The following is a 115,343-nucleotide window of genomic DNA, read 5'->3' as shown; positions in this document are numbered from 1 at the left end:
GAACGACTCGCAGCAGACGCAGAGATCGTTGAACGCCACGCCCGACCAAATGCGAGACATCGAGGGAATCCTATGTCGCACCTGATCAACTACCCACACCTGGCATCGCTGGTGTTCAACACGCCACTCTATGCCACGCCGGATCTGATGCAGACCGTCCGTTCGGTACTCGAGCCGCGCCTGCTCGGGCGCGTCAACGATCTACCGATGCGACTGGATGGTGGCAGTGATCCGGACGCGCGCGAGATGCAGCAGCTCCGCGTCGTCGGCCGTCTGGCGATCATCCCGATTCACGGCATCCTGACTGCACGGGCTGGCCAGATCGACGGCATGTGTCAGGAAGTTCTGAGCTACGAGAAACTGCGGACCCGGATCAACGCGGCGCTTCGTCACGAGCTGGTCGAGGAAATCGTGCTCGACATGCACTCCGGCGGCGGGGCCGCCATGGGCTGCAAGGAGCTGGCGGACTTCATCAAGGCCAGTACCGCGACGAAGCCGATTACCGCGCTGGTCAACTTCGCCAGCTTCTCGGCCTGCTACTTCCTCGCCGCTGCGTGCTCTCGGATCGTCTGCAGCCCCACAGCGATGGTCGGATCGATCGGCGTGATCATCGAAACCTATGAAGTCAGTCGCGCTGAAGAAGAGATGGGCATCAAGTTCAACACTTTCTTCCGCGGCTCCCATAAAAACGACTGCTCACCGCACGAGCCAATTACCGATCAAGCCGTCGCCGAGATCGACCGACGCCTGGATAGCGCCTATGCCACGTTCACCGAATCGGTGGCCGGCTATCGCGGACTCGATCTCTCCGTCGTCACCGGTACCGAGGCTCGGATCTACAGCGGCGAGGATGCGCTATCCGTCGGCCTGATCGATGAGATCTCGCCAGCGCAGGAAGCCATCGATGCCATCGCTGCCCGCTACAGCGGTCAGCAGGCCCCGCGCCGCGGCAGCGTATCCGCGCGAGCCGGCGCCATGAAACTCCAGAACACGCTCTAGCCACGCGGCGGAGCGGTACCCGAGGCGGCCAAGAGGCCGCCTTTTCTTTGCCCCGACGAAACCCCGAGGAACGTCATGTCTAAGATCGAAGAACTCCGCCGCCAACGCGCCGACGTGAATGGCAAGGTGCAGGCACTCGCGAATGCGGAAAACGAGGGCGGCGAACTGTCGACCGAGCAGCTCGAGGAATTCGACCAGCTCTCGACCCAGTTCGACTCGCTGACCCAGCAGATCGAACGGCTCGAGAAGACCGAGCGGATGAACGCCGCATCGGCAGAGCCCGTGCCGTCGCCTATCAGCCAAGGCGTGAAATCAGCGGCCGTTCATACCAAGCCGGAGCTGAAGCAATACCCGGGCGCCAAGGCTGCGCGTATGGCCATGTCGATCGCCGCATCTAAGGGCGATATCAACATGGCCACCAAGTTCGCCCGCGACGAGATCGGCGATAACGACGTTGCCATGGCGATCGAAACCAGCAGCGGATCCGGTGGCGCGCTGATCCCACAGAACCTCTACGACGAAGTGATCGAACTGCTGCGGCCGAAGACCATCGTCCGTGCGCTGGGCGCCCGCGTCATCCCGCTGCCCAACGGTAATGTATCGATTCCGCGCATGAGCTCTGGCGCCTCGTCCAGCTATGTCGGCGAAGGCACTGACGTGCTGGCCTCGGATGCGACGCTGGATGACGTGAAGCTGAACGCCAAGACCATGATCACGCTGGTGCCGATCTCCAACCAGATGATCGGCCGCGCCGGCTTCGCCACAGAGCAGCTGTTCCTGAACGACATGCTGAACTCCATGGCGAGCCGCGAGGACAAGGCGTTCCTTCGCGACACCGGCGCTGGCGACACGCCGACCGGTTTTGCCGAGACGGCGCGCAATGCCAGCCGCACGCTGGCCTGGACCGGTACCGCCACGCTTCAAACCATCGACGAGTATCTCGACTCGCTCATGCTGGCGCTGATGAACAGCAACAGCCTGCTCGCCGAGCCGGGCTGGGGCCTCTCGCCGCGCACCTACATGAAGCTGTTCGGCCTGCGCGATGGCAACGGCAACAAGGTGTATCCGGAATTGGCCAACGGCCAGCTCAAGGGCTACCCGATCCGCCACACCACCAACATCCCGGCCAACCTCGATACCAGCGGCGCCGGTAACAACAACGAATCCGAGATCTACTTCGCCGACTGGAACGACGTCGTGATCGGCGAGCCCGGCGGCATGATCGTCGATTTCAGCCGCGAGGCCACCTACAAGGACGGCAACGGCCAGTTGGTCAGCGCTTTTGCGCGTAACCAGTCGCTGATCCGCGTCGTCACCGAGCACGACATCGGGTTCCGTCATCCGGAAGGCCTGGTGCTGGGTACCGGCGTCACCTGGTAATCGCGACCACCCGAGAGACCCGGGCCACCCGGCCCGGGTAATCGACAACCCCGTCAATCAGGGAGGCCACCATGGCCCGTTCCAACTCCACGCAGTCCAGCACCTCCACGCCGGCGGCCACTGCCAGCCCGCAGGACAACGCCCAGACCCAGAACGGCGAGAGCGCCGCCACGGCCGTTTCGGGCTCAACCGCGGACAAGGTCACCGACGAGAAACAGGATCTCAACGAGGTGCAGAAGGCCGGGCAGGCCAAGACGCATCCTCAGCCCGACTCGACACCGCCGCCGGCGGCTCCTGGCGCGCAGTCCCAGGCGCAGAAGGCCAACGAGGCGGTGCGCCCCGAGTCAGCGCTGCACAACCTCAAGAGCAATCAGCTGACCCGCGTGAAGTTCCTGCACCCGTGGCAGCGCTACGCGCCCAACGACCGCGCCGGCTTCGACCCGAAGACAGCGGCCGAACTGGTCAAGCGCGGCATTGCCGAGAGCCTCTGATCCATCGCCGGCGGCACGCGCCGCCGGCCCCATTCCTGAATTCGAGATTGCCCGATGCTGACCCTGGCCGATGTGAAACTGCAGCGCCGCATGGACCTGGACTACACCACCGAGGACGCGCTGCTGCAGCGGTTTATCGAGGCGGCTTATAGGCACGCCGAGGCACACACGCAAACCGCCATCCGGCCCCGATCCGAGACACTCGTCATCGATGGCTTTCCTCCGGTGGATCGAGCGATTGAGCTGCCGTGGTACCCAGTCCAAAGCATCGACGCGCTCGAATTCATCACGCCCAGCGGTGACAGCCAGCCGTTGGACGAAACCGCACTGCGTCTCGACACCCGCGACGACCCGCACCGGCTCTACCCGCGCTGGGGTGATCGGTGGCCCGCCACCATCGCCGAGCCCGAGTGCGTCACGATCAGCGCCTCCGTGGGCTACGAGAAGACGCCCGAGGATATCGAGCTCGCGCTCCTGCTGCTCATCGGCCACTGGTACGAGAACCGGGAGAGCGTGGTCATCGGCACCATCACCGCCGAAGTGCCGATGGGCGTCGAGATGATGTTGTTCGATTACCGCCGACACGCCGTGGGGTGAGAGATGCAGGCAGGAAAACTCAAGCAGCGCGTCACCCTGATGCGCCCAGTCGAAGGCCCAAAGGACAAGTATGGGCAAGCGACGACTGAGTTCGAAAAGATCGCTACTGTCTGGGCCTCGGTTGAGCCACTGCGTGGGCGCGAGTTCTTCGCCGCCCAGCAGGTGAATAGCGAGATCACCACTCGCATCCGGATCCGGTACCGCCGGGAGTTCGCCGCGGTTGCCGTCAACGAGTGGCGAATCGATTACGGCGGCCGCGTCTACGAGATCGACGGCCCGCCGATCGACACCAACATGAATCACACCCAGCTGGAGTTCATGTGTCATGAGCGGCTTTGAATTCGAGATCAGCGAGGAGGGCGCTTCTGAGATTCGTGAGCGACTCGCGGGGCTCGAGACCGAGCTACAGCAACGGGCTATCCGCGCTGGGCTGAATAGTGCCGGCAAGCCGATTGTCGAGACCATGCAGCAGCTCGTGCCTGTCGGTACCGGCGAAGACGCCGGCGCGCTCAAGCAGTCCATCGCCAAGCGATCGCTATCGAAGAATGCTCGCGGGCGTCTCGGTTTGGCCGAGAACGCGGTCGCGGTGCGCATCGGGCCGATCAAAAAGGTCAACGGCTACAGCCAGGCCTACGTCGGCAGCCTTGTTGAGCACGGCGTCAAACCGGGCACGCGCAAAGTGTTCCGCCGCATCGGCGGAACGCACAACCTCAAGCGCAGGCTCGCGCATATCCGTGCCTACACCTATCACCACCCGGGGCAGGCCGCTGAACCGTTCATGGCGCCAGCGCTTGCCCGCAACGAGACGCAGTTCGAAAGCCGTTTCTATGACGGCATGGCCGCCTATTTGAAACGCAAGGGAGTGTAACGATGCTCGAGGAGATCATCGATCGTCTGAGCGGCGAGAGCATCGACGCCAATCTCTCGAGCAAAGCCGACCCCAGCCTGGCGGATACCGCGGTCACCATGGCCGAGCTTCTCAATACGTTGGTATCCGATCGGGCCTACCCGCTCACTCTCCCGGAGAAAGAGCCGCTACCCAATGCCATCTACCAACCGATGGCGCGCAACTTCCTCGACGCCGACGGCTACCTTCTGGGCCGAGTCGACATCTACATGGTCACCCTGCGCGCGGCGCGCTTCGCCGATATCCAGCAGCTGACGCAGCAACTCGACCAAGCCGTCTCGGCGTTCGCTGGCGTCGAGTCCATCGAGATCACCGACGCTGCGCAGGAGTACGAAAACGACCAGCAGCAGTATCAGGCGCACTTCGAGATTCAGATCGCCACGCTCTCGACCGATACGCCCTCGCTGCCGGCCGCGTTCGTTCACACCGTATCGAGTGAAGCAGCGCCACCGCACACCACGTGCCGCCATCAGACAGTGACTGAATTCGTCGCGGTCGTGCTGGTGGCGAATCAACAGGAGATCGAGTCGCTGCGTTCTGATGCAGTCAGCGCACTGATCGGCCTGGAGCAACCTGGCGCCATGACCCCGCTCGAGGATATAGGCGGCCAGCAGGTCGCCGTCTCCGGACGGCACGTCTACTGGCGCGAACTCATGCGGTGGCAACGTCGCATACCCACCTGACCTCCGGAGAACACCATGCCCGAACGACAAGGCGGCAGCTACGTCATGAAAGACGGCGAGCCGACGTTGAAGCACCGCACCAAATCAGCTCAGCGTAAGCCGAAAGCCAGCGCTGCCAAGGCGGAAAAACCGGCCAAGGCCAAACCCACCGCGCCGAGCGCGCCCGCGAAGAAGGAGAACCACAATGCTGACGCGTAAGACGTTCGCGCTGGTCAAGGTCGAGTCGGAGTACGGCGTCGACCCGGGCCTGACCGTCGATAACATGCTGGCGCTTACCAATGCCAGCGGTACCCGGTACGGCGGCAACACCACCGACCGAACTCGCATGCGGCCGACACTCGGCGGTTTCGCTCAGATCAACACAGGGCCCAACGCTCAGGTAACGCTGACGCTGCCCTTGAAGGGCGCCGGTGCACCGGGCGATGTGCCCGAGTGCGGCGCGCTGCTGCGAGCTAGTGGGCACTCCGAGACTATTACAGCCGATGACGGCGAAGGTGCCGGAAAGGTCGTCTACCAGCCTGTCTCCGGCGGCTTCGAGTCGGCGACCGTCTACTGGATCACGGATAACCAGGTGCAGCGCATCACCGGCGCTCGAGGAACGGCGACGTTCAACCTGACCGCCGGCAGCGATCCCACCATCGAGATCGCCCTGACGGGTGCCTATAAGCGCCCCGAGGCATTCACGCTGGATGGCGAGTACGAAGAGCTGATCACCGAGATCCCGGTGAACAAGCAGAACACCAGCGACTTCAGCGTGCACGGCTACGAGGGGTGCGGCCAGTCGCTATCTCTCACGCAGAACAACACCGTGACCTGGCGCAACCTGATCAACTGCGAAGGCGCGCACATCACTGATCGCCAGAGCACGGGTCAGGTCAATATCGAAGCGCCGGACCTTGCGACGAAGGATTACTTTGCTGAGGTCGAATCGCACCAGCAGGTCAAGAAGGGCGCGATCGCGCTGGTCCACGGCACCAAGCCCGGCAACATCTTCGAGTTCAAAGCACCCGCGGTTCAGCTCTCGTCGATCAGCGATCAAGACCAGGACGGCTACGTCCATTGGCAGATGGACGCTCGCTTCCTGCCTGTGAATGGCGACGACGAGTACACCCTGACGTTCCGCTGATCACAGCCATTCAACAGCAACCCCATTGCGCCAAGCGTCGGCGGCCTCGCCGTCGGCGCTTCTTCCTGCCCCGAATTCTGGAGAGACCCAACATGGGCATCGTTATCGTCAAACAACCCACCGCCACCGTCGAGATGAACGTCGAAGTTCCCCAGGCAGGGCAACTCGGATACGACGTCACCTGGACGCTGCTGGATGCCGACGAACTGAAAGCGCTCGACGAAAGCAAGCGCGACATCACCGAGGTGCTCATCGAATACTGCAAAGGCATCGAAGGTCCGCGCGGTCTCGAGGAGAGCGACGCGCCGAAGAAGAACCAGCGCACCGTGGCCGAAATCGACGAAGCTGGCCTGCGCGAGATCCTGCAAATCAACTACTATCGCCGGGCCCTGGTGCAGAGCTTCTTCGCGACCCAGCAGGGACGGGCGGTCTACGCCGCAAAAAACTGAACGACCTCGGTGCCAGCTGGGCCGGCGGTGGGCACCGGGGGAGCCTCAAGGAAAAAGCCGCAGTGATCGGCGTACGCATCAAGAACCGCTACGCCCGCTCCAACGATACCGAGCTATGGCCGGACCACCGCGAAGCGTTCGAGCTTTTCGGCGCCTGTGCCACCCAGTGGCGGGTGATCGCTGGGATGGGAGGCGTCCACCACCAAGGCATCGACTACCCGGCGTTGGAATCCGTCATGCGCATGCGTGGCATCGAAGATCAGCCCGCACGGTTCGAACAGATCCGGCATATCGAAGCCGGGGCGTTGAGTGTGATGAATAAGCGGTGATTGGTTGTGTCGAGTGTTTCTACGTGGCTTATTGTTAGCGGTAAATCACAATCGGAAACGTGGAGGCGATATGTCAGACGGCGGCTATCAGGTAGTGGAACGCAAATACTTTGCCTGGCTGGGGCTATCGTGGTTCCTGTTTGCGATCTCCGCCGCCGCGGCGGCTATCGTGATTGCGAAATTCGGTATCTATGAAGTGGATCTACCTTACGCCGCGCCCGGTCAACATTATGACATTCCGGTGATCGTGGCTGCTGTGTCACAAGCGCTAGCCATGTTCTTGGTTGCCGGTGTCTTTACGATTCTCCACGGCATCCATGAGAGTGTCGTCGAGATACACAAGCTGGCCACGACCCCCTAGATAAACGGCCTATCAAATTTGACCCCGCCAAGGCGGGGTTTTTTTATGCCTGGAGAAAAGTATGGCGCGCAAGTATGAATCGGCGGTGCTGCTGACAGGCGACGCCACGGGGGCGGTCAAAGCGATCGATCTGACCGACGATCACCTGCGTCAACTCAATGCGCGCCAGGAACGTAACAAGAAAACCACGAAGGACCAGGGGGCTTCGTGGGAAACGCTGTCCACTTCTCTGAAAGCCGGCGCCGCCGCGATGGGGCTTTCCGTTGCTGGCATGGCCGCGTTGGGTACCAACCAGTTACGGGTCGTCGCCCAAACCGACCGGCTCGCCAAGTCGATCGGTGTGCAGACTGGTCAGCTTCAAGCGATGCAGTATGCAGCTCAGTTCGCCGGGCTCGAGCAGGACAAGATGGGCGACATCCTCAAGGATGTCGCGGACAAGATCGGCGACGCTGCCAGCAATGGTGGCGGCGAGGCGATCGACGTCATCAACAATCTGGGGCTGTCAGCGCAGAAGCTCGTTGCCATGTCTCCGGATGAGCAACTTCTGTCGATCGCGGAAGGACTGGACAAGCTGGGTAGTCGTGGCCAACAGGTCAATGCGCTGGAATCGCTTGGCAATGATGCTTCGCGGCTCCTACCGCTGCTCGAGAACAACGCCGCCGAACTGCGTCGGCTGATGCAGCAGGGCTACGATCTCAATGTCGCCATGAGCCAGGCCGACATCGATTCGTTCGTCGATGCTCAAAGCGCCATCGAGACGATGGGCTCGGCCGTACAGGGCCTGACAAACTCGCTGCTGATCGACCTGGCTCCAGCGATCACGGAAAGCGTTGAAGATATTCGTGAGTGGATCGACGAGATGGGCGGAATGGAGGTCGTCGTCGATCGGATCTCGACGGCGTTCGGTGTTGCCATTGATGTCGCGGAGGTGCTGTTCGCCATCTGGCTGGGCCGCAAAGCCTCGGCCGTATTGACGGCGAGCACTGGCCTTTTTCGGGGGCTCGGCACAGTTGGCACTGCTACGATGCTGGCGCTTCAGGGTGGCAGCGTAGGCCTGAATCGAGCGCTGCTCGTGACCCAAGGTCGTATCGCCGCGACAGCGGCTGCCAGTCGGGGTATGGCCGCTGCGATGGGGTTGCTGGGAGGTCCGGCAGGTGTGGCGCTTCTCGCTGCCGGCGCCATCTACAGCTATCGAGAGGAGCTAGGCCTTGTCGATCCGCTGGCCGAAGATGCTGACAAGTCTCTTCGAGACCTAGCCCAGGCGATCAAGGATGGCGACAAAGCGGCGCTCGACAGCAGCTATGAGACGCTATCACTCGAACTGCAGTCGGTATCCACCGAAGCCCGGCAGGCCATGCTGGATCTGCAGGAGCTCGAGGCGCGCCAGAAGTATTACGACAAATCCCACGGTGGTGTCTCCGATAGTGTCGCGGGAGAGATCGACAGCCAGAACCAGCTCATGGCCGGTCAGTGGGCGCGGATGGCAGAGCTCAATGAAGCGCTGGAGAAAATCCGCGAACGTCGAAAGGAGCTGTCAGCCGCCTCAAATTCAGATGACGTCGTCGTCGAAGGACAGAACCTCAAGTCGCTGATCAAGACGTACGACGACCAGCACACCAAGCTCGTGCAGCTCCGGGCCGATCGCGAAGCCATCTCGCAGGCCATGGCCGACGATCCCGAGCACGCCGACCAGTACCGTCGGATGCTCGGTGAGATCGACGGCCAGATCACCCAGCTGACCAAGTCGACCAAAGAGGACACCACCGCCAAGCGCGAGGCCGAGAAGGCGCAGCGCGAGCATCAGAAAGCGCTGGAGGATTCCGCCCAGGCCTACGCCGATCTATACGGCCAGCTGTCCCCGGTAGGCAAAGCGCAGGCCGAGTACCAGTCGACGCTCGCCAAACTGCAGGTTCAGGTCGACGAGGGCACCAAGAGCGAACTTGAGTATTACGCCGCTGTCGGCCAGGCCGCCACAGTCTACAACGACGCCGTCGCCGCGGCGGACCCGTACTCCGTCAAGCTCGAAGAGGTCGTCAAACAGTACGATTCCGCCTACCAGCGCGGGCAGCAGCTCGAACGGTCGTTGAAAGCGGTCAACGAGGCTTGGCGAAAAGACCCCGCCAACGGTGAGCAGTACGCGCGTGTCGTCGCCGGCATCCGCGACGAGATGCGCCAGCTCGCACTCGACTCCGACCCTGCTGCGCAGGAGATGGCCCGCGCCTGGGAGGAGGCCGCCGACCGCATCGACGAGACGTTTTCCGATGCGTTCGCGGGTGCCTTCGATGGGTTCGATGATTTCGCTTCGCAGCTCGAGGACGGGTTCAAGCGGTTGCTGGCTGAACTCGCGTATCAAGCCACGCTGCGTCCGATCGTCGTCGGGTTCACGTCCGACATGCAGACCGCGATGGGCATGCCCGGCCAAAGCGGCCAGACGCTCTCCGGCGGCGTCGACCAGGTTCTGGGCAATCTCGGCCTGGGTGACATGCAGTCGGTCGGCAGCAGCGCGCTCGACTATGGCCGCTCGCTGTTCGGTGGCGGTAGCAGCGCTGCCAGTGGCGGGCTGTACGGCAACGTCGCGACCAGCACTGGCGGTGGGCTTTACAGCAACGTGGCCACGTCCGGCGGCGGTCTCTACGGGAATATCGCGACCAGCGGCGGCAGCGGGTTCCTCGGCGGCTCGGCGTCCAATTTCAGCGGCATGTCTGGCCTCGCCTCGGCAGGTGCCGGGGTAGCGGGCAGCTACGTCGGCAACGAAGCAGGCTCGGCGCTGTTCGGCAAGCACGCCAACTCGAACTGGGGCGCCACCGCCGGCGGCATGATCGGCACGTATTTCGGTGGGCCTGTCGGGGCGTTCGCGGGCTCGGCGCTGGGCGGGATGGTCGACTCGGCGTTCGGGTCTGACCGCGTCGTCGGTGCCGGGCTGGTGCAGGACAACAGCCGCGCCGTCGATGATTTCTACGGCAAGACGGTCGACGGAGAATCGTGGTCACAGCGCGAGTCGCAGTACGGCCAGTTCGGGCTTTCCAGCAAGACGATGATGGAGCCCGACGAGCTGGCCGACTGGCTCGACCAGATCAAGGACGCCGACAACCTGTTGGCCAACGCCGGCAACTCAAGCCAGAAAACGTCCGTGCGTTCCGCGCTCGACGGCCAGAAGTGGAGCGAGGATGGCGGCGACAGCATTGCGGAGATCACCGAAGCGCGAACGAAGGTCATCATTGATGCGCTCAAGGATGCCTCGAGCGATGCGGTGGTGGATCTCATCGACAGCGTCGGCGAGATCACGGCCGACAACATGTCGACCAAAATCCCCGAGCTGGCCAACGCGCTGAAACTCGGCGATCTGATCGACGGGCTGTCGGGCAACGTGCAGGACTACGCCCTGCGCGTGGTGCGCGAGACCAACGGCAACGTCGAGCAGACCATCGATCAGCTGATGAGCGCGATCGAGAATTTCAGCGTCGTCGACGATACCGCCGACCGCCTGGGGCTCCGGTTCAACGACCTGGCGAATAACGCCGTCGACGCGGGCGACGATCTCGTCACCGCCGCCGGCGGCATCGATGCGTTCCGCACTCAGGCGAGCGCGTACTACGACGCGTTCTATACGGATGCTGAGCGCACCGAACGCCAGATCGAATCGCTCAACGACGTGCTGGCCGGTACCGGGCTGTCGGCTGACTCGACGCGGGATCAGTTCCGCGACGTGCTCGAGTCGCTCAACCTCAACTCAAGCGCCGGGCGCGACACGTACACCACGCTGATGAGCGTCGCCGGTACGTTCGCGGATGTCGTGCCTGCAGCCGAAGCGGCAGCGGACAGCACCGACGAGCTGAACCGGGCCGAGCAACAGCTGGCGGACAAGCGCACCGATCTCCAGATCGAGCTGCTCAAAGCGCGCGGTGACGACGAAGCGGCCCAGAAGCTGCAGCGCAAGGAGGCGCTCGAGGCGACCGACGAATCCCTGCGTTCGCTGCAGAAACAGGTGTGGGCGGCGCAGGACCAGACCGCCGCCGCCGAGGCCGCCGCCGAGGCCGCTGCCGAAGCGGCGGATGCCGCGGCGGAAGCCCAGGAGCGCTACGCCGATGCGCTGTCGAGTTCGCGGGATTATCTCGAGGGCGCGTTCCGCGACATCGGTTCGTATATCGATCAGCTCAACGCCACCGACGGTGGCCTGGCATCGCCGGGCGATCAGCTCGCCTCGGCGTCGTCAGCGTTCCGCGAGCAGTACGACCTGGCGCTATCGGGTGATCGCAACGCGCTGGACTCGATCACCCAGTACGCCGATCGATTCATCGACGCCCAGCAGGGGTGGTCCGGTTCAGGCGGTGAGACGGCATCCGTCGTCGACCGCATCGAGACGATGCTGGCGGCGCTGCCGGATCAGCTGACGCCGGAGCAGTTCCTTGCCGACGAGTTTTCGGGCGCGCTGGCGGGTCAGACCACCGACCTGATCGGCGCCATCGATCTCAATGGCGACGGCGTGCGCTCAGCGGTCGAGGCGGAGATCTCTGCGAACCTCGACGCCACGTCTGCGCTGTCGTCGAAGTTGGTCGAGCAGATGCAGCTCAACGGCCAGCGGGCGCTGACGCAGAGCGATATCCGCAGTGCGCTGGGCGTCACCGAGTCTCGCGCGGCAGAGATCCTCTCGTCGCTGGATCGCAACGGCGACGGCATCGTCACCGCGACCGAGATCGAAACGAGCAAGACGCGGGAATCACTGATCGAAGCGCTGCGCGATCGGTTCGGCGAGCTGGGCGATACGGTGCTGACGGTCGATCAGATCCGTGCCGAGCTGAACGGCAAAGCCACGGCGTCAGACATTGCCGCCGTGGTCTCTCAGCTCGACGCCAACGGCGATGGCATCGTCACTGCGACCGAACTGTCCGCCGCCGAGCAGACGTCGTCTCTCGTCGGCACGCTGCGCGAGCGCTTCGGCGATCTGGCGGGGCGCGTGCTGACGGCCGACCAGGTGCGCAAGGCGCTCGCCGGCAAGGCCAGCGACGCCCAGATCGAGGCGGTGATTCGCTCGATCGACAGCAATGGTGACGGCGTGATCACGCTCGCCGAAGCGCAGCGTCAGGCTACGTCCGGTCTCCCCGGTGCGATCGCAGCATCACTGGGGCCGCTGTTCGATTCGCTGGATCTCAACGTCGACGGGTTCCTGACGTTCGACGAGATGCGCGAAGCGCTGAACGGCATTGCCACTGACGATCAGCTGCGAGCGATCTTCCAGGCGTTGGATACCAACGGCGACGGCCAGATCTCGCGGCTGGAAGCGCTGCGGGATTCGACCGATCGCACGGGTGACAACACTAGCGACCTCTCCGGGCTGGGCGGCAAGACGCTGGGCCAGATCGGCTCGATGAACAATCACATCGAGAAAGACTGGCGCGAAGGCATCACCCAGCGTCAGCGCCTGACCGACATGCTCGACATCATGGAAGACAGCCTGGGTAGCCAGTTCCGCTCATGGGGCGAGAGTGACAACCGCCACATCACGAAAATGTGGCGCGAGACGATCTCGATCGATACCCAGGCGCAGCGGTCGGCCGACTTCCTCAAACGCATGTACGAGAGCGACTGGATCAATGGCAGCCACGCCACGGGCCTCGCTCGCGTGCCGTTCGATGGCTACATCGCCGAGCTGCACGAAGGCGAGGGCGTACTGACGGCGGAGCAGAACCGGCTTTGGCAGGCGCTGGGCGAAAGCGGCCCGGCCACGTTGCAGCCGCTGGTGATGGCCCCGCCGTCGGTATCGCCGTCGTCAGGTGCTGGGTCGATGGAGCAGCTGCTGCGCGACAACAACCGGCTGATGCGACAGAACGTCGAGCTGATGCAGCGCCTCGAGCAGCACGGCGCGGCCGGGGTGCGCGTGTCGTCCGAAGCCGGGCGGCGGCAGATCGCAGCGACCGAACAGGGCAACCGCTCGCTGGCACGGCTGGAATCCGAATCTCGACTGGAGAAAACCCGCGCATGACGTGGACATTGGAGATGGACGCCCTCGACCCCGGGGGCGATCCCGTCACGCTCCGCTATTCGTTGGGGCGTTACGACGACTCCGACGATAACGCCTTCGACCCCCGCATCGATCAGCCCGGCCATTTCAAAGCCGGGCTTTTTGCGGGCGCATTGATCGCCGGCGACCGCTCGAGCTATGGCGAGACGACGCTGATCAATGCCGACGGCGGGCTGGACTACCTCGCCGACTATGCCGTCGACGGGCGCGCGGCGGTGATTCGACGCGGTACCGGTTCCGATCGCGTCACCGTGCTGGCCGGGACCGTGGCGCGGCTGTCGTTCGAGACCGCTGTTGTGTCGGTGGTGCTGCGCGGTCCGCTCGAGCCGCTGCAGACGCCGCACCCGCAGCCGACGTATGCCGGCGACAACGTGCTGCCCGATGGGCTGGAGGGCACCGCCGACGACATCGCCGGCCAGGCCAAGCCGCTGGTGTTCGGCGAGGTGGCCAACGCCACGCCGGTGGCGGTCAATACCGCGCGGCTGATCTATCAGCTCTCAGCCCGAGACGACTGCGAGATCACCGCCGTCTATGACAACGGCGCCGAGCTGACCCGGGGCAGCGACTACGCCTCGGCCTCGGCGTTGCAGGGCACCGCGCCCGCCGCTGGCGAGTGGCGTGCGTATCGCGGGTTCGTGCGCCTGGGCGCGTCTCCGGTGGGCACGATCACGGTGGACGCCACGACCAGCGCGCCCAATGCCGGCGATGTGTTCTCGACGCTCGCCAGCGAGCGCGACTGGAACGTGAACGCCGCCGACGTGGCTGATCTCAATACGCTGGGCGCGGTGCGGCTCTACGTTACCGACCAGACCGACACGCTGGATCTGGTCGACCGGATCGCCGTCTCGGTGGGTGGGTATCTCAACCTCGAGCCCGACGGCACGTTGCGCTGCCGGCGGTTGGCAGCACCCGAGGGTGAGGCACCGATGCTGCAGCAGTACGCCATTCGCGATATCCGCCGCTCGGCGACGGGCGCCGGGGCGAACAGCCTGCCGGTAGGGCGGGTGACGCTCAATGCCGACCGGATCGAAACGACTCAGACCAACGTCGCCGGCAGCGTGTCATCTGGCCGCCGTGCGCGGCTGGCAAAGCAGACCCGGCAGGCGGTGGCCGAGAACGCGGCGACGCGCGAACGGCACCCGCTCGCCGGGGAACTCCAGATCGACAGCGTGCTGGCGTCGCTCAGCAGCGCCCAATCCGTCGCCGATGACCTGGCGGCGATTCTCGGCGTGCGCCGCGATGTCGTGACCGTCTCGGCGCGGGTCGAGGATCTTCCGGATATCACCGTCGGCGAGCTGCGAACCGTCGTCACGCCTCGCCTTGGCTACGGCGACGGCCGCGTGATGTTGGTCACCGGCTATCTCATCAATGCCCAGTCGGGCGATATCGATCTCAACCTGTGGGGGTGACATGGCGCTAGATCCCAAACGCCTGGTGCTGTGCTGGCCCAACTACATCGATCAGGCGACCGTCAGTGGCGGCGATTTCAAACCGTCGCTGCCGCTGGCCAACGTGCAGGACCGCCGGTTCGCGGTGGTGGCCAAGACCAACGGCCTCGAGCGCGAAGCGACCCAGATGCTGGTGCAGCTAGACCGCCGCCGCCCGGTGGCCGTGGTGGCGCTGCCAGCGCATAACCTCTCGTCGACGGCGAAATATCGCGTGCGGCTGTACCGCACCGCTGACGCCACCGACGAGCTGTGGGACAGCGGCGAGCGCGACGTCTGGCCGATCGTCTACGGCCTCAACGACGTGATATGGGGCAACCCCAACTTCTGGAATCGACGGATGGACGAGTCGACCCGGGAGACCTACACGCCGCTGCTGACTGTGTTCCCGCCCGATGCAGTGGTCGCCCAGGCGGTGCGCATCGAACTCTATGACCCGCGCAACGTCACCGGCGCGATCACCCTGGGGCGGGTGTTTATCAGCGATGCCTGGCAGCCCGAATACAACATGAGCTACGGCGTGCAGTACGGGCACAACACCGGCACCCAAGTGACCGAGGCCAAGGACCGCGCGCGCACGGAGTACTTCGACGACTACACGCCGAAACGCACGGTGTCGTTCCAGCTCGAGCACCTCGACGAGTTGGAGGCGTTCCTGAGCGTCTACCGGCTCCAGCGTACCGAAGACATCCGGGGCGAGATCCTGTTTCTGCAGAGCACGGCCAGTAGCCCGGTGAACTTCTCGCGGACGATGCTGGCGCGCCAGACGTCGCTCGACCCGCTCGTCAATCCGTACCTCGACACCCATTCCCACACGTTCAATCTTCAGGAGATTCTCTGATGGCCGAAGTGACATTCCCCGTAGAGTTCGGCGGTGACGGCAAGACCTACACCGACGATGCCGATCAGGATACCGGGCTCGACGATGTCGGCTACCAGACGCGGTTCGTCCCGGCGCTAGCGGGGTCGGTGGCCATGGCGGCATACGCGAAGAACCGCGCCGCCGCTGCCGAGGAGTTCGCGGAGACGTGCCAGCAGCTACGCGAAGACGTCGTCGCTCGTCAGAACGACGTGCGCGAGAAACAGCAGGCGGCGGCCGGCAGTGCCAATTCGGCGAAGACCAGCGAGACCAATGCCGGGGACAGTGCGGCGGCGGCGAAGGGCAGCGAGACGGCCGCCGCGAGCAGTGCCGCCAAAGCCAAGACCAGCGAGACCAACGCCAGCGGTAGCGCCGGGGCAGCGAAGACCAGTGAGACCAATGCCGGCAACAGTGCGACGGCGGCGAAGGGCAGCGAGATGGCCGCCGCGAGCAGTGCCACCAAAGCCAAGACCAGCGAAACCAATGCCAGCGGCAGTGCCAGCGCCGCCAAGAGCAGCGAGACCAAAGCGGGGCAGAGTGCCACGCAGGCAAAGGGCAGTGAGACGGCCGCCGCCGGCAGTGCCAGCGACGCGCAGCAAGCTGCAGCGCAGATGAACGCTGACGACATCATGCACCGGAAGGGCTCCGGCCTGCCGAATGAGGTGGGTACGGCCGCGAAGCGTGATGTAGGCACCGATAGCGGCAATGTGATGGAGGTTGGTGCGTTTGGGGTTGGGTCGACGCTGTCGCAGGAAGTCCAAGGAGATATCAATTCTGGTTCAGATAGAGGGGGTTTCTACTCTTTCACGCCCACCAATCCTAATGGTGGATTCGTTCGCTACGGAGGCTCTTTTATACACGTGCCGAGGGCTGGTCGTTCCTCAAGGCTACATTTCGACTACGGAGCCTCGAGGTTATTTCACCAGCATCAAGGAACAGATGGCTCATGGGGTGGGCCTGTAGCTGTAGTTGATGCGCGTACGATCGTCGGCTCCCTAGGGGATGGTTTGCCTGCCGTGATTGAGCGTGGCGAGAACAGTAATGGGCTGTACACCAAGTACGCGGACGGCCTACTGGTATGTTTCAAAGCCAAGGGCGAACTCAACTATCTGAACAGTTCAACAATTCGTGCCGATTGGACGTTTCCGCACTCTTTCGTGGGGGGGCAGCGGGTAGTGACAGCCACTTATACCGGAACATCGGGTATTGGGGCTCCTACGTCCAACTATCGGCAGGGCACGCCGTACGAACCCGACAATTCCAATACCGGTTCGAACATCGGATTTATCACGAACGCCAATTTTTCGAATCTGGGACCGGCGTACGCCAACCTCCTAGCAGTGGGATACTGGAAATGAATCTGAAGCTCTCTCCCCAACGCAGTGACCTCGCGGCTACTTTCTCGGCCTCCGGCACGGCGTTGACAGTCACGATCGGCGAGACCGTCGACACATTCGATTTCACCGACGCACCCGATGGCACGTTCGACGAGTTCTCAAGCGACGTGCTGCCGGTTTGCCCTCTGCTCAAGGCAACGAAGAACGGTGACGAGATAGTGGTCTGGGCGCTGGGCTGGTACGGCCCAGCGCCGGAGCGGGACTGGCAGCAGACGCCGGTGATGGATGATGACGGCGAGATCGTAGAATTCGTCCCCGAGCCGCTCGAGGAGTATCAGGTACGTCTGGCGGATTGGGAAACACTGACACAAGAACGCGAGGTAACGCTCTAATGGGCACCTTTACGCATACCCCCGCACCGACCGCCGAAGAACTAGCGGCCCGGGCGTTCGCCGTCAAGCGCGCGGCCTTCGTTGCCGAGCGTGCCGCGAAGGTCTCGCGGATCAAGGTGACGACCGAATCCGGTAACGTCTTCGACGGCGACGAAACCAGCCAGAACCGGATGGCCCGCTTCGTGGCCATGGCGGAAGACGGTGACACCATCCGCTGGGTGCTCGCCGACAACTCCGTTATTCAGGCTACCAAGGCTGAACTAAAAGAAGCCCTGACGCTGGCCGGCCAGGCTCAGGCGCAGCTGTGGGTCGAGGCGGAATAGCCGGCGATCGGAAAGAGAGGAGCGACCGCCCCGGGTGTTTGCCGCACCCGGGGCGGCCCCGACAAGAAGTCCATGCCAGCAAGCCGGCCAGGGCATCCCGTTTCGCGCAAGGCGAGGTATTCGTATCTTTCAGCTGGATATAAGTGGCTATGTGACATAAAGCTGGTCAAAACACGGTATGCACTGACTACAATGCTTTCAGCATTAACGTTAGTACGACTATAAATGCTGCCGACAAAGTAGGAATTGTTATTCTGTAATTCTCCGCGTTGGTTGGTTTTCCGCTCATTACATAAAGTATGAATGAGGTAAGTGTGATGCTGAGCACCATGGCCATGATTAAATACGTTGAGCGTTCATAAATAGCTAGCAAGGTAGTGGTTGCTATATATGCTCCGGCAACTCCGCAAAAGAGTATGTCAATCCTTTTCTGAAAATTTTCTTCAATATCCCAAGCTCTCGTGCATACCGTGAGAGTGGCTAATGTCGAGTACGCTAAAAGCGATGCCTTTACATCTCCGATGCCTATTATAGATCCGTCCTTAAACACCAAGATCGCGAGGTATAGAACGAAGCCGGACGACATTCCCAAAATTAAATCCCATGTTCTTTCCTTTAGTAGTGAGTTTTCGAACTTATGTAGCGAATGGTTTTTCAGAATTACGGAAAATATCTTATTTGCGAATGCATAGATTTTTATGATTACTAAGGTTAGCAGCCCAGCTGTGAAGTAGTAGGATGTAATAAATTTCTTTAGTAAATAGTTTTCTGGCATTTTCTCAAATCAATCCTGTTCTTTGTTAAATGTGCGGACGATACGCTTTCTATAGCATGGACTTCTCAGCGCTCGCCGAGGCCGTCGCCCAACCCGACCTCTTCGCTGACGACGGGCCCCGATACAACGTACCACCGGGTACGTTGGTCAGTGTTGCGCGCCGCGCTGATGATGAGGCGCTGGTGACGATCGAGCAGCTCTGGTGGGGATATCGGCTGGCGTGGGAGTGACACCACCCACGCCGGCCCCGACAAGCAGTCCATGCCTGCAAGCCAATTGTGATCAAAAGGCACCGGCCGCTAGTTGAATCCGATGGTCTGCGGTTCTCAAAACTCCTTCGAACACTTGTTGCATCGATAAGCGCGAATCGATTGGTCGATTTGTTTACCGACTGCATTGCCAGCTGTAGCGCCGAGACCCGCGCCGGTTAGCCAGCCTATCGCACCACCGGCAACGGCTCCAACGGCTGTGCCGATGCCAGGAACTATAGACCCTATGGCAGCTCCGGCTGCCGCGCCAGAAGCAGTTCCACCGTATGTGGCAGCCACGCCCACACCGGCGCCAGCCACTGTTCCTACAATTTCGCCAGTATTTTTAAGAACGACGTGACTATTATTTTCACAGGTAGGGCACTTAGGTATATCGGTCATGACTTTGCTCGGTTAACGATTATGCTGGGTTTATCGACAGCTCATCTCCAATTCTTGAGGCAAACTTTTCTTTAAAATCATCTACAATATGGCAATGTGCGGACGATACGCTTTCTACAGCATGGACTTCTCAGTGCTCACTGAGGCCGTGGCCCAGCCCGACCTCCTCGCTGACGGCGGCCCCCGATACAACGTGCCGCCGGGCACGTTGATCAGTGTCGCGCGCCGAGCTGACGAAGACGAGCCAGTCACGATCGAGCAGCTCTGGTGGGGATATCGGCCGGCGTGGGCGGATGCTACAGCCCCGCAGCCGATCAACGCGAAAGCGGAGACCGTCGCCACCAGTCGCTACTTCGCGCCCGCGTTCAAGCGCCACCGTTGTCTTATTCCCGCAGATGGATGGTACGAATGGCTATCCGTCGATGGTCGCAAGCAGCCGCATTTCATCACCCGCACCGACGAGCAGACGCTTTACCTGGCTGGCATCTGGACCGAGCGTGGCGAAGACAAACCCCCGGGCGTGGCGATCATCACGGAGCCCGCGCGGGGGAGTGCAAAAGAGGTTCACGATCGGATGCCGCTGGCGCTGGATAACGATTCGCTCGAGCCGTGGCTAGATCCGCATTTCACGGAACGCGACGCCATCCGTGGGGTCACTCGGCATATCGACGCGGGCCTGATCCGTCATTGGCCTGTGAGTACTGCAGTCAATAAGCCTGGGGATGATGGTACCGCTCAGCTGATCAATCCGCTGTAGGCAATCACTGACAGAACGCGTCGGCGTCCTCGCACTCAAGTGGGCTGGAGGGCAGTCGATACACTCTATGACATCAGTGCGAATCAACGCTGACGTTGTTTCCTGCGAGAGGTATTCGCCCTGGCCCGCGCGGCCGGGGCTTTTTTCATTTCAGGTGGGCCACCGGCAGCTCGTCCCACCGTGTGGTGTACCGGTTCGTCAGTAGCTCCGCTTTCAGCTTCCAGTCCGCTTTGCCCTTTGTGCCGCCTAGGCGCAGCGTGCCGCTTCCCATACGCTTGTTCAGCTCGTCCATCACCGCCGATGCCTTCGCCGATCGCTCGCGCTCTGCGTCGCTCTCCGGTGAATCGAAAATGTCGTGCTGCTGAGTCGCGTGGTCGACGAGGTCCAGCATCATCACGCCGGCTTTCATGTAGCGATAGCCATCGCGCCACATGCGTTTGAGCGCTGCCTGGGCGGCGCCGACGATCACGCGAGTGTCGTTGGTCGGGTGGGGGAGTTGGACGACCAGGGCGGGGTGATACTGCGCCAGGTCTTCGCGGTGCTTGTTCGTTTTCAGATGCACCTGGATCGCCCTGGCGACCGACCCCTGCTTCCGCAGCTTCTCGGCACCGCGGGCAGCGTGTGCGCGTATCGCTTGGCGCACCTCGTGCGGGTCGCTCGACAATCGCCCGAAACTGCGCGATGTCATGATGTTCTTTTTCGGCTCGCCGTAGTCGTCGGTATCGATGCAATCGATGCCGCGCAGCTCGTAGACGAGCCGTTCCTGCACGACCGAGAACCGTTGCCGGATCCGTTTGGGATCGGCTTCGCGCAACTGCCACGCGGTGACAATGCCCATCTGTGATAGCCGCTGGCCCAGTCGTCCTGACACGCCCCAGAGATCAGTGACGGGTAAATCCTCGAGGACCGCGCGCGTCTCGTCGTTGTCGGGCTGCATCAGGCAGACACCGTCGCGCCCCGCGCCTTTCTTGGCCCGCTTGTTGGCCAACTTCGCCAGTGTCCTGCTGGTCGATAGCCCCACGCTAACGGGTATTCCAGTGTTCCGCCGCACGACACGTCGCATCTCGATGCAGTGATCGATCAGCCCATCGAGGGGGAAACCGTCGAACCCGAGAAATGACTCGTCGATGCTGTAGATCTCGACGTCCGGCGTGAAATCCCTCAGCGTAGCCGTCACTCGCCGGCTCATGTCGCCGTACAGCGTGTAATTTGACGAGACCAGAATCAGCTCGCGGCGCACATTCGGCGGGATCTTGAACGTCGGTGCGCCCATCTCGACCAGCTCTTTCGCTTCGTTGCTCCGCGCGATCACGCAGCCATCGTTATTCGAGAGTACGGCAACAGGCCGACCCTCCCAATCAGGCCGGAACACACGCTCGCACGACGCATAGAAATTGTTGCAATCGACGAGCCCGATCATCCCCGGCCACCCCGATGCGAATGGACGTTATGAGTGACGACGCCCCAGACGTGACACTCGGCGTTGACCAGCGGGATCGGCTTGTAGTTCTCGTTGCCGGCGAGCAGATAGGGGCGCTGGCCGATTTTGCCGAGGCGCTTGCAAGTGATCTCGCCGTCGACAGCGATCACGACGATGTCACCGTCGGCTGGCTCAAGTGAGCGATCGACGACGAGAATATCCCCGCTGAATATCCCGTAGCGCTCCATCGAGTCGCCGGCAGCGCGGACATAGAACGTCGCGCTAGGGCGCTGCACGATGTGTGCGATCAGATCTAGCTCTGCCTCGATGTAGTCATCTGCGGGAGAGGGGAAACCGGCGCGAGCCTCACCCGCGGCGAGCGGAATCATTACTGGCTGCGCGCCCTGGTCGTACTGGCCCAGGTATTGAACAGGGATCGTCATGACGCTGCCTCCGTTTCCGCTGCGTTCCACGTAATGAGCGCCTCGGCAACGCCGACGCGAGATACCGAGACGTAGTCCAGTTCCTCGAACTCACTGAGCATGCGCTCCCACGCGGTGGGGGCATCCTCGTCGAAGCGGTAGACGGTGACCGCGAACTGCTCGCGATCGCGCGCCCGGGCGATCTGCTGCTGGATGCGACGGCTCAACTGCTGATACGACGTGGCGGCTTTGAATTGTGCGGACATGACAGCGTGCTCCCTAAGAATACTGTATGTGCGTACAGTATCGGGTAGACACGCGCGGCGGATCAAATAGCGAAATTTGGCTATAACGGTGATTGTTGCAGGAAAAAGTCTATATTAGAAAATTGCGAATTTACGGTGTGACAGTGAGTTAGTCGACATCGGAAATTTTTGATGAGCGCTCCAGCCGGGGCGCTTTTTTCGTATCCGCGATCAGCGCTCGGCGCTGTCCCGCAGATACCGGGAGAGCACGCCGATCCGTTCACGCCAGGTACCGTAGAGCCTTGGGTTCAGAGGACGAATGGCGGGGCCAATGACTTCGATAAAGTCTCGTTCGAGTACGGCGGCATGGTTAGCCAGCATATGCCGCTGATTGGTCGGCACGCTCGGGCTGGCGGGAATGGCGCTGGGGCCGAGTGGTCGGCGGGCGAGGGCAATGCACTCGCTCGCGCAGTTATCGATGGTATCGAAGCGCTTGGCCCAGCGCTCGCAGAGCTCCGGCGCGGACCGGCTCATCATCGGGCGGATGATCTGCTCAAAGTCTCGCGACAGTACTTGGACGTGGTGCTGCCAGGCGATCAGTGAGTAGTAGAGCGTCTCGGCTTCCCGGCTGCCGGTGGGGGCTCCGGTACCGGGCAGGGCGCGCTGACGGCTGGATGCCTCGAGGTATTCGCCCTCGATCGCCACGCTGGCCACAAAGTTGGCCGCGGCGTCGAGATCGTTGGCGGCGATCAGCTCGCCCTTGGGTACGTTGAAGCGGGTATGCACCAGACTCCAGAGCCGCCGCTGAGCGCCGGATCGAACCGGGCTCGGCAACGGGCGAACTTTCTTCGCGATCAGCTCGCGGAGCATGTGCAGGCCATCGGTGCCGATCGTCTCCTGGGCGATACGCCGAGCATTCTCGGGATCCTTGGCGTGCAGCTGCTTCTCGCACTCGATGAAGTAGCGCCTAGCCTGCCGGCCTTTCTCGTTGCGCTCGACCATCGACAGCTCTTTGGCCATGTCGAGGGTGAGGTGATACTCGCGTCGATTGTGGCCACCACGGCCAGAAATGTTTGCTTTCCGATTCTGGAAAGCAATCACGTAATCTCGGTCCGCTTCGAAACCATACTGTTTGATGCGCTCTTGGATCCACGCGGCGAAAACCTTCCCAACAGCGAGGAACGCGTGAAGGGTTCGGGCGTCGACGAGGTGAGCTGTTTCTTGATCGATGCTGCCAGTGAAAACCGGTAGGGCGGTAGTGGCCTGCGTAGCCATAGCGGGAACTCCTATTTTAATGGAGTCCGCCTCTGTCACGACCAAATGAATGGAGGCGGACCGTACACGGGTTGGTCGACCGGCTAGGAGTTCCACCGGCAGCCCGAAGGCTCCCGCGCACGGCCCGCCATAACTGACGAGCACAAAAAAAGCGCCGTGCGGCGCTATCGTGCGCCTCCTAGATTCGGGCGACCAAACCCGGCCGCTGATTTTGCAGCGGCTAGGGGAGGATGGCTCAGATGGTCAAGATGGGGGTTGCGTCCTTCACCAATACGTAAGAAAATACAATTGTGAACAAGTGTAATGTTATGATTATAAAAGAAAATATCAGCCCGGCCTGAGCTTCAACGTCAGAGGTAACCATTATGGTTGATCAAATATGATCGGAGTGCCACACTATCTCTTGGCGGAAGTCCAAAAACTAGCTGCCGAGGGCAGGATGACAGTCGTCAGGCGAGCATTGGTTAACGCTGAGAACTTAGGCTATAACCAAGCGGAGGTCACTAGGTGTATTTGTAGTTTAAGTAACAGCGATTTTGATAAAGTTTGGAGTGATGGTGGAAATATCTTTTTCGATGTTTATAAACCATCCTACATTCCGAGCTTTGATAGAACCAGGTGTGATCCATTGTATATGAAGCTAAAGATATCCGACGGTGAGGTTACACTGCTAGGTTCTTTTAAGTTAGAGTGATTTTGTTAGAGAGGTGTTAAATGGAACGCTCTTGTGTAGTGTGCGGTGGAAGTGTATCTCTTAAGAGTGCTATTGATTACCTTGAGTACAACGGTAAAACTATTCCAGTTCCCGGCGTTCAATATTTTCAGTGCCAGTGCTGTGGTGAAGAGTTTGCCGATTCGCGTTTGCACAAACATAATTCCACCTGCTTCGCTGATGCTAAACGAGCGGCAGACTCCCTTCTGAAGGGGAGTGAGATACGTGATATTAGAGTTAAATATTCGATAACGCAAAGTCAAGCTGCCAAGATTTTTGGTGGAGGAGTGAACGCTTTTTCCAAGTATGAGCGTGGTGAAGTTATCCAGAGTAAATCAATGGATAAGTTGATGCGCGTTGCAGATAGATTCCCCCAAGTTTATGTTTATCTCTGCGAGATGGAAAAGGAGTCCGTAAGTTCCAAATGGGCTCGAGATGCTTACCTAGCTGATATGGAATATTCGTTGGGGACAGTCACTAAGTCTTTAGTTGAGACTGTCAAAGCAAGTTATCTCGCCTCATATTCCAAGACTGAACTTTTTCCAATCAATGCTTTGAGTAGTAATCTACATGATATTTATTTTGCCCAAATTGATGCTCTAAATATAGATTCAAAGGTAGATGACGCTTGGGCTCATCATCTTCCGGGCTCTAGGGTGTTTGGAAGTCCTAAAGTGATTTCTGTTTCCGAGCAGAAATGGAGTCGTTAAAAATGAACACGAAGGCGTCAATTGTAGATAGTTTGCATGTTCAGGATATCTATCTTTTAGATTTTTGTTTTTTACGAAATGGGGAGTGGGAGACAAGAGATTTCGACCACGAACAATTGGTGTTGCAGAATAAAAAAGGCGTCAAGGTATCTGTTCATGAAGTTGAACGGGGAGATGCCACTGTAACGATTTTATGCGTGGATGTTGAGCATGGTATGCGGGCAGTAGAGCCAGACTCTGAGTCTCAAATATCATCAGATGATAGTGTGAATATTATCTTCGAACTTGCAGCAACATTTAGGGCTGAATATTTGCTAAAAGATCCTAATCATGATAAAGAAGAGCTAATTGCTTTTGGAAAGGGGTCTGCTGCATTCCAGATTTATCCCTTCTGGCGCGAATTCGTATATGAGCATATGGTTAAGCTAAGGCTGCCAACTCCTCCAGTTAAAATGTTGAGGCTTGATTCTGAAGACGAGGAATAGTTGCGCGAGAGTCGTGAGCGGTAGTTATGGTGAGTAATATTCTTCGTGATTCTAGAGTCAAAATTAAAAGCACTTTGTTAGTTATATTCCTCGCTTCGCTGATCCAAATTGCCCAGCATGTTTCGGCTATGACAGTGGCGAGTTGGAATGTCGAACACCTCGGCTGGAACAACGGCAAGCGCTTGGACGCCGTAGCTGACGTTGCGAAGGGCGCCGACCTTTGGGCGCTTGAGGAAGTGATGGACGACAGCGCCGTGACACAGCTCGAGCGTGAGCTGGAGCGACAGACGGGTGAAGCGTGGAGCTCGATGACCTCCCACACGGTGGGGCGCAGCTCGTACCGCGAGAGTTACGCCTACCTGTGGCGAGACAGCGCCGTCGAGTACACCAAGGGCGCTGTAGTGTATTTGGATCCCGGCGATCTGTTCGCGCGGGAGCCGTACTTGGCGGAGTTCCGTGACAAGGATACCGGCGACAAGATCGCGATGGCCGCGGTGCACATCGTCTATGGCGACAACCGCGCCGATCGCACGCCAGAGATCCGTGAGTTGGCCAGCATCTGGGAGTGGATGCGCGAGGTCTACCCGGATAGCGCCCGCGTCATCGCCGGCGACTTTAACCTGCCCCCGAGCGATCCGGCCTGGCGGCCGCTACGTGATACCGGCGCCCAGCCAGCCATTACGCATGGCGCCACGACCCTGAGCGAGACCAACGGCCAATACGCCAGTCTCTATGACAACTTCTGGTATGACCCCGCCGAACTCAGCGTGACCGGTACCGGCATCGTCCGCTTTCCCGAGATGCTCAACATCGATCATGCCACTGCCCGCGATATCGTCTCAGACCACGCCCCCATCTACCTGACTACTGGCAATGCGCAGGCGAGATTCGCCGGCGCGGATGAGCTGGCGGTAGAGGGTGGCCAGGCGAGTGGCTCAAGCTGCATTGATCTAGACACCGCCTCGGCGAGCGATCTGGACCGGCTGCCTAATGTCGGTCCGGCCCGTGCGCAGGACATCATCGACGGGCGGCCCTGGGCGACCGCCGATGACCTGACGCGCATCAGCGGTATCGGTACATCACGGGCACATGAGATCGCGGCGAGCGGGCTGGTGTGTGGTACCTGAGACCATGGTTTACGAGCAAGTCTCTCGTGCGTTGGCTAGGGTGAGCGGGGCATGACGACCAACAGAGCACAACACCAGAAGCGAGGTGAAAGGATGCGAAGTTTTCTCGTGGTTTCAGGGCTGGCACTGGCTAGCCTGAGCGGATGGGCCCAGGCGGCCCCGTCCTGCGACGACGCAACTACACAGCAGGAGATGAACGCTTGCGCGGGCGAGGGCTATCAAGCCGCTGACAAGGAGCTGAATACCACCTATGACGAGATCATGGGCCGGCTCGATGGCGACTCGAAGGATCGGATGAAGACGGCCCAGCGGGCCTGGATCAGGTTTCGGGACGCTGAATGCGAATTCGTGAGTGGGCCGACCTCTGGAGGCAGTGCCAATTCAATGGTCAAAGCCGGATGCCTGGAGAGGCTGACCCAGCAACGTACTGAGACGCTGAAGAGCTACTCGCAGTGCGAGGAGGGCGACCTGAGTTGCCCGGTACCGCGACAATGAATCGTCGGGTATGGCAATGCTGACGGAAAATGGGCTCGTTCATTGTGATGACATAACAGTGGAGGATAGGCCTATGTTGAGATCGTCAACAGAGGAGATCACTCATGTCTCAAGAAACCTGCGCATGCCCGAAATGCGAGTGCAAAGTCACTGATCAATCACCTGAGGCAAATGAGAAGTGGTATTGTTGCCAAGCCTGCGCCGACGGTCACGCCGATGGCAGTAAGGGATGCGGCCACAATTGCAACTGTGGGTAAGTCCATGATCCCGGCGTACGCCGCCGGGATGGATGTAGGGAGACTGCCCCCTAGGAGGGGCGAGTCTACCCTGCTGGGCTAGAGTGGCCGCTGGAAAGACCGATCACCTGACTCGCAAACTGTGCTTTCTGCTCCTTGGTGATCCCATGCTCGAGCGCGTCTAGGTAATCGCTGTACCACTGCATCATCTTGCGTCGCTTCGCCAGGTAGGCGGCTTGGTTATAGACGCCAGCGACACCTTCTTCCTGATGCGCTAGCTGGGCCTCGACGAGATCCCGATGCCAACCATGCTCACGGAGCAGCGTCGAAGCCGTATGCCGCGAGCCGTGACCGACCAGCTTGCCCTTATAACCGACCATGGCTATCACCTTGTTGATGGTGTTCTCGCTCAGCGTCGGGTTCTTGGGACCATTGCCTGGGAATACCCACTCGCCGCGGCCCGTAATCTCATACAGGCTGCGGAGATCGTCCACGCTCTGTCGAGAGAGCGGGACAAGGTGGTCTCGGCGCATCTTCATCTTGGCGGCGGGGATCGACCATAGCGCTTCGTCGAGATCGAATTCCGACCATTTGGACAGACGAACCATTCCCGGCCGTGAGGCCGTGCGAAGGACCAGCCACGCAGCGGTGCGCGAGATAATACGACTACTGGAATGCCGGAATGCCTGCAGGAAAGCCGGTAGCTCAGGCTCAAGCAGGTGAGGGTAGGGCTTCGTCTTGGGCGCTTCGGCAGCGATATGGCGCAGCTCGGAGGCAGGGTTTAGCTCGCACTTACCTTGCCCGATCGCGCGCGAAAAAATCTGATTGATCCAAGAACGCACTTTCTTCGCGATGTTGTGAGCGCCCCGGGTCTCGAGCTTTTCCTGGATCTTCGCGCAGTCAGCACGAGTGATCGAGGACAGCGTCTTCTTTCCGATCGCGGGGAAAATATCGCTGTCCAGATAGCGGCGCATCTGATCTGTTGTGCCTGGCGATCGTCCGGCGGCCAGTTTGGTTTGGTACCAGTCCTCGGCAGCCGTCTCGAAAAGGTGCTGCTCTTGTACACTCTCCTTGTACACCCGAAGGTCCACACCGTCCGCCGCCATGGCATTGAGTCGCTGGGCTTCTTTCCGGGCAGCTTTGCCCGAGACACGCGGGAAAGAGCCGAGCCCCATCCATGCCCACTTCCCGGTGGGTCGTTTGTAGCGGAGATTCCAGGACTTGGAGCCGTTCTTGCGCACCTGCAGATATAGCCCGTTACCATCCAGCTCGCGATAGTCCGAGCTTTCAGGCTCGAGCGAAGCCAGAACGGTATCGGCCAGCGGCCGCCGCTTGATCTGCGATCGTTTCATAAGCGCTCCCCAACGCATCCCGTGTACACCAGAACTTTCAGTGTACATGCTGGTGTACACCGCGAGAACTTGTGAAACAGGTTCGGAGGTTAGATCAGGTGAAAGAAAGCCACGGGAATGCAGGCTTTTTGGGGGTCTGAGTTACTTCAGGAGAGATCAGAAAAGCTGTTTTGGTGCGGATGGGGAGACTCGAACTCCCACACCTTACGGCACTAGAACCTAAATCTAGCGTGTCTACCAATTCCACCACATCCGCATGTCGACAGGCGCGCTCATTCTACTGACGCCTTCCTCGATGTCAATCGTCGTTCGACGTGCGCGAACAATCCGTCATTCTGGCTTCAGTTTCCATCGATGCGGTCGACATCATGACTGAATGGTTCGAGAGAAATGGTCATGCGGCGAGGCGCAAAAATCCTTCCACCGGTGGCGCGCGGGCTACTGGCCTGGATCAATGCCCAACTGAAGAGGGCGTTGCCGGGCTACTGCGCCTTTTGCTGGGCGCCCGTTGCCGATGGCGTGCCCTGGTGTGCCGACTGTCATGCCGAGATGCCGTGGAATCGCAGTGCCTGCGGGCTGTGCGCGGAGCCGTTGCCAAGCGCTTTGCCTGGATCGATGGTGGCGCTTCGATGCGGGCGATGTCTGCGGCATCCGCCGGCGCAGACGGCTGCCTGGGTGCCGCTGCGCTACGAGGGGCGGATGATACGTCTGATTCAGCGTTACAAGTTTTCGGCAGACGCGCGCGCCGGCGAAGTGCTGATTCGACTGATGTTGTCATCGTTCGGCTCATCGATCGAACCCGCCGGGGCGTTGATTGGTGTGCCGGGTCAGCGCGAGCGAACTCGGCAACAGGGGTTCGATCATACGGCGTGGCTGACGCAACGTCTGGCTGCGCATCTCGAGCTTCCGGTGATCGAGGCCGAGCGCTCACGCGAGACGCCCTCCCAGCGGGGCCTGGATCGAATCTCCCGGCGTCGCAACGTGAAGCGGGCCTTCCGCGTGGCGGGGCGATTGCCGGCCTCCGTGACGGTCGTCGATGATGTCATGACGACCGGCGCCACGCTGGAATCGCTGGCCATTGCCTGCCGCGAGGCGGGAGCCGAGAACGTGACCGTCATGGCGTTCGCGCGTACGCCGTCGACCCGAATCTGATAGCATGCGCGCAAGCATTTCGCCGTCAGCCGAGGTCCGTATGAGCGCCGTTTCCCTGCATCCATTCGAGACCTTGACGCCGCAGCGGGTGGTCGAGGCCGTCGAGTCTCTGGGCCTGTGGTTGCCCGGGGAGCCTTTCGCGCTCAACAGCTACGAAAACCGCGTCTACTCGCTGACCGACGACGACCGCCGACGCTGGGTGGTGAAGTTCTACCGCCCCGAGCGCTGGAGCGACGCGCAGATCCTCGAGGAGCATGAATTTCTCCTCGCCCTCGCGGCGGAGTCGATCTCCGTCGGCGCGCCCTGGCAAGACGCCAGCGGCAACACGCTGCATCACTTCGAGGGTTTCCGTTTCACGCTGTTCGCCCACGTTGTCGGGCAGGCGCCGGAACTCGAAAATCCCGCACATCTGTTTGCGCTGGGTGAACTGATCGGTCGCGTGCATGAGGTCGGCGCACGCAAACCCTTCCGTCATCGGCTGCGATTCGATCCAATTCCGATGATCGAAGAGAGTCGCACGCGCGTGCTCGAGGCGCGCTGGCTCGATACCCGACAGCGCAAGATCTACGGCCGGACGCTCGACGCCCTGTTACCGCTGCTGGCCGATCACGCCTGGCCGGAAAGCGCGTTGCAGCGGGTCCACGGCGACTGCCATCTCGGCAACATGCTGGGGCGGGACGAACAGTTCTCGCTGGTCGATTTCGACGACTGCGTCATGGCCCCGGCGATACAGGATCTGTGGATGCTGCTGACGGCGCAGTCCCCCGAGGAGTGGCAGATGCAGCTTTCCGAAGTCATCGAAGGTTACGAGATGACTCGCGAGTTCGATCGCCGCCAGCTCGAATGGATCGAGGCGCTACGCACCCTGCGGCTGATCCGGCACAGCGCCTGGGTAACGGCGCGTTGGCAGGATCCGGCCTTTCCGCGCGCCTTCCCCTACGTTGCCGACAGCGGCTACTGGGACCAGCACATCCGTCATCTCGAGCAGCAGCGGATCGCGCTCGATTCGCCGCGCTGGCTGGCCTGAGGCTGTGGCCTGACGCATGGGTGTCGCACCGGGAGATCCATGCAGGACAGTATCGAGATAGTGGTGTCGGGGGAGTTTCGCTAGAATCAGCGGATGACCGATAGGGGAGCCGGATGCGATCGCTGTGGCGAACGCATTCGGTCGATGACACCGATAGATTGATACCGAAAGACAAGGCAGCAACATGACAGAGCAATTGGCAGGCCATTATCACGGCATTCTCGAGAAGCTGGGAGAAGATCCCGAGCGCGAGGGCCTGCGCGATACCCCGATGCGCGCCGCCAAGGCGATGCAGTTTCTGACCCAGGGCTACCATCAGTCCCTGGAAGAGCTGATCAATGGTGCGGTGTTCGCTTCCGATACCGACGAGATGGTGCTGGTCAAAGATATCGAGATGTACTCGATGTGCGAACATCACGTGCTGCCTTTCATCGGCAAGTGTCATATTGCCTATCTACCGCAGGGTAAGGTGCTGGGGCTGTCCAAATTTGCGCGGATCGTCGACATGTATGCCCGGCGTCTGCAGATTCAGGAAAATCTCACCCGTGAGATCGCCGAAGCCGTGATGCAGGTGACCGAGGCTCGCGGCGTGGGTGTCGTGATCGAGGCTCAGCACATGTGCATGATGATGCGCGGCGTCGAGAAGCAGAACTCCAGCATGACGACCTCGGTGATGTTGGGGAGCTTCCGCAAGAATCAGACCACGCGTCAGGAGTTTCTGATGCTGGTCAATGGCCGCTGACAGGCGTTTCCGCCGGCCTCGTCGCAGGTCGGCCATCTCGACGCGTAAACCCATCCCGCCAGGAAAGACGCATGGACGGTCGGCTGTACCAATTCGACGATGATACCCAGATCGGCGAGGTCGAGGGCGACGACGGCCAACGCTATCCGTTCGATTTCTCGCAGTGGCGTGGCAGAGGATTGCCGAGCGCCGGCATCGCGGTTCGCTTCGCGCTGCGCGACGGTCACGCCATTCAGGTTTTCAATCGACCGGAAACGCAGCGCCGTGCCAGCAGCACTCGTGACGTCCACGGCAAGACGCGGCGAAAGCAGCTTTCGCACTGGGCCCTGGCCGCATTCGTGGTGTCGATTGCCGGATTGAGTGCGGGTCGCTACGCGCCGATAGCCGAAGTCCTGGCCCTCGTGCTGGCGTGGGCGGGGCTGCATCAGGTGCATCGCAACCCACAGCGCTTCATCGGCTACGCATTGAGCGGCGCGGCAATCGCGATTGCCGTGGGGGTGACGCTATGGTCTCAGTGGTGAGCCGGCCGTGCCGAGAGTGTTTGCTGCTGTCGGCGCGGTTCTACCACTCTCGACAAGGACATCACGATGGCGGGCGCGATCGACGACTGGCGAAGGCGACGTTAACCCGCCATCCTGTGCTATAGAATCGTCAGCCTGGAATCGTTGCCGCAGATCGGCGTCATTCTCGATTTCCCGGCATGGGGCATTGGCCGGATCGGCGAGAGGCAACAGCCCGCCGCCGGCAAGCACATCAAGGAAGGAGTGATTCATGCAATCCGTCAAAGCGCAGTCCGACAAAGCACAGTCCGTCAAAGAGAGCGCCTTGTTCAGGCCATTCGCCTATATCGATGGTAACTGGGTCGCCGCCGACAGTGGCGAGCAGATCGAGGTCGACAACCCCGCCAATGGCGAAATCCTCGGACGCATGCCGCGGCTGGGGCGCGCCGAGACCGAACGTGCCATCGAGGCCGCCGAGGCCGCACTGCCGGGATGGCGCAACCATACCGCGCTGGAGCGGGCGGACATCCTGATGAAGTGGTACGAGCTGATGCTCGAGAATAAGGATGAACTGGCCGCGATCATGACCGCCGAGCAGGGCAAGCCGGTGAAAGAGGCCGCGGGCGAGATCGTCTACGCCGCGAGCTTCATGCGCTGGTTTGCTGAGGAAGCACGGCGTATCTACGGCGACACCATCCCCGCCGCGAGTACCCAGCAGCGTATCGTGGTCACCAAGCAGCCGGTTGGCGTCGTCGGCGCGATCACGCCGTGGAACTTCCCGTCTTCGATGATCACGCGCAAGGCCGCCGCCGCGCTGGCAGCGGGTTGCACCATCGTGATCAAACCGGCCAGTCAGACACCGTTTTCGGCCACGGCGCTGGCCGCGCTGGCGGAACAGGCTGGCGTTCCGCGTGGCGTATTCAACGTGGTGCCGGGCAAGGCCAGCGAGATCGCCAAGGCGATGACCGACTCTTCGGTGGTGCGCAAGGTGACCTTTACCGGCTCGACCGAAGTCGGCAGTTCGCTGATGGCCAACGCTGCCCAGCATATCCAGAAGATTTCGCTCGAGCTCGGCGGCAACGCCCCGTTCCTGGTGTTCGAGGACGCCGATCTCGACGCAGCGGTCGAAGGCGCGATCGCCTCGAAATTCCGCAATGCCGGGCAGACCTGCGTCTGCACCAATCGCTTCCTGGTGCAGTCCAGCGTGGTCAATGCCTTCAGCGAAAAGCTGGCGGCGGCGATGAACAGCGAACTCAAGGTCGGCGACGGCTTCGAGGAGGGCGTCAATATCGGCCCGTTGATCGATGATGATGCCGTGGCCAAGGTGGCCGACCACATCAAGGATGCGACCGACAAGGGCGCGCAGCTGCTGCTGGGCGGTCACGAGCACTCGTTGGGTGGGCGGTTTTTCTCGCCGACGCTGGTCAGCCACGTGACACCGGACATGAAGGTCGCCACCGAGGAGACTTTCGGGCCGCTCGCAGCGGTGTTTCCCTTCGAAACGGAAGAGGAAGCGGTGCGCATGGCCAACGATACCCAGTTCGGACTGGCGTCCTACTTCTACTCGAAGGATCTGGGTCGCGTCTGGCGGGTCGCCGAAGCGCTGGAATACGGCATGGTGGGTATCAACACCGGCTTGATCTCCAATGCCAGCGCCCCCTTCGGCGGCGTCAAGGCTTCAGGCCTGGGTCGCGAGGGCTCCAAGTATGGCCTCGACGAATACATGGAGACCAAGTACCTCTGCATCGATCTGGGGGAAAAGTCAGACTGAGCTACGAGCTANNGAACAGCGCCAGCGACAATGTCGCTGGCGCTGTTCGTTTCACGGTGATGCTTTTTCGGCTCGCGGCTCGCGGCTCAGTGGCGGAAGTGACGCATCCCGGTAAAGACCATCGCAATGCCCGCCTCGTTGGCCGCGGCGATCACTTCCTCATCGCGCATCGAGCCGCCGGGCTGAATGACGGCGGTGATACCCGCCGCGGCGGCGTTGTCCAGGCCGTCGCGAAAGGGGAAGAAGGCGTCCGAGGCCATCACCGAGCCGATCACTTCCAGACCGGCCTGCTCGGCCTTGATCGCGGCGATACGCGCGGAATTGATTCGGCTCATCTGACCCGCGCCGACGCCGACTGTCTGACGATTCTTGCCATAGACAATGGCGTTGGACTTGACGAACTTGGCGACTTTCCAGGCGAAGACGAGATCGTGCAGCTCCTGCTCGCTCGGCGCGCGCTGGGTGACGACCTTGAGGTCCTCGGCGTCGATCATGCCGGTATCGCGGCTCTGTACCAGCAGGCCGCCGTTGACGCGCTTGTAGTCCCAGCCGTCGGCGGTCTTTACCGGTAATTCGCCGCACTCCAGCAGGCGTACGTTGGTCTTGCTGGCGACTGCTTCGCGTGCTTCGGCAGAGATGCGCGGGGCGATGATCACCTCGACGAACTGACGGGCGACGATCGCGCTGGCGGTTTCGCCATCCAGCTCGCGGTTGAAGGCGATGATACCGCCGAAGGCGGATTCGCTATCGGTCGCGAAGGCCAGGTCATAGGCTCTGCGGATGCCGCCCTCGGCCTCCGGCACTACCGCGACGCCACACGGGTTGGCATGCTTGACGATGACGCAGGCCGGCTTGGTGAAGGACTTGACGCACTCCAGCGCCGCATCGGTATCGGCCACGTTATTGAACGACAATGCCTTGCCCTGCAACTGCTCGGCCGTCGCAATGCTCGCTTCCGGCTTGTCGGGTTCGGCCGTGCCTGATTCAACGTAGAACGCGGCTTTCTGGTGCGGGTTCTCGCCGTAGCGCATGCCCTGTTTCTTGGTGAACTGCAGCGACAGGGTACGGGGGAAGTGGGCCTCGCCGTTGCCGACACGCTGGCCGAAGTAGTTGGCGATGGCCGCGTCGTAAGCGGCGGTATGTTCGAACGCCTTGATCGCCAGGTCGAAGCGGGTCTTGTGACTGACGCCCCCGTCGTGACTGTCCATATCCATCAGGATGCGCGAGTAGTCGTCGGCGCTGACCACGATCGTGGTGTGCTCATGATTCTTGGCGCAGGAACGCACCATCGTCGGGCCGCCGATGTCGATGTTCTCGACCGCGTCCTCGAGGGTGCAGTCGGGCCTGGCCACCGTCTGTTCGAAGGGATAGAGATTGACCACCACCATGTCGATCGGGTCGATGCCGTGCTCCGCCATGACCGCATCGTCCTGACTGCGACGCCCCAGAATGCCGCCATGAATCTTGGGATGCAGTGTCTTGACGCGCCCATCCATGATCTCCGGGAAACCGGTGTGAGCGGAAACTTCGGTCACGGCGATATCGTTTTCCTGGAGCAGACGATAGGTGCCACCGGTCGATAGCAGGTCGACGCCGCGCGATACCAGTTCGCGGGCGAAATCGACCACGCCGTTCTTGTCAGACACGCTGAGCAAGGCGCGGCGCACGGCCCGAGGGGCGCTAGAAGCAGGGTTTTGAGACATGCCAGTCCACTCTTTTTTACGGCGAGACAATTTACGTTCAGGCGGGCTTCGCCAACGCGAAGCCAAGGAGGTTTCAGGCCAGTTCGTATCGTTATATCAGATCGTACTGTTTGAGCTTCTTGCGAAGCGTGCCGCGATTCAGTCCCAGCAGCTCGGCGGCGCGGGTCTGATTGCCGTCGACGTTGCGCATCACGACGTCGAGAAGCGGCGCTTCGACTTCCGCCAGCACCATGGTGTAGAGATTCGAGACCGACTCTCCCTCCAGATGGGAGAAGTAACGCTCCATGACCCGCTCGACGCACTCTCTGAGCGTGGTATGAGACAGCGCATCGGGCATTTGAAGTGGCTCGACCTCGGTGGGCGATTCTCCCTCGAGGGCTAAAGGCTGCCGGCTATTCATGCTGCGTGGATTCCGTTATCGATCGCGACGGCGTCACCGCGAAAGAGTTCATGGAGAAACTCGAACTGTTGACTGGCCTGCTCCAGGCGATTGAAGCGGGCCCGGCGTTCGCGACCGGGATCGTGGGCCGCCAGATACCAGCCGATATGCTTGCGTGCGACCCGAACGCCCAGATACTCGCCGTAATGCTCGTGCAGAGCGCGCAGGTGCCAGCCCATGGTGTCGACGAACTCTTCGGTCGTGGGCGGGGTATGCTCACGCCCGGTTGCGAGGTAGTGCTCGATCTCGCGGAACAGCCAGGGATTGCCCTGGGCGCCGCGTCCGATCATTACCGCATCGGCGCCCGTGTAGGCGAGAACGTCGGCGGCGCGCTGAGGTGTCGTGACATCGCCGTTGGCGAAGACCGGGATCGACACCTGCTGCTTGATCGCGGCGATGGTGTCGTACTCCGCCTCGCCGGTGTAGCGCTGCTCGCGGGTTCGGCCATGAACCGCCAACGCCGCGATCCCGGCGTTCTCGGCAAGCTTCGCCACCCGCTCGGCGTTGCGGCTGTCGGCGCACCAGCCGGTACGAATCTTCAAGGTGACCGGGATCTCGACGGCCGCGACCACGGCCTCGAGAATGTCCGCCACCAGGCGCTCGTCCCGCAGCAGCGCCGATCCTGCCGCCTTGTTGCAGACCTTCTTGGCCGGGCAGCCCATGTTGATATCGATGATCTCGGCGCCGGACTCGGCGTTGAGTCTCGCTGCCTCGGCGAGCATCTCTGGATCGCCGCCGGCGATCTGCACCGAGCGTGGCCCCGGTTCGCCACGGTGGATCATGCGCTGGCGAGACTTGCGGGTGTGCCACAGGCGACTGTCGGCGGTGACCATCTCCGAGACCACCAGACCTGCGCCCAGCTCGCGACACAGCTGGCGAAAGGGGCGGTCGGTCACCCCGGCCATAGGGGCCAGAATCACGCGATTGGGTAGCGTGTGCCGGCCGATGCGGGGTAACGGGCGATCGGTCTGCGATGACACGGAATCACGCATCGTTACAGGGCTCAGGCGAAACGGGGAAGCCATGATACCGATCACGCCGACTTTGTTGAAGCGCTGTTTACCGACGCACGACCTAAGCCGTAGCGGAGCGATCCAGTGCATGAAACACGTTCAGGTGCAGGCCATATGTCATGAATGCCGGCACGAAACGGTGTCAGCGTGATCGGATCCAGGATCACGCTGATCCGCGGCTCCGATCGATTACCGTTGCTGGCCGGGCCGACGACCGGTCAGCAGCATCCAGCCCTCTTTTTCCTTGGGTTCGTCCATGATCAGGCCCTGGGCCCGGTAAGCCTCCAGCACCGACTCGGTCTGGGCCTCGAGAATGCCGGAGAGTGCCAGCAACCCATCGGGGCGTACCCGCGCGGCGATCGTGGCGGCCATCTCGATCAGCGGCCCGGCGAGGATATTGGCGACGACCACTTCGAACTGGCCCTGGCCGATTCTCTCGGGATAATCGAGGACCAGGCTCGACTCGTCGATCCGGTTGCGCTCGGCGTTGTCGCGGCTGGCCTGCAACGCCTGGGGGTCGATATCGACACCCACGGCGATCTCGGCGCCGAGCTTGAGCGCGGCGATGGCGAGGATGCCGGAGCCGCAGCCGTAATCCAGAATCTGGCGCTGGGCGAGATCCTGGGCGTCGAGCCAGCCGAGGCAGAGTGCGGTGGTGGGGTGGGTGCCGGTACCGAACGCCAGACCGGGGTCGAGCAGCAGATTGACGGCATCGGGATCGGGGGCCTCGTGCCAGCTGGGAACGATCCACAGCCGTTCGCCCATTCGCAGCGGTTCGAAACCATCCATCCACTCGCGCTCCCAGTCGCGATCGGCGAGCAGTTCGTACTCGATCTGCGGCGCCGGTTCGTCGGGAGACTGCTCCGCCCAGGCGCGCTGAACGCGCTCGATCATCGCCTCGACGCCGGCGAGGTCATCGTAGAGCCCGGTCAGCACGGTCTCGCGCCATAGCGGCGTGGTGCCGCGATCGGGCTCGAAGACCGGCTCGTCGTGGGCGTCCTGCAGAGTGATGGCGCTGGCGCCCTCGGCCAACAGCAGCTCTTCCAGCCATTCGGCCTGTTCGGGCGGGATGGATGCCTTGAGTTGTAGCCAGGCCATTGGGGCTCTCTCGTATCGGTGGGTAATAGGAATACAACGCGGCGGGGCGGTCTATTACAGCACTGAATGCGCAGAATAGACCGCCCCGTCTCGACCGGCTCGATATCCGGGAATCAGCTCAAACCGAGCTTCTTCTCCAGATAGTGGATATTGACGCCACCGCGCTGGAAGGCGCTGTCACGGACCAGGTCCTTCTGCAGATCGATATTGGTCTTGATGCCTTCGACCAGCAGCTCGTCGAGCGCATTGCGCATCCGCACCAGGGCGATTTCCCGGTCCGCGCCCCAGGTGATCAGCTTGCCGATCAAGGAGTCGTAGTGCGGGGGAACGCTGTAACCGGTGTAGATGTGCGAGTCCATGCGCACGCCGAGCCCGCCCGGCGCATGATAGAGGTCGATCTTGCCGGGTGAAGGCATGAACGTGCGAGCGTCTTCGGCGTTGATACGGCACTCGAAGGCGTGGCCGCGGAGCACGACATCTTCCTGGCGAATCGACAGCGGCTGACCGCAGGCGATACGCAGCTGCTCCTTGACGATATCGACACCGGTGACCATTTCGGTCACGGGATGCTCGACCTGCACGCGCGTGTTCATCTCGATGAAGAAGAACTCGCCGTCCTCGTACAGGAACTCGAAGGTGCCGGCGCCACGATAGTTGATTTCGATGCAGGCGTCGGTGCAGGACTTGAGCACCTTGGCGCGCGCCTCGGGATCGATATGCGGTGCCGGCGCTTCCTCGAGCACCTTCTGATGGCGGCGCTGCAGCGAGCAGTCACGATCGTAGAGATGAATCGCGTTGCCCTGACCGTCGGCCAGCACCTGGATCTCCACATGGCGCGGGTTCTCGAGGAACTTCTCCATGTAGACGGTGCCGTCGCCGAAGGCCGCTGCGGCCTCGGAGCGCGTGATGCTGGCCGCCTTGGCGACTTCGTCATCGTTGCGGACGACGCGCATCCCACGACCACCGCCGCCGGAGGCAGCCTTGATGATCACCGGGTAGCCGATACGCCCGGCGATACGCCGAATCTCGTCATCATCTTCCGGCAGCGGGCCATCGGAGCCGGGCACCGTGGGTACGCCGGCTGCCTTCATGGCGTTGATCGCGCTGACCTTGTCGCCCATCAGGCGGATGGTTTCCGCTCGCGGCCCGACGAAGGTGAAGCCGGAACGTTCGACCTGCTCGGCGAAATTGGCGTTCTCGGAAAGAAAGCCGTAACCGGGATGAATGGCGCTGGAATCCGTCACTTCCGCCGCGCTGATCAGGGCGGGAATGTTCAGATAGGATTTGGCCGAAGCCGCAGGGCCGATACAGACGGCCTCGTCGGCCAGGCGCACGTGCATCAGTTCCCGGTCGGCCTTGGAATGAACCGCCACGGTCTTGATCCCGAGCTCCTTGCAGGCGCGCAGAATGCGAAGTGCGATCTCGCCACGGTTGGCGATGAGTACCTTGTCCAACATGATGGTTTCGCTCGTGTGGTCTTAGTTGATGATGATCATCGGCTGGTCGAACTCGACCGGCTCGCCATCCTCGACCAGAATCGCTTCGATCACGCCATCCTTGTCGGCTTCGATCTGGTTCATCATCTTCATCGCTTCGACGATACACACGGTATCGCCTTTCTTGATGCTCTGACCGACCTCGACGAATGCCTTGGAACCCGGCGCCGGCGAACGATAGAAGGTGCCGACCATCGGCGAAGTTACCGCATGACCGGCAGGCTGCACGGGGCCCGGCTCGGCGGGGTCGGGAGCTTGAGTCTGCTGCGGCGCGCCGTAGTTCGGGCCGGCCTGCGCCATGGATTGCGGCATCATCATCGGCTGCTGGGCGGCACCGAATCCAGCCGGGTGACGGCTGATGCGGACGGACTCTTCACCTTCCTGAATCTCGATCTCGCTGATGTTCGACTCTTCCAGCAGTTCGATGAGCTTCTTGACCTTGCGTATATCCATGGCGATGTCTCGGCTTGATTGATTGAATGTGAATAAAGGCACCACTCTCGGCATGCGAACTCTGGACGGGCCAGCGCAATGCGATGAGTATCAGTGCTGTAACTATCAGTGCTGTGACTATCAGTTCTGCGAGTGACAGGACCGGGTTGACAATGCTGCACGCCCGTCGGCGGAAGGACGTGGATCAGCGTGAATCCAACTGCTTGAACGCGGCATCCAGCGCCAGCACATAGCTATCGGCGCCGAACCCCGCGATAACGCCACGGGCGACGTCGGTGAAATAAGAGTGCGCACGAAACGGCTCGCGAGCGTGCACGTTGGACAAGTGCAGTTCGATGAACGGGATATCGACCCCGGTCAGCGCATCGCGCAGCGCCACGCTGGTATGCGTGAAGGCGGCCGGGTTGAGCAGGATGAAATCGACGTTCTCCTGCCGTGCCCGATGCACGCGTTCGACCAGTTCGTGCTCCGCGTTGGACTGCAGCCATTCCAGCTGATGGCCGGCGTCGAGGGCGCGCTCGGTCAGACGAATCCGGATGTCCTCGAGGGTGGTCGTGCCATACACCTCCGGCTCGCGGGTACCGAGCAGATTCAGGTTGGGACCGTTGAGAACCAGCAGTCTAGCCATGACCGTCCTTACGCTGTTAACCCGTTCTTGGAACGCCGAGATCGCGTCACTTTGCTGCAAGATAGCGTCTTCGGCCCACCGTTTTCATGATGTCGAAGTTTGCCGAAAAATATTGAGGGTGTCCACCCTGACTATCGAACGTTGTTCGTTAACGCCACCTGTAGATCGCCGCCTATGAATCGCGAGATGGCCGACCCGGCCCTGACGCAGTCGCTTTGGCTTCGCTTAGCTGCGCCACTGCATCGAGATGCTGGATGAGTGCGCGGGCGTCCACTTCGCCTTGAACACGGGCACGTGGCAACTCCTCTCCATGAGCGAAAAATAGCAATCCCGGCGGGCCGAACAGGTCGTAATGCTCGAGCAGCCGGCGGCTGGCAGGTGCGTCCCGAGTCACGTCGGCTCGAATCAGCGTGAACCCTGCCAGACGCTGGGCGACGGCTGGCCGAGGAAAGACATCGCGTTCCATGACCTTGCACGAGATGCACCAGTCGGCGCTGACGTTGACCATGGCCGGGCGCCCGGCCCGGTCCGCCGCCGCCAGGGCGGCCTCGAGCTGGTCAAGGTTGCTGACGGTCTCGAAGCGCGGCGCCGCGTCCGGCGACGATGTGGACACGGCGGCCGGCAATGGCCTCAGGGGATCGCTGCCGCCCTGAGCCGCGCCCCATACCATCGCCACGCCCCACACCAGCAGCACCCACCCCGCCGTCTGACGTATCAGCGACCCGCCGCGAAATCTGCCCGCGGGCGCGGCATCGGGCGCTGAACTGGACCCTAGCGCGGCATCGGACGTCGAAAGGGACCCTAGCGCGGCATCGGGCGCCGAAAAGAATCGTGGCGCTGGGCGAGGTCGCAGCGGACCCAGCGCCAGCGCGCAGCCCAATGTCAGCATGCCCCACAGCAACAATGCGACCGGCCCCGGCACGATGCGTTCGACCAGCCAGACCGCCACGCCCAGCAGCATCACCCCGAACAGCGCCTTGACGCCAGTCATCCAGCCGCCGGCGCGCGGCAGCCACTGGGCGCCGAACGTACCCGCCGCGACCAGTGGCGCACCCATGCCCAGCCCGAGCGCAAGCAGCGCCATGGCGCCACCCAGGGCGTCACCGGTCGTCGAGATAAACACCAGTGCGCCGGCCAGCGGCGCGGACACGCAGGGCGAGACCACCAGCACCGACAGCGCTCCCGCCGAGGCCAAACCCAGCGGGCCACTGCGCTGTAGTCGGGATTGCCAGGCATCGACGCGCTGGTTGAGGCCATTGGGCAGGCGTAGATCGAAAAGGCCGAACATGGCTGCGGCGAACAGCGCGAACAGCAGCGCGAGCGGGACCAGTACCCAGGCCGACTGCAGCCGCGCCTGCAGGTTGAGCGAGGCGCCGAACAGACCCATCAGCGTTCCGAGGAGCATGAAGGTCGCCGCCATGCCTGTGACGTAGCTCAGCGACAGCGTCAGTGCCCGTCGCCGCCGGGCGTTCTGGCCGATGATGATCGAGGTCAGGATTGGCAGCATCGGCAGCACGCAGGGCGTGAACGTCAGCCCCAGGCCGGCGAGAAAGAAGAGTCCCAGCGTACTCGGGTCAATACCGGCGCGAAGCAGTGACTGAAACTGCCCGTCGGCGCTGGCCGAAGAGAGCGGTTCGACGTCACCCGCCAATGTCATCGAGGCGCTTGTCATCGAGGCGCTTGGCATCGTCTCGACCGTCTCGGCAGCCGGGTTGGAGAGCGCCTGACTCGTCTCCCGTGTCGAGAAGGGATCGTTGGCCGTGTCTGCTTCCGACGTGCCGATCGGCGACGCCATGGCTTCACTGCTGGCATCACGATAGGCCGCTGGCGCAGGCCCCGGTCTGGCGGTCAGCCTCCAGTGCTCTGGCGGGTAGCACAGACCCGCGTCGGCACAGCCCTGGAAGGATAGCGTGATCGAAATCGGCTGGTTCGGATTCCGCTGTTCCTGCCCGGTCAGCGGCGCGCTGATCTCTACCTGATCGTAGAAGACATGAACATCGCCCAGATATTGATCGTGCTTGAACTGACCGGAGGGGGCTTCGAGGGGGCCGAGCGTGATCTCCGGCTGATCACTCTCGAGCGCCAGGCGCTGACGGTAGAGATAGTAGCCGGGCTGGTTGCGGATGCCGATGTAAACGCGTTTGGAATCACGCCAGGCGTAGGCGTGAAAGGCCTCGTCGACCGGCAGGAATTCGGCGGCGTTTTCGCTCCGAAACGGAGAGTCGCCAGCGGCGGAAAACACGTCCTCGGCTCGGGCAGGGCCGAGCGCTGCCATCAGGCAGCAACCAAGCGTCAGAATCAACGAGTATAAACGCGACTTCAAAACAGAGATTTCCCGGCGACGATGAAAATACGGATCTGCGGTTGACTGACATTCGGTCTCATGACGACGACCTTGATGCCCCGCCGTGGCAACGGCCCCCTGCTATGAACCTGCAGCCGGGAAAAAGTGCCATGGACGCTTCCGGTAGCCCTCTGCGCAGGGCCACGGCACGCGACGTCAGGGCATGCGACGTTACGGCTCGCCACATTGGAGCGGACGGCGAAACGGTGAAAGGCCGAGCTGCAAAAGCCGGCGCTGTGAAGCTCGTCGCTGCGAAACACCGGGCGGCTAAATAAAGCCCTGCAGCGAGAGAGGGTACAGCGAAAGGCGGACTGCGTGTGGCGGCGAGCATGATAGGATAGGCTCATCGTTTTCCCAACTCTGCTTCCTTCGACTCAGGTTCTCTTGACGGGTTACCCACGTCGGCATTCGCAACCTCAGCAATGACAAGGATCGTCCATGGCTCTGTTTCGCAAGAAGGCGCCGCTATCGCGCACCGAGGTCCTCGAAACCCCCCAGTACGGCTGGATCTGGAAGCCACTGGTGGCGCTGGTCGTCATCTATCTGCTGGCCTGTATCGTGCTGGGCATCTGGTGGAGCTGGACGCCGTCGCCGACCGACCCTAAACAGGCGGTCGAGCAGCAGCGGGGTTTCCCGCAGAGCGTGGATACTCGCGGTGGCGATGAGCCGCAGTCGCCGGCGCCCGGCGAAACGCTGCTGGCCAGCAATATCGCGATCATCGATACGCTGCTCGACAAATCGGGCGGATATCTACGCAACGATGTCATGCCGCCTGGGCTATGGCTCGACAACATGCCCAATTGGGAAAAGGGCGTGACCCAGCAGGTCCATGATGCGGTAGCGTCACTGGGCTCGGCGCTGGACGTCGGCAGTGCTCCGCTGGGAGAGGCCAACGACGAGCTTTCCGGCGATCTCGACAGTTGGCGCTGGCCGGCTTCGGAGAATGTGCTGCGATCCGCCCGCAACAATCTCGGCGAGGCCTTCACGGCGCTGGAAAACGCCTCCGGACAGCACGGGGCGAATCAGGGCGCATCGAATCAGGCAACGTCAGGTCAGGGTTCGTCGGGCCAGGGTGCATCGGATCAGGGTACGTCGGATCAGAGCGCGTCGGGTCAGGATTCGTCGGATCAGGGGGGATCAGGTCAGGATTCATCGGGTCAGGGGGCCGTTGCCGATACTGCATCACCGGACGCGCCCGATGCCTCCGCCCTGCGCGAGTGGCTGGCGCAGGTGGAGAAGCGTCTGCAGACGCAGACCCAACAGCTTGCCGCCAATGTCGGTCAGTCGCCCAGCGGCGATCAGCAGAACGACAGCACGCCCTGGCTGCGGATCGACGACGTGTTCTTCGAAGCAAGAGGGGCGACGTGGGCGCTGGCCCAGCTGATGCGGGCGGCCAGGATCGACTATGCCGATGCGATCGAGGACAGCGGTGCCGGCGCTGATTTCGACCAGTTGATCGCGGAGCTGGAAAGCTCGCAGGGGCGGGTCTGGAGTCCGGTGATTCTGAACGGATCGGGCTTTGGGCTGTTCGCCAACCACTCATTGATGATGGCGAACTATACGGTGCGGGCATCGCAGCTCGTCGAGAAGATTCGCAACCAGCTCTGATCGTTCCGCTGGCGTCAGAATCCAACCCGGACGACGTCACAACGCCAAACGCCGCCCCGGCTTGTCACCGGGGCGGCGTTTTTACGTGATGCAGCGAGTGATGCTCTACGCTTCGGCGTCATCGTTCTCGTAAGCGGCAACGGCTTTCTCGATCGCCCGGCGGGCCGCCTCGGCGCCATCCCAGGAGTCGATCTTGACCCATTTGCCTTTCTCGAGATCCTTGTAGTTCTCGAAGAAATGGGCGATCTGCTGACGCAGCAGTTCGGGCAGATCGGTGACCTCGTGCACGTCGTCGTAGAGTGCGGACAGTTTTTCATGGGGAACGCAGACCAGCTTGGCATCTTCGCCCGCTTCGTCCGACATGTTGAGCACGCCGACCGGCCGCGCACGAATCACGCAACCCGGCTGCACCGGGTATGGAGTCACGACCAGCGCATCCAGCGGATCGCCGTCGTCGGCCAGCGTATTCGGAATGAAACCGTAGTTGGCCGGGTAGAACATCGGCGTGGCCATGAAGCGGTCGACCACCAGCGCGTCCATCTCCTTGTCGATCTCATACTTGATTGGCACGTGGTTGGCGGGGATTTCGATCGCCACGTACACGTCGTTGGGGAGATCCTTCCCGGCGGGAATCTTGTCGAAACTCATTGTTGAGTCCTTGCGGTTTGCAGGTTGAACGCCAGCGGGCGAAAATCCGGAGAATTATACGAACAGGCTAGTCCGATTACCAATCCGGACGCCGGCCCGATTCCCCGACGACGCCTCGGCATCGACGCCGTCGGGGCTGTGTCCGAGATTGCCTGATGACTCGCCGTTCGTCGATCCATGGGGAGAAAGTCCTTGTCGAAAAGCTCGCTGTCATTGACCTATGGTCAAGCCTTCGTCGCGCCGGATCTACATCGCCATCGCAGTTCGATGTCGGTGCAGATTCCCCAGGGCGAGCAACTGATCTCCAAGGGGGGCTGCGCGCTGATCAGCGACTCCACCTGGCGCAATTCGATCGCCAAGCAGGCCGGCGATCTCAGCGTGCGGGGCTTTTTGGCAGACTACTACTCGACGCCCGACCACTGGGATGTCAAAACGTCGGCGACCCGCGTGCTGCGGGCCCTGAACAGCTGGTGCCACAGCCAGAGCGGCTACATCGAAGGGGGCAGTTACATCTGTTCGCTGTCGGCGATGATCTTTCATCAGCACGACGCGCATCTCTTCCATATGGGCGATACCCTGGTCTACCGCATCCGGGGCGCGGAGTTCGAGCAGCTGACGCGGGACCACGTTACCGATCTGGGCGGTTATCGCTACCCCTCGCGGGCGCTGGGGATGGATGGGCACGTCGATATCGACTACTCCAGCTTCGCGCTCAAGCAGGGCGACCTGTTCCTGTTCATGACCCAGGCCGTTCGTGGCACGCTGGTGCCGTCCGAGTACGTGCAGCTGATTCGTGCCGATGTCAGCGATCTCGACGCCGCCTGCGAACGGCTGGCGGAGGCGGCCAATCAACGCGCCATCGAGCGGGGCTACAACGCCAACCAGTTCTGTTTCCAGCTGGTGCGGGTAGACCGCCTCTCGGAAGACGAGACCGACGAGCAGCCCCGTGTCTTCCATCACCTGCCGGTGCCGCCGGAACTCGCCAAGGGCGAGCGCTTCGATGGTCTGGAGGTCGTGAACATATTGTCGCGCACCGCCAAGGCGCGGCTCTATCACGTGCGCGATATTCGCAGCGGTCGCGACATGGTGATGAAGGCGCCGAGCCCGGAACTGTCGACGCGCAACGTCTATCTCGAGCATTTCAGTCTGCAGCAGTGGGTGGTCGAGCGTGTCAACTCGCCGTTCGTGGTCAAGGTGATGGAGCCGGCTCGGACACGCCGTTATCTCTACTACCTGATGAGCTACGTCGATGGCGAGACGTTGACCGAGTGGCTCGGGAAACATCCGCAAGCGAGCCTGGAACAGCGCCTCGAGATCGCGCGTCAGCTGGTCAAGGCGGTACAGGCGCTGCACCGTCACGATGTGCTGCATCAGCATATCCATCCCGACAATATCCTGATCGACCGGCATGGCAGTCTGCTGCTGACGAATTTCGGTGCCTGCCACAAGCGTGAGGGCGACGCTCAGGGCGAAGCCCGCGAGCTGGCGCGGCAGATCGGGCTGACCGAACACAGTGCACCGGAGTATGCGCTGGATACCGAAGTCGGCCGCCGCAGCGATCAGTACTCGTTGGCCTCGACGATCTACTGGATGCTTACCGGTCATCTGCCTTATACCCTGCTGCCGAACCACCTGCGCAGTCATACCGACCTGGAGCAGATGACCTATCGCCGTGCGCAACTCAGCAACTCGGCGATCAGCAGCGATCTTGACGATGCCTTCAGACGCTCGCTCGATCCGCTACGGGCGCTGCGATTTCGGCGTATCTCCGAGTTTGCCTATCATCTGCGCCCGGCGCCCAAGCACGAGGACGACAGCCCCCGCCCCCCATGGCGAGAGCCGGCTAGCGTGTGGCAGGCGATCGCTACCGTGCTGCTTTTCCTGCTGATTCTGTCGTGGTGGCTGAAGTAGCGCTTCGGCAGCCGGGTTGATCCCGAGACGAGGAGGGCTGACATGGGTAGGGCGAGTCAGTGGGCACAAATGAAGAGGGCGCCGTAATGGCGCCCTCGAGGGTTATATCCAAGGTTACAGCCAAGGTTGCAACTAGAGTGCAGGGCGATCCTCGTTCTGCGACTACATGCCCAGCCAGTTCGGCAGGCCGAGCGAGATGAAGGGCACGTAGGTCACCAGCAGCAGGAAGCCGAGCAGCAGGAACAGCCAGGGCGTTGCCGCACGGATCGTGCGCGTCAGTGGCATGCCGGTCACCGCGGAAGCCACGAACAGGTTGAGCCCCACCGGCGGTGTCACCAGACCGATCTCCATGTTGACCACCATGATGATGCCGAAGTGAATCGGATCGATACCGAGCTGTGAAGCTACCGGAAACAGGATCGGCGCCAGAATCAGGATGATCGCCGAAGGCTCCATGAACGACCCCGCCACCAGCAGCACGATATTCACCACCAGCAGGAAAGTGATCGGCGAGAAACCCTGCTCGACGACCCACGCCGTGATCGTCTGCGGAATCTGCTCCGTGGTCAGCACGTGGGCGAACAGCATCGCGTTGGCGATGATGAACATCAGCACCACCGACAGCTTGGCCGCATCGAGCAGTACGCCAGGGCACTGCTTGATGGTGATGTCCCGATAGACGAACAGCGCCACGAAGCCGGCGTAGACCGCTGCCACGGCGGCGGCTTCGGTGGGCGTGAAGAAGCCGCCGTAGATGCCGCCCAGCACGATCACGATGGTCAGAAGCCCCCAGATCGCCTTGCGGGCCGTGGCCAGGAACTCACCGACCGAGGGGCGTGGCAGGGCGGGCATCTTCTTGACCCGGGCAATGATATAGATCGCCACCATCAGGATCAGGCCCAGCAGCAGCCCGGGCACAATACCCGCGACGAAGATCTTGCCGACCGAGCTTTCGGTCACCGTGGCGTAGACCACCATCACGATCGACGGCGGAATCAGGATGCCCAGCGTGCCGGCGTTACAGACGATGCCGGTGGCGAAATCCTTGGTGTAGCCGGATCGCGCCATCCCGGCAATGACGACAGAGCCCACGGCGGCGACCGTCGCCGGAGATGAACCCGAGAGCGCCGCGAACAGCACGCAGGAGAGTACCGAGGCGATCGCCAGACCACCGCGGATATGGCCGACGCAGGCGTTGGCGAAATTGATCAGCCGTCTCGCCACGCCACCGCTGGTCATGAAGGCCCCGGCGAGGATGAAGAACGGGATCGCCAGCAGCGTGTAGTGCTCGGAGGTCTCGAACAGCTTGATCGCCAGCGAGCTCAATGAATCCTGGCTGAACAGTAGAATCGTCAACGAACTGGCGATGCCCAGCGAGAATGCGATCGGCACGTTGAGGAAGAGCAGGCCGAAAAGCACCACGAACAGGAAGGCGATGGTCATGTCGGCTTCTCCTCGGTACCGGCTTCATCCTGAAGCTTCAACGCATCGGTGGATTCATTGCTGAGTTCCATGGTGATCTGCTGACCGCGCAGCATTCGCACCAGGACTTCGATCAGGCGTATCAGCACCAGGGTGAAGCCGATCGGCACGATGATCGTGATGTGCCACTGCAGGACGCCGTAACTGTCGAGGTCCTCGGCACCGATACCGGCGCGCATGAGCGCCTGCACCCAGGTGTAGCTGGAGATGGCAAACAGGGCCGTGTAAGCGATACAGATCAGGCACGTCAGAATGCCGACGCCGCGTCGTGCGCGTTCCGGCAGCAGTCTGACGATCAGGTCGACCCCGATATTGGCGCCGATCCGCACGATATAGGCCATGCCCAGGAAGATCAGCCAGGCGAAGCACGCCTTGGTCAAGGCGATGCTCCAGGTCATTTCCTGAGCGAGATCGATGATGAAATCACCGATCGCGAAGAGCGGCGTTTCCGCGAACGGGAACCAGTCCGCCGCATCGTAGAAAACGGTATAGAGGTTGTTGACCATCACGTAGCTGAAGGTCACCAGGGTCATGAGGGCGAGGAGGAAGGCCACCAGGCCCTCCTCCAGATGCGCCCAGGCACGCAGGAAACGTGTCATGGTCGGCTCGGTTACTGAGTGGTTTCGGACTGGCTGGTGTCGGACTCGTTGGCGCTTTCGGCAGCCTTGATCAGGTCTTCGCCGATGTCACCCTGGAACTTCTTCCACACCGGGCGAACCGCTTCGCGCCAGTCTTCACGCTGCTCGGGCGTCAGCTGAATGATCTCGCTGGTACCGGCATCGATGATCGACTGCTTGGCTTGCTGGTTGAGGTCGTAGGCCTGCTTGTTCACCTTCTGGGTGACGTCGGCGAGAATATCTTCCAGCTGGCTGCGAATATCATCCGGCAGGCCGTTCCAGAACTCGGCGTTGGTGATTACCATATAGTCGATGATGCCGTGGTTGGACTCGGTGATGTACGGCTGCACCTCGTGCATCTTCTGGCTGTAGATGTTCGACCAGGTATTTTCCTGACCGTTGACCACGCCGGTCTGCAACGCCTGATAGACCTCGCCGAAACTCATCTTGCGGGGGACGGCGCGCAGTTCCTTGAACTGTTCGTCGAGTACGTCGGATGCCTGCACGCGGAACTTGAGGCCGCGAGCATCCTTGGGCTCACGCAGCGGCTTGTTGGCAGAGAGCTGCTTCATGCCATTGTGCCAGTAGGCCAGGCCCTGGATGTTGCGATCCTGCATCGAGTCGAGCAGGCCCTGCCCGTCGTCGGAGTGCTGGAAACGGTCGACGGCGTTGATGTCGTCGAACAAAAACGGCAGGTCATAAAGCTGAAGGCTGGGGCTGTACTGCTCGAACTTGGCAAGCGAAGGCGCCAGCATTTGCACGTCGCCCAGCAGCAGCGCTTCCATCTCCTTGCCATCGCCATAGAGCGAGGAATTGGGATAGACCTCGACCTTGACGCGATCGCCCAGCTTCTCTTTCACTTCCTCGGCGAACATTTTCGCGCCCTGGCCCTTGGGCGTGTTTTCGGCCACGACGTGGGAGAACTTGATGACGATGGGATCCTGCGCCTGAGCGCTAGCGACGCCACCCATCAGGATGGCAACCCCGATCACGCCAACCACTGTTTTTGGATTGATGAGAGACATGGCATTTCACTCCTGGGTTTGTTCTGTCGTCTTGGCGTCTCTGGTGACGCCTTATGGGTAATGCCATGCGGAGTATGCGGAGAATTAGTGGAACTCGTATATTCAACCTTCGGTGGGACTCGAGAGATTGGAGACGAAAGGAGAAGGGTTATATTTTGGTTTAAAAAGTTTAAAAAGTCGGGGCAACGTTATTCGATAATGTCGGAATAGATGATATTTCGAAATGATAAAAATCAATTAATTCAGTAGCTAAAGAGATTTTTGCAACGATTATCGGGCGGTTTTGGCAGGGTTTTCGTCGACATAAATCCGATACCAATCGGCGGCAGCGAATCGAGACCTTTCTGCCAGGTTGCATCGACGAGAAGATGCAACGTGACAGAAGTTAACTTTCTTTCCTGGCGCCGACCAGGCGGTTTGGCTCTGTCGATCGGCGGCCGAAGTGGAACGGCCGGACCGGTGCGTCCATGGGGGTCTTCAATCCCGCTTGGCGCTGGCCATCAGCCGACGGGCCCGCGCCATGACCGGCGCGTCGATCATCTGGCCATCGACCTGGCCGGCGCCGGCGTCCTGCTCGGCCGCCTCGATCACCCGCGTCGCCCAGGCCAGCTGATCGGCAGTCGGCAGGAAGGTCTGATTGACGACCGCCACCTGACGCGGATGGATGCAGAGCATGCCCGCGAAGCCCATCTCGACCGCGCGCCTGGCGGCACGTTCGACCACGCCCATGTCGCGGAATTCGGGATGAACGGTGTCGATCGGCGGTGCAAGTCCGGCCAGACGCGACTGCAGGACGATCTGATAGCGCGCCTGATTCAGCATCCAGTCCCCGCCTTCGCTATTCGGCTCGATGCCCAGATCCAGTCCCAGATCCAGCGCGCCGAAGCTCAGTTGAATGACGCCTGGCGCCTGGGCCAGCTCGGGCAGCGCCTGCAATCCTCTGGCGCTTTCGATCAGCGGCATCAGCGCGACGCCGTGGGCGCCAGCCTCGGCCAGGGCGTCGACATTCTCTGCCTTTGGCACCACGAGGCCGGCGATACCTGCCTGATTCCGGCAAAGCGCCAGGTCCTCGGCAAAATCCTTGGTGTCGGCCGCGTTGATCCGTACCCAGACCGCGCCGTCCGGTGCGCCTTCGAGAAACGCGCTCAGCGCCCGACGTGCCTCGGGTTTGGCCTCCGGCGCCACCGCATCTTCCAGATCGACGATCACGATGTCGGCCCCGCTGGCCAGCGCCTTGGGAATGCGCTCGGGGCGGTTGGCCGGTACGAACAGCGCGGAGCGGGGCGGCGTGGGGGAGATCATGGGCGCTTTCCTTGCTTGATCGAAGGGGATGAAAAGGGAATCGAGTCAACGGACACGGTCAAATCGTACCGGCCTGGCGCAGCGTATTCACGTCTTCCTCGGCATAGCCCAGCTGCTTCAGAATGGCATCGCTATGTTCGCCGAGGGCGGGCACGGCATCCATGCGCGGCTCGTACGCCATGTTGCGTCCGGGCGGCAGCGCGGCCGGCACCATTCCGCCGGGCGTCATGACGTCGCGCCACCGCTCTCGGGCCGCCAACTGCGGATGGTTCCACACGCCGGCCATATCGTTGACGTGCGCGTTGGCGATCTGGGCGTTTTCCAGTCGCGCTATCACCTGCTCCGCGGTGAGTTCGGCGAAGACGGCTTCGATCAACGCGCGGAGAGCGCCTCGATTTTCGGAGCGCTTGAAGTTGGCATCGAAGCGTTCGTCCGTAGCCAGGGCCGGCTGCTCCATGACCTTCTCGCAGAACAGCTGCCACTCGCGCTCGTTCTGCAGGCCGAGCATGACCGTACCGCCGCCCCCTGAGGGGAAGGGGCCGTAGGGATAGATCGTGGAGTGGGACGCGCCAGCGCGAGGCGGCGGTGTCGCGCCTTCGAAGGCGTAATACATCGGGTAACCCATCCACTCGACCAGACTCTCCAGCATCGAGACGTCGATATGCGAGCCTTCGCCAGTCCGCCCGCGAAGCAGCAAAGCCGACAGAATATTGCTGTAGGCGTACATCCCGGCGGCGATATCGGCAACCGAGCAGCCCGCCTTGGCCATGGCATCCGGTTCGGGGCCGCCGGTGACGGAGAGAAAACCTGCCTCGCTCTGGATCAGCAGATCGTAGGCTTTCTTGGTCTCGTAGGGCCCGCCTTCGCCGTAGCCGGAGATGTCGCACACGATCAGCTTGGGGAAGCGCGCGTGCAATGTGTCGAAGCCGAGTCCCATGCGAGCGGCGGCGCCCGGTGCCAGGTTCTGCACCAGCACGTCCGCCTCGCCGAGCAAATTGTCGAGAATCGGCGCGGCCGCCTCGTGCTTGAGATTGAGCGTCAGGCTCTCCTTCGAGCGATTGGTCCAGATGAAATGCGAGGAGAGACCGTGGACACGTTCATCGTAGCCACGGGCGAAGTCGCCGACGCCGGGGCGTTCGATCTTGATCACCCTGGCACCCTGATCGGCAAGCTGCCGCGTACAGAACGGGGCGGCGATGGCATGCTCGAGGCTGACCACGGTAAGGCCATCCAGCGGACGAGGGGCTTGAGCAGTCATGACAGATCCTGTTCGAAAAAATGAGAGGCAACCCGGTATGGCCGTGATGTCATAGCAACGGCTTGAGCCGCGTCACGGCGGGCAGGTCCCAGGCATGGGCGATCAGCTGGCTGACTTCGTCGTCAGTGGCCGCGCCCGAAAACGTGACAAGACGGCGAAACTTCGCTTCCAGCTCGTCCCGGCTCAGTGTATTGCCCGGGTCGCCCTTGGGTTCGTCGATCGCGGCGCTCAACCGCCGGCCGTCGCGGGTCGTGATCTCGACGCGCCCCAGCCAGCGCCGGGGATAGGCGGCATCCACTTCCGGATCCAGCACCATCGAGACACGCTGGCGGAAACTGGTCACCGCCTCGTCCTGAAGGGCGTGATCGCGGAAACTGGCCAGGCTCGCATCGCCGTGCACGGCGATCAGCCCCAGCACGCTGCCCATCGAGAACTTGGCCTGGTGAATGGTGCGCGGGTGGACGACCGGGCCGAGCACGTCGATCGCCGCCTGGTGGACTTTCGCGGTGACGGTCTCGATGTCGTCGTGGGTCAGCGCTTCTCGCTGCATCAGCGCCAGCAGGGCGTCCGCTGCCGGATGCGTATGCCGGCAGGAGGCGTGATACTTGAACGAGGTCTCGACCAGCGCCCAGCGTTCGCCGAGACGGTCCGTCAACTGGCCAGAATCGGCATCGGTCGACATGCCTGCCGCCATCCCCTGCGGGCCCTCGAGGATATGCTTTGCCCCCGTCAGACCGCTTTGCGTCATGTAGGCGGCAAGAAGACCGTCGGAAGCTGCCTTGGCCGTGTGCAGCTGCTTGGAGTCGGCGGCGTCGCGCAGAAATTCCCATAGCCCCGCAGCCTGGGTGCCGGCATTGCCGAGCAGGTTAACGAAGCCATCGGTGTCGAGCTCCATCAGCTTGCCTGCGGCCACCGCAGCGGCCAGCGTCCCGGCGGTGCCGGTGGTATGGAAGACCCGGTAATGCGAGCGGCCTAGAAATTCGCCGATCCGAATCCCCGCTTCGTAACCGGCCACGGCGGCAGTGATCAGGTCCCGGCCGCTGCTGCCCAGGTCCTGAGCGGTTGCCAGCGCGGCGGGAAAGACCACGGTGGCGGGGTGCAGCACGGAGCTGTTGTGCAGGTCGTCCTGCTCGACCACGTGGGAGGCGGCGGCGTTGACCAGCGCGGCGAAATGGGGCGAGGTCATGCGGCGATCGGTCAGCTGCTGACAGCCGCCGTCGCTGGGGCCCATCAGCCGGCTGTAGTGCTCGAACAGCGGAATCGGCGCGTGATTCTTGCCGGCCAGCGTCGAGCCCAGCCAATCGAGATAGAGCGCCTGGCAGCGTTCGACGACGTGTTGGGGGATCTGAGCGTAACTGAGTTCGGCCAGAAAACTTGCCAGTTCACGCGTTCGATCACGGGTTTGATCATGGACCAGTTCATTCATGGCAAACGTTCCTCGAGTCGATTGGCGATCTCGATCAGGTTGTCGTCGGGATCGCGAACATAGACGGAACGGATCGGGCTGGTCGCCCCGGTCCGGTCAACCGGGCCTTCAATGGTCGTGACGCCTGCGGCGGCCAGATCAATGATCACCTGTTCCAGTGGTGTCTCGCTCAGGAAACACAGATCCGCCGAGCCCGGCGTGGGGCGGTCGGCCTTGGGTTCGAATTCACGGCCGTGACGATGCAGGTTGATCTTCTGCTCGCCGAATCCCAGGGCGATCCGACCCTCGCCGAAGACGACGCGCTCCATGCCGAGGGCGCGGACGTAGAAATCACAGGTCACATCGATGTCGGCGACCGTCAGCACCAGATGGTCTAGCTGCGTGATCTTCATGGGCGATCTCAGAACGAGCGTGGCAGATCGAGCAGATGCTCGGCCACGTAGGAGAGAATCAGGTTGGTGGAGATCGGGGCGACCTGATAGAGGCGCGTCTCACGGAACTTGCGCTCGACGTCGTACTCGGTGGCGAAGCCGAAGCCGCCGTGGGTCTGCAGGCAGACATTGGCGGCCTCCCACGAGGCCTTGGCCGCCAGGTACTTGGCCATGTTGGCACTGGCCCCGGCCGGCACACCGGCATCGAACTCCTGGCAGGCGCGCCAGCGCATCAGATCGGCCGCTTCCACCTCGATATGTGCTTCGGCGATGGGGAACTGCACGCCCTGATTCTTGCCGATCGGACGGTCGAAGACGATGCGCTCGTTGGCATAACGACTTGCCTTGTCGATGAACCAGCGACCGTCGCCGATGCATTCTGCCGCGATCAGGGTGCGCTCGGCATTGAGCCCGTCGAGAATGTAACGGAACCCCTTGCCTTCCTCGCCGATCAGGCTCTCTGCCGGCAGTTCGAGATTGTCGAAGAACAGCTCGTTGGTCTCGTGACCGACCATGTTGGCGATCGGCTGGACCGTCATGCCGTTGTCGATCGCCTGGTGCAGGTCGACCAGGAAGATCGACATCCCCTCGGACTTGCGTTTGACCTCGGCCAGCGGCGTGGTGCGGGCGAGCAGAATCATCAGATCCGAGTGCTGGATGCGCGAGATCCACACTTTCTGGCCGTTGATCACGTACTTGTCACCGCGCTTGACCGCCGTGGTCTTGATCTTGGTGGTGTCGGTGCCGGTGGTGGGTTCGGTGACGCCCATCGACTGCAGACGCAGTTCGCCGCTGGCAAGTTTGGGTAGTATCTCGGCTTTTTGCGCCTCGCTACCGTGCTTGAGCAGTGTCGCCATGTTGTACATCTGGCCGTGAACGAAGCCGGCGTTGCCGCCGCAACGATTGACTTCCTCGAGGATCACGCTGGCCTCGGTCAGCCCCAGGCCGGAGCCACCGAACTCTTCGGGGATCATCGCGCCGAGCCAGCCGGCTTCGGTCAGTTCGGAAACGAATTTTTCGGGAAAGCCTCGAGTTTCATCGATATGGCGCCAGTATTCGCCATCGTACTGCTGGCACAGGCTGCGAACGCCGTCACGGATCGCTTCCAGCGCCTCTTGGTCGACAGGGGCTTGGTTGATAGGGGCTTGGTTGATAGGGGCGAGACTCATGATCGAGACTCCTGATCTTCGCTGTTATTGAATTCCACCGTGGCGCGATGGGCCGGCCCGTCTTGATTGCCGGCGGTCAATTCGGCCGTACCGGCGCCAGTAATGCGCCCGGTGGTCTGGAAGGGCTGATTGGCGATCAGCGGGCGCAGGCCGCGGTACTGAATACGGGTAGGCGGCGTCCGAGGATTGGCCTCGCAGAAAGCCTGCAGCTGGAGCGTCGCGATCAGCGGCCCGTGCACTACCAGACCCGGATACCCCTCGGTTTCGGTGACGTAGGGATGATCGTAATGAATCCGGTGACCGTTGAACGTGACCGCCGAATAGCGGAACAGCAGGACCGGATCGGGATCGATGGTCTGCGACCAGTCGGCTTCCGGCATCGGCTCGTCGAGCGAGAGCTTGGGCGGTGCCGGCTGGCGATAGACGATGTCCTGTGCTTCGCGGATGGCGAGCTCGCCGGCCTGGTGATACTCGTGTTGCACGGTCACGAACAGCAGCGAGCCGGTGCGGCCCTGCTTTTCCTGAATATCGGTCACCGTCGAGACGCGTTCGGCCTCGATGCCCACTCTCAACGGTCTCAGAAACTCGACGTGTCCGCCGGCCCACATGCGATTGCGGTCGTCTGCCGGGGGCAGAAAACCGCCTCGAGTCGGATGACCGTCGCCGCCCAGCTGCGCGCCGGGAAGGGGATGCTGGAAAAACGCCCAGTGCCAGAGCGGTGGAAGGGGCTCACCCGAAGCCGGGCACGGTTTGCCGAAGGTGGCGGCGACCCGGGCAACCAGCGCACGGTCGAGATGGTCCGTGCTCTGTTCCCGCTTGCCGATCCAGCTTTCGAGCGCGTCGTTGCCGTCGGGCACATATTCGGACGCATAGTCAGACATCAGGCGATCCACCAGTCTCGGAAGGTCTCGCCAGCATGGCCGGACTCGGAGTCCGAGGACATCTTTCTTTTGTGGCAGGGGGCTTTGGTTTCGCTGAATACGACTTTGGTGGTGGCGCGGGGCTCGAACCACTCTCTTGAGCCTGAGCCCTTGAACAAAAGCCCTTGAACAAAAGCCCTCGAACGGCAAACGCCCCTGACGGCGGTTTGCCGCCAGAGGCGTTCTTGAGTGGCCGTGTTATAGACTACTCAACTCAGCGCGTAAGCGAACTCGCCCTGATCATCGAGGCTGACGGCTAGCTTCTCGATCGCTTCGCCGTTGGCCATCTTGTCCAGCACCTGGGCGGCAATCGTGGGCATCAGGCTGCCGGAGAGGATATTGTCGATGTTGCGCGCGCCGCTGTCACTGTCAGTACAGCGCTCGGCGACGGCTTCGACGATGGCCGGATCGTACTCGAACTCGGCCCGGTGATTGTGCTCGAAGCGGTTTTTGATACGGTCCAGTTTGAGTCGCACGATGTTGTGCAGGATCTCTTTCTGCACTGGGTAGTAGGGGATGATGTTCAAACGGCCGAGGAATGCTGGCTTGAACACGTCGTTAAGTTGATCGCGCAGGCTCTCGACGATGGCATCCGGGGCGGGCAGGGACTCGACGCCGAGGCACTGCTGCATGATGTCGTCGGTGCCGACGTTGGAGGTGAGCAGAATCACGGTGTTGCGGAAGTTGATCTCGCGACCTTCGCCGTCGTCCAGCACTCCCTTGTCGAAAACCTGGAAGAATAGCTCCAGCACGTCCGGGTGCGCTTTCTCGACTTCATCCAGCAGCACCACGCTGTAAGGCTTGCGGCGCACCGCTTCGGTCAGCACGCCGCCTTCGCCGTAGCCGACGTAGCCGGGGGGCGAGCCCTTGAGGCTGGAGACGGTATGCGCTTCCTGATACTCGGACATGTTGATGGTGATCACGTTGCGCTCGCCACCGTAGAGCGTGTCGGCCAGCGATAGCGCCGTTTCGGTCTTGCCGACGCCGCTGGGGCCGAGTAGCAGAAAGACGCCGATCGGCTTGTTGGGATCTTCCATCCGCGCGCGAGAAATGGCGATGCGCTTGCCGATCTCGGCGAGCGCATGATCCTGCCCCAGCACGCGCTCGCCGAGCAGTTCGGGCAGGCGCTGCACGGTGGTGATCTCGTCGCGCATCATCTTGCCCAGCGGAATGCCGGTCCAGTTGGAGATGACTTCCGCGATCACGTTGCCATCGACATGGCCATGGACCAGCGAGTGCTCACCCTGGACCTCGGCGAGTTCGCGTCGAACGTCGCCGATCTGCCGGCTCAGTCTGTCGGCATCGCCATCCTGCTTGCCGGCCTCGACGGCTTCCCGTTCGCCCTCCAGGGACTTGAGCCGGGTCACGATTTCCTGTTCGCGCTCCCAACGCGTGGTCAGGTCGTCGATCTCGGCTTGGGTAGTCTCGAGCTGCTCGTTGAGCGAGGCCAGCGTCTCGGCATGATCGCTACCCTCGCGTTGCTCACGCTCCAGCACAGCGATCTCGCTTTGGAAGTTGTCGATGCGGCGGTGGGCATCTTCCAGTGCTGCCGGTTGTGATGACTGGGCCAGTGCCACTCGTGCGCACGCGGTGTCGAGCACGCTGACGGCCTTGTCCGGCAGCTGGCGACCGGTGATGTAACGATGCGACAGGCGCACGGCCTGGACGATGGCATCGTCGAGAATGGTCACCTTGTGGTGATCCTGCATGCGCTCGTTGAGGCCGCGCAACATGTTGATCGCGACCGGCTCCGTCGGCTCCTCGACCTTGACCACCTGGAAGCGTCGCGCCAGTGCGGCGTCCTTCTCGAAGTACTTCTTGTACTCCGCCCAAGTGGTGGCGGCGATGGTGCGTAGTTCACCCCGAGCCAGCGCCGGCTTGAGCAGGTTGGCGGCGTCGCCCTGGCCGGCCTGTCCGCCGCTGCCGATCAGCGTGTGGGCTTCGTCGATGAACAGGATGATCGGATGCAGGCTGCGCTTGGTCTCCTCGATCACATTCTTGAGTCGGCTCTCGAACTCGCCCTTGACCCCGGCGCCGGCCTGGAGCAAGCCGAGATCGAGCGTTCGCAGTTCGACGTTCTTGAGCGGCGGCGGGACGTCGCCGTTGACGATGCGCAGTGCCAGGCCTTCGACGACGGCGGTCTTGCCGACACCCGCTTCGCCGGTAAGGATCGGATTGTTCTGACGTCGGCGGGTCAGAATATCCACCATCTGGCGGACTTCTTCTTCACGACCGAGTACCGGGTCGATACGCCCGGCACGGGCATTGCCAGTCAGATCGATAGTGTATTGATCCAGCGCTGGTGTCTTCGACTTGCCCTGGCGTTCGCCGCTCGCGGGTTGCTGCGCAGGCCGGCTTTCGCCGCCGGTGCCTTCATCTAGCGCGCGAACATGCTGATCCTCGCTGCTGCCGCCGATCAGGTCGTTGATATGTGCCTGCAGGTCGTCGACGTTGATGTACTCGAGTTCGCGGGCGCCGTCGATGACCACGCGTCGCAGTTCCTCGTCCTTCAGCAGCGCCAGCAGCAAATGGCCGCCGCGAATCTGCGCTTCGCCCTGGTCGATCGAGGCGATGACCCAGGCGCGCTCGATCAGCTTGGTGATTCGAGGCGACAGCGCAGGCGTACGGGTGTTGCCGGTCTTGAAGGTCGAGACCGTCTCTTCGAGCTGCGAGGCCAGGCGGTCGAGTGACACGTCATAATGGCGGGCGATACGCAGCAAGTCGTTGTCGTCGCTGTCGAGCAGCTTGAGCAGCAGGTGCTCGATGTCGACATCGTACTGGCGCTCGGCCAGGCACAGCGCCGCGGCGCCTTCGGTGGCCTCGCGGCAGGGATCGTTGAGTTTGTCGAAGAGAGATTTGAGACTCACGCCGTGGCTCCATCAAAGGGGATGTCGAAGAGTGCATGGCCGTGGGAGTCGGCCGGTCGGTCGGTAGGTTTAAGCCAGCCGAGCCGCCCCAGTTTGAGACTGTCGCCCGCGCCCAGCTGCGGGGCGGGGATGCTGTGTTTGTCCAGGATCAGTTCAATCTCGAAATCGAGCTCGATACCGGCATAGAAGCGCAGCAGTTTCACCAGTTTCTGGTGGGCAGCGGTATCCGGCAGCAGGGAGCGGTACGCTTCCAGGCTCAGGGGGCCGAATGCAACCCGAAACGCTGACTGGTAATCGCGCACTCTCGTGCCGGCGACAGCGCTCTGGCCGAGTCGGGCGTTGGCCTGGCCGAGCCGTGTGTACTGTTCCGGCGCCAGACGCACCCAGCGGCCGGCGAAGGGCATGACACGGCAAGGGAGCTGGAAGGAGTATTCCAGAATCGATTGCAGGTTGCTTGGGTTACGCGGGCGTTGGCTCCACAACCCGGAAAACCAGCTGAACAAGTCCCGGCGAAGCGAACCTGGGTCATCGCGATCCAGCGTTTGCTCCAGCGTGGTCGGGGTAAAACCGACCAGATGCAGCAGCCAGTCTTCGAAATCGGCGCTGCCCTTGCGCTCGTATTCGATATGGAACCGATACTTCTGCCACGCTTCATAGAACAGCGCCGTCATGCGGTGGGAGAAAAAGTCCATGAAGGCGTGGGCGGCGTCGTCACGTTTCTCGATATGACGATTGATCAGCAGTTCGGTGTAGGGGCGCGGCAGCACGCCGGAAGGCCCCACCAATCCCATGAAAGTCACCTGAATCTCGCTCAGCGGATCGCCGCTGGCGGAGCGCACCTTATCGCCCTCGAAGGTTAGATCGCTGATCTCGCTGGGCGGAAAGTTGAGCGACAGCAGAGAGCGAAAGCGCAGCGGGTCCTGATGCGGTCGATTCTCCGGGTCGATGCGTCCGTTGCGGCTGTAGTGCAGCCGCAACAGACGCACGAGCTGGAAGAACCCGAATCGCCAGGGCTCCGCTCGCGCCTGGTCGATCAGACCAGGGGCTGAGTACCGGTTCTCGGCTGCCATTGGGCGACTCGCTGTTCGCGCTGACGAGAGCGCAGGGTGAGTTGAGTAAAACTGTTGAGGCTGCAGTACTGGCCAAAGAAGTGATCCAGGACCATACCGAACAGATAGATGCCGCTACCGGTGAACTGGCTTTCGTCGAGTTCCAGCGTGATACCGGTCCCGCGGACGAATGCCGGGCGCGGATGGCCGATGCGGGTCATCACCGGTTCGCTCGTGATCGAGGAAATGCCGTTGATCTGCTTGCGGATCGCCGAGGCCTGGCGATAGTTGTAGAGCGTCAGCAGCTCCATCAGTGCCTCGCGACCGTCCGAAACCAGCGAGAGATGGTTGAGCGATAGATGTGAGACCAGGCGCCATATCAAGCCCTTGCCCATGGGCGGCCGCACCGGCGCTGTCGGCTTGCGCAGGCAGCGGATCTGTTGCACGACCTGCTCGCGTTCCAGTGTAAAGTCGCCCTGTGGATGGCCGAAGCTCATCAGCTGAGGTAGGTCGCGGTTGCTACAGGTGAGCTTGAGACTGAGTGTGTCGCTGCTGCCATCCAGCATTTCGAGCTCGCGATCGACCACGCGCAGGCGCATCTCGGTGCCGGGGTCGCGGGCATTCTCGGAGGCCACTCGCCGTGCTATCCAGTAACTCTGATGCGCCTGCTTCTCGCTATCTCGAGGTTCGAAGAAGGGCAGACAGGGCGCGACTTCGTCCTGAGTGGCGGTGCGGATGACCCGAGTCACCTCGTCGATCGAGACGATTTCGGTCGAACGTGCATGGCGCACGTCGGGGACTACCGGATACTCGTGGCGCGTGTGGCTCAGCTTGATAGGCTCCGCCTGTTGCGGGAACAAGTTGACCACCGGGGTGCAGCCGAGTCGGAAGTTATGGCGGCCGACGGTCTGCGCCAGTCTTGCCAGCCGTTCGTGCTGGTCGTAGTCGCGGAACAGAAAATGTATCTGAATCTGCGTCACGAGTTTGCCGGCGAGCGGCCGCGCCAGGCCGTTCAGGTCGAAAAACAGAAACTTTTCAGGGAAGGTAAAGTATTCGTGCAGCAGCCGATAACCCAAAAATGAGCGCTCGGAGTAGTCGATCAATCCCTCGCCATGACCGAAGCCGACCGGTGTAATAGCATCCGGCGCCAGCCCGATCTCCCTTCGCTGGCCAGCCTCGACGAAGCTCACCGAGATCCTTGCCACATTGTTGAACAGCAGCTCGTACAGCGGGTGCATCAAACTGCCTTCACCATCGAGAAACAGCCGCAGGCGGTCCATCTCCAGTTTGCCGAAATCGGTATTGCCGAGGCTCTCCAGTGACAGTGTCAGCTTGGCGACGTTATCGTTGCCGTGAGTGTTGAACGAGGAGCGTTCGAGTCGCGTCAGTTCGGCGCCGCTCAGCGCCACCGGCCAGATCTCCACCGGGTAGCAGGTACGAAAGCGACAGAAGGAGTCCTCCACCGGACGCGAGTGCAGCGCGGTGTGGCGCGACAGGTGATAGGCCCCGGTCAAGGAGGTCTGCGCGCCGGGGTCGAATTGGACAATGGATAGCGCTGGCGTCGGGCGCAGATAGTGCGGATAGAGCACGTCGAGAAACGCCTCGACGATCTCGGGGAAATCGTCGTCGAGTTTCTTGTGTACACGGGCGCTGAGAAAGGCGAACGACTCAATCATGCGCTCGGCGTGAGGGTCCTCACAGTAATCCCCCTCGAGCAGCAGCCGCGAGGCAATCTTGGGATAGCGCTGAGCGAACTCCTGGCCCAGAAAGCGCAGGTGCGAGAGTTCCTTCTCGTAGTAGGGCAGCAGGTCGTCGAGCATTAGATCAGGTTCTGCACCTTGTATTGGCGGGTATTGACTTGCAGTACGGCATCGAAGGCCACGCGCTGGCTGGCTTCACTCAGCGACAGCACCGCTTCGATGCGGAACTGGAGTATGCGGTCATGACTATCCTGATTGAGCAGTTGCACGCGTACGCTGCTGAAACGCTTGTCGCCCTGCTCGATGGTGCGTTCCAGTTGACGCTGGATCAGCCGGCGATCTTCCGTGCTGCGGATGCCACGGCTGACGAAATCCGGCAGACCGTAGTCGAGCAGCGTTCCCTGTAGCGTCGGCCAACCGTCCAGCTCACCGGCGACCAGTTCACGCCGGGTATTGACCAACTGCTCCAGGTCTCGCACCACAGATTTCTTGTAGTCCGCGATGGAACAGCGATGACCGGGCTGAGCCTCGGTCGAATGCTGAGGCTCGTCGTCGAGTAGACGATCGAACAACGTCGGCACCATTTGCAGCGTTTCACTCATTTCGTACCTCGACATTTTTTGGCACTTCGATATCTACCCCTGCGGGATCGGGTAGCAGTCGATGCCTTGGTCAGGGCTGGCGTCACGATGACGCAGGCACCCGCCATTGGGCCGGTGCCTGCGATAAGTGCGTCTCGATCAGGAGCCGCGTGTCGACTGCGGCAACTCGGAGACAAGACGCAGCGACGCGGTCAGCTCGTCGAGCTGGTAATGCGGACGCAGGAACGTCACTGCCTTGTAGGCACCGGGCTTGCCGGGCACTTCCGCGACTTCGACGCGCGCTTCGCGCAGCGGATACTTGGCCTTGGCTTCCTGACCGGCGTTGTCGTCCAGCAACACGTACTGGGACAGCCACTCGTTGAGGTAATCCTCGACGTTCTGGCGGGAAGCGAAGCTACCCACCTTGTCGCGCATGATCGCTTTCATGAAGTGAGCGATCCGCGAGGTGGCAAAGATGTACTGCAACTGTGACGACAGGCGCGCGTTGGCATTGGCCACGTCGGTGTTGTACTGCTTCGGCAACTGGGCGGATTGGGTTCCGAAGAACGCGGCATAGTCGGTGCCCTTGCAATGCACCAGCGGAATGAAACCCAGATCGGACAGTTCTTTTTCGCGACGGTCGGTGATCGAGATTTCGGTAGGACACTTGAGTGCCACTTCGCCATCGTCGGTCTGGAAAGTGTGCGTCGGCAGGTCTTCGACCAGCCCGCCACCTTCGACGCCGCGGATCGCCACGCACCAGCCATATTTGGAGAACGCATCGGTGACGCGAGCGCCCATGGTGTAGGCGGCGTTCATCCACAGATACTTGTTGTGGTCGCGGCCGTCGACGCTTTCGGTGAAGTTGAATTCTTCCACCGGGGTGGTCTCTTCGCCGTAGGGCAGGCGACCCAGCACGTGGGGCAGTGTCAGGCCCACATAGCGGGCATCTTCCGAGTTGCGGAAGGACTTCCACTTGGCGTATTCGACCGTGTCGAAGATCTTGGAGAGATCGCGCGGCCCGGTCATGTCGGTGAACGAATCCCAACCGAACAGCTCCGGCGAGGCCGAGGAGATGAACGGCGCATGCGCGGCAGCCGCGACATGGGAAACCTGCTCCAGCAGGTACATGTCCTGCGGATGACGGCCGAACTCGTAGTCGCCGATCATCATACCGAAAGGCGCGCCGCCGAAAGTACCGTACTCTTCCTCGTAGACCTTCTTGAATAGCGCACTCTGGTCGAACTCGGAGGCCGACTTGAGATCCTTGACCAGGTCCTTCTTGGACGCGTTCAACATGTGGATCTTCATGTTGGTGCTGGTCTCTGACTGGTCGGTCAGATACTTGAGGCCACGCCAGGAGGCTTCCAGCTGCTGGAATTCGCTAGCATGCATGACCTCGTTCAATTGATCCGAGAGCAGCGAGTCGATTTCGGCAATGCGCGAATCGAGCACCGCGATCAGATCTTTGCTGGGCGTGACTTCGCCTTCTAGGACCTGATTGACCAGTTCGTCGATCAGATCACGAGTGCGGGTGCGCTCGGTTTCCGAGCGAGCCACACGGCTTTCGGAGATGATGCTGTCCAGCAGCGAGGTCTCCGGGGCGAAGACTTCCTGCGTTTCACTCTGCGAGGTGTTGTCGGTCTGATTCTCGGCCATGGGAGACTCCTGTTATTCCTTGTCTTGCTGCGGTTTGGCAGCGGCTTCGCGTCCCAGCTCTTCGCCCAGCGTCTGAAGCTTGTCGGTATTCTGCAATACGTCCATCAGCAGCTCTTCGAGCTTGTCGTTGCCGCCCATCTTGTTGCGCAGGTCGGCCAGCTTGTTGCGCACCTCGAGCAGCTTGCGCAGCGGCTCGACCTGGCGCACGACTTCCTGTGGCTCGAAGTCTTCCATGCGCTTGAAGTTGAGTTCCACCGGCAGCTGAGAACCGTCGTTGGCCAGCGTGTTGTCGACGCGATAGCTCAACCGTGGTTTGACGCCTTTCATCACGCTATCGAAGTTGTCGCGATCGACGTTGACGAATTTGCGATCCTTCAGCCGGGGCAGCGGCTCGAGCGGATTGCCTGCGTAGTCGCCCATGACGCCGACGACGAACGGCAGCTCTTTCTTCTCGATGCTATCGCCGATCTCGACGTCGTAGGTCAGATGCACACGGGGCGCGCGGACGCGCGACAGCTTGTGTTGAGTACTTTCGTTCTTGGCCATGACAATGTCCTCTCTCGAGATAGCGAGTGCGTTGTGGTTTCTAAGTTCTCATCCGTGTTCAGGCGGATGGCGATGCGTTGACCGCCTTGATCAGCTGCTCGCGCAGGTTGTCCTGCATGGCATTGATTGCGTCTTCGGAGATCAGCTCCTCGAAGCTACGGCTGCCTGAAATCTCGGTGCTATGCCGAATGACCTCGTCGGATGGCAAGGTCGATGCAACGGGGGAGCTGATCACGCAGAAGGGGAGTTCACCGAAATCGTCGAGCTGCTGAAAACCGATTGTGAATCGAAGCCCCTGGAATAAGCGGCCCAAGCCTCCGGCGCGGCTGAAGCAGTGAAACAGCATCAGGTAGTGGACGACAAAGCGATGAAGCTCCGAGCCGCTGCGGTTGGGGTCGCGAATCACCTGGCGAAAGCGGCTCAGATCGAATGACGAATAGCCTACGACCCAGCGTGCCGGGCTGGTTACGCGTACGGTGTTACCGCCGGGTAGAGTATGGTCGTACTCCAGCGGAAACAGCTCGGGAGTCGAGTTGATGATGTTGAGCGGCACTTCCAGCTCATTCATCAGATTGAAAGGGCGTAGCGCCGCATGCTTGTCGAACAGCGTGCGGAACTCCTTGAAGTGGTGCTGGGTTTCGCGGCCACTGCCGCGAGGCGCGCCCTGCAGGTATTCGCCGAACAATGGTTGAGGCCGCACCAGTGGCGCCAAGGTCGTCAGGTAGTCTGCCGCCTGTGCCTTGAGCAAATCCGATACCACTCGCGTCTGCTTGCGCGAGCGAATGAAGCTATCAACATCGAAGGGCTGCGTCATGATTGATTCCCGGTGCGACTTCGCGTCATCGAAGTGTAATTCGGCTAAAGTCGATCTGTTCCAATTCGTGCCTGCTCGCGATTCGTTATTTGAAACTCACTGTGACTCGGTGCTCATTGTGCCGTGCTCGGCGAAAGACTCAACACATTAACGTTCAGCGAACTTGAGCCTTATCATGAATTGAAAAGTATTGTATCGGAGAGTTGTTACAATATAGTTAGGCGATTGCCCATTAGAGCTGTAAGCGATCTCTTACATCGTTTGTAAAAATATGTTCCAGCTGCTTCAGTGCCTTTGATGCCTCAACTGCTCTTGTCTGAGTCTGTTGGCATCGACAGGCTTGGCGTGAGCAATTGCAGGGTGACGCTCTCACCCTCTTCGTCAATGGCTGGCTCACCCTGCTCCGTTAGCGGTTGCAGACTGCCGTTGTCTAGCCTGATATATGTCCGGGTTTCGCCGACTTCGGGGCGAAGCACGTAGAGCTGACGCTTGAAGTCATTAATATATTGATTTTCATGCCAATTACCCCAGATTGTGTTGACGCGTTCCCCGCCCGGCGCATCGATTTTGATCTCATGCAGGTAGAACCCGCCGGGGGCACCAGTGATGGCGTCACGCTGCAATACCAGGTCTGTATCGATGCCGTTGCAGTTGCTGCAAGGGAGGGTCCCCTCGAAGCGCTCGGTCGCTTTGACATAGTTGACCTGCGGATTGGGTCCGGAAGCGCAGGCACTCAACAATAGGCAAGCCGTCAGTGGAGCCAGTTTAACGAGTCGTGCTTTCATGTGTCGGTCTCAAACTTTTTGTAAATAAATGTTTCTAGGTAAGCTAATGTTAAATCTGTCGCTTATTATAGCCACTAAATCTGGTACGGTGTGCATCGCGTGAGATAATTTACCCTCAAATCGTCTCCCGGTGATTCAGTATCCGCGACTTCCTTACGACTTAATAAAAGAGTGGGTGAGACGGCGATGATGGCGTCCGTACGCATTTTGGGAATGGGTTTGCTGGTCGCGCTGCTGGCCGGTTGTGGTGTGGCAGATCGTGTCGGTAATCGCCTGGGAGATACCTGGGCGGGCGATCTGCTCGGCAATCAGGAGCGCGTGCGCGTCACCATCGATAGCGATGAATCGGTCAATCCGGATGCCGACGGCAAGCCGTTGTCGGTCGTCGTCAGGATTTACCAGTTGACCGAGCAGCCTTCGTTTGCCACCGCTTCGCCGCGTCAGTTGTGGCGCGATGAGGAGGCGGTCCTGGGTAAGAGTTTATTGTCACAGCGCGAGGTGACGCTGCTGCCGGGCGAGGAGAAGGTGGATACGGCAGCGCTGGACCCCAGTACACAGTATGTCGGTGTCGCTGCTTTCTTCCGCAACACCGTCAGCGATGATTGGCACGTGGTCTTCGATGCCGAAGAGCTGAGAAATGACGGGCTGCTGAGCGCTTCGGAAGGATTGAAGCTGCACCTCGTCGGAGATCGCATCGAAGTGGCGCGCGGCCACGATCTGCTCGGCAATTGATTCTTCCAGCGATGGATTCGGCCAAAGACCGTCACGAGATGGCGGCCAGTAGCCCGTCGATCACCGCGGGCATCAGTATTCAGAGGCACGGGACAGGGACGTGAGTAAACAAAACCGCATCATGTGGTCGGAGGGCATGTTCCTTCTGCCCCAGCACTTTCAGTATCAAGATGAATTTCACCAACGCCAGTTGGTCGAAGCGCGTCAGGCTCAGCATCCGTTTCATTGGGGTGTGCAGGAGATCGCCTTCGATGAAGGGGCGCTGGAGCAGGGCACGCTACGTTTGACCCGGCTAAAGCTCGTGTTTCCGGACGGTTCGCTGATCGATGCGCCTCAACATGATCCATTGCCGTCGGGCCGCAGCCTGGAAGAGTTGGCACGCAATGGCGAGGTCAAGATCTACGCAGCCCTGCGCACGCTGGAACCCTGGTCCCCCAGTTATCTCGATCAGGACGCGCCGCGCCACGGAGGCCGTCGCTTCGTGCAGCACTTCGAGACGCGCCCCGACCTCAATGAAGGGTCTCTGGAGAATGAGCTGGGGACGCTCGAACTCAATGCCACGCTGCTGATGGAGGGTGACAGTCTCGATGGTTTCACGCATTGCCCGATTGCCTTGCTCAAGCGCAATGCCGCCGGTGGCTTCAGTCTCGACGGTGAACGTTTCATGCCGCCGGTGCTGCATATCGATTCTGTCTCTTTGCCGTTCGATATCGCCAATCGGCTGATCGGTATGCTGCAGGCCCGCAGTGAAGCGCTTTCCGGCCGCCGTCGCGAGCGTGCCGACCAGGTAGCGGAATTCGGCTCCAGTGACGTGACGCTGTTCTGGCTGCTTTACACCATCAACCGTGCGTACCCGCAGTTGGCGCACTTGTTAGCCAATCCGCGGCTGCATCCCGAGACGCTCTACCGTTTTCTCGCCGAGCTCGCCGCCAGCCTGATGACGTTCTCGATGTCCCACAAGCTGGGAGACATCCCCGAATACGATCATCGAGATCCGGCACCGGGGCTGCTGAGATTGGAGGGGATCGTGCGCGAACTGCTCGAAATCGTCGTGCCCAATCAGTACATCCCGATTCCGCTCGAGCAGACACGCCCTTCCTACTATGTGGGGCGGCTCAATGATGCTCGCCTCAAGGATGCCGACTTCTACATCAGTGTTCACGCCGATATGCCGGGTGCGCAGATCCTCGAACTGGTCCCGCGGGCGTTCAAGGTCGGCTCGCCGGAAGACATCGAAGTGGTGGTCAACACCGCCATGCCCGGCGGCACCCTGAGCCACGCTTCGCGAATGCCCAGCGCAATTCCGGTTCGCCTGGACAATCACTACTTCGCGCTCGAACCCCATGGCGCCGTTTACGAACGAATGATGGACGCGCAGGCGATCGCCTTTTACGTCCCCAGCGGATTCAAGAATCTCAGCATTGAATTGATGGCGGTAATGAAATGACCCAAGCCCTAGCTCACCCCTCCGATATCGCCGAGCCGCGCACGCTCAAGACGCTGTCGCGCGATTTCATCTCCATGGTGCTGATGGTGCGTCGCGGCCAGCAGGCTGAAAGTGTCGAGCGCTTTCTCGAGCGGGTCGATCAGTGGCTGCGCGAATTCGAGGAGAAGGCCAGGGGGGAGAACTATAGCGCCGCGGCCGTAAAGGATGCGCAGTACGCGCTGTGTGCCTTTCTCGACGAGAGCGTGCTCAAAGGTGGTATTGGCAATATCCGCGAGCATGTCGAGCTGCATCCCTTTCAGTACCGCTATTTCGGTGTGCACCTTGCCGGGGAAGGCTTCTACGATCGGCTCGACAGTCTGCGTTCGGATGTGCGCGCCAATCTGGATGTGCTGGAGGTGTATCACCTGTGTCTGGCGCTTGGCTTCGAAGGTAAATACAGCCTCGAGAATCGCGACCAGTTGCGCTATATCGCCAACACCCTTGGACAGGATATCGCGCGTTATCGCCAGCAGGGCGACGAGCGCAGCGAGAGCTGGAAGTTGCCGGACCAGGTTGGGCAAATGCTGCGTTACGAGATTCCACTGTGGGTCTATCTGCTCGGCATCGTGGTGATTTTTCTGGTCGTCTACGGCGGGCTGCGCTGGTGGCTGGGTAGCGAGACCGATTCGCTGATCGAACAGATTCAGCAGCTTTTCCATTCCACCCGCTGACGAGCGAGCCCGTACGATGCGTTTTCTTCGATTCCTGCGCTCGCTGAAAGGCTTCTGGCCGCTCTCCATCGTGTTGTGGTTGATGGGGCTGGCATTATGCGTCGTGCTGCTGCCCATGGTGACTCAAGAGCGCGAGCTGATCTTCATTGCCATGGCGTTGGTGACGGCGGTATGGCTGCTGATAGTGGTGATGCGCCAGTACCACCGTATTCGTGCGGAAAGAAATATCGAAAACCTGGTGGAGCTGGAAGTCCACCGTGACGCTGCCGAAAGTGAGTCCGGTGACTACCAGGTGCTGAGCGAGCGTCTCAAGCACGCCATGGCGATGCAGCGCGCCGCGCGTTCCGTCGACGGCGGCAAGGCGTCTCTCTACGAACTGCCGTGGTACCTGGTTATCGGCATGGCCGCCTCCGGCAAGACGTCACTGCTGACCCGCTCCTCGCTTTCCGCGACCATGGCGGGCGGCAGCAATCTGTCATCTATCAGCGGCACGCAACACTGCGACTGGTACTTCAGTCGCGAGGCAGTAATGGTCGATACCGCCGGACGTTATCTGGTCGAAGATCGCCCCGCAGGAGAGTTTGCCGACTTTCTCAAAACGCTGCGCAAACAGCGTCGCAAACCCGCCATCAACGGCCTGGTAATGGTGGTCAGCCTGCCTGAGCTGCTCGAAAAGTCCCGCCAGGAAGCGCATGCGCTGGCCGAGAAACTGGTTGCCCGCGTGGCCGAATATCGCCAATGCCTGGGTATCAATCCGCCGGTCTATCTGTTTTTCAGCAAGGCCGATCTGCTGCCCGGTTTCACACGGACCTTCGAGGCACTGGATGCCACCGAGCGGCAGCAGCCCTGGGGCCTGACGTTTTCGTTAGATGAGTTGCGTCGTGACGGCGTAACCGGCGCATTTCAGCAGCGTTTTCCGACACTAGTGGCAGCTCTTCGTCAGCGTGTCGATCGGCGCATGATCGAGGAGGGTAGCGATGCCGACAGCGAGCTGCTGCGCTTCCCGGATTATTTCGCTGAACTCTCCGGCGTGCTCAGCGATTTTCTCGAACAGTTCGACATTCAGCAGCAGGGTGAGCGGGCGCCAGTCTTGCGCGGCCTATATTTCACTAGTGCGTTGCAGACCGGTCCGACACTACCGCCGTTGCTGGATGAGCAGACACGCTCCGAGTTCGCTCTCGAACCGGGCCCAGTCTCGGCGCCGACGAAGCGAACCGGCGAGAAGAGCTATTTCATCACCGACACCTTCCGCAACGTGGTTTTTCCCGACCGCAACCTGAGCCTCTACTACTCTCAGCGCGGCGATCGACGCGCGTTTCCTGCGTTCATGATCGGTGCTGTTGGCGTGCTTGGTGTCGCGGCGATCGCCGCCCAGGGCTGGTCCGCCTACAACAACAAGCTGTGGATCGATCATATTCAGCAGAACCTCGACGACGTCACGGCTGGCAACAGCACCGGCAGGCTCAAGCCGCACGAGCGTCGGGCGATGCTCGATGACCTGGAACAGCAGTTGGCGGCCATCGAACGGCATCGCGAGAGCGGCGTGCCGCTCAAGTTGGACCTGGGGCTCTATCAGGGGGAGGCACTGCGCGATCCGCTCAAACAGGCATGGGCCACACTGATGCGGGAAGACGTCCTGGCGCCGCTGGCGAACCGGCTGGCACGTCAGTTGCGTTCGCTGGGCAGCTTTGCGACGGCGGGCGGAGAAATCGATACCGACGCGGCGAGCGACGATGCCACGGCGCGTTCATCGAGTGGTGACGGCGCTGCCGCCGTCGACAACAGTTCTCAGGCGGTGGGAAACAGCGGTCAGGCGATCGGCCAGGGCGCGTTGGATCGTCTGCAGGAGCGCTCGACGTCGCGCCCGACGTTGGGCAGCGTACCGACGAGCGCGTCAGAGCTGAGCAGTCGTGCTCGTGGTGAGTTGCGTTCGAGAACCACCGACAGTGCACGTGACGCCTGGTACTCGGCGCGTAGCAATGCCGAGACCGAGCTCGAAGAAGGTCTGCGCAGCCGGACCAGTGAGCTGGGCAGCGTCGTCGGCGACAGCAACGGTGACGAGTCGACGCTGACGCTCTCCGGTGAGCAGGGCCCGTCGCTCTCCGAAGAGATGCTGACCCAACTGAGTCAGGAGGACGTCGAGCAGCTGATCGGAAGCTACTCCTCGCTCAAGCTTTATCTCGTCCTCACCGATCCGGCTTCGCATCAGGATCAAGGGGATTTCGTCGCCTCCGCGCTGCCTCGGTTGTGGCAGGACTCGGTTCGCCGGCGAGGACTTTCCCGATCGCGTGACAGCATCGTGGATAACGCCGCTCTCTACGTGCATTACCTGCAGCAGGGGACGGCGCCCGCGCTCGAGCGCGACGACAATCTGGTCGCCGATAGTCGCGAACGGCTCAACGCGTTCCTGATCGATAGCAGTCTGGTCGATCGCGAATACCTGCGCTACCAGCTGGATGTCGAGGAGCGCTACGATCCGCTCACGCTATCCAGAATGGCCCCTGACATGCCTGGCCGGCTTTTCTATTCCAGTCGGGCCGTCCCCGCTTTCTACACCCGACAGGTATGGGACGAGTACCTGCGCCCGGCGATCATCGAAACGGTATCCGGCGATCTGCAGCGCGAGTCCGACTGGGTGCTGGACGACGAGAGCGTCGATGACGCCGTGCAATCCAAGGCGCGCTTCGTCAGCCAGTTGATGTCGCGCTACAAACGCGACTACGCGATCGCTTGGGAACGCTTCCTCGGTAACACTCACGTCTCCCATTTCGACACCCTCGATCAGGCCAGCGTAAGACTGGCGGAGCTGAGCGATCTGCAGGGTTCACCGCTGCGCCAGGTGCTGGAAGCGGTCAAGGCCAATACCGGCTGGGACGATCCGCAGGCCAATGACGTGGACGGGGACGCCAGCGGCAAAACGCAGGACAAGAGCTTCTGGGGACGTGCCATGAGCGTCTTCGACAGTGGCGATGGCGGTGCCATGGTGGATCTGGCGACACTGCCGAAGATCAACGATGGGGCGCTAACTCGTCACTTCCGCCCGGTGGCGCGAATGCTCGCTGCCGATGAGGCCACCGGCAGCGACAATTCCGTGCTCAATCAGTATCTGCTCGATCTGCGTCAGCTCAAGGTGCGAGTCGACAATGTCCGTAGCGCCCAGGACGTCGGCCGCAGCAGTAAATCACTGATTATGGCGACGCTTTCGGGGCAGCCGACCGAGATCAACGGGCTGCGCAATTTTGTAGCATCCCGTGTGGATACTTCCCGTGCACCGCTGGTCAAGGCGCTCGAGCCGTTGTTCCGAGTTCCCGTCGAGGACACCTGGAAGGCGCTCAACGATCCCGCCAAGAACCAGCTCAATGCGGCCTGGGACGACAAGATCGTCACACCCTGGGACCAGATGGTCGCCGGGCGCTACCCGGTCAGCGATTCGGTCAACGAAGCTTCGGTTCGCGACCTGGAGTATTTCATCGACCCGGACCAGGGGGCGCTGTCTCAGTTCCGTCAGGAGGAAATTGGCGACCTCGCCGGTTCCGGCAGCGGCCAACGCTCGCCGATGGTCGACCCACGCATGCTCTCCAGCATCGATGATGCCACCGCGCTTGGACAGGTCATCGATAGTCTCTCCGATCTACGCAATGGCTTCGAGCTGCAGATGAATCCGACCGCGGGACTGACCGACATCATTCTGACCATCGACGGTCAGCGCCTGCATTATCGTAACAACACCCAATCCTGGGAGCGGTTGATCTGGCCGGGCGACGGCGAATCCTTCGGTGCGCGCATGGATATCGTCAATCGGAACGGGCAGCGCCACACCGTATTCGATTATCCCAACCGGTGGGGATTTCTGCGCATGATCGAGAGTGCTCGTATCACGCCAATCGACAGCGCTCGGCAGCGATTCAGCTGGCGCACCTATATGGGCACGGTGAGCTTCGATGTGCGCAATTTCGGCGGGGTGAAAATATCGGATCTGCGTCGAATCAAGTCGCTGAGCATCCCAATGATGAGTCGATGACGGTAGCAACAGGGCGTTGGAAATAGCGCGAAAGCCATAGGCCCGGGATGCAGGACGCGGGTCGGTAACGATGCAACGGGATAGGCGATGAGAAGGAAGTCTGCATGATCGGCTGCTTTGGCAAGATTCCCGCGAAAGCCGATTTCGTGGGGGTGAACGCCGCCGGTACGGTGATTCAGGAACTCGATCAGTGGTTGCAGAGCGCGCTGGTGCAATTTCTTGATCATGAGGACTGGATGCATCGGTTCGATGCGCTCCCGGTCTGCTTCTTCCATTACCACGCTCGCAACGGCAGCGACGTGATGGGCGCGATGATCAGCTCGGGGGATGCCTCCGGTCGTCGCTATCCGTTCTTCATTTTCCAGATGTTGAAAACGGAAGGGCGGCAGTCGGTGCTGCCTTACCTGCATACACTGGGCGAAATCTTTGCCGGCCAGGCTCGAGACATCCTGACCGATTCCGTACACGGCTCGGTGCCGATTGACCCGACCGTAGCGATCGAGGATCTACGACGTTGGACCGATCAGGATTTGATGCTGTACCAGCGTATACACGAGCGCTTCCTACAGGATTACAGCTTCGACGATATCGCCAGGTCGCTCGAATGGGGCTGGCCGGAGTTCATCGCTAGCGCCAGCTTGCACCGCTTGCACTACGCCCTGGAAAGCTGGCGGGCCGGCAGCACGCTCGCGGTGCTGCTTCCATTGCCTGCGGAGCGAGGCTTGAAGAGGCCGGTTGCCGACCTGTGGCAGCAGTGGCTAGGCGGTGCTTGCCAGGGCGGTGCTCCGGTCATGAGTTTGTTGATCGATGATTTCATGCGCCCTCGTTTGTTGCTGATGCCGGTGTGGCGCAGCGCCGAGGCGTTTTTTGAAGTGCTGTCGAATCCCGGTGACCGCCGGCTTTGTATCGACGTGCTGGCGCCGTTCGCTGATGGCGAGCTGCATCCCGGGACCTTGTCGTTACCGGATACCCGACTGAGCCTGGCCGATTTCATGTCCCAATTTCCGCGCAGCCGTCAGGCGTCGTGAATGGGCAACAGTGAGCAGATGGACTGATGAAACGTTTGAAATTCGCTTATCTGAAATACGCTTTCTTCAAGTATCAGCCCTACATTCTGGGGTTGTTGTTCTTCGCCGCCATTTTTCTGGTATGGCGGCTCGGGGTGGCGCTCGGCTTTTCGTCGCTTGCCAGCTTGCTGACCGGCATCGTTGCATTCCTGCTCGCCTCGGCACTCTATGTGCTGCTGCTCTACCGGGGGGTAGGGCAAAAGCGCAACCTCGAGCATTTACTGATGGACGACGCCGATGCGGCAGTTCTCGAGGCCAGCCCTCAGGATCGTGAAGAGATCAGCCTGCTCCGCGAGCGGCTGTTGACGACGATCGAGCGCTTGAAAAAAAGCGGCAAGGGTAAGGGGAAGCGGGGCAGGGACGCGCTCTACGCGCTGCCGTGGTACATGATCGTCGGCCAGCCGGCGGCCGGCAAAAGCACCATGGTTTATCAGTCCGGTCTCAATTTTCCCTTCGCCGAGAGAGAGAACGCTCGGGTCGCCGGAATGGGCGGTACGCGACACTGCGACTGGTTTTTCAGCTCGGACGCGATCCTGCTGGATACTGCGGGTCGATACATGAACAGCGAGGAGGAGGCCGGTAAGTGGAAGGGCTTTCTGTCTTTGCTCAAGCAGCACCGGCGGGACTGTCCGCTCAATGGCTTGATCGTCGCGGTCAATATCAGTGATGTAGTCCAGGCCAGTGATACTCAGCGCAACAATCTGGCACGGCGTCTGCGTGAGCGGATTCAGGAGGCTCGCGAGCATCTGGAGGCGCGCCTGCCGATCTATCTGGTCTTCACCAAGTGCGACCTGATCGAGGGTTTCACCACTTTCTTCGAACGTCTCGACCCGCAGCGCCAAAGCGACGTGCTCGGGCACACCTTTGCGCACCGGCAACCTGGCGATGTGAACTGGAGCCAACAGTTCGATACCGCACTGGAAAAGCTTTGCCAGCATTGGCTGCAGATGGGTGATGACGAAATCGTGCAGCGCGATGTCGTCGATACGCGTCGAGAGGTCGCTGCCTTTCGTTTCCCGCTCGAACTGGCTGCCTTGCGCGAACCGCTGACTCGCTTCGTCGAGGCGTTGACCAACGCCAATCCCTACCAGAGCGCGCCTTTGCTGCGAGGCTTCTATTTCGTCAGCGCGCTGCAGGAAGGCGACGCCATCGAGGGGGAGCATGCCGGTCGCATCGGTCGTCATTTCTCTCTGGCCAAGCCGGAATCGTTGACCGGCGAGCGCACCAATCATCCGTTCTTTATCGCCAACCTGTTTCGTCAGGTCATCATTGCCGATCAGCATCTCGCAGCCCTCTACTCGAGTGACGTGCGTGGTCGGCGTCGCAAGCTGCGCTGGACACTGGCGGCAGGCATTTTCGGCGCTATCTGCTGCGCGCTCTGGATCACCTCCGCGGTGCGCAATCATGGCGAGATCGCTGCCATGTCCGTGACCTTTGCCGATGCCGTAGAACAGGATGATCAACACCCCGAACGGTATGCACGCTGGTCGAGCCTGGATGCGCTGCGGGATTGGGGAAGCCACTACTATCAGCGTCGGCAGGGCGATGGGGTGCCGTGGTCGATGGGATGGGGACTCTATCAGGGAGACAGAATCGAGCCGGCAATCCGCGAGCGCTATTTCGATCAGCTGCAACCGGTGATGTTGGAGCCTGTCGAGCAGAACCTGACTCGTTCGCTGTTTACGCTGACCACCATTGATGTCTATCGGCGGAGCAGCGATGAACTTCATGCCGTCGAAGGGCCGGAAACTGTCGCTCCTTACGCGCGACCTCGCGATAACAGCGCGGATTCGCTAGCCAAATTCGGGCGTTCCACGCTGGATACCTACCTGATGATGTCCGATCTCGATCGCGCCGACATCGATTCTGACGTACTGCGCGCTCAGCTTCCGGCTTTCTGGTATCCCGATATTCAGCGCCGAACCGGCACCACGATCGACGAGAATCAGGTCGACTATCGTTATGCGGGTCGTCAGATCGATTTCTACAGCGCTCAGGTGCTGGAAAACGATGCCCCGAGAATCTCCGCCAATGCCTTCCTGATATCCAGCAGCCGCAATTACATCGACAGCCTGCTGGAGCAGACTCTGACCAGCTCGGAAACCATCGTTCTGGAGTCCGATACGTTGTTTGCCTTCGGGCGCGGCGACTATTCGGGGCTGCAGGCAGCAGGGCAGAAGGAACTGGATGAGCTGGCCGAGCGCCTGCTAAATACCCAGGATCTCGGCCAGATTCTGATCACCGGTCATGCCGACCCAATTGGTAATGAGCGGGCCAACCAGCAGCTCTCGCTCCAGCGTGCCATGACCATCCGTCAGTACCTCATCGGTAAGGGCGTGCCTGCAGGGTTGATCGAGGCGAAAGGAGCTGGCAGTGAACGCCCGCTAGTGACCTGTGATCGCGGTCAATCGCGTGCGGCGTTGATCGATTGTCTGGCGCCCAATCGGCGGGTAGAGATCGAGGTCAGAAAGCAGGAATGAGTAGGCGATCGGTTAACGATAAATCGCAATGTGTAACGAAATATATAAAATGTAGTTAAGTGTGTTAATCGGCTTTAAAAGTAAAAATAGGGCTATATAATCTGGGTTAAGTGAAGATTTGTGAAAAACTGCACACGGAGATGTCATTCTGAAACAGTTCAGGCTGTGTAGGAAATTGGATATATATGGCATGGCCAATTTCCTAACATCCGACGTTCTGGATGACGTTATTTCGCTGTAATGGGCGATTGTTATTTGAGTGGTGCTGTTTTTTACTTTTAAAAAACAACTGTTTGTTTGACCGCTACGTTTTCATCGCCGATGAATTGGTGATGTCAGGTTGGCAAAGAGATGCTGCTCATGGGGTCGGGCTCAGGCTTCCATTCATGAGGGCGTCATCCCGTAGGTAGGAAAATAGGAGAACTGAGAAAATGGCTTTTGATGCTTACCTCAAAATCGATGGCATTCCCGGTGAGAGTCTGGATGACAAGCACACGGATTGGATCGAACTTAAGAGCTTCGACTTTGGTGCTAGCCAAGCAACTTCCGCAACGGCCAGTTCCTCTGGGGGCGCCTCTGCCGAACGTGTCAATCTGAGTGAATTCCGCATTCAGAAGTTCGTCGACAAGGCTTCTGCCAAGTTGTTCGAGTCCTGCTGTAAAGGTCAGCACATCAAGGAAGTCGTACTCCACGTCAACCGCGCCGGTGGTGACAAAGTGCGTTACATGGAAGTGAAGCTGGAAGAAGTCATCGTTTCCTCCACGGAAATGGAAGGGACTTCTACTTCTACCGGTTTCGAGCAGAACGATAGCGAAGACCGCCATGATCTGCCGTACGAAACCGTCAAGTTCAACTACGCGCGGATCAAGATCACTTACACCCAGCAGAAGCGTTCCGATGGCCAGGGCGGCGGCAACGTCGCAGGCGGTTGGGATCGCACTCGCAACAAGGTCTACGCCTAAGTTGCTTCGCCGCTCTTCGGAGCGGCTATCGACATGCTCACCGGTCATGGCGGCGAACGGTGAGCATGTTCTTGATTGGTTTTGCTATTCGTCCTGCCGTGCAGGTAAGAAGCTCGATGAATGGCCATCGTTGATTGACCCAGGCAGGCCGCAGGGGCTTTCGGGCCCATGCCACAGCGCTCCGGCAGGAACCGATGCGTATCCCGTTTGGCTGCTGCCTTTCTGCGTGAATCAATGCCGCCGCTGGTCGGACGACGCCGTAGTCCGCCACGGCCTTCAATGCGTGTGAGGTCGAAGATATGGAGCAACTCGGCGAGCTTTCCATCGATGCGCTTCTCGCGCCCATCGAGGGCGGTAGCCATGGTGGTAGCGGGGAGGATCTGACATTTTCGATACTGTTCGATCAGATCAAGGAGGCGCGTCGAGCCGACCCGACCTACCTGCCCCAAGGCGAGTGGCAGACGGAGCTCAAACAGTCTGACTGGGGCCAGGTGGTTAATCTGACCAGCGAGGCGTTAGCGGAGCAGAGCAAGGACCTGCAACTGGCCGGCTGGCTTTGCGAAGGGCTGGTACATCGAGAAGGCTTCGATGGGATCCGGTTTGGCTTGGCCCTGACAACACGTCTTATCGACGAGTACTGGGAATCGCTCTATCCCGAAATCGACGAAGATGATCTCGATGAGCGCGCCGCGCGGCTGGGATGGCTGGTCGATACCCTGGTCAACGTTGTGCGCACACTGCCGCTGGTCGCCGGCGACGGCTATAGCCTGGCCGACTACGACGAATCCCGTCAGGTAGAGAACCAGGCCCGTAACGACCCGGATGCGATGGATCGGGCGCTGGGCGAAGGTAAGATCAACGACGAGATCTTTCAGCGTTCCGTCGTTCTCAGCAGTACGGCATTTCTACAGGAGCGGCACGCTGCTATCGCTGCGTCACTGGTATCGCTGGCGCAATTGGATGGAGTCAGCGACCAGCGTTTCGGCCGCGATGCCCCGAGTTTTTCCTCCCTCGAAAAAGTGTTGGTTCAGTGCCGTGATCTCACCGAGAAGCTGCTGCGTGAGCGTGGTGCCGGTATCGCGGTGGAGGATGAAGCTGCGGCTATCGCCGAGGCGGAAGCCGAAGCGCCGGGACGCCTCGAGCCCAGTTTTACGGCGCCCGCCACCGAGCCCGGCGGTGAGCTGCGGACCAAACCCAAGAGCCGCGACGAAGCCTTCGAAATGCTCAATGGTGTGGCACGCTACTTCAAGGAGCGCGAGCCCCACAGTCCGGTGCCGTATCTGATCGAGCGTGCCGTTAAGTGGGGCCGCATGCCGCTGGAAGAGTGGCTCAAGGATGTGATCAAGGATAACGGTGTCATCGATAACATTCGCGACACGCTGGGCACGCAGTCCAAGGATGACGACTACTGACCATGTCTCGCGCCTCGATTTTTGATCTGCTTCATCAGCGCCAGCAGCCCATCGAGCCAGTCGAAGAGCCGAGTTCGGCGCGGAACGATTATGACGCCGGTAGGCTCCGACTCCTCGATGGCGTGGCGTTGACCGCGTCTGGGTTCGTCGGCGCTGGCGCCGTGCCGGAGGCGCAATCGCCGGCACTCTCTTCTTCCCTCCATGGCCCGGATGGTTTTCGGCTGCTGGTTCATCGGATCGCTGATGTCATGCCGGTTCAGGAGCTTCGGCTAGGGCGTTTCGAAGCCAAGGCATTGAGGCTCCATGAGCTGGTTCAGACGATCGTGATCGAAGCGCTGATGATGCTCGAAGCGTTGCCGGAAGATACCACCTTCGATGTCGTGCTGACTGCGCCAATGCGCTCGCCGGAGGCGGCTGCCATCGTCGTCGAGCACCTGCGAGCCGCCATCGTCGAAACACAATACGCTTCGGCGCTGGGGGAGATTCACCGCACCTCGCAAGATGGCGACCCGCATACCGTGTTGGGCGTCGGCGATAGCGGTGGAATGCCTCACGTGCTGTGGATCAGCGCGGATTCGCTGCTCAACGACGAAGACGTCGCGTCGATGCAGCATCGCCGCCTACTGGGGCGCTCCTCGAATAGCGCAGGCCTGTATGTGGGAGAGGCCGTCGTTGCGCTCCTGCTACAGCGACTACTGCCCGAAGACGATGGCTTCGACACCGGTTGGCAAATCGAGAAAGGCGTGACCCACGATCATCCGGCTCGGGCGACGCGGCGCGATCATGCCAAACGCCAGGCCTTGATCGAGCTGTTATCGGACGCCTGGCCCTTGGCCGCGACGACTTCGGCAGCTGGGTTCGGTGATGCCGAAACATCGGATGCTTCTGCCGACGAGGTCGGCGCAAGCACTTCGCCGGCACGGGTCGTCATCGATGCGATGGGCCTACCCGGCAGAGCGGTGGAAATCGGTAGTGCGCTGATCGAGCGTTGGCCCGAGATCGATATGATCGACGACGGTATCGGCATCGATCAATTCTGTGGATGGCCGGGCGAGGCGGTGACGGCGCTGGCCTTGGCGCTGGCGATCGCACCGCTATCGCCAGTGGAAAGCGCGTTGGTTCTCAGTGTGGAAGGCGAAACCCGTTCGACGGCCTGGCGCTTACAATCCTGCGCGGCCTTGGCCGCGCAGTCAGGCAATCACTCGTGACCGCTGTCGCCGTTGTGTGACGAGATCAGCGAGGCGCCGCAAGCGGTCTTGTGGCCATGCAGCGCCACCGGCTTGCCGTTGATTTTCATGGTCGGATGACCTTCGACGATGGCATTGGTGCTGCCGTGACCGTCCTTTGGGCAGGTGACCTTGTCGCCAACACAGGCAACCGGTTTGCCGTCGATCAGGTAATTGCTCTGCGCGGTAATGACTTTGCCGCCGTGGCTGGTGGCGTCACCGAGTACAACGATGCCTTTCATCGATCCGGGCTTCCTGGCAAGTGTGAGAGGTCGAGCCCGGCCAAGCGGACTCATCAACGAGCGTTAATTTAGCCATCGACACCGTGGCGGTACAAGCAGCGGGTGGTGGGATGGCGGAGAGGCCAGGATGGCAGAGACGATACTGGATAGTTTACTCGACACCTTCGATATCGGGCTGTCGCAGTCCCAGCGGCTGCTGACGCTGGAGATCGCCGGGGCTTCGTTGCTGCCGCATCGGCTGGTGGGCGAAGAGCGGGTGAGCGAACCGTTCACCTACACTCTCGACTGCATCTCCCAGCAGGGCGACATCGAACTCAAGACGTTGATGGCACAGCCGGCCAACCTGTCGATTCTGCAGGCTGACGGCAGCTATCGCCGCCTGCACGGCCTGGTTTCCGAAGCTGCGTTGCTGGGCGAAGACGGTGGCGTCACCTACTACCAGCTCACGCTGGTGCCGTGGCTGGCGATGCTGAAGCTCGGCCGCGACAGCCGGATCTTCCAGGATCGCAGCGTCGTCGATGTCCTCACCGCCGTGTTCGACGGCCATGCGTTGGCCAAGGGCCGCTACCGCTTCGACCTGCGTCGCGACTATCCCGCGCGCAGCTACTGCGTGCAGTACCGAGAGAGCGACTTCAACTTCATCAGCCGCCTCTGCGAAGAAGAAGGGCTTTGGTACTATTTTGAATACCAATCGGCCGATTCCGCCGACAACGATGACGGTGAGACGGGTGGCAAAAGCCAATCTTTCGACGGCCACCGCCTGATCATCACCGACGATGTCGACACCACCCAGCCGGTCAGCCCCCAGGCGATCCGCTTTCATCGCCAGGATGCCACCGAGACGGAAGACGCGCTGACCCAGTGGGGCGGTGTGCGCCGCCAGCAGCCCACCCGCGTCAGCGTCGGCACTTTCGACTACAAGCAGCCGTCACTGACCAAGCGCACCGGCCTCGATACCCTCAGCGATCAGGGCAACCTGCCGCCGACCGAGGTCTACGACTACGCCGGCGAGTATTACTACCACGGCTATGCGCGCGGCGAACGCCTCACCGAGAACCGGCTGGAAGCGCATGAATCGCTGGCCAAGCGTTTTCGTGGCAGCGGTGGCGCGCGCCAGCTCCAGGCCGGGCGCTGGTTCGAACTCACCCAGCACCCGCTGCACGACACCGGTGGCGAAGAAGAGAGACAGTTTTTGCTGCTGGGCGTCACCGTCCACGCCGAAAACGCGCTACCGGTCTCGGCCCAGCTCCAGGCATTGCCCGGCAGCCTGCAGCCGCAGATCGATGCCGCCAAGAAGGCGCACGGCCTCGAAGCAGAAACGGCCGATCCCACCGGTGAACGCCTTGCGGATTACGCCACCGGCGGCACCGGCCACTTCCTCGTCGATGTCGAGGCCCAGCGCCGCACCCAGGCCTATCGGCATCCGCTGACCCATCACCGCCCGGTGATCGGCGGGCCACAGACCGCCACCGTGGTCGGCCCGGCCAATGAAGAGATCCACACCGATCACCTCAACCGGGTCCGCGTTCAGTTCCACTGGGACCGTCAGGGCCAGCAGGATGAAAATTCCAGCGTCTGGCTGCGGGTCTCCCAGCCCAACGCCGGCGCCGGCTGGGGCGGCGTGTTCGTGCCGCGCATCGGCCAGGAAGTGCTGGTCGACTTCCTCGAAGGCGACGCCGACCGCCCGCTGATCACCGGCCGGGTCTACAACGGCGAACAGAGTCCCGACTGGCACAGCCATGGCCTGCTTTCCGGCTTCAAGAGCAAGACCTATCGCGGCAGCAAGTACAACGAACTCGTCTTCGACGACGCCACCGACCAGGAGCGCGTCAGGCTCAACTCCGAAAACGAGAAAAGCCAGCTCAACCTCGGCTACCTGATCCACCAGACCGGCAACACCCGTGGCGCCTTCCGCGGCACCGGGTTCGAGCTGCGCACCGACGCCTATGGCGCCATCCGTGCCAACCAGGGGCTCTACCTCTCAAGCTGGGGCCAGCTCGGCGCCAGCGGCGACCAGCTCGATCTCACCCCGGCCCGGCAGCAGCTCGACAGCGCCTATAACCTCACCGACACGCTCAGTCAGAACGCCCAAGACCACAACGCCGACGCCCTCGAGGCCCGCACAAACCTCAAGCAGGCCGGCACTGACGCCGACGACCGCTACGGCAACAGCGAACAGCTTTCGGATTCTGATCAGAGCAACGCCAGCGGCGCTACAGACAGCGGCGGACGGGGCCAGGCCGCCCGCATGAAAACGCCGTGGCTGCACATGGCATCGCCAGCGGGCATCACTCTGAGCACGCCGGAGTCGACCCATCTGGCTCAGGGCAAGTCGTTGAGTGTCTCGAGCGGTGAGGACGTCAACATTGCCAGTGGCAAGAGTCTGGTGGCGTCAGTGGCGCGCACAATCTCTTTTTATGTCCAGCAAGCCGGGATCAAATTATTTGCAGCGCGAGGCAAGGTGGACATCCAGGCGCAATCGGACAATTTCGAAGCTACCGCCCGCCGTGATCTCAACGTCACGTCTAGCGATCAGAAGATCGACTTCGCTGCCGCCGAGGAAATCCTGCTCGTCAGTGGCGGGGCCTACGTGCGCATCAAGGACGGCAATATCGAGCTGCATGCGCCCGGCAAGGTCAATATCAAAGGCGCCAGTCAGAGTTTTGGTGGGCCGGCGGAGATGTATGTTGGCAAGCCGGCATTGCCCGAGGCCGATGAACCCATCTGTGTCAGTTGCTGGTTAAAAGCACTGAAGGAACAGCGAGCCCTGGTCAAGGTGCAGTCATGAGCCTAAATGATGAAGCGCTGAAGTCACGTGTTTCTGAGTATGTGCAAGAGCTGAAGGATACCGACCGGGGCACCGTCTCCGTTTGCGCCATCATCGAAACCGGGCTGCTGAATGAGGATGAACGCAAGGCGCTGTGGCAGCGTTTCCAAGGCCAGCCTTGGCTACAGCAGCCTCAGTTCCAGGCGTTGAAACCTTTGGGGCCTTGGCTGTTCGATGGTGATATCGAGACGCTGCTTTCCGGCGTGTACGTCATGGCGGAGCGTGGTTTTCATGGGGTGCTGATTACCCACCAGCCGGTGGCGCAGGAAGCGGTGAAGTTAGGAGAACTCTGCGTCGTGAAAGACGCCAATGGCGAAGAACAGCTGCTCCGTTTCTATGCACCCAACGTCATGCCGGTTCTACATCGCTTTTCGGATATGCCTTGGTACGACCGGCTGTTTGGCAGTGTAGGCGCGTGGTGGCTACCCGGACTGGACGGCTGGGAAGAGTTCTCGGGAGGTTGGCAAAGCCACGAGTCTGCGGACGATAGCGAGGAAACGATCACATTGACGCCCGCGCTACTGCAAGCCCTCGGCAGCGATCCCATGACCCATAGGATATTGGGCGAGCTGGAGCAGTCTTCGCCAGCGTTGTTCAATACGGCATGCCCTGGTCTGCGTCTGGCGATGGTGGATAAAGCCATAGAATCGGCACGCGCTTCCGGCTTCGATGATATCCAGGACTTGAGTGTCTATGTTGCGTACTGCGTGGCTCACGGGATGCAAGTGTTGAGTGAACCGGATTTTTCCCAGGCGGTCGAGCTGTCCGTGCGAAGGCCGCGTTCATTGGCGGAAAACTTATGGGCGATCACGTCACATAGCGTTCATGGGGAGCGTCATGGGTAGTATTCTCGATCCTTTGAGTGTGGGTCAAAGCGTCGGTGACAGGCTCTCGACGATGCCGCAGAGCGATGATGACGGCACGGCGGTCGACTGCAAGAAATCGGTCAACGTTCTGCCGCTGCGCTACAGCGCCGTGTATGGCGAAGACGACGACAGCGCGGCTTTTGCCAGTGTGCCTGAGTATCAGGGCGAGCCGGTGGCAGGTATCGGCCTGTCTCAGGCCAAGTACACAGCGCGCTTTCTGCGCGAGGGCTATCTGTACGTGCTGGTCAACCGGCTGGGCACCTACCGTTGGGAGCACTGTTATTACGTCTCCGCCGATGCCTTGCTCACTCGGATCAATCCCTATGAGCCGACGAAAGAGAGCGGCGGCATCAACTACTTCTCGATCGATGATGTGGAGGATGTGCCCGAGGCGTACATGCTCTTTCTGCCGGACCCGCTGAGTGTGCGGATGCTCGAACGGCTCAAGTCGGAAGCTCGGCTCAGGGAATCCTTGCAGCGCTTCGCCATCGCCGAGCTGGCCCACAGTTGCAGCGGAGAGAGTGTCATCCCGCCAACGATGCTGCAGTCCGAGGTTGCCGAATTCGTCGGCTATCAGGATGAAGGCGTTGGCCACCTGTTGCAGAAACAGGCTTTTCCGTCGTTGACCGATCCGTTCGAAGAGAACGCCCAGCCGGCCGATCTGACAAACTACGGGTCGCGTTTCGACAGCCTGCAACGTGCCTTGGATGGCCTCCAGGGCTTTGCGGTCGTCCTTGGCGATGCCATCGGCATTACTCAGGAGTTGAACAACCATCGCAACGATGCACTAGAGCCGCTGCGGGACTGGATGGAGAAAAAGGATGCGGATGGCCTGACCAACGAACAGCGCTTCTACACCGCGGAGTTGATACGCGATCTCCGCGAGAACTACGTCAAGGGCCGCGTCAATGCCTTTGCGCAGCGTGACGTGACGAGTTTCAGGTCGCGTGCTGGGTTGCGGTACATGCCTCACGTGCGGGCGGTGGGCGAAGCGGAGATTGGCGGCAACAGCCAGCCGACGGCGCGCGACTACGAGCTGGCCGAGGAGTACGAAGAGCGGCAAGCAGAGATTCTCGAATCGAGCTCCCAGCGAATCACAGTGGAACGTGGCGCGGAGTTTCGCCAGGAATACGATAGCCAGTATGCGCCGCTGCTGGATCAGAACGCACGGCAGGCTTTCGACGATCGAGTGGCCGAGCAGTCCCGGCGCCAGGAAGCCCTGATGGCCCCCCGGGTGTCTGACCACCTCGCCTGGCTACGCGGCGCACCCTTTCTCGATGCGCTGGATTACTACGACTCGCGTGACCCGATCTGGGGCTGGGCCTACAGCATTCAGGTCGTGCAGGCCACGGTGGGGATGGAGGGCACCGAAGCGGGCGCCGCGTTGCTGGATCAGTGGTGGCGCGACATGAACATGAACGACCGTTCGAACCTGGCCTGGGCGGTCTACTGTCTCAATCAGTACGATATCCGCCGCGCCGGCCAGCAGGATATCGACGCGTTTCGTGCCAAGGACGCGAATGTCGCCGACGCCGAAGACGACAGTTGGATAGGGCCTGAGCCGCAGAACATTCTTCAAGGGTTCAAGCAGCTCATCGCGGCCTTCAATACGGCCAACGCGGTGCTGGAGGGCGAGTCACCCGACTGGTTCCGTTCGAAGCAGCTGGGCGTGACCATGGCCTGGTATACCCAGTTCATGAAAGGGTTCTTCGAAAAGGCGCGCAGCGAGACCATGGACCGAGCCACGCTGCGCATTTCGCTGGGGTTGGTGCGTGCACAGCTCGCTCGGCACGCCGCTAAGATCGGCGTCAATCGCCGCTGGTTCAGCAAGGGCTCGGCACGGGAACTTGCCAAGGCAAAGCGCTTCCTGTCACGCGATATGCAAGTGGCGCTGGAAGGCAATGGCAGCCAGTTCATGCAATTCCGGCTGGGTGTGGCAGTGGCGATCATCGAAAGCTATGCGCTCTGTCAAACGCTCTCCAAGCAGGAAAAAGATTCGCGGGATTACGCCAAGATCGCGGGCGCGCTCGTCGTCGTGGCTGGGTCGATTGCCGACACGGCGGCCTCCAGCATCAATATGGTCATGGTGATGGGGAAATACCGTGCGACCGATGTGGGCGAGGCGGCCCGTTTTCAGCTGGGCGGTTTCTCGTTCTGGGGCGGGATGCTGGCGTCGGTGGGGGCATTGTTTGGAGCAGTCGATGATTTTAGCGAGGTAATAAAAAGGTACGATAATAAAAATTATACCTTGGCATCCTTTTATTTTGTGAGGTTTGTTGCAAACGTTGGCATTGCTGTACTTGGTACGGCAGTAACTCTGGCATCGTCGGTAACTTATCTGTCGCGGATATCACAGCAGGGCAAAACTGCCCTTGCACGAAGACTGGCCTCTATCTTGGCCCCATTAGCTCGCAACTTGGCGTCGGCTGCCATTCGTGGCGTGCTGCTGGCCGGTTTTGCCGTAGCCTCTTGGGCCGGTATCATCCTGACGCTCGGGTTCTGGATTTTTAGCGATGACGCGCTCAAGACGTGGTGCAAGCGCTGTGTATTTACCACCGAGAATGCCCCCGACTCTTACGCCGACTACGCGGAAGAAGTTGGCGCCTTTCACCAGGCTTTACAGGACGTGACCTGATGTATTTCGTTGAGTGGCTGATGCGCCGCACCCTGACGGCGAGCAAGAAGGATATCACCGGCTTCGAGGGTGATATGAAGCAGTTCGAGAAGGCGACCGAGAAATACGGCAAGCAGTATCGGGGCATGCAGGAAACACAGGTCAGCGACACTCCTTCTGATGCACGTTCTATCTACAAGATGAACGACACCTATATTGATGTCAGGACTTTTTTCGACGAATGGCGAGGTGGGGTGGTTCTAGGGTTGGCTCCTGTTTTTATAGGGTTGATAGGTGTACCTTTTTTCTTCTTATTTCCTGCGTTATCTGTTTTTTTTAATGGAGTAAATTTAGGTTCCGGTGAGTCTGCAGTTGCAGGAGAATATTTTTTTCTTGGGCTTGTGTGGTGTTCATGGCTTGGGTTTTTGGTTGTTTTTATTAAGTATCTCTTCTGGATATTCCGCATGGAGTGTCTGGTCCAGCGCCATATCGTGGTCCGTTTCAATCGCAAGACGCGTAAGGTCTACATCAATCGCCCCAATTTCGCCGGTGGCAATCAAGTCTATGACTGGGACGACGTGGTGGCCTCGGTCGATCCCGAGGACCAGGTCGTGACCAAGCAGCGCAAGCGCGAAATCCTGATGCTGTTCTTCTTCAAGCAGCGCACCGGTGCCGAGCATCACGACGTGGTCTTTCTCGGCGCGCCGCTGCGCAGCGATCACGAACTCTATGCGCTGTGGGAGTATATCCGCCGCTATATGGAAGAGGGGCAGGATAGCATTCCCAAACCCAACTGCATCCCCAGCTTCCCCTGGCCGTGGCGTTCGCTGCTGGCCCCCTGGAGCTTTCTCGAGAACAAGTGGGCGGCCGCGCCCTGGAGCCCGGGGATGATCGCGCTGGTAGTGATCGTCTCGCCGCTCATGCTGATTCACGCCGTGGCCCACTGGTGTTCGCTGCTGCTGTGTTGGCCGGTGTACTGGCCGCGCAAGCTGCGCCGGGAAAGTACGTTATCCGGGACACAATGAGCCTATGCGATCCACGAATACCAAGGACTTTCTGAATCTGATAGTAAGGGGTAACTGGGGATTTTCCAGCACTATGTCTCGTGGCAGGGGCATGGGAGGTCGGACCCAAGTTTTGAGCAAAAATACCCAGGTCGATAAAGGCGAGACTTCGAGGTTTAATGATTCCGTTATCTCTCTTAATTCGGTGTGCTTGGAGATCGTAGACTCAGGCAATCGCTTGCGTGGTGTCAACTGTCTTTTTGGTTTGATGACGATTCCCGTGATATTTGCGTTTTATTGGTGGGGCACGGGAGGGCTTTTTAAGTTTGACGAACTTCCTGCAGTTGTGTATTTCCTGTTGTTAATTGCTTGGGTTGTTACATTGCCCGTAGTTGTGGGAATAAATATACTTATTCGATGGGATATGTTCCGCAAGGCTCACTATCCCATACGCTTTAATCGTCGTCATCGCAAGGTCTACGCTTGGTCTCAGGATATGGGTGTCGTTACTATGAATTGGAGCGATATCCAATTTTATAGTAGTCAAGCGACCAAGTCTCAGGATCGCCGGGGTATGTCGCGTGAGGAAATTCGCGGATACGTGCGCGATCGCAACGGCAACATGATCTATCACCTCGTCTTCTTCAAGTACGAAGGCCTCAAGGGTATGAAAGGCGTGCTGGAAATCTGGGAGCTAGTGCGCCGCTATATGGAGGAGCCCGACGGCCATATTCAGGCCTATCAGGTCGACCAGCGCCTGCTGGACTTGGATGGCAAGCGTGAGAGTTTCATCCACTCGTTGATCCAGGCCACGCAGGTACTGGCCGATAGCCGTGCGTTCCAGCTGATTTTTGCGCCGATGGTCATGTGGGCAGGCACCGGCCGGATCATCGCCAAGTGGACCTGCCGCGTGCCGCGTTGGCCCGAGTGGGTCGAGGAGAAATGCCGGGTCGCACCGGACGATCCTTACGTACGCAATCGCCACACCGAGCGCCCGCTAAGCGCGAAGGAAGTCCTCTGGCCGCTTTGTTGCTTCCTGCTGGGTTGGGTAGAGGTGTTAGCAATTCTTTATTTCTGCTTCAGGGGCTACCTCTGAGTCGCCGAGGCAAGAGGCTTTCTTTTTATATGATATGCGGGAGTGTCACTCATGGCTGATATCACGCTCGATTCACTACTCGACACCTTCGATATCGGGCTGTCGCAGTCCCAGCGGCTGCTGACGCTGGAGATCGCCGGGGCGTCGTTGCTGCCGCATCGGCTGGTGGGCGAGGAGCGGGTGAGCGAACCGTTCACCTATACCCTCGACTGTATCTCCCAGCAGGGTGACATCGAACTCAAGACGTTGATGGCGCAGCCAGCCAACCTGTCGATTCTGCAGGCCGACGGCAGCTATCGCCGCCTGCACGGCTTGGTTTCCGAGGCCGCGCTGCTGGGCGAGGATGGCGGCGTCACCTACTACCAGCTCACGCTGGTGCCGTGGCTGGCGATGCTGAAGCTCGGCCGCGATAGCCGGATCTTCCAGGACCGCAGCGTCGTCGATGTCCTCACCGCCGTGTTCGACGGCCATGAACTGGCCAAGGGCCGCTACCGCTTCGACCTACGCCGCGACTATCCCGCCCGCAGCTACTGCGTGCAGTACCGAGAGAGCGACTTCAACTTCGTCAGTCGACTCTGCGAGGAAGAAGGCCTCTTTTACTATGCAGAGTTTGCGGGCGACGACGATGAGTTCGATGGCCACCGCATCGTCTTCACCGACGACGTCGATACCACCCAGCCGGTCAGCCCCCAGGCGATCCGCTTTCATCGCCAGGATGCCACTGAGACGGAAGACGCGCTGACCCAGTGGGGCGGTGTGCGCCGCCAGCAGCCCACCCGCGTCAGCGTCGGCACCTTCGACTACAAGCAGCCGTCACTGACCAAGCGCACCGGCCTCGATACCCTGAGCGATCAGGGCAACCTGCCCGACACCGAGGTCTACGACTACGCCGGCGAGTATTACTACTACGGCTATGAGCGCGGCGAGCGTCTCACCGAGAACCGGCTGGAAGCGCATGAATCCCGCGCCAAGCGCTTCCGCGGCAGCGGCGGCGCCCGACAGCTCCAGGGCGGACGCTGGTTCGAACTCACCCAGCACCCGCTGCACGATCTGGGCGGTGAGGAAGAAAGACAGTTCCTGCTGCTGGGCGTCACCGTCCACGCCGAAAACGCGCTGCCGGTCTCGGCCCAGCTCCAGGCATTGCCGGGCAGCCTGCAGCCGCAGATCGACGCCGCCAAGAAAGCGCACGGTCTCGAGGCTGATACCGCAGATCCTACCGGCGAACGTTTATCTGACTATGCCACCGGCGGTACCGGTCACTTCCTGGTCGATCTCGACGCCCAGCGCCGCACCCAGGCCTATCGGCATCCGCTGACCCATCAGCGCCCGGTGATCGGCGGGCCACAGACCGCCACCGTCGTCGGCCCGGCCAACGAAGAGATCCACACCGATCACCTCAACCGCGTGCGCGTACAGTTCCACTGGGATCGTCAGGGCCAGCAGGACGAAAACTCCAGCGTCTGGCTGCGGGTCTCCCAACCCAACGCCGGCGCCGGCTGGGGCGGCGTGTTCGTCCCGCGGATCGGCCAGGAAGTCCTTGTCGACTTCCTCGAAGGCGATGCCGACCGCCCGCTGATCACCGGCCGGGTCTACAACGGCGAACAGGCTCCCGACTGGCACAGCCACGGCCTGCTTTCCGGCTTCAAGAGCAAGACCTATCGCGGCAGCAAATACAATGAGCTCGTGTTCGACGACGCCACCGATCAGGAACGCGTCCGCCTCAACTCCGAAAGCGAGAAGAGTCAGCTCAACCTTGGCTACCTGATCCACCAGAACGGCAATACCCGCGGCGCCTTCCGCGGCACCGGGTTCGAACTGCGTACCGATGCCTATGGCGCCATCCGCGCCAACCAGGGGCTCTACCTCACCAGCTGGGGCCAAATCGGCGCCAGCGGCGACCAGCTCGACCTCACCCCGGCCAGGCAGCAGCTCGACAGCGCCTATCACCTCTCCGACAGCCTCAGCCAGAGTGCGGCGGACCACAACGCCGACGCCCTCGACAGCCGCGAGAACCTCAAGCAGGCCGGGGATGACGCCGACGACCGCTACGGCAACAGCGAGCAACTGACCAGCACCGATCAAACCAGTGCTAGCGATGCCACCGACAGCGGCGGCCGGGGCGAAGCGGCGCGGATGAAAGCCCCCTGGCTGCATATGGCCTCGCCCGCCGGCATCACCCTGAGCACGCCGGAGTCGACCCACCTGGCCCAGGGCCGCTCGCTGAGTATCTCCAGCGGCGAGGACGTCAATATCGCCACCGGCAAGAGCCTGGTCGCCTCGATCTCCGAGAAGCTCTCGCTATTCGTGCAGAAAGCCGGGATCAAGTTGTTCGCGGCGCGGGGCAAGGTCGAAGTACAGGCCCAGAGCGATGCGATGGAGTTGACCGCGCAGAAGGACGTCAAGATTACCTCCACCGAAGGGCGGATCGAAATCAACGCCGCCAACGGCATCCTGCTGAACAGCGGTGGCGGCTATATCCGCATCGAAGGGGGCAATATCGACGTCCACGGCCCCGGCAAGATCGATATCAAGGGTGCCCAGCACAGCTTTGGCGGGCCGGCGAGCATGGATGCCGCCATGCCCGAGTTGCCGGAGGGGGCCTGTGAGACCCAGTTCGCCGGGGATGACTCGGCGTCTGCCGGTGCCAGTGCGCTATAGCGGGAGAAACCGACATCATGGAGCGTCAGACAACGTCCCCAACGCAGTGTCATCCAGCCGCCCGGGTGGGTGCGCCCAAGCCGTTCGATCTCGACTGGCTACAGCCGGGCAGGCATCGCTATGCACTATTGAACCCGCTACATGTCGCGTCCAGCGATCGCGACGATCTGGATAGCCGGACGTTGCGAACGCCGAGCGTCAAGGTTCGCGATCCGCTGCTGCCCCAGTTGATCTGCCTGGAGGCGCTCTCGCCGACGCAGCGTGGGCATCTGGCCAAGCGGATCGAGCAGTATGCCAAGCGCGGTCGCGCTTTCCTGTCTGCCTTGCTGCAAAGTGAGGCGGACACCGAAGAGGTGATCAGGCACTTCCGGTTCACGCTCGAACAGGCCCGCCCCGGCAGCCGAAGACGCTGGTGGCTGCGCTGCTATGATCCTCGAGTCTTTCGCCATCTCTGCTGGCTGCTCGAGACCGCGAGCATGGATCGCTTGCTGGGCCCCATCACCTGCTGGCGTTGGCCGGATCAATACGGCCAGTGGCATGCGCTCGAGCGCAACGAGGTGCCCGATCTGGCAATTCGTGTACCGCTGCTGTCTGCCTCGCAGTGGTCGTGTATCGACCGCATGGCCTCTCTCAACGCCGTCATCGACCGGCTGGCCATGCTGAAGCCGGAGGCCGTGGCCTCATTCGATGCTTATCGGGCGTTGGACGTCCTGCTCGTCCAGGCGCAGCAAATCGGCCTTGCCGCTGCCGAGGATTGCCAGCTCTACGCCGAGCAAGCCGCTCGTTTTCACCCACACATTCACGATCACCCCGAGATGCGACGGCGCCTCGATCAGACGGTCGAGACACAGGGCAGCTACGTGCGCCGCTGTGAAGACCTCTCAGCCCAGTCGTTACTCGCCATGGCACGGGAACTGGAGACCATCACATGAGTGGAGCATCCGAGGACGTACAGTCGATCGCCAACTGTCGCGTGTGCCAGCGCAGCGGGTTGCCGATTCTGCCGCTGCGATATGCCGTCACGCGAACGGATGGGGGAGATCAGGCCGGGCATCCTCCTGGCCCTGAAATCCATGGTCCATTAATCGATGAAACAGTGAGCGAAATAAACTTGCCGGATGGGCAGCACTATACGATGAGGCTTTTGAGGGAGGGTTACCTTTACGTCTTTAACGAACTTCGAGGGCGATGGACTGGATACTCTGTAACAGAGAAGGGCTATTTGATTGAATATGTTGATCTGTCACACGATGTGGTTTCTTCTCTAGATCCAGATAGCCCTCAGTCAATTGACGGTAGGCTTGAACCGCCTGTCGAGAAACAAGAGTTTACTTGTAATGTTTCTCCCGATCATGCTCATCCCGGAAGATGTGTTATGATTCCGGATGCTGACAAAGCGGGAGATGTTTATTTTGTGTTTTCTGAGGTCGCATGGACCAAACGCGTCTGGAAAAAATATGCTGCTAACGAAGATTCTAGTCGCGACTATATGCGTAAAATATCGCTGGCAGATTGGCGCGAAAAACAAGCTGAGTATGTTGACTCTTTAGATAAGGTCGAAGAATACCTGGCTGAAGCTAAATACCGCTGGGTGCCGCCTAGCCATAGTAATGGTTCCGCGCCATCAGAAGACAATGTGATGAGAAGTACAGCCTTTAATTCTAGTCCTTTTCCTATGGATGGAATGCGCGAACAAATTGAACCGCTCTCCTCCTGGGCAAGACTACAGGCTAAGCCATTAAATATGGATGCAGCAGTCATTGGGTTGGTTGATCCAGTGGCAGTAGCCATGGAAATAAAAGAATTAAGCCGAGAAAGGGTTCTGGAGTGGGCGAACGAGCCGGATAGAAAAAGAAAGCATGAATCGGCTGCAATGATTCAAACTGTGAGGTCTGCAGTTGAAAATGGAGCTGAAGTAGCAACTGCTGAAAGCAGAAGTGCGCTGATGGGAGTCCTTGGAGCCATCATGCCAGCCCATGTTGGAGCTGCATATGGAGGGCAGCCGGGGCTATCTGGCGTTGCGCGAGCCATGGAAGAAGCGAAGAGATTGAGCGAAGATGATATTAATCTCGTTCATAAAAGAGCATGGGAGAAATATAAAGAGAGATATAATTTCTCCGCTCATGAAACTTTTTTAAAGGTCGAGTACCCCACTCAACTTAATGACTTTGAGGAGAAGTTTTCAAGGCCATTAGATCGGGCTTATGTTGGCTGGCTTGAGTCATCCCTCTTAAAAAATGGCTTTAAGTATAATTATGACAAAAAAAGCATTTCCAGTGGCGTTCATTACGTGATGGCGCTATACCTTCTTATTAAGGATGCATCATACAGCAAGATTGTGTTTGGCCACCTTGAGAGATGTTTGGAGGATGATCCCGAGAATGATGATGCTATCCTGAGTCGTGGGTTTTGTTTCAATAATGACTCCTTGGTGGCTAGCTGGAACAGTATTGGTCAATCTACTTATGAGCCACAGGGAGGGTGGGACGGAGTAGCCTCCAATCTTTGGGGTGTGATCAATTCAGCTTTAGGTGATCTTACTGACAGGCAAAGGAAGGACGCCATGAAAACTTTGTCTCACTATACTTATGAGTATAGTGGGGGTTTGATTAAAAAGTTACAGCAAGTGTACGACATGGCATCCGGTGAAATGGTCGGAAGCTCTTCGGAAATTAGGGTGGTGGCAATGATGGGGGGAGTGGCCAAAGCTCATAATGCTAACTACCGTCTAGTAGAGGTTGAAGCCAGAGCCACTGGGCAACAAATAAAGAAAATTACTCAGAACTTGGTTAGAGGAATATCTAGAGAGGCATACTATAGCGGGCCAAGTGAAGTTAGGGCCGTTTTTGATCCCCTTGATGAAAGGTATAAATATAAAGGTCTGCTGCTTGTCGAGTCACAGACTGAAGTCAGCGTGTCGGTAAAGCTGACTGCTGAAGAGTTTGATAGCTATGCCCAGTCAACAATACGCCGCATGACGAGTTTAGAAGCGGGTGGGCATTTTGTGTCTGCTATGTTTGCTATATATTCCTTTGGTAGTGTTTGGGATGAATTTAGCAAAAAAGCAAGTGTGAAAAGTATCACTGGTCTTTCCTCGGGGATAGCCACAATTACTGGCTCATTGATGGAAAGCGCTGGTGCAGCTTTGAGAAATACTGCTTTTGGTTCCGCTGAACTTACAAGAACATTTCAAATATCACAGATTACTGCCTCAACTCGGGCCGCCGGGATCGGTGCAGCCGGAAAGCTGGTCGGTACAATTGGAGCAGTAATATCTGGTGTTCTCATGTTTTGGGATGGGCTGGAAAATAGGAATGTCAGCCCTCTGTACGGATACAGCACAATGGCGCTGGGTGTGTCGATGTTTCTTGTGGGGATTATAACCTTTTTTGCAGGAACTGGGGTTGGTATTATCTTAAGTCTTATTATTTCAGCTATAATGGTTGCTGTTGGCTTCTTGCGTCCTGATGAGGTGGATAAGTGGCTTGATAAGACTATCTTCTTTGGAAGTAATAGGGATGGCAGTTTTCCTAGCATTAAAGCCCAAAGGGAATCAATGCTGGCTATGTCGGACGGCAACGAAGAGAATTAACCATGATGCTTGGTTGGACTCGACCTTTTCAAATTAATCGGCGCCTATCTCAAGAAGAGATGCGCTCTCATTTTCTACTGCAGAAGGCTTCTTCTTATCTGCCAGACCCTTATGGTGCGCTTGTTCGCTTTAATTCTGAGTTTTGCGAGATGATAGATTGTAGCGAACGTCAAAGGGGGATGTCAAAAACACTAGTCTGTCTATTGGGGGCCTTCGTGCTTTTTTCTTGCGGTGTCTCTGTCTTTTTTATGCTTCTGTCTGATTATCTTTCACAAGCAATCGACGCCGTGTTTTTACTCGTTTTTACTTTTATCTTCGTCGTTGTCGCGGGTGGAGGAAGTTGGCTTCTCTGGAAAATGTATCTTAGATATGATTTTTTTTCTTGGAGGTATTTTCCTGTCCGATTCAACAGGGTGTCGGGTAAGGTTTTTGTGTTCAGGAGCGAAGAGTTTGGCGGGGTCTTGGCTTTGGATTGGAGAGATGTGTATTGGCATATAGGGACGGATGAAACAGGCAAAATATGCACGCTGAGAGGTCATGTGTTAAATGGCTCTACAGTTGTGAAAACTTTTTCAGTAGGCAATTTTTTTCATCGGGACGAGGTTTATCGCATACTCTCCCTTTGGTGTTTTCTGGAAAAATATATGGAGCATGGTCCTCAAGACGCGGCTCCTGCTGCTGGAGATGAATTTATTTATTACTCGACGAAAGTGAGTTTTAGGAATTGCTTCGTTAGGGTTGTTTCAAACCTCTCTCCTCTCCTGGTGTCACTACGTCACAAGCTTTTTTTTGTTTACTATCCACTTATGTCTTCTTTGGTGCTCACTCAATGGTTGGTGCTAAAATCATGTCGTGAGCCCAAGTGGCCAGAATTTGTTGAGAAGTCATGCGCTCCTCGTGCTAAAAAATCTTTTGCTTGGGTAGAGCCTGAAAGAATTGGCCAGTTCCTAAGTAATGATCTGTTCTATAAACGGCTGCTCGAAAAAGAACAGTTCAACAAGAATTTGTTTGAGAATGGTTCGGGTTTCGTTGGGTTTTAGTTTTTTAGGAGATGTTGTTTTGAAAGGCGATAAAATATTTGTCTTGTGCGGGCTTTTGTTTTTTTTGTCGGGCTGCGAAGGGGATCAGCCTGAGAAAGTGGAAGCCGTCGTAAGTATTCTTGAGTGTGAACCTGGCAATATCTTCTACAAGTCAGATGATGCAAAGGCTGTTGTTGTTGCAACTGCCCCGGTCATGGGTCCTCCCCCAGAAGGGCATGTGAGCATTGCTTTCAAAAGCAAAGGGAAAGTTTTGAGTACAGGATCAGCCAAATTGCACCAACAGCTGGGATCGATTGGGTCTAGCGATCCTGATTATACTTCTGTGTATGAAGCGGAAGTCGGCTCGGGGGAACGGTTAGAATCCCTAGATGAGTGTGAGGTTGTCAAGTATACGAGTGACTCAGGTAAAGAGGTCAACTTTACTGTCAAACCGTTTTCACAATAAGCAGGTTGTCTGGCAAAGTTCGCAGATGGAGGTATGCTGTCAAGGAGCCCGAGGATGTTGGGTGGTTATAACTTACGGTGGCTTCGATTAAGGCGTGCGAGGTACCTTATCGCTTTGCCTTTAATGATGCTTGCGGCCGCTGGATCGGCCATGTCGTCACCGACAAGGGCTACCTGATCGAATACGTCGACGTCTCCCACGACGAAGTGGTGGCGATCGATCCCGATAGTCCGCAGCCCATCGATGGCCGCTTGCAGCCGCCTGCCGACGAGCAGGAGTTTGCCTGCGCCGCCAACCCCTCGCACGCCTATCCGGGGCGTTGCGTAATGGTTCCCGATGCCGACAAGGCCCATAACGTCTATCTCTCCTTCTCCGACGTGGCCTGGACCAAGCGGGTCTGGAAAGAACACGCAACCAACGTGAACCAGCGACGTGACAACATGCGCCGCATCTCTCTCACGGAGTGGCGCGGGGGAAGCACCCAATACGCAGAGTCGCTGGAAAAATTGGGGGACATCGTCGCTGAGGCTGGGCGTGTCTGGACGCCACCAGATCGGCATGGTGCTTCAAGTACATGGCGTCCTGGTGCCTCGGGAACCTGGGGGCGTCAGGACGGACACGCTTTCGAGTTCAGCCCATTTCCGTTCCATGGCATGAAAGAGCAGGTCGAGGGACTCAAGCGGTGGGCAGACGAGCAGGCCGAACCGCTGGATATGACACCCATGCTGGTCGCGCTGGAAGACCCGGTGGGGATTTCGGCAGATCTCGCCAGCCTGACGGGCGTAAGGTTGAAGGAGAAAATGGCCGACCCTGAACAGGCCCGCCCTCTGGCGGTCTCGTCGGCCATCAATAACATCCGCCAAGGCATTCGCGAGGATGCTGAAAATCGCCAGATCTACCGTACCGAGCGTGACGCTTATCAGACGGTCTACGGTGGCCCCGGCGCGGGGGGCCGTGCGTTGGCCGGCCTGCTGGTCGATGGTTTTCAAGAGCGCCAGGAGGAGATGCTGGAGCGTTGGCGCAACCCTACGCCAGCACAGTTGGCGGCCGCCAAGGAGGATGCCTGGAACGACTATACCGCCAAGCTGGATATGTCTCGGCTTCAGACCTGGGAAGCCGCGTGGCAGAGTGAGATGCGAGACTTCGACAAGAACCGCATTGCGCCCCTGGCGCGTGCTCATGTCAGTTGGATGCAGAGCGGTCAGCTTCGTCGCCAACTGGATGCTGGGCATGATGACCAAGATATCGAATCTGGCGCTGCGTTCGTGGATGCCATGCTGATCTGTATCCAAGATACGCAGGAGTACTCGCCCTGTGCGGACCTATATCACCGCTGGTTATCCGCGTCGAATCTCGATCAACGTAATCTGGCGCTGCGGGCACTGGGTTACAACCAGAAGATCATATTGGAGCGCTGGGAAGGGCACGTCAGTGGTGGTTTACAGCCTGACTCCCTACGCGGTTTACCATGGGATGGCTTGATCAGTGGCTATGAAAATGCCCTTCAGGCCCTGCAGGATGGTAGCCAGAACGCCGTGGTCCGACTGACTGCCGCTTTGGGCGGTCCCTTCGCTAAGGTGGCGGCCAAGGCGGTCGATGGTGTCGTTGGTCCTGCGCTAGTCGGTATGGGGGTCATTGCACGTTCGCCGGTCATTCTGGCTGACGTGACGATGAGCAAGAAAGCAGCGATAGCCGAGTTGGTCGCAAAGATGGCGGCCATCAATCCCGAGATTGGTAATCTGGAAGACCTCAATCGCGCCATCGATATTCATATGCGCAAGGCGCGTATCTATGGCGTGCCGGTCGAAGGGACCGGAAGATTTCGCTACTTGATTCTGGCCAATCCCAAAGTCATCGAAGATTTCCCCGGCTTGAATGCGCAAGGTGGTGCAAGGCAACTGGCGGAATCGGCAATCCTTACCCAGGCAGATCGGCGCGCGATGACGCAGCTCAGGTGGCGGCAATTGCTGCCTACCGAGGCTGGGCTCGGTGTGGTCGCGGGTATTCTGCAGGCCATGGCGCTGTTCAAACTGTCCGATGATCTGGACAGCAGCATGGCCCACGAGCGAGGTGAGAACCAACGGCGTTTTCGCACGGGTATGGCTGGGCTGCTAGGCACGGTCGCGGAAACGGTCGGTAAATGGTCTGAGAGTGCCACGAAAGCCGGTAGTCGATTGGGACAAGCCATCGAGCGCTATGTCGGACGCTTTATAAGATTCGTTGGGCGGGGGCTAGGTGTCGGGGCTGGTGTTTTGATGGCTGTCTGGGATGGCATTCGTGGGTGGCAGGAAATTCAGGAAGGGAATGGCTGGGTTGGGGCACTGTTTTTAACCTCGGGGATAACGAGCTTTGTTGCTATGGTGGCCTTTACGAAACTGGGTGCACTAATTTTCGGCGCAGCTGCAACCGCCGTGGGCGTTGTTTTGCTGGTTTTGGTTATAGCTATTTCTGTTTTGATCGAGGTGTTCAAGGACAACAAGATCCAGGATTGGATGTAGCGCTGTTACTTCGGAAAATTCGAAAAAGGCGAGCGCTATCATGACCCGAAGCGGGAACTAAGCGAACTGGAACTGGCCCTAAACGACATGGAAGGGTGAGAAATGGATTACGCTGGATTGGACTACCGTAATATTCGCTTTCCTGCCGACCGCCCGCTAACTGAGGCCGAGCGCGCAGCAAGGTATAAACAGGACGGCTCAATTAATGCGTCGCCAATGGATTTTCTATCGACGATAAAGTTCAATAATAACTACATGGATTTGGTGGACCGCTGGTACCCGATAAAAGGCTTCAATACGTGGTTTGGTGCGTGTGTAGTCTTGGGGGGCTCTTTTTTGCTATCTTGATTATAACGGGTTTTTTTGGGGCTCCTGCCACTAATGAGAGGTCAGCGCTATGGTTTATGATAATTGTATTGCTGCCAATTTCACTGGGGCTGGTTTGGGGAGGCTGGTGGCTAATTCGCACCGAGTGTGGTCGCTATACTCACTATCCCATGCGTCTGAATCGCAAAAGCCGTCAAGTCTATTTTTTTCGCCAGGATGGCACGGTCTTGACCGTGCCGTGGGAATCATTGTTTCTGACATTGGGTGAATCGAAAAGCCCTTTGACAGGAACGACGTATGACCTACGCGCTCATGTGCTCGATGATGATGGTAAAACGGTTCGCGAGTCTTTTTCGCTTGGTTACCCTTCCCCTCTAGGTGATGCGCAGTCGATTGATAAATTTTGGGCCTTTCTGCAACCCTACATGGAAGCAGAAGATGGCGTGAAGAGAACCTGGCACCACCTCAAGGAAAATACGGGATATTTGGTGCCAGTCGATAATCGCAGGGAAGGCTGGCGCTGGAGCATTGCCCGCAGCTTTATGCTGGGAGCCCACTGGCCTTACCTTCAGCTTCTTTTTTCGCCCTTCCTTGGACTGAATGCACTAGGCCGTATGCTGGCAATGAGCACCAGCAAAATACCGCAATGGCCGGAAGAGGTGGAACGAGCCAACCCAGAGCAGCCGGACGACCCTTACCGACTGACCTGGCGCGATAATGGCCCGCTGGGCTGGTGGGAGCTTCACTGGCCCCTGCTGTGTACTGTGATTGGCGTGGGGGCTTTCGTCGGTGCTCTTGGCTGGATCGTCTCCGGTTTATGGCGCTAAACGGGTAGGTACTGCCCTCGCCAGTTCGATCTAGAGACCGTAACGATATAGCCCGAGGTGTGGTTTGCCTCGGGCGGATGACTGAATGCCCTACAGTTTTGATCTGTCTAGAGAGTGTTAGGGGATCGTTTTCTGCGAGTTAAGACGGATTATCTGACGTGGCTGAGATAGTAGATCTTGTACTCCCAGATTTGATGCTTATGAAGATTGGTGGGAGAGAGTGTCTCTATGGATTACTCGGGCTTTGGGAGTAGAGGAAAATTCCACACTAATCGACTGCTGACAGATGCAGAGCGTCTAGCATGTTATCAGCAGAAGGACGCTAAGCATGCTCAGCCAATGGATTTTCTGTCGGTGATAAAATTCAATAGCAATTATATCGATCTTGTCGATCGATGGTATCCAGTTCGCGGGTTCTGGGCATGGCTTTCAGTGATGCTGGGATGTGGCTCATTAGTGGTGTCTGTTGTATTGCTGTATGCGATTATTTTTCCGCTAGACGATCCTATGATTCCGGGGTTGATAGCAAAAATGCTTTTTGCGTTGCTCTCCTCGATGTTCTTTTTGTTTGCATGGTTCGGGGCGTGGTACGCTTTTAAAGCTGAGTGTTTAGAGTATACCCACTACCCCATTCGCTTGAATAGGGATACTCGAAAAGTTCATTTTTTTCGCCAGAATGGTACGGTATTGACCGTGCCATGGGACACTCTGTTTCTGACATTAGGGCAGTCGAAAAGCCCGCTGGTGGGAACGACCCACGATTTACGTGCCCATGTGCTCGGCGAAGATGGGGAGACAGTCCTCGAATCTTTTTCCCTGGGTTATACCTTTCCGGGAAACATGGAGTCCATGGATAAGTTCTGGGCGTTTTTGCAGCCCTATATGGAAGCTGAGGATGGCATAGAGCGCACGCATCAGGAGTTAAAGCAAAGCCTTTTGATGCCAGTCGATGGACGAAGAGAAGGCTGGCGATGGAGTATTTTTCGGACTTTTGCGCCAGGTCTACACTACCCATGGACAATGCTCCTGTTGTGTATTCCATTAGGTTTGAATGCCGTGGGTCGTATGCTGGCAATGAGCACCAGCAAAATACCGCAATGGCCGGAAGAGGTGGAACGAGCCAACCCAGAGGAGCCGGACGACCCTCACCGACTGACCTGGCGCGATAATGGCCCGCTGGGCTGGTGGGAGCTTTACTGGCCCCTGCTTTGCACTGTCATTGGCGTTGGCGCTTTTGTCGGTGTTCTTGGTTGGGTGATTTCTGGCCTATGGCGTTGAATGTGTAAGCATCTTTAGAAATTGTCAGCTATTAACATGCTGTGATTCAAAAGCCCATGGCACTTTTGCCATGGGCTTTTTGTTTCCAGCTCATCAATTCCAATCAGCTCATGTGCAGGGTCACGCCTCGTCCAGCTTCTGCTTGAGCACGCCATTGACCTGCTGCGGGTTGGCGGTGCCGCGGGAGGCTTTCATCACTTGGCCGACGAAGTATCCGATCATCTTGCCGCGCTTTTCCGGTTCGGCGTCGCGGTACTGGGCGACCTGCACTGGGCTGTCTGCGATGACCTGATCGATCATCGCTTCGATGGCGCCGGTATCCGTGACCTGCTTGAGGCCGCGGGTGTCGATGACTTCGTCGGCGCTGGCGCCTTCGTTGTTCCACAGCGCGGCGAAGACCTGCTTGGCGGCTTTGCCATTGATGGTGTCGTCGAGCACACGCTGGATCAGGCCACCGAGCTGCTCCGGCGTCACCGGGCTGTTCGAGATGTCGATGTTCTCGCGGTTGAGATGCGCGGAGAGCTCGCCCTGGACCCAGTTGGCGGCCTGTTTGGCATCGCTGCAGACGGCCAGCACGGCTTCGAAATACTCGGCCGTAGGGCGCGTCGCCGACAGCACGCCGGCGTCGTAGGCGGAGAGACCGAGGCTCGTTTCGAAACGGTTGCGCTTATCGGTGGGCAGTTCCGGCAGGGTGGTGCGCTGGTGTTCGATATAGGCGCTGTCGAGCATGATCGGCAGCAGGTCGGGGCAGGGGAAGTACCGGTAGTCGTTGGCTTCTTCCTTGGTCCGCATGCTGCGGGTTTCATCCCGATCCGGATCGTAGAGCCGGGTTTCCTGCACGACCTTGCCGCCGTCTTCGATCAGCTCGATCTGACGTTCGACCTCGAATTCGATCGCGCGCTCGACGAAGCGGAACGAGTTGACGTTCTTGATCTCGGCGCGGGTGCCCAGCGTTTCCTGACCCTTGGGGCGCACCGAGACGTTGACGTCGCAGCGCATCGAGCCCTCGGCCATATTGCCGTCGGAGATGCCCAGGTACGTGACGATGGCGTGAATCGCACGAATATAGGCGACCGCTTCCTTGGCCGAGCGCATGTCGGGTTCGGAGACAATCTCCAGCAGCGGCGTACCGGCCCGGTTGAGGTCGATCCCGGTCATGTCGCAGCCCATGCCGTTGGAGAACGTCTCGTGCAGCGACTTGCCGGCGTCCTCTTCCAGGTGGGCATGATGGATGCGTACGCGCTTGCGCACGTCGTCATCCAGCACCAGCTCGACTTCACCCCGGCCGACGATGGGCTGGGCCATCTGGCTGGTCTGGTAGCCCTTGGGCAGGTCCGGATAGAAGTAGTTCTTGCGCTCGAACAGCGAGGTCTCGGGGATATCGGCATCGATCGCCAGACCGAACTGGACGGCCATCGCCACGGCACCTTCGTTCAGTACCGGCAGCACGCCCGGCAGGCCTAGATCGATGGCGCAGGCCTGGGTGTTGGGTTCGGCACCGAACGCGGTGGAGGCGCCGGAAAATATCTTGGACTGAGTCGCGAGCTGGACGTGGACTTCCAACCCGATAACGGTTTCCCATTGCATTAGGTTGTCTCCTGGTCGCTCGGATGCCGACGGTGCCAGTCCGTCGCCTGCTGGAACTGATGCGCCACGTTGAGCAGTTGGCCCTCGGCAAAGTGCTGACCGAGAATCTGGAGGCCGATTGGGCGGCACCCCGTCGGGCGTTTGCCGGCAAATCCGGCGGGAACGCTGATGCCTGGAATGCCGGCGAGATTGGTGGCGATGGTGTAGACGTCCTGCAGGTACATCGAGACCGGGTCCTTCTTGGCGCCCAGGTCGAAGGCCGGGGTCGGCGCTGCCGGGCCCATCAATACGTCGACCTTCTCGAAGGCATCGAGGAAGTCCTGACGGATCAGTCGGCGAATCTGCTGCGCCTTGCGGTAGTAGGCATCGAAGAAGCCTTCCGACAGGGTGTGGGTCCCGATCAGGATGCGGCGCTTGACCTCGTCGCCGAAGCCCTCGGCGCGACTGCGCTTGTAGAGGTCTTCCAGGTCGACCGGACTGTCGCAGCGATGGCCGAAGCGCACGCCGTCGTAACGGGACAGGTTCGAGGACGCTTCCGCCGGCGCGATGACGTAATACGCCGGCACCGCCAGGTGGGTGTGCGGCAGGCTGACTTCGCACACCTGGGCGCCCAGCGACTCGTAGACCCGGATCGCTTCGCGAATGGCGCTTTCCACTTCCGCATCGAGGCCGTCGCCGAAGTATTCCTTGGGCAGGCCGATCTTGAGTCCGGTCAGCGGTGCATCCAGTTCGGCGAGATAGTCCGGCACCACGCGGGCGACGCTGGTGGAGTCGCGCAGGTCATGGCCGGCGATGGCACCGAGCAGATGCGCGCAGTCTTCCGCGCTCTGGGCCATCGGGCCACCCTGATCGAGGCTCGAGGCGAACGCGACCATGCCGTAGCGGGACACGCGGCCGTAGGTCGGCTTGAGTCCGGTGATGCCGCAGAACGCTGCCGGCTGGCGAATCGAACCGCCGGTATCGGTGCCCAGCGCCGCGGGGGCGAAGCCGGCGGCGACGGCGGCGGCGCTGCCACCGGAGGAGCCGCCGGGCACGGCGGTGCGGTCCCACGGGTTCTTGACCGGGCCATAGAAGCTCGATTCGTTCGACGACCCCATGGCGAATTCGTCCATGTTGGTCTTGCCGAGGCTGATCATGCCGGCAGATTCCAGCTTCTCGACCACGGTGGCGTTGTAGGGCGCCTGGAAGTTGTCGAGCATCTTCGAGCCGCAGCTGGTGCGAACGCCCTGGGTGCAGAAGATGTCCTTGATTGCCAGCGGCAGGCCGGCAAGCGGACGTGATTCGCCCTTGGCGCGAGCCTGATCGGCGGCATCGGCGGCGTTGAGCGCCTGATCGCGGGTGACGGTAACGAAGCTGTTGATGTCACCATCCAGACGCTCGATGCGATCGAGCAGGCTGGTGGTCAGCTCTCGGCTGGAAAAGTCGCCGGCCTTGAGGCCCTTGGCGAGTTCCGTGAGCGTCATATGATGCATGGGGTCGATATTCCCTGAGTCGAATCATTGTCCGCGGCGGTGCCACCGGCTTGCCGGGGTGGCACCTTGCAAAATCGGTGTCGAAATTATCTTCGGCTGTCGATAGCGTCGAACTTATTCGCCTGTCGATAGCGTCGAACTTATTCGACGACGCGTGGTACTAAGTAGAGGCCTCCGGCCGTTTCCGGTGCGCAGGCCTGAAAAGTATCGCGCTGGTTGGTTTCGGTGACTTCATCCGGGCGCAGACGCTGGGTGGCGTCCAGGGGGTGTGACAGCGGTACCACGCCGTCGGTGTCCACGGCCTGGAGGCGGTCGACCATCTCCAGGATCCGGGTCAGGTCACCGACATAGCCAGCCGCCTCGGCCTCGTTGTTGAGGCCCAGGCGGGCCAGATGGGCCGCGCGCAGCACGTCTGCGTGTTCGATTGCCATATGTTGAATGTCCTCTCATGGGGGACAACGTGTCTTGAGGCCGAGGACGCTACGTTCGAGCATCCGTTTCAGTCACGTTCGTCGCGGAAAGAAAGTGGTGTCGTGCCGAGGCCGTGGCGATCCGTTCGCGGCAACCCGTTCGTGACAACCCATCGGTTGCAAACCAGTCGTTGCAAATGGTGCGTTACGACCAGTCGATGACGGCAAGCCGCTCGAACGCCGTTACGACAAATCTGACCAGAGCAAATTCGCCAGGCAGCAAATGGAGGAGACATTATCATATTAACGCCCCATCTGGCAGGCTCGCGCTTGCTGCTTACCCCCCACGGTGATACCGTTTGCGTCCGCACAGGGTTCCGGTCTGCACTAGGTAAAAGTTTCCATGTTTAAACGTTTACGGGGGCTGTTCTCGAGCGATCTTTCGATCGATCTGGGGACCGCCAACACGCTGATTTACGTCCGCGGTCGCGGTATCGTCCTGGACGAACCCTCCGTTGTGGCGATTCGTCAATCCGGCAACATGCGCAGCGTTGCGGCCGTCGGCCTCGACGCCAAAAGAATGCTGGGGCGCACGCCCGGTAACATTACCGCCATCCGTCCGATGAAGGATGGCGTGATTGCTGATTTCACCGTTACCGAGCAGATGCTGCAGCATTTCATTCGCAAGGTTCATCAGAGCACTTTCCTGACGCCGAGTCCGCGCGTGCTGGTCTGCGTTCCCTGCATGTCGACGCAGGTCGAACGCCGTGCGATCAAGGAGTCCGCCGAAGGTGCTGGCGCTCGCGACGTCTATTTGATCGAGGAGCCGATGGCAGCCGCGATCGGCGCCGGTCTGCCGGTCGAAGAGGCTCAGGGGTCGATGGTCGTCGACATCGGTGGCGGTACCACCGAAATCGCGATCATCTCGCTCAACGGTGTCGTCTACTCCGAATCCGTTCGTGTGGGTGGGGATCGCTTCGACGAGGCCATCACTTCCTACGTGCGTCGCCACTACGGCAGCCTGATCGGCGAAGCCACGGCGGAGCGGATCAAGGAGGAGGTGGGCTGCGCCTACCCGGGTGGCGAGCTGCGCGAGATCGACGTGCGCGGGCGCAACCTGGCCGAAGGGATTCCGCGCAGTTTCACGCTCAACTCCCACGAGATTCTCGATGCGCTGCAGGAGCCGCTGGCGTCCATTGTCACGGCCGTGAAGAGTGCACTCGAGCAGTCTCCGCCGGAACTTGCCTCCGACATCGCCGAGCGCGGTTTGGTGTTGACCGGCGGCGGCGCGCTGCTGCGCGATATCGACAAGCTGATCGCCGAGGAAACGGGCCTGCCGGTCATCATCGCCGAAGATCCGCTGACCTGCGTGGCACGTGGCGGCGGCAAGGCGCTCGAGATGATCGACCAGCATACTTTCGAGCTGCTCTCCAGCGATTGAGGCCCGCCGCGACGGATGAGGTCGCCACGCGGCTTCCTTCGTCCTCGGTAGGTGGGGGTGAGGCCTATCAAACCGCTGTTTTCCTACGGTCCGATACCCACGTACCGCATGCTGTTGTGTGCGGTGCTGGCGTTCGCGCTCATGTTTGCCGAACACCGCTTCAGTGCGGTGGAGACGGCGCGCTCCCATATGACCTCGGTGGTGGCGCCGATCCAGTGGCTGGTGGCGCTGCCCAGCGAAGGGGTGCGCTGGAGCGCCATGGCGATCTCCGACCAGCAGACGCTGATCGACGAGAACGGTCGGCTGCGCGAGCAACTGCTGACGCTTTCCAATCGCGTCCAGCGAATGGCGAGCCTGACCGCCGAGAACATCCATCTGCGCGAACTGCTCAACGCGCCCAATCCCGCCGATGTGCCCTATATCACCGCTCAGCTGCTGTCGCTGGATTCCGATCCGTTCACGCAGCAGATGGTGATCAACCGCGGCCGGCGCGACAGCGTCTACATTGGCCAGCCGGTAATGGACGCCTCGGGCCTGATCGGGCAGGTGGTCTCGGTTTCGGCTTACACCAGTCGGGTGCTGATGGTGGCGGACGCGAACCACGCCGTACCGGTCGAGATCAATCGCAATGGTCTGCGTTTCATCGCCCAGGGCACGGGCCAGCTGGACACCCTCAATATCCCCAGCGTGCCGGCCACGGCAGATATTCGCGAAGGCGATCTGCTGGTGACTTCCGGGCTGGGCGGGCGCTTCCCGCAGGGCTACCCGGTGGCGCGGGTCAAGAGCGTCAAGCGCGAGTCGAGTCAGGCGTTCATGGAAGTAGCGGCCGAGCCGATTGCCCAGCCGGAACGTTCGCGTTACTTCCTGCTGCTGTTCCCTCCCGAAAAACCCGATGAAAACCTGAGCGGTCCGGAGCGGATGGCGCGTCAGGTGGTATGGCCCGGCGATCCCGGGCATCCGGCTATCAACCGTATCAGTGAAGACGCGCTGACCGCGGCGCTGACCCTGCAGTCCGAGGAACAGGAGTAGGCATGGGCCCGTTCGGTTATCTCTTTGTCTGGTTCACGCTACTGCTGGCGCTTTGTCTGCAGGTGATGCCCCTGCCGGATGCCTGGCTGGTCTGGCGGCCGGACTGGCTGGGCGTGCTGCTGGCCTACTGGTGCGTGGTGACCCCGCAGCGCGTGGGCGTTCTCCATGGCTTTGTGCTGGGGTTGATGCTCGATCTGATCGAGGGCGCGCCGCTGGGACAGAATGCCCTGGTGCTGTCGCTGCTCGCGTATCTCTTCCTGCTGTTGTACCAGCGCTTCCGGGTCTACTCGATCTGGCAGCAGGCGGTACTGGTCTTCATCCTGCTGGGCATTGCGCAACTGATCGAGCAGTGGTTGCGCACGATTTACGGCCCTATCTCCCTGAGCCTCGAATTTCTGCTGCCGGCGCTGATCGGCTCGCTATTGTGGCCGTGGCTCTACACCATGATGCAGGTGGTCAGGCGTCGTCTCGGTATCGGCTAGGGGCGCCCGCTTCAGGAAACTCGCCGGCGTATGGCGCTGGTGCCTTGTGACTGATCAGGAGACGATCCATGGAAGCTGCGCCGACACTGCGGCTGGCATCGGCTTCGCCACGGCGACTTGAACTGCTGGCGTCGATCGGGGTGGCGGTCGAGATCGCCCCCGCGGATATCGATGAGTCCTGTCTGGAAGGGGAGTCGCCCGAGCATTTCGTTTCCCGCCTGGCCCGCGAGAAGGCCGAAGCGGGGCACCGGGAAAGCGCCCTGCCCACGCTGGGGGCGGATACCGTGGTCGTCTGCGATGGCGCTATTTTCGGCAAGCCACGTGATGAAGCGCATGCCCGCGAGATGCTGACGGCGCTGTCCGGCCGAAGCCATCTCGTGCTGTCGGCGGTGGCAGTCATCGGTGCCCACGGTGTGCGCGAATGCCGGGTCGCCACGCAGGTGTTCATGCGTCGGATCGATGACGCGGAGATGGCCGCCTATTGGGCGACCGGAGAGCCGGCAGACAAGGCCGGCGGTTATGCGGTCCAGGGTCGTGCGGCGATATTCGTCGAACGCCTGGAAGGTAGCTACTCCGCCGTTGTCGGGCTGCCACTTTACGAAACAACGTCGCTGCTGCGCGCGCAAGGTGTGGCAGTGTGGGATGGCGCGTTGTGAAACGGCGTTCAAGAAGCACTTTTTATGAGTGAAGCGGGGGCTGTGCCATACTCCTCGCTGCTCCGTTCGCCCGTCAGGGGTGTCGCCGATGCGCTCGAACCACTCGCCACAAGGATGCCTGCATGAGCGGTGAGGTACTGATCAATCTGACGCCGATGGAGACACGGGTCGCCGTGGTGGAAAACGGCGTGCTGCAGGAGGCCTTCATCGAGCGTAGCCGACGCCGCGGCATCGTCGGCAATATCTACAAGGGCAAGGTGGTGCGGGTGCTTCCGGGTATGCAGGCCGCGTTCATCGATATCGGGCTCGAGCGGGCCGCGTTCATACACGTCAACGAAGTCCTGCCGCCCGACGCCTCGCATGATTCGATGCGCGATGAGCCGGCGTCGATCAGCCATCTGTTGCACGCCGGGCAGCCATTGGTGGTCCAGGTGACCAAGGATCCGATCGGGTCAAAGGGCGCGCGGCTGACCACGCATCTCTCGATCCCGTCCCGCTATCTGGTCTACATGCCGGATTCCCCTCACGTCGGCGTTTCCCAGCGGATCGAGGATGACGGAGAACGCGAGCGACTCAAGTCGCTGGTCGAAAGCGGTCAGGCCGAGTTGCCGGGCGAAGAGCGGGGAGGATTCATCATTCGTACCGCCGCGGAGGGCGTCGGCCGGGAAGAGCTCTTCGCCGACATGGTCTTTCTGCAGCGGCTGTGGCAGAAAGTCTCCGAGCGGCGAATCACCGCCCCGATAACCACGCCGATCTACGACGACCTGCCGCTGTTCATCCGCACCCTGCGCGACGTGATGCGCGATCAGATCGAGAAGGTGCGCATCGACTCCCGCGAGAACTACTTCAAGCTCAAGGAGTTCGCCCGGGAGTTCATGCCGACCATGGAATCGCGCATCGAGTATTATCCCGGGGAGCGTCCGATCTTCGATCTCTACAGCGTCGAAGACGAGATCCAGAAGGCGCTGGGTCGCAAGGTTCAGCTCAAGTCCGGGGGCTACCTGGTCATCGATCAGACCGAGGCGATGACCACCATCGACGTCAATACCGGTGGCTACGTCGGGCATCGCAATCTCGAAGAGACGATCTTCAAGACCAACCTCGAGGCCGCCACGGCTATCGCCCGACAGCTGCGGCTGCGCAATCTGGGCGGCATCATCATCATCGATTTCATCGACATGGAGGAGCTCGAGCATCAGCGCCAGGTGCTGCGGGTGCTCGAGAAGTCGCTGGAGCGGGATCACGCCAAGAACAAGCTGACCGGCGTCACCGAACTGGGCCTGGTGCAGCTGACCCGCAAACGCACGCGCGAGAGTCTGGAGCAGACGCTGTGTGAGGCCTGTCCCACCTGCCTGGGGCGCGGCTCGCTGAAGACGCCGGAGACGATCTGCTATGAAATCTTCCGCGAAATTCTCCGCGAAGAGCGGGCCTATTCGCCGGAGACCTACATGGTGCTGGCGTCGCAGTCGGTGGTCGACCGCCTGCTCGACGAAGAGTCTTCCGCCGTGGCTGACCTCGAGTCCTTCATCGGCAAGACCATTCGATTCCAGGTCGAGGCCCACTATTCCCAGGAACAGTACGATATCGTACTGATGTGAGCCGATGAGTCGTCCGCCGATCACTCGTTTACGTATGACGGTGCGCTGGCTGCTGACGCTGGTCGCCCTCGTTGCCATCGTCATCGCCGTGCTCTCCACTGGGGTGCGGCTTGCCGCGTGGCAGATCGACCGGCTGAGTCCCTGGCTGACCTCGACGTTGGAAGACCAGCTCGAAGCGCAGGCCGAGCTCGGCCATCTGGCCCTCGCGGTGAATCGTGGTAATCCTCGCCTGACGCTGGACGACTTCCGCCTCGATAGCCGCGAGGGCCAGGCGCTGCTCGAGCTCGATCATGCCGCCGGGCGTCTCGACACGCTCTCCAGCTGGCGGCTGGGCGCCCCGGTGGTTCGCGGCGGTGAGGTCGACGGCTTGACGCTCCACCTCTACCAGGGCGCCGATGGCCGCTGGGGCTGGCCCGACGGTGCCGGCAGTCGCTGGTTCGGCGGGCGCGACGATGCCGATTCCTCGCAATCCCCCCTTGATGTCGATGGCTGGCTGCGAACGCTGCTGCGTCAGCAGGCGCAGCTCGAGAATGTCACGCTGGTCCTGCACGGCAACCGTAACCAGGCGGCGGTGTCACTGCCCCAGCTGACGCTCGCCAGTCGAAACGGTCAGGCCTCGATCCAGGCGACTCTTGCCGCCGACAACGAGAAGGCGGGCCGACTGCATCTGACGATCGAAAGGGGTGATGAAACCGACCCGAGTGAAAGCGGCAGTAATGAAAGCGGCAGTAATGAAAGCGACAGTGCAGACAACGGCGCGCCAACCGCTGCCGGGGCGGGCGGACATCATCCCGATGCTCATCTTGCCGCCGAGTTCGATCTGGCCGCGCTGTCGCCGTCGCTGGCAGTGTTGAGTTCGGGCCTGCCCAAGGCGCTGGGCGAGATCGATGGGCAGGTCTCGCTGGCGGGAGAGTGGCGAGACGGCGGCCCGCGCAACGCTCGCCTGTCCGTGGACGTGCCTCGTCTGCGGGTGATTGACAGTCGTAACGCCATATCTGAGACGCTGACGCAGCTGGGATTCGATGCTCACCTCGACCGAAACCGCGATGGTCAGTGGCAGGCCTGGCTGGACAATTTACGCCTCTCGCACACCGGGCTGGCGGCGATCGACTGGCCGCAGCAATTGCAGGCGCAGTCTACGGAGAACGGCTGGTGGCTGCGAAGCGCGCCTTTCGATCTGGCCGGGATGACCGACTATCTGCGCTATCTGCCACTGCCGTTCGAACTATCGCAGACGCTGATTCAGCTCGATCCCCGAGGCCACGTCGCCGGTCTGGAAGTGGGACAGGATGACGGCGAGTGGTATGCCCAGAGCGCGCTGGAAGGCGTCTCGCTGACGGCCTGGAACGAAATCCCCGGTGGCGGGCCGGCCGACGCATGGGTCGTCTATCAGGGACAGGGTGGAACGGTCTCTTTCGTCGGTGGCGAGGGCGCCCGGTTTGCGATCCCTTCCGTCTATGCCGATCCGCTGGTTCTCTCCCACGCCAGTGGCGAGATCGACTTCGAACTGACCCGACAGGGCGCGGTGATCAGCGGCGAGAATTTGAAAGCGGGTTGGCGCGGCGCCAGCGCCGAAGGGCGATTCGGGCTGACGCTCTACGATGCCCAGGACAAGCCGGGTACCTTCATCCTCGATCTCTCCATTGCCAATGCCGACGCGCGAAATTCACGGGTGCTCTCCTGGCTGCCGACCCGAGTGATCGACGATAAAAAGCTGCGCGAATGGTTCAGCGGCGACATCGGCGGCATCGTCAAGCAGGGCAAGCTGGGACTGTCGGTCACGCTGAGCGACAAGGAAGCGCCGGAGGGTCAGATGTTCGTCAACCCGGACGACTACCTCCATCTTTCACTGGATGTGGCCGACGGGCGTCTGCAGTACGCCCCGGACTGGCCGGCGCTGGAGCGGGTCTACGGTCATCTACAGATGAACAACATGGACCTGGACGCCGATATTACCCATGCCACCAGCCATGGTCTGACCACGCGGGATGCCACCGTCACGCTTGCCGACAAGCAGTTGACGGTCAACGGTGATGTCAGCGGCAGTACCGCTGGCGTACTCGACTTTCTCGCCCAGGCACCGCTGGAGTCGATGAGCGATACGTTCGGCCGCTGGGAGAGCGATGGCGACGTCGACGCCAAGCTGCATATCGCAATGCCGATGGACGACGACAGCGATATCGAAACCGACATGGTGGTCGATGTCCAAGGCCAGGTCGACGCCGAGTCGCTGACGTTCCCCGAACTCCAGTTGACCCTCGGCGGCGTCAACGGCGACTTGCGCTACCGGCGCAACAACGGCGAGGACTACGTCACGGGAGATATGGGCGCGCGTGCTTTCGAGGGGCCGGTGTCGGCCCACTTCAATATCGGTGGCTATCAGTCCGGCGCCAGCGGCATCGCTTTCGAAGGGAGAGCGTTGGGGCGTGGGCTGCTCGACTGGGCGGGTATGTCGCGTGTCGGCGGTTTGCTGAGCGGTTTCTTTCCGTATCAGGCGGATCTGACGCTCGATGCCGAGAACAACGCCACTCTGTCGCTGCGCAGCAATCTGCAGGGGCTGGGTATCGCGTTGCCGCCGCCGTTCGGCAAGCCTTCCGATGACAAGGAGTCGCTAGCCATCGACGCCGACATCGCTGCCGGCACCGGTAAGGTGACGTTGGGCAGATGGGGACATGCGCGCTGGCGCACGATCGAGGATCAGGCTCAGGGTCAGGTGTGGTTGGACGGGTGGCCGGGCGAACAGGCCGCCTGGCCCAGTGAACCCGGCTGGTACGTGTTGTGGCGTCCGGATCGGGTAGATACGCAGCGCTGGGTCAAAGCCCTGAGCGAGCTCGAGGCTGACGATTCGTCGTCTACCGTGGAGAGCAACGTGGGAACGACTCTCGAAGACGACGTCGGCGATCCCGAGGCGAAGCCGGTAAAGGACGGAGGCGGGCTCAAGCGCGTGGCGCTGTCGACGCCGTGCATCCTGGTCGAAGGGCGCTGCCTGGGTGGGTTGCAGGCCGATGCCTCCCCGCTGGCGAGCGGCTGGCGACTCTCTCTCGATGGTGAGATCGCCGCCGGCAAGGCGAGCTGGCAGCCCAAGGCGGCGATGCCTGTCGATATCGACCTGCAGCGTCTCAACCTCGATGCGCTGACCCCGAAGCAGGACGATGGCGGCGAGAGCCAGACCGCGAGTCTGATGGACGAGATCGAGACCGCACCGCATCCGATCGCGCTGCCCAAGGCGCTGGCCCAGGTGCCGGCAGGACACGTGCGTATCGGTGAGTTCGAGCGCCAGGGCCAGCGTTTCGGGCCGTTCGAAGCGACCTGGAGAGCCGATGACCGGCAGCTCACCGTCGACCCGCTGACCCTGTCGTTGGGTGAGCTGAACCTGTCGGGTGCGCTGGAATGGCAAGCCGCCGGAGATGCCAGCCTGAGCCGGGCTCAGCTGCATGCCAGTGGCGGCGATGTCGGCAGCGCATTTCGCGTGATGGATCAGCAGGTGCCGATTACCAGCGAAAGCGCCAAGGGCGATCTGCAACTCTCCTGGCCGGGAGCGCCTTGGCAATTCGCACTGCCGCTGTCGACCGGTCGAGTTCAGACGACAATGGAAAACGGCCGGCTTCGACAGATCCATTCTTCCGGTGCCAAGCTGGTGGGGCTTTTCAATCTGGACAATATCCTGCGTCGCCTGCAGCTGGATTTTTCCGACGTGACCGATGGCGGTACCTCTTACAAACGGCTCGACGGCAGCGCGACCCTGTACAATGGAAGGTTGCAGACCGAAGGGCCGATCGTGGTCGACGGCACGGCGACGCGGTTCACCCTTGCCGGCAGCGTCGATCTCAATCGCCAGACCCTGGACCAGCGCCTCGGGATCACCGTCCCGGTGAGCCAGAATCTACCGCTGGTCGCGATCATGGTCGGCGCGCCTCAGGTCGGTATCGGCCTGTTCGTGTTCGACCAGCTGTTCGGCCGCTGGCTGGATCGCGCCACCCAGATCTACTATCGCATCGAAGGTCCCTGGTCTTCGCCGAACATCAACCTGGAAAGTGCCCGATGATCGCCATGACTCGACATCATGCGATTTTTTGCTGAGTGCCGATTTACGACTAACGGACGGGCTAGCGGCTCTGGGGGCGTCTTTCTATCGAGAGCCGTGTTTTTGAGTGCATATCCATGGAAATGCAGCGACTTAGCGTCGGTCATTCGATTTCATTTTTTTCGTTGTTAGAGAGTCGATGTCTGAACAGAGATGACAGATTCGGGCCCTTGCCCTATGTTGGGTAATGAAAGGAATGACCGTGAAAGCTAGATTTATCAACACCGGATAAAGGTGAGCGCGCCATGGCGAATACCCACAGTTTCACGATCGAAGACACCAAAATCGATGCAGAAGAGCTCGTTAGCCGTATTCAGGAAGAGTTGGGCGTTCATGCGCATGTCGGTGGAATATCGACATCGTCATCGACAGCGGAATCGGGCAAGACTGAAGAACATTCCACGATTCGTCTCCACTATATTCTGAAGCAAGAGGATGACGAAACAGAGGTCGAAAGCAAAATCAAAGCCATCGTTGAGGACATGAAGGAATAATATTGATCCGATCATTTTGGGAGCGTTATTCCGGTTCTGATTTTCCAGCCCGCTCTACAGCGGGTTTTTTGTGTCAGCATTTTGAGCAAAACGTATTTCTCAATGGTCCCGTTCTGTCCGTACCCCTTGCGTTTGGGATACGCTAGCACCATCTATCGTCAGTCTGGTGCGGTGATACCCCGAAAGCCTTGAGTGAT

At 60.4% G+C, this 115,343-nt stretch carries 99 protein-coding genes and 1 tRNA gene (1 of these 100 cut by a window edge); 63 read left to right on the top strand and 37 right to left on the bottom strand.

The genetic code is table 11. The annotated features are described in order from the left end of the window. The 19 genes from DOM58_RS13665 to DOM58_RS13575 all read left to right on the top strand — a co-directional run. Positions 1 to 85, top strand: partial view of a phage portal protein gene (locus DOM58_RS13665; RefSeq protein WP_245392276.1) — the final stretch only. It extends 1,109 nt beyond the left edge of the window; 85 of the gene's 1,194 nt are visible here — the last part of the coding sequence; its start codon lies off the left edge, out of view; its stop codon occupies positions 83 to 85. Beyond that, positions 73 to 999, top strand: a complete 927-nt coding sequence (locus tag DOM58_RS13660) for a S49 family peptidase (RefSeq protein ID WP_110693297.1) — start codon at positions 73 to 75, stop codon at positions 997 to 999. The genes DOM58_RS13665 and DOM58_RS13660 overlap by 13 nt, the downstream gene beginning before the upstream one ends. Before the next feature lie 75 nt (positions 1,000 to 1,074). Next, positions 1,075 to 2,379 (top strand): phage major capsid protein, encoded by a 1,305-nt coding sequence (locus DOM58_RS13655; RefSeq protein WP_110693296.1) that lies wholly within the window; start codon positions 1,075 to 1,077, stop codon positions 2,377 to 2,379. A 71-nt stretch (positions 2,380 to 2,450) separates the two neighbouring features. Beyond that, complete coding sequence (locus DOM58_RS13650; protein ID WP_110693295.1) at positions 2,451 to 2,870, top strand: hypothetical protein; 420 nt, start codon at positions 2,451 to 2,453, stop codon at positions 2,868 to 2,870. 54 nt (positions 2,871 to 2,924) lie between these two features. After that, the gene (locus DOM58_RS13645; protein WP_110693294.1) at positions 2,925 to 3,467 is read left to right on the top strand and encodes a head-tail connector protein; all 543 of its coding nucleotides are present in this window, start codon (positions 2,925 to 2,927) and stop codon (positions 3,465 to 3,467) included. A gap of 3 nt (positions 3,468 to 3,470) precedes the next feature. Further along, positions 3,471 to 3,806: a phage head closure protein gene (locus tag DOM58_RS13640; protein ID WP_110693293.1), complete on the top strand. Its 336-nt coding sequence runs from the start codon at positions 3,471 to 3,473 to the stop codon at positions 3,804 to 3,806. Then, positions 3,793 to 4,335 carry an HK97 gp10 family phage protein gene (locus DOM58_RS13635; protein ID WP_110693292.1) on the top strand — a complete coding sequence of 181 codons (543 nt, stop codon included), beginning with the start codon at positions 3,793 to 3,795 and terminating at the stop codon, positions 4,333 to 4,335. The genes DOM58_RS13640 and DOM58_RS13635 overlap by 14 nt, the downstream gene beginning before the upstream one ends. 2 nt (positions 4,336 to 4,337) lie before the next feature. Continuing rightward, a complete protein-coding gene (locus DOM58_RS13630; protein ID WP_110693291.1) occupies positions 4,338 to 5,057 on the top strand; it encodes a hypothetical protein in 720 nt (239 codons plus the stop codon). A gap of 15 nt (positions 5,058 to 5,072) precedes the next feature. Further along, positions 5,073 to 5,255, top strand: coding sequence for a hypothetical protein (locus DOM58_RS13625; RefSeq protein WP_110693290.1), 183 nt, complete (start codon positions 5,073 to 5,075; stop codon positions 5,253 to 5,255). Beyond that, the gene (locus DOM58_RS13620) at positions 5,242 to 6,183 is read left to right on the top strand and encodes a phage tail tube protein (RefSeq protein ID WP_110693289.1); all 942 of its coding nucleotides are present in this window, start codon (positions 5,242 to 5,244) and stop codon (positions 6,181 to 6,183) included. The genes DOM58_RS13625 and DOM58_RS13620 overlap by 14 nt, the downstream gene beginning before the upstream one ends. Before the next feature lie 92 nt (positions 6,184 to 6,275). Beyond that, entirely contained in the window at positions 6,276 to 6,632 is a 357-nt protein-coding gene (locus tag DOM58_RS13615) for a hypothetical protein (protein ID WP_110693288.1), read from the top strand. A gap of 62 nt (positions 6,633 to 6,694) precedes the next feature. Beyond that, positions 6,695 to 6,961: a DUF1799 domain-containing protein gene (locus tag DOM58_RS13610; RefSeq protein ID WP_110693287.1), complete on the top strand. Its 267-nt coding sequence runs from the start codon at positions 6,695 to 6,697 to the stop codon at positions 6,959 to 6,961. A gap of 70 nt (positions 6,962 to 7,031) precedes the next feature. Next, positions 7,032 to 7,322, top strand: coding sequence for a hypothetical protein (locus DOM58_RS13605; RefSeq protein ID WP_110693286.1), 291 nt, complete (start codon positions 7,032 to 7,034; stop codon positions 7,320 to 7,322). Positions 7,323 to 7,383: 61 nt separating this feature from the next. Continuing rightward, positions 7,384 to 13,302: an EF-hand domain-containing protein gene (locus DOM58_RS13600; RefSeq protein ID WP_110693285.1), complete on the top strand. Its 5,919-nt coding sequence runs from the start codon at positions 7,384 to 7,386 to the stop codon at positions 13,300 to 13,302. Next, on the top strand, positions 13,299 to 14,750 hold the full coding sequence (locus tag DOM58_RS13595; RefSeq protein ID WP_110693284.1) for a hypothetical protein: 1,452 nt from the start codon (positions 13,299 to 13,301) through the stop codon (positions 14,748 to 14,750). The genes DOM58_RS13600 and DOM58_RS13595 overlap by 4 nt, the downstream gene beginning before the upstream one ends. 1 nt (position 14,751) lies before the next feature. Continuing rightward, a complete protein-coding gene (locus tag DOM58_RS13590; RefSeq protein WP_110693283.1) occupies positions 14,752 to 15,627 on the top strand; it encodes a hypothetical protein in 876 nt (291 codons plus the stop codon). Beyond that, complete coding sequence (locus tag DOM58_RS13585; RefSeq protein WP_110693282.1) at positions 15,627 to 17,003, top strand: hypothetical protein; 1,377 nt, start codon at positions 15,627 to 15,629, stop codon at positions 17,001 to 17,003. Before DOM58_RS13590 ends, DOM58_RS13585 begins: the two co-directional genes overlap by 1 nt. Next, a complete protein-coding gene (locus tag DOM58_RS13580; protein ID WP_110693281.1) occupies positions 17,000 to 17,374 on the top strand; it encodes a hypothetical protein in 375 nt (124 codons plus the stop codon). The genes DOM58_RS13585 and DOM58_RS13580 overlap by 4 nt, the downstream gene beginning before the upstream one ends. Continuing rightward, on the top strand, positions 17,374 to 17,697 hold the full coding sequence (locus DOM58_RS13575; protein WP_110693280.1) for a DUF4376 domain-containing protein: 324 nt from the start codon (positions 17,374 to 17,376) through the stop codon (positions 17,695 to 17,697). Before DOM58_RS13580 ends, DOM58_RS13575 begins: the two co-directional genes overlap by 1 nt. 187 nt (positions 17,698 to 17,884) lie before the next feature. Here DOM58_RS13575 and DOM58_RS13570 read toward each other — a convergent pair whose 3' ends face one another. Then, positions 17,885 to 18,472, bottom strand: coding sequence for a hypothetical protein (locus DOM58_RS13570; RefSeq protein WP_110693279.1), 588 nt, complete (start codon positions 18,470 to 18,472; stop codon positions 17,885 to 17,887). A 29-nt stretch (positions 18,473 to 18,501) separates the two neighbouring features. On the opposite strand from DOM58_RS13570, the gene DOM58_RS17880 reads away from it, so the two are divergent. Beyond that, positions 18,502 to 18,702 carry an SOS response-associated peptidase family protein gene (locus tag DOM58_RS17880; protein ID WP_425353397.1) on the top strand — a complete coding sequence of 67 codons (201 nt, stop codon included), beginning with the start codon at positions 18,502 to 18,504 and terminating at the stop codon, positions 18,700 to 18,702. 508 nt (positions 18,703 to 19,210) lie between these two features. Continuing rightward, positions 19,211 to 19,879: an SOS response-associated peptidase gene (locus DOM58_RS13560; protein WP_342588594.1), complete on the top strand. Its 669-nt coding sequence runs from the start codon at positions 19,211 to 19,213 to the stop codon at positions 19,877 to 19,879. Between the two features lie 145 nt (positions 19,880 to 20,024). Here DOM58_RS13560 and DOM58_RS13555 read toward each other — a convergent pair whose 3' ends face one another. From DOM58_RS13555 to DOM58_RS13540, 4 genes are all read right to left on the bottom strand, one after another. Beyond that, positions 20,025 to 21,299 carry a Y-family DNA polymerase gene (locus tag DOM58_RS13555; protein WP_110693277.1) on the bottom strand — a complete coding sequence of 425 codons (1,275 nt, stop codon included), beginning with the start codon at positions 21,297 to 21,299 and terminating at the stop codon, positions 20,025 to 20,027. Next, complete coding sequence (locus tag DOM58_RS13550) at positions 21,296 to 21,742, bottom strand: LexA family protein (RefSeq protein WP_110693276.1); 447 nt, start codon at positions 21,740 to 21,742, stop codon at positions 21,296 to 21,298. Before DOM58_RS13550 ends, DOM58_RS13555 begins: the two co-directional genes overlap by 4 nt. Further along, complete coding sequence (locus tag DOM58_RS13545) at positions 21,739 to 21,987, bottom strand: DUF1654 domain-containing protein (RefSeq protein ID WP_110693275.1); 249 nt, start codon at positions 21,985 to 21,987, stop codon at positions 21,739 to 21,741. The genes DOM58_RS13550 and DOM58_RS13545 overlap by 4 nt, the downstream gene beginning before the upstream one ends. A gap of 210 nt (positions 21,988 to 22,197) precedes the next feature. Next, the gene (locus tag DOM58_RS13540) at positions 22,198 to 23,241 is read right to left on the bottom strand and encodes an antA/AntB antirepressor family protein (protein ID WP_110693274.1); all 1,044 of its coding nucleotides are present in this window, start codon (positions 23,239 to 23,241) and stop codon (positions 22,198 to 22,200) included. Between the two features lie 379 nt (positions 23,242 to 23,620). On the opposite strand from DOM58_RS13540, the gene DOM58_RS17875 reads away from it, so the two are divergent. The 6 genes from DOM58_RS17875 to DOM58_RS13510 all read left to right on the top strand — a co-directional run bounded on the left by DOM58_RS17875 (position 23,621) and on the right by DOM58_RS13510 (position 27,027). Next, positions 23,621 to 23,935: a type II toxin-antitoxin system MqsR family toxin gene (locus tag DOM58_RS17875; protein ID WP_110693273.1), complete on the top strand. Its 315-nt coding sequence runs from the start codon at positions 23,621 to 23,623 to the stop codon at positions 23,933 to 23,935. 20 nt (positions 23,936 to 23,955) lie between these two features. Continuing rightward, positions 23,956 to 24,663 (top strand): type II toxin-antitoxin system MqsA family antitoxin, encoded by a 708-nt coding sequence (locus DOM58_RS13530; RefSeq protein ID WP_110693272.1) that lies wholly within the window; start codon positions 23,956 to 23,958, stop codon positions 24,661 to 24,663. Positions 24,664 to 24,665: 2 nt separating this feature from the next. Next, on the top strand, positions 24,666 to 25,148 hold the full coding sequence (locus tag DOM58_RS13525) for a hypothetical protein (protein WP_110693271.1): 483 nt from the start codon (positions 24,666 to 24,668) through the stop codon (positions 25,146 to 25,148). 128 nt (positions 25,149 to 25,276) lie between these two features. Then, on the top strand, positions 25,277 to 26,275 hold the full coding sequence (locus tag DOM58_RS13520) for an endonuclease/exonuclease/phosphatase family protein (RefSeq protein ID WP_157957547.1): 999 nt from the start codon (positions 25,277 to 25,279) through the stop codon (positions 26,273 to 26,275). Between the two features lie 51 nt (positions 26,276 to 26,326). Continuing rightward, positions 26,327 to 26,770 (top strand): lysozyme inhibitor LprI family protein, encoded by a 444-nt coding sequence (locus DOM58_RS13515; protein WP_223162187.1) that lies wholly within the window; start codon positions 26,327 to 26,329, stop codon positions 26,768 to 26,770. Positions 26,771 to 26,874: 104 nt separating this feature from the next. Continuing rightward, positions 26,875 to 27,027 carry a metallothionein gene (locus DOM58_RS13510; RefSeq protein WP_110693269.1) on the top strand — a complete coding sequence of 51 codons (153 nt, stop codon included), beginning with the start codon at positions 26,875 to 26,877 and terminating at the stop codon, positions 27,025 to 27,027. 65 nt (positions 27,028 to 27,092) lie between these two features. On the opposite strand, the gene DOM58_RS13505 is transcribed toward DOM58_RS13510, so the two are convergent. Both DOM58_RS13505 and DOM58_RS13500 read right to left on the bottom strand, forming a co-directional pair. After that, positions 27,093 to 28,358 (bottom strand): tyrosine-type recombinase/integrase, encoded by a 1,266-nt coding sequence (locus DOM58_RS13505; protein ID WP_110693268.1) that lies wholly within the window; start codon positions 28,356 to 28,358, stop codon positions 27,093 to 27,095. 171 nt (positions 28,359 to 28,529) lie between these two features. Next, positions 28,530 to 28,614 (bottom strand) — tRNA-Leu (locus DOM58_RS13500). Positions 28,615 to 28,754: 140 nt separating this feature from the next. On the opposite strand from DOM58_RS13500, the gene DOM58_RS13495 reads away from it, so the two are divergent. The 5 genes from DOM58_RS13495 to DOM58_RS13475 all read left to right on the top strand — a co-directional run bounded on the left by DOM58_RS13495 (position 28,755) and on the right by DOM58_RS13475 (position 33,550). Next, positions 28,755 to 29,510 carry a ComFC family protein gene (locus DOM58_RS13495; RefSeq protein WP_245392273.1) on the top strand — a complete coding sequence of 252 codons (756 nt, stop codon included), beginning with the start codon at positions 28,755 to 28,757 and terminating at the stop codon, positions 29,508 to 29,510. A 40-nt stretch (positions 29,511 to 29,550) separates the two neighbouring features. Beyond that, on the top strand, positions 29,551 to 30,537 hold the full coding sequence (locus DOM58_RS13490; protein WP_110693267.1) for a serine/threonine protein kinase: 987 nt from the start codon (positions 29,551 to 29,553) through the stop codon (positions 30,535 to 30,537). Positions 30,538 to 30,721: 184 nt separating this feature from the next. After that, entirely contained in the window at positions 30,722 to 31,279 is a 558-nt protein-coding gene (gene folE, locus DOM58_RS13485) for a GTP cyclohydrolase I FolE (protein WP_075563767.1), read from the top strand. 71 nt (positions 31,280 to 31,350) lie between these two features. Then, positions 31,351 to 31,800 carry a hypothetical protein gene (locus DOM58_RS13480; protein WP_110693266.1) on the top strand — a complete coding sequence of 150 codons (450 nt, stop codon included), beginning with the start codon at positions 31,351 to 31,353 and terminating at the stop codon, positions 31,798 to 31,800. A gap of 250 nt (positions 31,801 to 32,050) precedes the next feature. Beyond that, complete coding sequence (locus DOM58_RS13475) at positions 32,051 to 33,550, top strand: NAD-dependent succinate-semialdehyde dehydrogenase (RefSeq protein WP_110693265.1); 1,500 nt, start codon at positions 32,051 to 32,053, stop codon at positions 33,548 to 33,550. Positions 33,551 to 33,636: 86 nt separating this feature from the next. On the opposite strand, the gene purH is transcribed toward DOM58_RS13475, so the two are convergent. From purH to dsbD, 8 genes are all read right to left on the bottom strand, one after another. Beyond that, complete coding sequence (gene purH, locus DOM58_RS13470) at positions 33,637 to 35,253, bottom strand: bifunctional phosphoribosylaminoimidazolecarboxamide formyltransferase/IMP cyclohydrolase (RefSeq protein ID WP_110693264.1); 1,617 nt, start codon at positions 35,251 to 35,253, stop codon at positions 33,637 to 33,639. A 91-nt stretch (positions 35,254 to 35,344) separates the two neighbouring features. Then, positions 35,345 to 35,590: a DNA-binding transcriptional regulator Fis gene (gene fis, locus DOM58_RS13465; RefSeq protein ID WP_083627770.1), complete on the bottom strand. Its 246-nt coding sequence runs from the start codon at positions 35,588 to 35,590 to the stop codon at positions 35,345 to 35,347. A 59-nt stretch (positions 35,591 to 35,649) separates the two neighbouring features. Continuing rightward, positions 35,650 to 36,684: a tRNA dihydrouridine synthase DusB gene (gene dusB / locus DOM58_RS13460; RefSeq protein WP_110693263.1), complete on the bottom strand. Its 1,035-nt coding sequence runs from the start codon at positions 36,682 to 36,684 to the stop codon at positions 35,650 to 35,652. A 210-nt stretch (positions 36,685 to 36,894) separates the two neighbouring features. Then, on the bottom strand, positions 36,895 to 37,803 hold the full coding sequence (gene prmA, locus DOM58_RS13455) for a 50S ribosomal protein L11 methyltransferase (RefSeq protein ID WP_110693262.1): 909 nt from the start codon (positions 37,801 to 37,803) through the stop codon (positions 36,895 to 36,897). A gap of 113 nt (positions 37,804 to 37,916) precedes the next feature. Next, on the bottom strand, positions 37,917 to 39,260 hold the full coding sequence (gene accC / locus DOM58_RS13450) for an acetyl-CoA carboxylase biotin carboxylase subunit (protein ID WP_110693261.1): 1,344 nt from the start codon (positions 39,258 to 39,260) through the stop codon (positions 37,917 to 37,919). A 21-nt stretch (positions 39,261 to 39,281) separates the two neighbouring features. Further along, complete coding sequence (gene accB, locus DOM58_RS13445; RefSeq protein ID WP_075562120.1) at positions 39,282 to 39,752, bottom strand: acetyl-CoA carboxylase biotin carboxyl carrier protein; 471 nt, start codon at positions 39,750 to 39,752, stop codon at positions 39,282 to 39,284. 184 nt (positions 39,753 to 39,936) lie between these two features. Then, the gene (gene aroQ / locus DOM58_RS13440; RefSeq protein WP_110693260.1) at positions 39,937 to 40,380 is read right to left on the bottom strand and encodes a type II 3-dehydroquinate dehydratase; all 444 of its coding nucleotides are present in this window, start codon (positions 40,378 to 40,380) and stop codon (positions 39,937 to 39,939) included. Positions 40,381 to 40,552: 172 nt separating this feature from the next. After that, entirely contained in the window at positions 40,553 to 42,703 is a 2,151-nt protein-coding gene (gene dsbD / locus DOM58_RS13435; protein ID WP_245392272.1) for a protein-disulfide reductase DsbD, read from the bottom strand. Positions 42,704 to 43,162: 459 nt separating this feature from the next. On the opposite strand from dsbD, the gene DOM58_RS13430 reads away from it, so the two are divergent. Then, positions 43,163 to 44,332 (top strand): DUF2333 family protein, encoded by a 1,170-nt coding sequence (locus DOM58_RS13430; protein WP_110693259.1) that lies wholly within the window; start codon positions 43,163 to 43,165, stop codon positions 44,330 to 44,332. Between the two features lie 105 nt (positions 44,333 to 44,437). Here DOM58_RS13430 and ppa read toward each other — a convergent pair whose 3' ends face one another. Continuing rightward, positions 44,438 to 44,980, bottom strand: coding sequence for an inorganic diphosphatase (ppa, locus tag DOM58_RS13425; protein ID WP_110693258.1), 543 nt, complete (start codon positions 44,978 to 44,980; stop codon positions 44,438 to 44,440). Between the two features lie 192 nt (positions 44,981 to 45,172). Here ppa and DOM58_RS13420 point away from each other — a divergent pair, with 192 nt between their 5' ends. Then, the gene (locus DOM58_RS13420) at positions 45,173 to 46,891 is read left to right on the top strand and encodes a bifunctional protein-serine/threonine kinase/phosphatase (RefSeq protein ID WP_110693257.1); all 1,719 of its coding nucleotides are present in this window, start codon (positions 45,173 to 45,175) and stop codon (positions 46,889 to 46,891) included. 162 nt (positions 46,892 to 47,053) lie between these two features. Here DOM58_RS13420 and DOM58_RS13415 read toward each other — a convergent pair whose 3' ends face one another. The 17 genes from DOM58_RS13415 to DOM58_RS13335 all read right to left on the bottom strand — a co-directional run bounded on the left by DOM58_RS13415 (position 47,054) and on the right by DOM58_RS13335 (position 66,522). After that, on the bottom strand, positions 47,054 to 48,334 hold the full coding sequence (locus DOM58_RS13415) for a TRAP transporter large permease (RefSeq protein WP_110693256.1): 1,281 nt from the start codon (positions 48,332 to 48,334) through the stop codon (positions 47,054 to 47,056). Beyond that, positions 48,331 to 48,972, bottom strand: a complete 642-nt coding sequence (locus DOM58_RS13410) for a TRAP transporter small permease (protein WP_110693255.1) — start codon at positions 48,970 to 48,972, stop codon at positions 48,331 to 48,333. The genes DOM58_RS13415 and DOM58_RS13410 overlap by 4 nt, the downstream gene beginning before the upstream one ends. Before the next feature lie 11 nt (positions 48,973 to 48,983). Then, entirely contained in the window at positions 48,984 to 49,961 is a 978-nt protein-coding gene (locus DOM58_RS13405; protein WP_075562152.1) for a TRAP transporter substrate-binding protein, read from the bottom strand. A gap of 531 nt (positions 49,962 to 50,492) precedes the next feature. Continuing rightward, on the bottom strand, positions 50,493 to 51,317 hold the full coding sequence (locus DOM58_RS13400) for an HpcH/HpaI aldolase/citrate lyase family protein (protein ID WP_223162186.1): 825 nt from the start codon (positions 51,315 to 51,317) through the stop codon (positions 50,493 to 50,495). Between the two features lie 58 nt (positions 51,318 to 51,375). Beyond that, on the bottom strand, positions 51,376 to 52,575 hold the full coding sequence (locus DOM58_RS13395) for a CaiB/BaiF CoA transferase family protein (RefSeq protein ID WP_110693253.1): 1,200 nt from the start codon (positions 52,573 to 52,575) through the stop codon (positions 51,376 to 51,378). A gap of 49 nt (positions 52,576 to 52,624) precedes the next feature. Beyond that, positions 52,625 to 54,001, bottom strand: a complete 1,377-nt coding sequence (locus DOM58_RS13390; protein ID WP_110693252.1) for an MmgE/PrpD family protein — start codon at positions 53,999 to 54,001, stop codon at positions 52,625 to 52,627. Beyond that, positions 53,998 to 54,393: a VOC family protein gene (locus tag DOM58_RS13385; protein WP_110693251.1), complete on the bottom strand. Its 396-nt coding sequence runs from the start codon at positions 54,391 to 54,393 to the stop codon at positions 53,998 to 54,000. The genes DOM58_RS13390 and DOM58_RS13385 overlap by 4 nt, the downstream gene beginning before the upstream one ends. An 8-nt stretch (positions 54,394 to 54,401) precedes the next feature. After that, on the bottom strand, positions 54,402 to 55,601 hold the full coding sequence (locus DOM58_RS13380) for an acyl-CoA dehydrogenase family protein (RefSeq protein WP_110693250.1): 1,200 nt from the start codon (positions 55,599 to 55,601) through the stop codon (positions 54,402 to 54,404). Next, positions 55,598 to 56,482 (bottom strand): HTD2 family dehydratase, encoded by an 885-nt coding sequence (locus DOM58_RS13375; protein WP_110693249.1) that lies wholly within the window; start codon positions 56,480 to 56,482, stop codon positions 55,598 to 55,600. Before DOM58_RS13375 ends, DOM58_RS13380 begins: the two co-directional genes overlap by 4 nt. 248 nt (positions 56,483 to 56,730) lie before the next feature. Next, a complete protein-coding gene (gene tssH / locus DOM58_RS13370; RefSeq protein ID WP_110693248.1) occupies positions 56,731 to 59,388 on the bottom strand; it encodes a type VI secretion system ATPase TssH in 2,658 nt (885 codons plus the stop codon). Next, positions 59,385 to 60,458, bottom strand: a complete 1,074-nt coding sequence (gene tssG, locus DOM58_RS13365) for a type VI secretion system baseplate subunit TssG (protein ID WP_110693247.1) — start codon at positions 60,456 to 60,458, stop codon at positions 59,385 to 59,387. The genes tssH and tssG overlap by 4 nt, the downstream gene beginning before the upstream one ends. Then, positions 60,422 to 62,257: a type VI secretion system baseplate subunit TssF gene (tssF, locus tag DOM58_RS13360; RefSeq protein WP_110693246.1), complete on the bottom strand. Its 1,836-nt coding sequence runs from the start codon at positions 62,255 to 62,257 to the stop codon at positions 60,422 to 60,424. Before tssF ends, tssG begins: the two co-directional genes overlap by 37 nt. Next, the gene (tssE, locus tag DOM58_RS13355; protein ID WP_075562135.1) at positions 62,257 to 62,739 is read right to left on the bottom strand and encodes a type VI secretion system baseplate subunit TssE; all 483 of its coding nucleotides are present in this window, start codon (positions 62,737 to 62,739) and stop codon (positions 62,257 to 62,259) included. The genes tssF and tssE overlap by 1 nt, the downstream gene beginning before the upstream one ends. A 138-nt stretch (positions 62,740 to 62,877) precedes the next feature. After that, entirely contained in the window at positions 62,878 to 64,377 is a 1,500-nt protein-coding gene (gene tssC, locus DOM58_RS13350; RefSeq protein WP_075562136.1) for a type VI secretion system contractile sheath large subunit, read from the bottom strand. 12 nt (positions 64,378 to 64,389) lie between these two features. Then, entirely contained in the window at positions 64,390 to 64,923 is a 534-nt protein-coding gene (gene tssB / locus DOM58_RS13345) for a type VI secretion system contractile sheath small subunit (protein WP_075562137.1), read from the bottom strand. 58 nt (positions 64,924 to 64,981) lie between these two features. Next, complete coding sequence (locus DOM58_RS13340) at positions 64,982 to 65,737, bottom strand: hypothetical protein (protein ID WP_110693245.1); 756 nt, start codon at positions 65,735 to 65,737, stop codon at positions 64,982 to 64,984. A 302-nt stretch (positions 65,738 to 66,039) separates the two neighbouring features. After that, positions 66,040 to 66,522, bottom strand: a complete 483-nt coding sequence (locus DOM58_RS13335) for a copper resistance protein NlpE N-terminal domain-containing protein (RefSeq protein ID WP_110693244.1) — start codon at positions 66,520 to 66,522, stop codon at positions 66,040 to 66,042. Between the two features lie 186 nt (positions 66,523 to 66,708). Here DOM58_RS13335 and tssJ point away from each other — a divergent pair, with 186 nt between their 5' ends. The 9 genes from tssJ (at position 66,709) to DOM58_RS13290 (ending at position 80,561) form a co-directional block, all read left to right on the top strand. Then, positions 66,709 to 67,254: a type VI secretion system lipoprotein TssJ gene (gene tssJ, locus DOM58_RS13330; RefSeq protein ID WP_110693243.1), complete on the top strand. Its 546-nt coding sequence runs from the start codon at positions 66,709 to 66,711 to the stop codon at positions 67,252 to 67,254. Between the two features lie 100 nt (positions 67,255 to 67,354). Beyond that, a complete protein-coding gene (gene tssK / locus DOM58_RS13325; RefSeq protein ID WP_110693242.1) occupies positions 67,355 to 68,701 on the top strand; it encodes a type VI secretion system baseplate subunit TssK in 1,347 nt (448 codons plus the stop codon). Further along, a complete protein-coding gene (gene icmH, locus DOM58_RS13320; RefSeq protein WP_110693241.1) occupies positions 68,698 to 69,411 on the top strand; it encodes a type IVB secretion system protein IcmH/DotU in 714 nt (237 codons plus the stop codon). The genes tssK and icmH overlap by 4 nt, the downstream gene beginning before the upstream one ends. 16 nt (positions 69,412 to 69,427) lie before the next feature. Continuing rightward, entirely contained in the window at positions 69,428 to 73,432 is a 4,005-nt protein-coding gene (locus tag DOM58_RS13315) for a type VI secretion protein IcmF/TssM N-terminal domain-containing protein (protein ID WP_110693240.1), read from the top strand. A 104-nt stretch (positions 73,433 to 73,536) separates the two neighbouring features. Next, positions 73,537 to 74,460 carry a type VI secretion system-associated protein TagF gene (gene tagF / locus DOM58_RS13310; RefSeq protein WP_110693239.1) on the top strand — a complete coding sequence of 308 codons (924 nt, stop codon included), beginning with the start codon at positions 73,537 to 73,539 and terminating at the stop codon, positions 74,458 to 74,460. Between the two features lie 26 nt (positions 74,461 to 74,486). Further along, entirely contained in the window at positions 74,487 to 76,979 is a 2,493-nt protein-coding gene (gene tssM / locus DOM58_RS13305) for a type VI secretion system membrane subunit TssM (RefSeq protein ID WP_110693238.1), read from the top strand. Positions 76,980 to 77,410: 431 nt separating this feature from the next. Continuing rightward, positions 77,411 to 77,941, top strand: coding sequence for an Hcp family type VI secretion system effector (locus tag DOM58_RS13300; protein WP_075562146.1), 531 nt, complete (start codon positions 77,411 to 77,413; stop codon positions 77,939 to 77,941). A gap of 299 nt (positions 77,942 to 78,240) precedes the next feature. Continuing rightward, the gene (gene tssA / locus DOM58_RS13295) at positions 78,241 to 79,353 is read left to right on the top strand and encodes a type VI secretion system protein TssA (protein WP_075562147.1); all 1,113 of its coding nucleotides are present in this window, start codon (positions 78,241 to 78,243) and stop codon (positions 79,351 to 79,353) included. Positions 79,354 to 79,355: 2 nt separating this feature from the next. Continuing rightward, positions 79,356 to 80,561, top strand: coding sequence for a hypothetical protein (locus DOM58_RS13290; protein WP_110693237.1), 1,206 nt, complete (start codon positions 79,356 to 79,358; stop codon positions 80,559 to 80,561). On the opposite strand, the gene DOM58_RS13285 is transcribed toward DOM58_RS13290, so the two are convergent. After that, on the bottom strand, positions 80,552 to 80,821 hold the full coding sequence (locus DOM58_RS13285; RefSeq protein ID WP_075562149.1) for a PAAR domain-containing protein: 270 nt from the start codon (positions 80,819 to 80,821) through the stop codon (positions 80,552 to 80,554). The two genes, DOM58_RS13290 and DOM58_RS13285, sit on opposite strands and share 10 nt — an antisense overlap. A gap of 127 nt (positions 80,822 to 80,948) precedes the next feature. Here DOM58_RS13285 and DOM58_RS13280 point away from each other — a divergent pair, with 127 nt between their 5' ends. From DOM58_RS13280 to DOM58_RS13225, 13 genes are all read left to right on the top strand, one after another. Beyond that, a complete protein-coding gene (locus DOM58_RS13280; protein WP_110693236.1) occupies positions 80,949 to 83,609 on the top strand; it encodes a type VI secretion system Vgr family protein in 2,661 nt (886 codons plus the stop codon). Further along, on the top strand, positions 83,606 to 84,493 hold the full coding sequence (locus DOM58_RS13275) for a DUF4123 domain-containing protein (protein WP_110693235.1): 888 nt from the start codon (positions 83,606 to 83,608) through the stop codon (positions 84,491 to 84,493). Before DOM58_RS13280 ends, DOM58_RS13275 begins: the two co-directional genes overlap by 4 nt. Then, entirely contained in the window at positions 84,486 to 87,149 is a 2,664-nt protein-coding gene (locus DOM58_RS13270; protein WP_110693234.1) for a T6SS effector BTH_I2691 family protein, read from the top strand. Before DOM58_RS13275 ends, DOM58_RS13270 begins: the two co-directional genes overlap by 8 nt. Further along, a complete protein-coding gene (locus tag DOM58_RS13265) occupies positions 87,149 to 88,153 on the top strand; it encodes a DUF6708 domain-containing protein (RefSeq protein WP_245392271.1) in 1,005 nt (334 codons plus the stop codon). The genes DOM58_RS13270 and DOM58_RS13265 overlap by 1 nt, the downstream gene beginning before the upstream one ends. Positions 88,154 to 88,370: 217 nt before the next feature. Next, positions 88,371 to 89,228, top strand: coding sequence for a DUF6708 domain-containing protein (locus tag DOM58_RS13260; RefSeq protein WP_245392270.1), 858 nt, complete (start codon positions 88,371 to 88,373; stop codon positions 89,226 to 89,228). Between the two features lie 51 nt (positions 89,229 to 89,279). Next, positions 89,280 to 91,886: a type VI secretion system Vgr family protein gene (locus tag DOM58_RS13255; RefSeq protein WP_110693232.1), complete on the top strand. Its 2,607-nt coding sequence runs from the start codon at positions 89,280 to 89,282 to the stop codon at positions 91,884 to 91,886. 17 nt (positions 91,887 to 91,903) lie between these two features. Beyond that, positions 91,904 to 92,818, top strand: coding sequence for a DUF4123 domain-containing protein (locus DOM58_RS13250; RefSeq protein WP_110693231.1), 915 nt, complete (start codon positions 91,904 to 91,906; stop codon positions 92,816 to 92,818). After that, the gene (locus tag DOM58_RS17515) at positions 92,815 to 95,478 is read left to right on the top strand and encodes a T6SS effector BTH_I2691 family protein (RefSeq protein WP_157957546.1); all 2,664 of its coding nucleotides are present in this window, start codon (positions 92,815 to 92,817) and stop codon (positions 95,476 to 95,478) included. Before DOM58_RS13250 ends, DOM58_RS17515 begins: the two co-directional genes overlap by 4 nt. A gap of 2 nt (positions 95,479 to 95,480) precedes the next feature. Beyond that, positions 95,481 to 96,518: a DUF6708 domain-containing protein gene (locus tag DOM58_RS17510; RefSeq protein WP_157957545.1), complete on the top strand. Its 1,038-nt coding sequence runs from the start codon at positions 95,481 to 95,483 to the stop codon at positions 96,516 to 96,518. A 19-nt stretch (positions 96,519 to 96,537) separates the two neighbouring features. Continuing rightward, complete coding sequence (locus DOM58_RS17505; RefSeq protein ID WP_157957544.1) at positions 96,538 to 96,963, top strand: hypothetical protein; 426 nt, start codon at positions 96,538 to 96,540, stop codon at positions 96,961 to 96,963. 77 nt (positions 96,964 to 97,040) lie between these two features. After that, positions 97,041 to 99,461, top strand: coding sequence for a T6SS effector BTH_I2691 family protein (locus DOM58_RS13240; protein ID WP_110693229.1), 2,421 nt, complete (start codon positions 97,041 to 97,043; stop codon positions 99,459 to 99,461). Positions 99,462 to 99,877: 416 nt separating this feature from the next. Further along, positions 99,878 to 100,615, top strand: coding sequence for a DUF6708 domain-containing protein (locus DOM58_RS17500; RefSeq protein WP_157957543.1), 738 nt, complete (start codon positions 99,878 to 99,880; stop codon positions 100,613 to 100,615). Between the two features lie 228 nt (positions 100,616 to 100,843). Then, positions 100,844 to 101,893, top strand: a complete 1,050-nt coding sequence (locus tag DOM58_RS13225; protein WP_157957542.1) for a DUF6708 domain-containing protein — start codon at positions 100,844 to 100,846, stop codon at positions 101,891 to 101,893. A 120-nt stretch (positions 101,894 to 102,013) separates the two neighbouring features. On the opposite strand, the gene gatB is transcribed toward DOM58_RS13225, so the two are convergent. The 3 genes from gatB to gatC form a co-directional block, all read right to left on the bottom strand. Next, positions 102,014 to 103,480 carry an Asp-tRNA(Asn)/Glu-tRNA(Gln) amidotransferase subunit GatB gene (gatB, locus tag DOM58_RS13220; RefSeq protein WP_110693225.1) on the bottom strand — a complete coding sequence of 489 codons (1,467 nt, stop codon included), beginning with the start codon at positions 103,478 to 103,480 and terminating at the stop codon, positions 102,014 to 102,016. Then, positions 103,480 to 104,952, bottom strand: a complete 1,473-nt coding sequence (gatA, locus tag DOM58_RS13215) for an Asp-tRNA(Asn)/Glu-tRNA(Gln) amidotransferase subunit GatA (protein WP_110693224.1) — start codon at positions 104,950 to 104,952, stop codon at positions 103,480 to 103,482. The genes gatB and gatA overlap by 1 nt, the downstream gene beginning before the upstream one ends. 140 nt (positions 104,953 to 105,092) lie before the next feature. Continuing rightward, positions 105,093 to 105,383: an Asp-tRNA(Asn)/Glu-tRNA(Gln) amidotransferase subunit GatC gene (gene gatC / locus DOM58_RS13210; RefSeq protein WP_110693223.1), complete on the bottom strand. Its 291-nt coding sequence runs from the start codon at positions 105,381 to 105,383 to the stop codon at positions 105,093 to 105,095. 382 nt (positions 105,384 to 105,765) lie between these two features. Between gatC and DOM58_RS13205 the strand changes: the two genes are divergently transcribed. The 7 genes from DOM58_RS13205 to DOM58_RS13175 all read left to right on the top strand — a co-directional run bounded on the left by DOM58_RS13205 (position 105,766) and on the right by DOM58_RS13175 (position 115,146). Then, the gene (locus DOM58_RS13205) at positions 105,766 to 106,803 is read left to right on the top strand and encodes a rod shape-determining protein (RefSeq protein WP_071232911.1); all 1,038 of its coding nucleotides are present in this window, start codon (positions 105,766 to 105,768) and stop codon (positions 106,801 to 106,803) included. Positions 106,804 to 106,860: 57 nt separating this feature from the next. Then, positions 106,861 to 107,832, top strand: coding sequence for a rod shape-determining protein MreC (mreC, locus tag DOM58_RS13200; RefSeq protein WP_280951141.1), 972 nt, complete (start codon positions 106,861 to 106,863; stop codon positions 107,830 to 107,832). A 2-nt stretch (positions 107,833 to 107,834) separates the two neighbouring features. Beyond that, positions 107,835 to 108,314 carry a rod shape-determining protein MreD gene (mreD, locus tag DOM58_RS13195; protein ID WP_075563092.1) on the top strand — a complete coding sequence of 160 codons (480 nt, stop codon included), beginning with the start codon at positions 107,835 to 107,837 and terminating at the stop codon, positions 108,312 to 108,314. A 68-nt stretch (positions 108,315 to 108,382) separates the two neighbouring features. Further along, the gene (locus DOM58_RS13190; protein ID WP_110693222.1) at positions 108,383 to 108,970 is read left to right on the top strand and encodes a Maf family protein; all 588 of its coding nucleotides are present in this window, start codon (positions 108,383 to 108,385) and stop codon (positions 108,968 to 108,970) included. 122 nt (positions 108,971 to 109,092) lie between these two features. Then, on the top strand, positions 109,093 to 110,568 hold the full coding sequence (rng, locus tag DOM58_RS13185) for a ribonuclease G (RefSeq protein WP_075563094.1): 1,476 nt from the start codon (positions 109,093 to 109,095) through the stop codon (positions 110,566 to 110,568). A 4-nt stretch (positions 110,569 to 110,572) separates the two neighbouring features. Continuing rightward, positions 110,573 to 114,613 (top strand): YhdP family phospholipid transporter, encoded by a 4,041-nt coding sequence (locus tag DOM58_RS13180; protein ID WP_110693221.1) that lies wholly within the window; start codon positions 110,573 to 110,575, stop codon positions 114,611 to 114,613. Positions 114,614 to 114,897: 284 nt separating this feature from the next. Continuing rightward, positions 114,898 to 115,146 carry a hypothetical protein gene (locus DOM58_RS13175; RefSeq protein WP_110693220.1) on the top strand — a complete coding sequence of 83 codons (249 nt, stop codon included), beginning with the start codon at positions 114,898 to 114,900 and terminating at the stop codon, positions 115,144 to 115,146. Positions 115,147 to 115,343: the final 197 nt, after the last annotated feature.

It is taken from the genome of Salinicola halophyticus (genome assembly GCF_003206695.1).
In the GTDB taxonomy this organism is placed as follows: Bacteria; Pseudomonadota; Gammaproteobacteria; order Pseudomonadales; family Halomonadaceae; genus Salinicola; species Salinicola halophyticus.
This window is presented reverse-complemented; position numbering and strand designations above follow the sequence as displayed.

What these genes read in the sequence shown, in the direction of transcription:
- DOM58_RS13525 (WP_110693271.1), top strand. Translation starts at nt 24,666, where the DNA reads ATGAACACGAAGGCGTCAATTGTAGATAGTTTGCATGTTCAGGATATC.
- DOM58_RS13530 (WP_110693272.1), top strand. Translation starts at nt 23,956, where the DNA reads ATGGAACGCTCTTGTGTAGTGTGCGGTGGAAGTGTATCTCTTAAGAGT.
- ppa (WP_110693258.1), bottom strand. Translation starts at nt 44,980, where the DNA reads ATGAGTTTCGACAAGATTCCCGCCGGGAAGGATCTCCCCAACGACGTG.
- DOM58_RS13645 (WP_110693294.1), top strand. Translation starts at nt 2,925, where the DNA reads ATGCTGACCCTGGCCGATGTGAAACTGCAGCGCCGCATGGACCTGGAC.
- accC (WP_110693261.1), bottom strand. Translation starts at nt 39,260, where the DNA reads ATGTTGGACAAGGTACTCATCGCCAACCGTGGCGAGATCGCACTTCGC.
- DOM58_RS17875 (WP_110693273.1), top strand. Translation starts at nt 23,621, where the DNA reads ATGATCGGAGTGCCACACTATCTCTTGGCGGAAGTCCAAAAACTAGCT.
- tssF (WP_110693246.1), bottom strand. Translation starts at nt 62,257, where the DNA reads ATGCTCGACGACCTGCTGCCCTACTACGAGAAGGAACTCTCGCACCTG.
- DOM58_RS13390 (WP_110693252.1), bottom strand. Translation starts at nt 54,001, where the DNA reads ATGAATGAACTGGTCCATGATCAAACCCGTGATCGAACGCGTGAACTG.
- DOM58_RS13415 (WP_110693256.1), bottom strand. Translation starts at nt 48,334, where the DNA reads ATGACCATCGCCTTCCTGTTCGTGGTGCTTTTCGGCCTGCTCTTCCTC.
- DOM58_RS13430 (WP_110693259.1), top strand. Translation starts at nt 43,163, where the DNA reads ATGGCTCTGTTTCGCAAGAAGGCGCCGCTATCGCGCACCGAGGTCCTC.
- purH (WP_110693264.1), bottom strand. Translation starts at nt 35,253, where the DNA reads ATGTCTCAAAACCCTGCTTCTAGCGCCCCTCGGGCCGTGCGCCGCGCC.
- DOM58_RS13385 (WP_110693251.1), bottom strand. Translation starts at nt 54,393, where the DNA reads ATGAAGATCACGCAGCTAGACCATCTGGTGCTGACGGTCGCCGACATC.
- DOM58_RS17880 (WP_425353397.1), top strand. Translation starts at nt 18,502, where the DNA reads ATGTGCGGACGATACGCTTTCTATAGCATGGACTTCTCAGCGCTCGCC.
- DOM58_RS13400 (WP_223162186.1), bottom strand. Translation starts at nt 51,317, where the DNA reads ATGATCTCCCCCACGCCGCCCCGCTCCGCGCTGTTCGTACCGGCCAAC.
- DOM58_RS13190 (WP_110693222.1), top strand. Translation starts at nt 108,383, where the DNA reads ATGGAAGCTGCGCCGACACTGCGGCTGGCATCGGCTTCGCCACGGCGA.
- tagF (WP_110693239.1), top strand. Translation starts at nt 73,537, where the DNA reads ATGATCGGCTGCTTTGGCAAGATTCCCGCGAAAGCCGATTTCGTGGGG.
- DOM58_RS13300 (WP_075562146.1), top strand. Translation starts at nt 77,411, where the DNA reads ATGGCTTTTGATGCTTACCTCAAAATCGATGGCATTCCCGGTGAGAGT.
- DOM58_RS13315 (WP_110693240.1), top strand. Translation starts at nt 69,428, where the DNA reads ATGCGTTTTCTTCGATTCCTGCGCTCGCTGAAAGGCTTCTGGCCGCTC.
- DOM58_RS13205 (WP_071232911.1), top strand. Translation starts at nt 105,766, where the DNA reads ATGTTTAAACGTTTACGGGGGCTGTTCTCGAGCGATCTTTCGATCGAT.
- aroQ (WP_110693260.1), bottom strand. Translation starts at nt 40,380, where the DNA reads ATGGCTAGACTGCTGGTTCTCAACGGTCCCAACCTGAATCTGCTCGGT.
- DOM58_RS13640 (WP_110693293.1), top strand. Translation starts at nt 3,471, where the DNA reads ATGCAGGCAGGAAAACTCAAGCAGCGCGTCACCCTGATGCGCCCAGTC.
- DOM58_RS13255 (WP_110693232.1), top strand. Translation starts at nt 89,280, where the DNA reads ATGGCTGATATCACGCTCGATTCACTACTCGACACCTTCGATATCGGG.
- prmA (WP_110693262.1), bottom strand. Translation starts at nt 37,803, where the DNA reads ATGGCCTGGCTACAACTCAAGGCATCCATCCCGCCCGAACAGGCCGAA.
- dusB (WP_110693263.1), bottom strand. Translation starts at nt 36,684, where the DNA reads ATGCGTGATTCCGTGTCATCGCAGACCGATCGCCCGTTACCCCGCATC.
- DOM58_RS13515 (WP_223162187.1), top strand. Translation starts at nt 26,327, where the DNA reads ATGACGACCAACAGAGCACAACACCAGAAGCGAGGTGAAAGGATGCGA.
- DOM58_RS13520 (WP_157957547.1), top strand. Translation starts at nt 25,277, where the DNA reads ATGACAGTGGCGAGTTGGAATGTCGAACACCTCGGCTGGAACAACGGC.
- DOM58_RS13585 (WP_110693282.1), top strand. Translation starts at nt 15,627, where the DNA reads ATGGCCGAAGTGACATTCCCCGTAGAGTTCGGCGGTGACGGCAAGACC.
- DOM58_RS13495 (WP_245392273.1), top strand. Translation starts at nt 28,755, where the DNA reads ATGCGGCGAGGCGCAAAAATCCTTCCACCGGTGGCGCGCGGGCTACTG.
- DOM58_RS13285 (WP_075562149.1), bottom strand. Translation starts at nt 80,821, where the DNA reads ATGAAAGGCATCGTTGTACTCGGTGACGCCACCAGCCACGGCGGCAAA.
- DOM58_RS13630 (WP_110693291.1), top strand. Translation starts at nt 4,338, where the DNA reads ATGCTCGAGGAGATCATCGATCGTCTGAGCGGCGAGAGCATCGACGCC.
- DOM58_RS13505 (WP_110693268.1), bottom strand. Translation starts at nt 28,358, where the DNA reads ATGAAACGATCGCAGATCAAGCGGCGGCCGCTGGCCGATACCGTTCTG.
- accB (WP_075562120.1), bottom strand. Translation starts at nt 39,752, where the DNA reads ATGGATATACGCAAGGTCAAGAAGCTCATCGAACTGCTGGAAGAGTCG.
- DOM58_RS13555 (WP_110693277.1), bottom strand. Translation starts at nt 21,299, where the DNA reads ATGATCGGGCTCGTCGATTGCAACAATTTCTATGCGTCGTGCGAGCGT.
- DOM58_RS13410 (WP_110693255.1), bottom strand. Translation starts at nt 48,972, where the DNA reads ATGACACGTTTCCTGCGTGCCTGGGCGCATCTGGAGGAGGGCCTGGTG.
- DOM58_RS13265 (WP_245392271.1), top strand. Translation starts at nt 87,149, where the DNA reads ATGTATTTCGTTGAGTGGCTGATGCGCCGCACCCTGACGGCGAGCAAG.
- tssE (WP_075562135.1), bottom strand. Translation starts at nt 62,739, where the DNA reads ATGAGTGAAACGCTGCAAATGGTGCCGACGTTGTTCGATCGTCTACTC.
- DOM58_RS13660 (WP_110693297.1), top strand. Translation starts at nt 73, where the DNA reads ATGTCGCACCTGATCAACTACCCACACCTGGCATCGCTGGTGTTCAAC.
- gatC (WP_110693223.1), bottom strand. Translation starts at nt 105,383, where the DNA reads ATGGCAATCGAACACGCAGACGTGCTGCGCGCGGCCCATCTGGCCCGC.
- DOM58_RS13275 (WP_110693235.1), top strand. Translation starts at nt 83,606, where the DNA reads ATGAGCCTAAATGATGAAGCGCTGAAGTCACGTGTTTCTGAGTATGTG.
- DOM58_RS13405 (WP_075562152.1), bottom strand. Translation starts at nt 49,961, where the DNA reads ATGGGTGGCGTCGCTAGCGCTCAGGCGCAGGATCCCATCGTCATCAAG.
- rng (WP_075563094.1), top strand. Translation starts at nt 109,093, where the DNA reads ATGAGCGGTGAGGTACTGATCAATCTGACGCCGATGGAGACACGGGTC.
- DOM58_RS13620 (WP_110693289.1), top strand. Translation starts at nt 5,242, where the DNA reads ATGCTGACGCGTAAGACGTTCGCGCTGGTCAAGGTCGAGTCGGAGTAC.
- mreD (WP_075563092.1), top strand. Translation starts at nt 107,835, where the DNA reads ATGGGCCCGTTCGGTTATCTCTTTGTCTGGTTCACGCTACTGCTGGCG.
- tssJ (WP_110693243.1), top strand. Translation starts at nt 66,709, where the DNA reads ATGATGGCGTCCGTACGCATTTTGGGAATGGGTTTGCTGGTCGCGCTG.
- DOM58_RS13550 (WP_110693276.1), bottom strand. Translation starts at nt 21,742, where the DNA reads ATGACGATCCCTGTTCAATACCTGGGCCAGTACGACCAGGGCGCGCAG.
- tssM (WP_110693238.1), top strand. Translation starts at nt 74,487, where the DNA reads ATGAAACGTTTGAAATTCGCTTATCTGAAATACGCTTTCTTCAAGTAT.
- gatA (WP_110693224.1), bottom strand. Translation starts at nt 104,952, where the DNA reads ATGCATCATATGACGCTCACGGAACTCGCCAAGGGCCTCAAGGCCGGC.
- folE (WP_075563767.1), top strand. Translation starts at nt 30,722, where the DNA reads ATGACAGAGCAATTGGCAGGCCATTATCACGGCATTCTCGAGAAGCTG.
- tssG (WP_110693247.1), bottom strand. Translation starts at nt 60,458, where the DNA reads ATGGCAGCCGAGAACCGGTACTCAGCCCCTGGTCTGATCGACCAGGCG.
- icmH (WP_110693241.1), top strand. Translation starts at nt 68,698, where the DNA reads ATGACCCAAGCCCTAGCTCACCCCTCCGATATCGCCGAGCCGCGCACG.
- DOM58_RS13290 (WP_110693237.1), top strand. Translation starts at nt 79,356, where the DNA reads ATGTCTCGCGCCTCGATTTTTGATCTGCTTCATCAGCGCCAGCAGCCC.
- tssB (WP_075562137.1), bottom strand. Translation starts at nt 64,923, where the DNA reads ATGGCCAAGAACGAAAGTACTCAACACAAGCTGTCGCGCGTCCGCGCG.
- DOM58_RS13250 (WP_110693231.1), top strand. Translation starts at nt 91,904, where the DNA reads ATGGAGCGTCAGACAACGTCCCCAACGCAGTGTCATCCAGCCGCCCGG.
- DOM58_RS13625 (WP_110693290.1), top strand. Translation starts at nt 5,073, where the DNA reads ATGCCCGAACGACAAGGCGGCAGCTACGTCATGAAAGACGGCGAGCCG.
- tssC (WP_075562136.1), bottom strand. Translation starts at nt 64,377, where the DNA reads ATGGCCGAGAATCAGACCGACAACACCTCGCAGAGTGAAACGCAGGAA.
- DOM58_RS13635 (WP_110693292.1), top strand. Translation starts at nt 3,793, where the DNA reads ATGAGCGGCTTTGAATTCGAGATCAGCGAGGAGGGCGCTTCTGAGATT.
- DOM58_RS13480 (WP_110693266.1), top strand. Translation starts at nt 31,351, where the DNA reads ATGGACGGTCGGCTGTACCAATTCGACGATGATACCCAGATCGGCGAG.
- DOM58_RS13395 (WP_110693253.1), bottom strand. Translation starts at nt 52,575, where the DNA reads ATGACTGCTCAAGCCCCTCGTCCGCTGGATGGCCTTACCGTGGTCAGC.
- gatB (WP_110693225.1), bottom strand. Translation starts at nt 103,480, where the DNA reads ATGCAATGGGAAACCGTTATCGGGTTGGAAGTCCACGTCCAGCTCGCG.
- DOM58_RS13380 (WP_110693250.1), bottom strand. Translation starts at nt 55,601, where the DNA reads ATGAGTCTCGCCCCTATCAACCAAGCCCCTATCAACCAAGCCCCTGTC.
- DOM58_RS13600 (WP_110693285.1), top strand. Translation starts at nt 7,384, where the DNA reads ATGGCGCGCAAGTATGAATCGGCGGTGCTGCTGACAGGCGACGCCACG.
- DOM58_RS13595 (WP_110693284.1), top strand. Translation starts at nt 13,299, where the DNA reads ATGACGTGGACATTGGAGATGGACGCCCTCGACCCCGGGGGCGATCCC.
- tssA (WP_075562147.1), top strand. Translation starts at nt 78,241, where the DNA reads ATGGAGCAACTCGGCGAGCTTTCCATCGATGCGCTTCTCGCGCCCATC.
- fis (WP_083627770.1), bottom strand. Translation starts at nt 35,590, where the DNA reads ATGCCCGATGCGCTGTCTCATACCACGCTCAGAGAGTGCGTCGAGCGG.
- DOM58_RS13375 (WP_110693249.1), bottom strand. Translation starts at nt 56,482, where the DNA reads ATGTCTGACTATGCGTCCGAATATGTGCCCGACGGCAACGACGCGCTC.
- DOM58_RS13175 (WP_110693220.1), top strand. Translation starts at nt 114,898, where the DNA reads ATGGCGAATACCCACAGTTTCACGATCGAAGACACCAAAATCGATGCA.
- DOM58_RS13650 (WP_110693295.1), top strand. Translation starts at nt 2,451, where the DNA reads ATGGCCCGTTCCAACTCCACGCAGTCCAGCACCTCCACGCCGGCGGCC.
- DOM58_RS17515 (WP_157957546.1), top strand. Translation starts at nt 92,815, where the DNA reads ATGAGTGGAGCATCCGAGGACGTACAGTCGATCGCCAACTGTCGCGTG.
- DOM58_RS13490 (WP_110693267.1), top strand. Translation starts at nt 29,551, where the DNA reads ATGAGCGCCGTTTCCCTGCATCCATTCGAGACCTTGACGCCGCAGCGG.
- DOM58_RS13270 (WP_110693234.1), top strand. Translation starts at nt 84,486, where the DNA reads ATGGGTAGTATTCTCGATCCTTTGAGTGTGGGTCAAAGCGTCGGTGAC.
- DOM58_RS13280 (WP_110693236.1), top strand. Translation starts at nt 80,949, where the DNA reads ATGGCAGAGACGATACTGGATAGTTTACTCGACACCTTCGATATCGGG.
- DOM58_RS13580 (WP_110693281.1), top strand. Translation starts at nt 17,000, where the DNA reads ATGAATCTGAAGCTCTCTCCCCAACGCAGTGACCTCGCGGCTACTTTC.
- DOM58_RS13340 (WP_110693245.1), bottom strand. Translation starts at nt 65,737, where the DNA reads ATGACGCAGCCCTTCGATGTTGATAGCTTCATTCGCTCGCGCAAGCAG.
- DOM58_RS13475 (WP_110693265.1), top strand. Translation starts at nt 32,051, where the DNA reads ATGCAATCCGTCAAAGCGCAGTCCGACAAAGCACAGTCCGTCAAAGAG.
- DOM58_RS13655 (WP_110693296.1), top strand. Translation starts at nt 1,075, where the DNA reads ATGTCTAAGATCGAAGAACTCCGCCGCCAACGCGCCGACGTGAATGGC.
- DOM58_RS13335 (WP_110693244.1), bottom strand. Translation starts at nt 66,522, where the DNA reads ATGAAAGCACGACTCGTTAAACTGGCTCCACTGACGGCTTGCCTATTG.
- DOM58_RS13545 (WP_110693275.1), bottom strand. Translation starts at nt 21,987, where the DNA reads ATGTCCGCACAATTCAAAGCCGCCACGTCGTATCAGCAGTTGAGCCGT.
- DOM58_RS13605 (WP_110693286.1), top strand. Translation starts at nt 7,032, where the DNA reads ATGTCAGACGGCGGCTATCAGGTAGTGGAACGCAAATACTTTGCCTGG.
- DOM58_RS13225 (WP_157957542.1), top strand. Translation starts at nt 100,844, where the DNA reads ATGGATTACTCGGGCTTTGGGAGTAGAGGAAAATTCCACACTAATCGA.
- DOM58_RS13615 (WP_110693288.1), top strand. Translation starts at nt 6,276, where the DNA reads ATGGGCATCGTTATCGTCAAACAACCCACCGCCACCGTCGAGATGAAC.
- DOM58_RS13560 (WP_342588594.1), top strand. Translation starts at nt 19,211, where the DNA reads ATGGCAATGTGCGGACGATACGCTTTCTACAGCATGGACTTCTCAGTG.
- DOM58_RS13510 (WP_110693269.1), top strand. Translation starts at nt 26,875, where the DNA reads ATGTCTCAAGAAACCTGCGCATGCCCGAAATGCGAGTGCAAAGTCACT.
- DOM58_RS13570 (WP_110693279.1), bottom strand. Translation starts at nt 18,472, where the DNA reads ATGCCAGAAAACTATTTACTAAAGAAATTTATTACATCCTACTACTTC.
- DOM58_RS13590 (WP_110693283.1), top strand. Translation starts at nt 14,752, where the DNA reads ATGGCGCTAGATCCCAAACGCCTGGTGCTGTGCTGGCCCAACTACATC.
- DOM58_RS13540 (WP_110693274.1), bottom strand. Translation starts at nt 23,241, where the DNA reads ATGGCTACGCAGGCCACTACCGCCCTACCGGTTTTCACTGGCAGCATC.
- DOM58_RS17510 (WP_157957545.1), top strand. Translation starts at nt 95,481, where the DNA reads ATGATGCTTGGTTGGACTCGACCTTTTCAAATTAATCGGCGCCTATCT.
- DOM58_RS13575 (WP_110693280.1), top strand. Translation starts at nt 17,374, where the DNA reads ATGGGCACCTTTACGCATACCCCCGCACCGACCGCCGAAGAACTAGCG.
- DOM58_RS13180 (WP_110693221.1), top strand. Translation starts at nt 110,573, where the DNA reads ATGAGTCGTCCGCCGATCACTCGTTTACGTATGACGGTGCGCTGGCTG.